102 protein-coding genes and 4 tRNA genes (2 of these 106 running past the window's edge) are annotated in these 113732 nt (G+C 68.9%); 67 read left to right on the top strand and 39 right to left on the bottom strand.

The genetic code is table 11. The features are described 5' to 3' along the window. Window positions 1–340: the 3' portion of an RdgB/HAM1 family non-canonical purine NTP pyrophosphatase gene (gene rdgB, locus FFF93_RS10730; RefSeq protein ID WP_186372140.1), read on the top strand. Its footprint begins 326 nt before the window's first position; 340 of the gene's 666 nt are visible here — the last part of the coding sequence; its start codon lies beyond the left edge, outside the window; it ends in the stop codon at window positions 338–340. 19 nt (window positions 341–359) lie between these two features. On the opposite strand, the gene FFF93_RS10725 is transcribed toward rdgB, so the two are convergent. Continuing rightward, window positions 360–1127 carry a VTT domain-containing protein gene (locus tag FFF93_RS10725; protein WP_138770424.1) on the bottom strand — a complete coding sequence of 256 codons (768 nt, stop codon included), beginning with the start codon at window positions 1125–1127 and terminating at the stop codon, window positions 360–362. Between the two features lie 67 nt (window positions 1128–1194). On the opposite strand from FFF93_RS10725, the gene FFF93_RS10720 reads away from it, so the two are divergent. Both FFF93_RS10720 and FFF93_RS10715 read left to right on the top strand, forming a co-directional pair. Next, a complete protein-coding gene (locus FFF93_RS10720; protein ID WP_138768926.1) occupies window positions 1195–2208 on the top strand; it encodes an exonuclease domain-containing protein in 1014 nt (337 codons plus the stop codon). 62 nt (window positions 2209–2270) lie between these two features. Then, window positions 2271–2867, top strand: a complete 597-nt coding sequence (locus FFF93_RS10715; protein ID WP_138768927.1) for a DUF4395 domain-containing protein — start codon at window positions 2271–2273, stop codon at window positions 2865–2867. Here the strand turns inward: FFF93_RS10715 and FFF93_RS10710 are convergent. Then, window positions 2854–4005 carry an ADP-ribosylglycohydrolase family protein gene (locus FFF93_RS10710; RefSeq protein ID WP_138768928.1) on the bottom strand — a complete coding sequence of 384 codons (1152 nt, stop codon included), beginning with the start codon at window positions 4003–4005 and terminating at the stop codon, window positions 2854–2856. The two genes, FFF93_RS10715 and FFF93_RS10710, sit on opposite strands and share 14 nt — an antisense overlap. Before the next feature lie 127 nt (window positions 4006–4132). Here FFF93_RS10710 and FFF93_RS10705 point away from each other — a divergent pair, with 127 nt between their 5' ends. From FFF93_RS10705 to FFF93_RS10680, 6 genes are all read left to right on the top strand, one after another. Then, complete coding sequence (locus FFF93_RS10705; RefSeq protein ID WP_138768929.1) at window positions 4133–4489, top strand: YidH family protein; 357 nt, start codon at window positions 4133–4135, stop codon at window positions 4487–4489. Beyond that, window positions 4486–4824 carry a DUF202 domain-containing protein gene (locus FFF93_RS10700; RefSeq protein ID WP_138768930.1) on the top strand — a complete coding sequence of 113 codons (339 nt, stop codon included), beginning with the start codon at window positions 4486–4488 and terminating at the stop codon, window positions 4822–4824. The genes FFF93_RS10705 and FFF93_RS10700 overlap by 4 nt, the downstream gene beginning before the upstream one ends. Before the next feature lie 94 nt (window positions 4825–4918). Further along, window positions 4919–5872 (top strand): MIP/aquaporin family protein, encoded by a 954-nt coding sequence (locus tag FFF93_RS10695; protein WP_138768931.1) that lies wholly within the window; start codon window positions 4919–4921, stop codon window positions 5870–5872. Between the two features lie 65 nt (window positions 5873–5937). Continuing rightward, a complete protein-coding gene (locus tag FFF93_RS10690; protein WP_138768932.1) occupies window positions 5938–7113 on the top strand; it encodes an exonuclease SbcCD subunit D in 1176 nt (391 codons plus the stop codon). Then, window positions 7110–10175, top strand: a complete 3066-nt coding sequence (locus FFF93_RS10685; RefSeq protein WP_138768933.1) for an AAA family ATPase — start codon at window positions 7110–7112, stop codon at window positions 10173–10175. Before FFF93_RS10690 ends, FFF93_RS10685 begins: the two co-directional genes overlap by 4 nt. Before the next feature lie 89 nt (window positions 10176–10264). Then, the gene (locus FFF93_RS10680; protein WP_138768934.1) at window positions 10265–11677 is read left to right on the top strand and encodes an MFS transporter; all 1413 of its coding nucleotides are present in this window, start codon (window positions 10265–10267) and stop codon (window positions 11675–11677) included. On the opposite strand, the gene hpaD is transcribed toward FFF93_RS10680, so the two are convergent. From hpaD to FFF93_RS10650, 6 genes are all read right to left on the bottom strand, one after another. Next, window positions 11674–12747, bottom strand: coding sequence for a 3,4-dihydroxyphenylacetate 2,3-dioxygenase (gene hpaD / locus FFF93_RS10675; protein ID WP_138768935.1), 1074 nt, complete (start codon window positions 12745–12747; stop codon window positions 11674–11676). The genes FFF93_RS10680 and hpaD overlap by 4 nt on opposite strands. 48 nt (window positions 12748–12795) lie before the next feature. Further along, window positions 12796–14298 (bottom strand): 5-carboxymethyl-2-hydroxymuconate semialdehyde dehydrogenase, encoded by a 1503-nt coding sequence (hpaE, locus tag FFF93_RS10670; protein WP_138768936.1) that lies wholly within the window; start codon window positions 14296–14298, stop codon window positions 12796–12798. Between the two features lie 54 nt (window positions 14299–14352). Next, the gene (gene dapA / locus FFF93_RS10665) at window positions 14353–15297 is read right to left on the bottom strand and encodes a 4-hydroxy-tetrahydrodipicolinate synthase (RefSeq protein ID WP_138768937.1); all 945 of its coding nucleotides are present in this window, start codon (window positions 15295–15297) and stop codon (window positions 14353–14355) included. A 75-nt stretch (window positions 15298–15372) separates the two neighbouring features. Then, entirely contained in the window at window positions 15373–16074 is a 702-nt protein-coding gene (locus FFF93_RS10660) for a GntR family transcriptional regulator (protein ID WP_138770425.1), read from the bottom strand. Then, window positions 16071–17552, bottom strand: coding sequence for a fumarylacetoacetate hydrolase family protein (locus tag FFF93_RS10655; RefSeq protein ID WP_138768938.1), 1482 nt, complete (start codon window positions 17550–17552; stop codon window positions 16071–16073). The genes FFF93_RS10660 and FFF93_RS10655 overlap by 4 nt, the downstream gene beginning before the upstream one ends. Window positions 17553–17642: 90 nt before the next feature. Beyond that, on the bottom strand, window positions 17643–18359 hold the full coding sequence (locus tag FFF93_RS10650; protein WP_138768939.1) for an IclR family transcriptional regulator: 717 nt from the start codon (window positions 18357–18359) through the stop codon (window positions 17643–17645). Between the two features lie 376 nt (window positions 18360–18735). Between FFF93_RS10650 and FFF93_RS10645 the strand changes: the two genes are divergently transcribed. Further along, complete coding sequence (locus tag FFF93_RS10645; protein WP_138768940.1) at window positions 18736–20070, top strand: MFS transporter; 1335 nt, start codon at window positions 18736–18738, stop codon at window positions 20068–20070. A gap of 91 nt (window positions 20071–20161) precedes the next feature. Here FFF93_RS10645 and FFF93_RS10640 read toward each other — a convergent pair whose 3' ends face one another. From FFF93_RS10640 to FFF93_RS10620, 5 genes are all read right to left on the bottom strand, one after another. Then, on the bottom strand, window positions 20162–20989 hold the full coding sequence (locus tag FFF93_RS10640; protein ID WP_138768941.1) for an alpha/beta fold hydrolase: 828 nt from the start codon (window positions 20987–20989) through the stop codon (window positions 20162–20164). 4 nt (window positions 20990–20993) lie between these two features. Next, window positions 20994–21323, bottom strand: coding sequence for a biotin/lipoyl-containing protein (locus FFF93_RS10635; RefSeq protein WP_043482513.1), 330 nt, complete (start codon window positions 21321–21323; stop codon window positions 20994–20996). Next, window positions 21316–22398, bottom strand: coding sequence for an alpha-ketoacid dehydrogenase subunit beta (locus FFF93_RS10630; protein WP_186372139.1), 1083 nt, complete (start codon window positions 22396–22398; stop codon window positions 21316–21318). The genes FFF93_RS10635 and FFF93_RS10630 overlap by 8 nt, the downstream gene beginning before the upstream one ends. Further along, complete coding sequence (locus tag FFF93_RS10625; protein WP_138768942.1) at window positions 22391–23428, bottom strand: thiamine pyrophosphate-dependent enzyme; 1038 nt, start codon at window positions 23426–23428, stop codon at window positions 22391–22393. The genes FFF93_RS10630 and FFF93_RS10625 overlap by 8 nt, the downstream gene beginning before the upstream one ends. A gap of 124 nt (window positions 23429–23552) precedes the next feature. After that, a complete protein-coding gene (locus FFF93_RS10620) occupies window positions 23553–24926 on the bottom strand; it encodes an amino acid permease (protein WP_138768943.1) in 1374 nt (457 codons plus the stop codon). A 173-nt stretch (window positions 24927–25099) separates the two neighbouring features. Here FFF93_RS10620 and FFF93_RS10615 point away from each other — a divergent pair, with 173 nt between their 5' ends. The 6 genes from FFF93_RS10615 (at window position 25100) to FFF93_RS10590 (ending at window position 31591) form a co-directional block, all read left to right on the top strand. Further along, on the top strand, window positions 25100–25573 hold the full coding sequence (locus FFF93_RS10615; protein ID WP_138768944.1) for an Lrp/AsnC family transcriptional regulator: 474 nt from the start codon (window positions 25100–25102) through the stop codon (window positions 25571–25573). A gap of 157 nt (window positions 25574–25730) precedes the next feature. After that, a complete protein-coding gene (locus FFF93_RS10610; RefSeq protein WP_138770427.1) occupies window positions 25731–26447 on the top strand; it encodes an NrtR DNA-binding winged helix domain-containing protein in 717 nt (238 codons plus the stop codon). After that, window positions 26444–27754: a quinolinate synthase NadA gene (gene nadA / locus FFF93_RS10605; RefSeq protein WP_138768945.1), complete on the top strand. Its 1311-nt coding sequence runs from the start codon at window positions 26444–26446 to the stop codon at window positions 27752–27754. Before FFF93_RS10610 ends, nadA begins: the two co-directional genes overlap by 4 nt. Next, complete coding sequence (locus FFF93_RS10600) at window positions 27751–29502, top strand: L-aspartate oxidase (protein ID WP_138768946.1); 1752 nt, start codon at window positions 27751–27753, stop codon at window positions 29500–29502. The genes nadA and FFF93_RS10600 overlap by 4 nt, the downstream gene beginning before the upstream one ends. Next, window positions 29499–30416, top strand: coding sequence for a carboxylating nicotinate-nucleotide diphosphorylase (nadC, locus tag FFF93_RS10595; RefSeq protein ID WP_138768947.1), 918 nt, complete (start codon window positions 29499–29501; stop codon window positions 30414–30416). Before FFF93_RS10600 ends, nadC begins: the two co-directional genes overlap by 4 nt. 8 nt (window positions 30417–30424) lie before the next feature. Then, on the top strand, window positions 30425–31591 hold the full coding sequence (locus tag FFF93_RS10590; protein ID WP_138768948.1) for a cysteine desulfurase family protein: 1167 nt from the start codon (window positions 30425–30427) through the stop codon (window positions 31589–31591). 11 nt (window positions 31592–31602) lie between these two features. On the opposite strand, the gene FFF93_RS10585 is transcribed toward FFF93_RS10590, so the two are convergent. Beyond that, entirely contained in the window at window positions 31603–32091 is a 489-nt protein-coding gene (locus tag FFF93_RS10585) for a GtrA family protein (protein ID WP_138768949.1), read from the bottom strand. Window positions 32092–32095: 4 nt separating this feature from the next. Then, on the bottom strand, window positions 32096–32770 hold the full coding sequence (locus tag FFF93_RS10580; RefSeq protein WP_138768950.1) for a DUF1684 domain-containing protein: 675 nt from the start codon (window positions 32768–32770) through the stop codon (window positions 32096–32098). Between the two features lie 84 nt (window positions 32771–32854). Between FFF93_RS10580 and FFF93_RS10575 the strand changes: the two genes are divergently transcribed. From FFF93_RS10575 to FFF93_RS10565, 3 genes are all read left to right on the top strand, one after another. After that, window positions 32855–34231 carry a M20/M25/M40 family metallo-hydrolase gene (locus tag FFF93_RS10575; RefSeq protein ID WP_138768951.1) on the top strand — a complete coding sequence of 459 codons (1377 nt, stop codon included), beginning with the start codon at window positions 32855–32857 and terminating at the stop codon, window positions 34229–34231. Window positions 34232–34261: 30 nt separating this feature from the next. Continuing rightward, complete coding sequence (locus FFF93_RS10570) at window positions 34262–35086, top strand: hypothetical protein (RefSeq protein ID WP_138768952.1); 825 nt, start codon at window positions 34262–34264, stop codon at window positions 35084–35086. Between the two features lie 84 nt (window positions 35087–35170). Beyond that, entirely contained in the window at window positions 35171–35977 is an 807-nt protein-coding gene (locus FFF93_RS10565; RefSeq protein ID WP_138768953.1) for a transglutaminase family protein, read from the top strand. A 33-nt stretch (window positions 35978–36010) separates the two neighbouring features. On the opposite strand, the gene FFF93_RS10560 is transcribed toward FFF93_RS10565, so the two are convergent. Together FFF93_RS10560 and FFF93_RS10555 are read right to left on the bottom strand one after the other, a co-directional pair. Next, window positions 36011–36472, bottom strand: a complete 462-nt coding sequence (locus FFF93_RS10560) for a MarR family winged helix-turn-helix transcriptional regulator (RefSeq protein WP_138768954.1) — start codon at window positions 36470–36472, stop codon at window positions 36011–36013. After that, entirely contained in the window at window positions 36469–37572 is a 1104-nt protein-coding gene (locus FFF93_RS10555) for an LLM class flavin-dependent oxidoreductase (RefSeq protein WP_138768955.1), read from the bottom strand. The genes FFF93_RS10560 and FFF93_RS10555 overlap by 4 nt, the downstream gene beginning before the upstream one ends. Before the next feature lie 227 nt (window positions 37573–37799). Between FFF93_RS10555 and FFF93_RS10550 the strand changes: the two genes are divergently transcribed. Then, window positions 37800–39242: an MFS transporter gene (locus FFF93_RS10550; RefSeq protein WP_315851451.1), complete on the top strand. Its 1443-nt coding sequence runs from the start codon at window positions 37800–37802 to the stop codon at window positions 39240–39242. Between the two features lie 50 nt (window positions 39243–39292). Here the strand turns inward: FFF93_RS10550 and FFF93_RS10545 are convergent, their stop codons facing one another. The 8 genes from FFF93_RS10545 to arsB all read right to left on the bottom strand — a co-directional run bounded on the left by FFF93_RS10545 (window position 39293) and on the right by arsB (window position 50790). After that, the gene (locus FFF93_RS10545; protein ID WP_138768957.1) at window positions 39293–42520 is read right to left on the bottom strand and encodes an efflux RND transporter permease subunit; all 3228 of its coding nucleotides are present in this window, start codon (window positions 42518–42520) and stop codon (window positions 39293–39295) included. Window positions 42521–42602: 82 nt separating this feature from the next. After that, window positions 42603–44105: a malate:quinone oxidoreductase gene (locus FFF93_RS10540; RefSeq protein ID WP_138768958.1), complete on the bottom strand. Its 1503-nt coding sequence runs from the start codon at window positions 44103–44105 to the stop codon at window positions 42603–42605. Window positions 44106–44184: 79 nt separating this feature from the next. Then, window positions 44185–45837, bottom strand: a complete 1653-nt coding sequence (locus tag FFF93_RS10535) for an ABC transporter substrate-binding protein (protein WP_186372277.1) — start codon at window positions 45835–45837, stop codon at window positions 44185–44187. 272 nt (window positions 45838–46109) lie between these two features. Next, a complete protein-coding gene (locus tag FFF93_RS10530) occupies window positions 46110–46787 on the bottom strand; it encodes a fasciclin domain-containing protein (RefSeq protein WP_138768959.1) in 678 nt (225 codons plus the stop codon). A gap of 164 nt (window positions 46788–46951) precedes the next feature. After that, window positions 46952–48337 carry an FAD-dependent oxidoreductase gene (locus FFF93_RS10525; RefSeq protein ID WP_138768960.1) on the bottom strand — a complete coding sequence of 462 codons (1386 nt, stop codon included), beginning with the start codon at window positions 48335–48337 and terminating at the stop codon, window positions 46952–46954. Between the two features lie 27 nt (window positions 48338–48364). Beyond that, window positions 48365–49339, bottom strand: coding sequence for a thioredoxin-disulfide reductase (trxB, locus tag FFF93_RS10520; RefSeq protein WP_138768961.1), 975 nt, complete (start codon window positions 49337–49339; stop codon window positions 48365–48367). A gap of 10 nt (window positions 49340–49349) precedes the next feature. Continuing rightward, on the bottom strand, window positions 49350–49772 hold the full coding sequence (locus FFF93_RS10515; RefSeq protein ID WP_138768962.1) for an arsenate reductase ArsC: 423 nt from the start codon (window positions 49770–49772) through the stop codon (window positions 49350–49352). A gap of 25 nt (window positions 49773–49797) precedes the next feature. Next, entirely contained in the window at window positions 49798–50790 is a 993-nt protein-coding gene (arsB, locus tag FFF93_RS10510; RefSeq protein ID WP_261375431.1) for an ACR3 family arsenite efflux transporter, read from the bottom strand. Window positions 50791–51028: 238 nt separating this feature from the next. Here arsB and FFF93_RS10505 point away from each other — a divergent pair, with 238 nt between their 5' ends. The 3 genes from FFF93_RS10505 (at window position 51029) to FFF93_RS10495 (ending at window position 52217) form a co-directional block, all read left to right on the top strand. Continuing rightward, a complete protein-coding gene (locus tag FFF93_RS10505; RefSeq protein ID WP_138768964.1) occupies window positions 51029–51379 on the top strand; it encodes a metalloregulator ArsR/SmtB family transcription factor in 351 nt (116 codons plus the stop codon). A 35-nt stretch (window positions 51380–51414) separates the two neighbouring features. Beyond that, window positions 51415–51900 (top strand): GNAT family N-acetyltransferase, encoded by a 486-nt coding sequence (locus tag FFF93_RS10500; RefSeq protein ID WP_138768965.1) that lies wholly within the window; start codon window positions 51415–51417, stop codon window positions 51898–51900. A 77-nt stretch (window positions 51901–51977) separates the two neighbouring features. Then, on the top strand, window positions 51978–52217 hold the full coding sequence (locus FFF93_RS10495; RefSeq protein ID WP_138768966.1) for a hypothetical protein: 240 nt from the start codon (window positions 51978–51980) through the stop codon (window positions 52215–52217). 36 nt (window positions 52218–52253) lie between these two features. Here the strand turns inward: FFF93_RS10495 and FFF93_RS10490 are convergent. Then, window positions 52254–52335: transfer RNA gene (locus tag FFF93_RS10490), tRNA-Leu, on the bottom strand. A 126-nt stretch (window positions 52336–52461) separates the two neighbouring features. Next, window positions 52462–52935: a thioredoxin-dependent thiol peroxidase gene (gene bcp / locus FFF93_RS10485; protein ID WP_138768967.1), complete on the bottom strand. Its 474-nt coding sequence runs from the start codon at window positions 52933–52935 to the stop codon at window positions 52462–52464. 95 nt (window positions 52936–53030) lie between these two features. Here bcp and FFF93_RS10480 point away from each other — a divergent pair, with 95 nt between their 5' ends. The 4 genes from FFF93_RS10480 to FFF93_RS10470 all read left to right on the top strand — a co-directional run bounded on the left by FFF93_RS10480 (window position 53031) and on the right by FFF93_RS10470 (window position 54718). Beyond that, the gene (locus FFF93_RS10480; RefSeq protein WP_138770429.1) at window positions 53031–53510 is read left to right on the top strand and encodes a MarR family winged helix-turn-helix transcriptional regulator; all 480 of its coding nucleotides are present in this window, start codon (window positions 53031–53033) and stop codon (window positions 53508–53510) included. Between the two features lie 49 nt (window positions 53511–53559). Continuing rightward, complete coding sequence (locus FFF93_RS10475) at window positions 53560–53916, top strand: hypothetical protein (protein ID WP_138768968.1); 357 nt, start codon at window positions 53560–53562, stop codon at window positions 53914–53916. Between the two features lie 53 nt (window positions 53917–53969). Further along, window positions 53970–54104, top strand: coding sequence for a hypothetical protein (locus FFF93_RS17135; RefSeq protein ID WP_261375077.1), 135 nt, complete (start codon window positions 53970–53972; stop codon window positions 54102–54104). A gap of 80 nt (window positions 54105–54184) precedes the next feature. Beyond that, complete coding sequence (locus FFF93_RS10470; RefSeq protein WP_138768969.1) at window positions 54185–54718, top strand: hypothetical protein; 534 nt, start codon at window positions 54185–54187, stop codon at window positions 54716–54718. A 195-nt stretch (window positions 54719–54913) separates the two neighbouring features. Here the strand turns inward: FFF93_RS10470 and FFF93_RS10465 are convergent. From FFF93_RS10465 to FFF93_RS10455, 3 genes are all read right to left on the bottom strand, one after another. Further along, window positions 54914–54989, bottom strand: a tRNA-Lys gene (locus tag FFF93_RS10465). Between the two features lie 118 nt (window positions 54990–55107). Further along, the gene (locus FFF93_RS10460; protein WP_138768970.1) at window positions 55108–56256 is read right to left on the bottom strand and encodes a sorbosone dehydrogenase family protein; all 1149 of its coding nucleotides are present in this window, start codon (window positions 56254–56256) and stop codon (window positions 55108–55110) included. 3 nt (window positions 56257–56259) lie between these two features. Beyond that, window positions 56260–57171: a hypothetical protein gene (locus FFF93_RS10455; protein ID WP_138768971.1), complete on the bottom strand. Its 912-nt coding sequence runs from the start codon at window positions 57169–57171 to the stop codon at window positions 56260–56262. 105 nt (window positions 57172–57276) lie between these two features. Here FFF93_RS10455 and FFF93_RS10450 point away from each other — a divergent pair, with 105 nt between their 5' ends. The 17 genes from FFF93_RS10450 (at window position 57277) to FFF93_RS10370 (ending at window position 79707) form a co-directional block, all read left to right on the top strand. After that, entirely contained in the window at window positions 57277–58215 is a 939-nt protein-coding gene (locus FFF93_RS10450) for a LysR family transcriptional regulator (RefSeq protein WP_138768972.1), read from the top strand. 139 nt (window positions 58216–58354) lie between these two features. Further along, window positions 58355–60076 (top strand): dihydroxy-acid dehydratase, encoded by a 1722-nt coding sequence (ilvD, locus tag FFF93_RS10445; protein ID WP_138768973.1) that lies wholly within the window; start codon window positions 58355–58357, stop codon window positions 60074–60076. A gap of 426 nt (window positions 60077–60502) precedes the next feature. After that, on the top strand, window positions 60503–62401 hold the full coding sequence (locus tag FFF93_RS10440; RefSeq protein WP_138768974.1) for an acetolactate synthase large subunit: 1899 nt from the start codon (window positions 60503–60505) through the stop codon (window positions 62399–62401). Window positions 62402–62403: 2 nt separating this feature from the next. Then, window positions 62404–62916, top strand: coding sequence for an acetolactate synthase small subunit (gene ilvN / locus FFF93_RS10435; protein ID WP_138768975.1), 513 nt, complete (start codon window positions 62404–62406; stop codon window positions 62914–62916). A gap of 88 nt (window positions 62917–63004) precedes the next feature. Further along, window positions 63005–64030, top strand: coding sequence for a ketol-acid reductoisomerase (ilvC, locus tag FFF93_RS10430; protein ID WP_138768976.1), 1026 nt, complete (start codon window positions 63005–63007; stop codon window positions 64028–64030). Between the two features lie 130 nt (window positions 64031–64160). Then, window positions 64161–65756, top strand: coding sequence for a phosphoglycerate dehydrogenase (gene serA, locus FFF93_RS10425; RefSeq protein ID WP_138768977.1), 1596 nt, complete (start codon window positions 64161–64163; stop codon window positions 65754–65756). 202 nt (window positions 65757–65958) lie between these two features. Next, complete coding sequence (locus tag FFF93_RS10420; RefSeq protein ID WP_138768978.1) at window positions 65959–68748, top strand: ABC transporter permease; 2790 nt, start codon at window positions 65959–65961, stop codon at window positions 68746–68748. Continuing rightward, a complete protein-coding gene (locus FFF93_RS10415; RefSeq protein ID WP_138768979.1) occupies window positions 68745–69512 on the top strand; it encodes an ABC transporter ATP-binding protein in 768 nt (255 codons plus the stop codon). Before FFF93_RS10420 ends, FFF93_RS10415 begins: the two co-directional genes overlap by 4 nt. Window positions 69513–69521: 9 nt before the next feature. Continuing rightward, the gene (gene metG / locus FFF93_RS10410; RefSeq protein ID WP_138768980.1) at window positions 69522–71081 is read left to right on the top strand and encodes a methionine--tRNA ligase; all 1560 of its coding nucleotides are present in this window, start codon (window positions 69522–69524) and stop codon (window positions 71079–71081) included. A 383-nt stretch (window positions 71082–71464) separates the two neighbouring features. After that, window positions 71465–72331 carry a hypothetical protein gene (locus FFF93_RS16950; RefSeq protein ID WP_186372138.1) on the top strand — a complete coding sequence of 289 codons (867 nt, stop codon included), beginning with the start codon at window positions 71465–71467 and terminating at the stop codon, window positions 72329–72331. 88 nt (window positions 72332–72419) lie between these two features. Then, window positions 72420–73190 (top strand): class F sortase, encoded by a 771-nt coding sequence (locus tag FFF93_RS10400; RefSeq protein WP_138768981.1) that lies wholly within the window; start codon window positions 72420–72422, stop codon window positions 73188–73190. 62 nt (window positions 73191–73252) lie between these two features. Beyond that, window positions 73253–74305, top strand: a complete 1053-nt coding sequence (locus FFF93_RS10395; protein ID WP_138768982.1) for a 3-isopropylmalate dehydrogenase — start codon at window positions 73253–73255, stop codon at window positions 74303–74305. Window positions 74306–74459: 154 nt separating this feature from the next. After that, window positions 74460–75572, top strand: coding sequence for a branched-chain amino acid aminotransferase (locus FFF93_RS10390; RefSeq protein WP_138768983.1), 1113 nt, complete (start codon window positions 74460–74462; stop codon window positions 75570–75572). Between the two features lie 158 nt (window positions 75573–75730). Beyond that, window positions 75731–76516, top strand: coding sequence for an MBL fold metallo-hydrolase (locus tag FFF93_RS10385; protein WP_261375072.1), 786 nt, complete (start codon window positions 75731–75733; stop codon window positions 76514–76516). Window positions 76517–76526: 10 nt separating this feature from the next. Then, the gene (locus tag FFF93_RS10380) at window positions 76527–77303 is read left to right on the top strand and encodes a fumarylacetoacetate hydrolase family protein (RefSeq protein ID WP_138768985.1); all 777 of its coding nucleotides are present in this window, start codon (window positions 76527–76529) and stop codon (window positions 77301–77303) included. 119 nt (window positions 77304–77422) lie between these two features. Then, complete coding sequence (gene gltX, locus FFF93_RS10375; RefSeq protein WP_138768986.1) at window positions 77423–78970, top strand: glutamate--tRNA ligase; 1548 nt, start codon at window positions 77423–77425, stop codon at window positions 78968–78970. Then, a complete protein-coding gene (locus FFF93_RS10370; protein WP_138768987.1) occupies window positions 78970–79707 on the top strand; it encodes an HAD family hydrolase in 738 nt (245 codons plus the stop codon). Before gltX ends, FFF93_RS10370 begins: the two co-directional genes overlap by 1 nt. A gap of 89 nt (window positions 79708–79796) precedes the next feature. On the opposite strand, the gene FFF93_RS10365 is transcribed toward FFF93_RS10370, so the two are convergent. Next, window positions 79797–81185, bottom strand: a complete 1389-nt coding sequence (locus tag FFF93_RS10365) for a hypothetical protein (protein ID WP_138768988.1) — start codon at window positions 81183–81185, stop codon at window positions 79797–79799. Between the two features lie 344 nt (window positions 81186–81529). Here FFF93_RS10365 and FFF93_RS10360 point away from each other — a divergent pair. The 4 genes from FFF93_RS10360 to FFF93_RS10345 all read left to right on the top strand — a co-directional run bounded on the left by FFF93_RS10360 (window position 81530) and on the right by FFF93_RS10345 (window position 85324). Beyond that, window positions 81530–81601, top strand: a tRNA-Gln gene (locus FFF93_RS10360). A gap of 142 nt (window positions 81602–81743) precedes the next feature. Then, a tRNA-Glu gene (locus FFF93_RS10355) sits at window positions 81744–81819 on the top strand. 119 nt (window positions 81820–81938) lie between these two features. Further along, complete coding sequence (locus FFF93_RS10350; RefSeq protein ID WP_138770430.1) at window positions 81939–83711, top strand: dynamin family protein; 1773 nt, start codon at window positions 81939–81941, stop codon at window positions 83709–83711. Next, window positions 83708–85324, top strand: coding sequence for a GTPase (locus FFF93_RS10345; protein WP_138768989.1), 1617 nt, complete (start codon window positions 83708–83710; stop codon window positions 85322–85324). The genes FFF93_RS10350 and FFF93_RS10345 overlap by 4 nt, the downstream gene beginning before the upstream one ends. Before the next feature lie 18 nt (window positions 85325–85342). On the opposite strand, the gene FFF93_RS10340 is transcribed toward FFF93_RS10345, so the two are convergent. Continuing rightward, window positions 85343–85888, bottom strand: coding sequence for a DUF1697 domain-containing protein (locus FFF93_RS10340; protein ID WP_138768990.1), 546 nt, complete (start codon window positions 85886–85888; stop codon window positions 85343–85345). A gap of 34 nt (window positions 85889–85922) precedes the next feature. Next, complete coding sequence (locus FFF93_RS10335) at window positions 85923–86642, bottom strand: IclR family transcriptional regulator (RefSeq protein WP_138768991.1); 720 nt, start codon at window positions 86640–86642, stop codon at window positions 85923–85925. A gap of 158 nt (window positions 86643–86800) precedes the next feature. On the opposite strand from FFF93_RS10335, the gene leuC reads away from it, so the two are divergent. Next, the gene (gene leuC, locus FFF93_RS10330) at window positions 86801–88255 is read left to right on the top strand and encodes a 3-isopropylmalate dehydratase large subunit (RefSeq protein ID WP_138768992.1); all 1455 of its coding nucleotides are present in this window, start codon (window positions 86801–86803) and stop codon (window positions 88253–88255) included. Between the two features lie 42 nt (window positions 88256–88297). Continuing rightward, complete coding sequence (gene leuD / locus FFF93_RS10325; protein ID WP_138768993.1) at window positions 88298–88900, top strand: 3-isopropylmalate dehydratase small subunit; 603 nt, start codon at window positions 88298–88300, stop codon at window positions 88898–88900. Between the two features lie 99 nt (window positions 88901–88999). Here the strand turns inward: leuD and FFF93_RS10320 are convergent, their stop codons facing one another. Continuing rightward, window positions 89000–90343, bottom strand: a complete 1344-nt coding sequence (locus tag FFF93_RS10320) for an HNH endonuclease signature motif containing protein (RefSeq protein ID WP_138768994.1) — start codon at window positions 90341–90343, stop codon at window positions 89000–89002. 182 nt (window positions 90344–90525) lie between these two features. On the opposite strand from FFF93_RS10320, the gene FFF93_RS10315 reads away from it, so the two are divergent. From FFF93_RS10315 to FFF93_RS10295, 5 genes are all read left to right on the top strand, one after another. Next, complete coding sequence (locus FFF93_RS10315) at window positions 90526–91032, top strand: TspO/MBR family protein (protein WP_138768995.1); 507 nt, start codon at window positions 90526–90528, stop codon at window positions 91030–91032. Window positions 91033–91160: 128 nt separating this feature from the next. Next, window positions 91161–92486 (top strand): UDP-N-acetylglucosamine 1-carboxyvinyltransferase, encoded by a 1326-nt coding sequence (gene murA, locus FFF93_RS10310; RefSeq protein ID WP_138768996.1) that lies wholly within the window; start codon window positions 91161–91163, stop codon window positions 92484–92486. Between the two features lie 9 nt (window positions 92487–92495). Continuing rightward, window positions 92496–93305 carry a 1-acyl-sn-glycerol-3-phosphate acyltransferase gene (locus FFF93_RS10305; protein ID WP_138768997.1) on the top strand — a complete coding sequence of 270 codons (810 nt, stop codon included), beginning with the start codon at window positions 92496–92498 and terminating at the stop codon, window positions 93303–93305. Further along, a complete protein-coding gene (locus tag FFF93_RS10300) occupies window positions 93302–94363 on the top strand; it encodes an NAD(P)H-dependent glycerol-3-phosphate dehydrogenase (RefSeq protein WP_138768998.1) in 1062 nt (353 codons plus the stop codon). The genes FFF93_RS10305 and FFF93_RS10300 overlap by 4 nt, the downstream gene beginning before the upstream one ends. A 2-nt stretch (window positions 94364–94365) precedes the next feature. Further along, on the top strand, window positions 94366–95511 hold the full coding sequence (locus FFF93_RS10295) for a D-alanine--D-alanine ligase family protein (protein ID WP_138768999.1): 1146 nt from the start codon (window positions 94366–94368) through the stop codon (window positions 95509–95511). A 23-nt stretch (window positions 95512–95534) separates the two neighbouring features. Here the strand turns inward: FFF93_RS10295 and FFF93_RS10290 are convergent, their stop codons facing one another. Beyond that, window positions 95535–96038 (bottom strand): DUF3515 family protein, encoded by a 504-nt coding sequence (locus FFF93_RS10290; protein WP_138769000.1) that lies wholly within the window; start codon window positions 96036–96038, stop codon window positions 95535–95537. Between the two features lie 56 nt (window positions 96039–96094). Beyond that, entirely contained in the window at window positions 96095–96958 is an 864-nt protein-coding gene (rfbA, locus tag FFF93_RS10285; protein WP_138769001.1) for a glucose-1-phosphate thymidylyltransferase RfbA, read from the bottom strand. Window positions 96959–97011: 53 nt separating this feature from the next. On the opposite strand from rfbA, the gene rfbB reads away from it, so the two are divergent. Genes rfbB through rsmD form a run of 6 tightly spaced genes read left to right on the top strand, consistent with a single transcriptional unit; the run spans window position 97012 to window position 104558 of the window. After that, a complete protein-coding gene (rfbB, locus tag FFF93_RS10280; protein WP_138769002.1) occupies window positions 97012–98010 on the top strand; it encodes a dTDP-glucose 4,6-dehydratase in 999 nt (332 codons plus the stop codon). Window positions 98011–98013: 3 nt separating this feature from the next. Further along, window positions 98014–99429, top strand: a complete 1416-nt coding sequence (locus tag FFF93_RS10275) for a bifunctional dTDP-4-dehydrorhamnose 3,5-epimerase family protein/NAD(P)-dependent oxidoreductase (protein WP_138769003.1) — start codon at window positions 98014–98016, stop codon at window positions 99427–99429. Between the two features lie 57 nt (window positions 99430–99486). Continuing rightward, the gene (thiL, locus tag FFF93_RS10270) at window positions 99487–100542 is read left to right on the top strand and encodes a thiamine-phosphate kinase (protein ID WP_138769004.1); all 1056 of its coding nucleotides are present in this window, start codon (window positions 99487–99489) and stop codon (window positions 100540–100542) included. A 22-nt stretch (window positions 100543–100564) separates the two neighbouring features. After that, window positions 100565–101644, top strand: coding sequence for a DAK2 domain-containing protein (locus FFF93_RS10265; protein WP_138770431.1), 1080 nt, complete (start codon window positions 100565–100567; stop codon window positions 101642–101644). Further along, window positions 101634–103883 (top strand): ATP-dependent DNA helicase RecG, encoded by a 2250-nt coding sequence (locus tag FFF93_RS10260; protein ID WP_138769005.1) that lies wholly within the window; start codon window positions 101634–101636, stop codon window positions 103881–103883. The genes FFF93_RS10265 and FFF93_RS10260 overlap by 11 nt, the downstream gene beginning before the upstream one ends. 60 nt (window positions 103884–103943) lie before the next feature. Continuing rightward, window positions 103944–104558 carry a 16S rRNA (guanine(966)-N(2))-methyltransferase RsmD gene (gene rsmD / locus FFF93_RS10255; RefSeq protein ID WP_138769006.1) on the top strand — a complete coding sequence of 205 codons (615 nt, stop codon included), beginning with the start codon at window positions 103944–103946 and terminating at the stop codon, window positions 104556–104558. Here the strand turns inward: rsmD and FFF93_RS10250 are convergent. Genes FFF93_RS10250 through FFF93_RS10240 form a run of 3 tightly spaced genes read right to left on the bottom strand, consistent with a single transcriptional unit; the run spans window position 104555 to window position 107426 of the window. After that, a complete protein-coding gene (locus tag FFF93_RS10250; RefSeq protein WP_186372137.1) occupies window positions 104555–105343 on the bottom strand; it encodes a spermidine synthase in 789 nt (262 codons plus the stop codon). The two genes, rsmD and FFF93_RS10250, sit on opposite strands and share 4 nt — an antisense overlap. Continuing rightward, the gene (locus tag FFF93_RS10245; protein WP_138769007.1) at window positions 105340–106548 is read right to left on the bottom strand and encodes an aminotransferase class I/II-fold pyridoxal phosphate-dependent enzyme; all 1209 of its coding nucleotides are present in this window, start codon (window positions 106546–106548) and stop codon (window positions 105340–105342) included. The genes FFF93_RS10250 and FFF93_RS10245 overlap by 4 nt, the downstream gene beginning before the upstream one ends. Further along, window positions 106545–107426 (bottom strand): SDR family NAD(P)-dependent oxidoreductase, encoded by an 882-nt coding sequence (locus FFF93_RS10240; protein ID WP_138769008.1) that lies wholly within the window; start codon window positions 107424–107426, stop codon window positions 106545–106547. The genes FFF93_RS10245 and FFF93_RS10240 overlap by 4 nt, the downstream gene beginning before the upstream one ends. Window positions 107427–107474: 48 nt before the next feature. Between FFF93_RS10240 and coaD the strand changes: the two genes are divergently transcribed. The 6 genes from coaD to smc all read left to right on the top strand — a co-directional run. Further along, window positions 107475–107969, top strand: coding sequence for a pantetheine-phosphate adenylyltransferase (coaD, locus tag FFF93_RS10235; RefSeq protein WP_138769009.1), 495 nt, complete (start codon window positions 107475–107477; stop codon window positions 107967–107969). Between the two features lie 181 nt (window positions 107970–108150). Further along, complete coding sequence (locus FFF93_RS10230; RefSeq protein WP_138769010.1) at window positions 108151–108675, top strand: DUF177 domain-containing protein; 525 nt, start codon at window positions 108151–108153, stop codon at window positions 108673–108675. 36 nt (window positions 108676–108711) lie between these two features. After that, window positions 108712–108915, top strand: coding sequence for a 50S ribosomal protein L32 (rpmF, locus tag FFF93_RS10225; protein ID WP_056738282.1), 204 nt, complete (start codon window positions 108712–108714; stop codon window positions 108913–108915). Window positions 108916–108936: 21 nt separating this feature from the next. Then, a complete protein-coding gene (gene rnc / locus FFF93_RS10220) occupies window positions 108937–109698 on the top strand; it encodes a ribonuclease III (protein ID WP_138769011.1) in 762 nt (253 codons plus the stop codon). Between the two features lie 8 nt (window positions 109699–109706). Further along, on the top strand, window positions 109707–110708 hold the full coding sequence (mutM, locus tag FFF93_RS10215) for a bifunctional DNA-formamidopyrimidine glycosylase/DNA-(apurinic or apyrimidinic site) lyase (RefSeq protein WP_138769012.1): 1002 nt from the start codon (window positions 109707–109709) through the stop codon (window positions 110706–110708). A 103-nt stretch (window positions 110709–110811) separates the two neighbouring features. Continuing rightward, a protein-coding gene (smc, locus tag FFF93_RS10210; RefSeq protein ID WP_186372136.1) for a chromosome segregation protein SMC crosses the window boundary here: on the top strand, window positions 110812–113732 show its 5' portion. Its footprint extends 730 nt past the window's final position; only the first 2921 of its 3651 coding nucleotides appear in the window; its start codon is at window positions 110812–110814; its stop codon lies beyond the right edge, outside the window.

The raw sequence follows: 113732 nt of genomic DNA, 5'->3' as shown, positions 1-113732 counted from the left end.
CGGGGACGACGCCGCGAACCTGCGGCTGCTGCTGGACCAGCTCTCCGACGTGCCGGACGAATTCCGCGGCGCGGCCTTTGTCTGTGCCGCCGCGCTGGCCGTGCCCGAACAGGCCGGCGGGGAGGCCCGTGAGGTGGTCGAGTACGGCCAGCTGGAAGGCACGCTGCTGCGGGAGCCGCGCGGTGCCGGCGGCTTCGGCTACGACCCGGTGCTCCAGCCCAGCGGCCTGGACCGCAGTTGCGCCGAGCTGAGTCCTGAGGAGAAGAACGCCATCAGCCACCGCGGCCACGCCTTCCGGGCGCTGCTGCCGGCGATCGTGGAGGCGCTGGCGGGAAAGTAGCCAGCGCCGTTCCCGCAGCTTAGGGCGTCTTTCGCTCTTCTTCGGGCTCGTGCTCCTCAAGGAACTCTTCCACGACGTCGGTTCCGTACTTCTCGGCCTGGCGCCGGGCGATGACACCGCGGACCAGTTCAATGCCGATCGGAATGACGGAGAGCAGGACGATCGCGATGAAGATGATGTCCAGGTTGTTGCGCACCCACGGCACGCTGTCGCCCAGAAGGTAGCCGAGCAGGGTGACGCCGCCGCCCCACAGCACGGCGCCGATCACGTTGTAGATGAAGAACTTGCGCTTGCTCATCTGGGCCACGCCGACAATCACCGGGACAAACGTCCGGATGATGGGCACGAAGCGGGCCAGAATGAGTGCCTTGCCGCCGTGCTTCTCGAAGAACGCGTGGGCGCTTTCCACGTTCTCCCGCTTGAACAGCTTGGAGTCAGGCTTGTTGAAGATGGCGGGACCGGCCTTGGAACCGATCAGGTAGCCTGCCTGGTTGCCGATGATCGCGGACACGACAATCAGCGCGGCGAACGCCCAGATGTTGAACTTGATCGTGTCCGTCGCCACGAGCAGTCCGGCCGTGAATAGCATCGAATCGCCCGGCAGGAAGAAGCCGATCAGCAGGCCGGTTTCGGCGAAGATGATGCCGCAGACCAGCACGACAACCCACGGCGCCAGGGCCGGGTCGGCCAGGAAGACCTGGGGATTGAGCCAGTCGGGCAGGAACGAGGACAGGTGCGGCTGGACCGGTCCGGCGCCCGCGAGCGTGGTCACGGCGGCGTCGTGCAGCGTATAGAGGTTCACCTATCTAGGGTACTTGACGGGCCCGGGCCGGTTCCGGCGCTAAAGTTGGAGCGTGGGTTTGGACTTTACGGCGATCGACTTCGAGACCGCGAACGGCTTCCGCGGCTCGCCGTGCGCCGTCGGCCTAAGCAAGGTGCGCGGCGGCGTCGTCGTCGAGGAGGCCTCCTGGCTGATGCGGCCGCCCGCCAACCACGACGCCTTCGACCACCACAACGTCCGCATCCACGGGATCCGGCCCGAGCAGGTGGCTGGCCTGCCCCGGTTCGGTGAGCTGTTCCCGGAGATCGGCGCCTTCATCGGCGACGACGTGCTGGCCGCCCACAACGCCGCCTTTGACCTGGGGGTGATCCGCTCCGGCCTGGAGGTGTCCGGGTTGCCTGGTCCCGCCTACGACTACGTCTGCACCGTCATGCTCTCCCGGCGCTGCTACTCGCTGGTGTCCAATTCGCTGCCTTACGCCGCCGCCGAAGCCGGGGTTCCGCTGCTGAACCACCACGACGCCGCCGAGGACGCGCGCGCCTGCGCCGGCATTCTGATCGACATCGCCGCCCGCAACGGCGCCGCCGGCATTGCGGAGCTCTACCTCTCGCTGGGGCTGGCCGTGTCCCGCCAGCCGGCCTTCGACCCACGCCGCGACCCGCTGTCCAAGGCCACCCAGTCGGCCCTCGCCGCGCTGGCCGCCGGCCAGGGCCCGGCTGCCGCGACCCGCCCGTTCCGGCCGGGCTGGCCGGAGGAGGGGGCCAACCCGGTGCCCAACGCCGCGGCCGAACCGGACCACCCGCTGTTCGGGCAGACCGTGGTGTTTACCGGGGAACTGGCGATTCCGAGGCCGGAGGCGAAGCTGCGCTCGGCCGAACTGGGGGCACGGCCCGAAAGCCGCGTCACGGCCCGCACCACGGTCCTGGTGGTGGGGGACGGTTTCGTCGCGTCGGACCTGCGGTCGGGCCGGCTGACCGGCAAGGCGCGCCGGGTGCTGGAACTGCATGAGCGCGGCCAGCGGATCGAAGTCGTCTCCGAGGGGGAGTTCCTGCAGATGGTTGGCGGCCACGTGGCGGCGGCGAGCTGAGCCGGGGTCACACGGCGCAACAATCATTTCGTCCCGGGCCCGGGCGCTCCTAGCCTTGAATGATGAGCAAACTGATCTCGGCAGACGCCCGCCCGGGGGGAAACACCATTGGGGAGACCATCTCCGGGGAGAACAGAACAGCACAGGCTCCCGCCGCCGACCCACGGGGCGGGATCGACTGGGGCAAGGTGTTTGCCTTCCCCAACCCGGTGAACGAGTACTCTGCGCGGATCACCGCAGCCCTCGTGGTGCTGCTCTCGCTCGCGACGCTGCTGACTGGCTTCGGCTGGGGGCTGGCGGTCATCGCGGCCGGCTTCTGGCTGCGCGTGCTGTTCGGCCCGCGGATCTCGCCCTTCGGTGTGCTCTCGGTCAAGGTCCTGACGCCGTGGCTGGGCAAGAAGAGGCTGGTCCCCGGCCCGCCGAAGCGCTTCGCTCAGGGCATCGGGGCGGCCCTGTCCACAACGGCCGCCATCCTCCTCGCCGCAGGTCTGGCCCCGGCCGCTTGGATCCTGCTCGCGCTCCTGATCGTTGCCGCCTCGCTGGAGGCCTTTGCCGGCTTCTGCCTCGGCTGCGCGATCTTCGGGATGCTGCAGCGCCGCGGACTCATCCCCGAGGATGTCTGCGAAGCCTGCAACAACATTTCCCTCAGGCGCCCGTAACCGCCGCCAGCCGCTCGGCCATGCCGCGGATGAGCTCCGGCGCCTCGAGCGCCGACAGCCAGTCCGCCGGCAGGCAGTCCTCGCCGTAGTGGGCGCCCAGGATGTTGCCCGCGATCGAGGCGGTGGAGTCGCTGTCCCCGCTGTGGTTCACAGCCACCGCGATCGCCGCCCGGAAGTGGTCCTCCGGCCCGGCGGACGCCGACGTCGTCGTCGTTGCGGGGGCGGTGGCCAGTACAGCATAAAGCCCGACGGCGAGTGCCTCCTCGGCCACCCAGCCCTCACCGAGTTCGCGGACGAGCTCCTCGGCGCCCAGCAGGCCGCCGTCGCCGGCAGCGGCCAGCCGAACGGACGCCGCCAGCCGCTCCAGCAGCACCGGATCGGGTTCCTCGCCCCGTGGCAGCCGGCCCGCCTGCAGCCGGGAGAGTGCGAAGCCGGCCGCCTCGTCCAGGCTTCCGCCGTTGGCCAGGGAGTGGATCAGCAGGCTGAACACGCCGGCGCTCTGCCGTGCCGAGGGGTGCCCGTGGGTCAGCGACGCCGCGTCCGCACTGAGCTTGTAGACCGATTCCGCCTCGATGTGCGGGATCAACCCGAACGGGGCCGAACGCATCACCGTGCCGCAGCCCTTGGAATCCGGGTTGACCGGCCGGTACACGGTTCCCATTTCGCCGGTGGCGAGGCCGCTGAGGCAGGCGTTGCCCGGCGCGCGGCGGTGCCGGAGCACCTCGTGGCCGTCGATCCAGCGCGGCGGCTGGAACGGCGCGGAATCGGGTATCGGCACGCCCTGGCTGCCGAGCCAACGCAGGTAGGCTAGCCAGAGGCAGGCGTTCGTGTCCGCCGCCACGCCCGAGTTGGCCCACTCCAGCGCCTCCAGCAGGCCGTCCACGGTGTACAGCGTCATCTGGGTATCGTCGGAGAAATGGCTGCCGGCGCCCAGCTCCGCGAAGTCGCGGAGCCCTTCGGGCCCGAACGTGGCGCGGATCGAGTCGATTTTCTCGAATTCCACGGCGTAGCCCAGCGAATCGCCGAGTGCACCGCCCAGCAGGCAGCCGTGGATGCGGGATGCGTGGGACGGTGCGGGGGTTGCGGCGGGGGCCGCCGCGGGGGTTGCGGCGTCGGTGCTGCCGGGCTCAGTGCTCATGCTTTCAAATTTACCCCGCAGCCCGGCCCGGGCGGGAACGCGGCGCCGGCTGGGCGGGTAGGGTGCTGGTGGTGCCAGGTTCGTCATGGTGCCGCGGCCCCGAACAAAGGACTGACAAGGGAAAGTGATGCGCGAACCAGCGTGGCGGAAGACAGGCAGCACACCCGACTACAGGTTTACGTTGGCCAACGAGCGGACCTTCCTGGCCTGGGTACGGACCTCGCTGGCCCTGATCGCCGGGGCCCTCGCCATCGACCAGCTCGCACCCAACATCGCCCCGGGGCCGGTGCGCATCGTCATCTGCGTCGTGCTGGCGGTCCTCGGCGCCGGACTGGCAGCGCTGGCCTACCACCGCTGGGGCCGGATGGAAGCCGCGATGCGCAACAACCGGGAGCTGCCCTACTCCGGGCTGATGCTGGTCATGACCGTCGGTGTCGCCATTGCCGCGCTCACCATCGCCATCCTGATCTTGATCGCACGGTGACCGCGCCGCCGCGGGACCCCGGGCTGCAGCCGGAACGCACCACTTTGGCCTGGGGCCGGACCCTGCTGGCCCTCGTCGTCGCGGATCTGTTCATCTGGCGCACCTGGGCGGTCTCCGGAGCGCGGGATCACGCCGCCGACCGCTTCGACTACCTGGGTCTGTGTGCCGCTGCGGCGCTCGGATCCACCGTGGTCCTCTTTGTCTGTGTCCGGGTGCGCTCCCGGCAGCTGCGCAGCTCCACCGAAGCGGTCCCGGCCGCGCTGATGTTCAGTGCAACTGCGGCTGTCCTGGCGCTCGCCGTGAGCACGGTGGCCGCGATCGCCCTCGGGACCTAGGTACCGCCCGGCCCGGCGGGCCTCCAGCGAACATCCAGCCTCCGCTGGCAGACTCCAACCAGACTATGACCCCCTACCAAAGGATCTCCGCGCCATGACCCTGCCAGTGCCAGCCTCCGGGCCCGGCGGTGCCCAGCCGTCCACCGACCTCGCCGACCGGCAGCCCGGCCTCCTCGCCCGGCTGTCCGCCGAGGCTCTCGGGACCCTGTTCGTCGTGGCCGTGGGCCTGGGCGTACCGCTGTTCGCCGTACCGCAGTACAACCCGCTGTCCGCGTCGCTGGCGGCGGGCTTGGCGCTTACCGCGGCCATGCTTGCCTTCGGCTACCTGTCAGGGGGCCACTACAACCCCGCTGTAACGCTCGGGAACCTGATCGCCGGGCGGATCCGTCCGGTCGAGGCCGCGGCCTACCTCGGCGCGCAGCTGGTGGGCGCCCTGCTTGGCGCGTTGACGCTGTTTGGCATCCTGCGCACCGTCCCGAAGCTCAACGGAACCCGCGCGGCATTCGACACGGTGGCAGCCGGCTTTGACGCGCGCTCGGTGATCCAGGCCCCGATGCCCGGCGTCCTGCTGGTCGAGGTACTCGGCGCCGCGCTGCTCGTGGCGGTCTATCTCGGCACCACCGCGGGACGCAATCCGGCGAGGGCCGCCGCGCCGTTCGCCGTCGGCCTGAGCATGGCCGTGCTGCTGCAGCTGGGACAGAGCATCGGGAATGCCCCGTTCAACCCGGCCCGCGCGACGGCATCGGCCGTGTTCAGCAGCCCTGACGCCCTGGGCCAGCTCTGGCTCTTCTGGGTGGCGCCGCTGGTCGGTGCCGCGGTGGCCGGCCTGGTGTTCCGTGGCTTTGCCCACACCTCGGCGCCGCTGGCGGCCGCCCCCGCGGACCCGGACGAACGCGACGGATTCGCTGACGTCGAAGACCTCGGGGACAGCGAGGACCCGGCTGGCCTGGATTATCGTGGCGACACGGCGCCTGCCGCGCCGGCCCGCACCCTCACTCCGGCGCCGGCCGACGAGGCCCGCGACTTCTTCGACAAGCCCACCCCGTAGCTGACGCCGCCGACGGCGCCGGCCCGGTGCGCAGAACTGTCGGTGGCAGCCGCTAGCGTAGTGGCATGCGGTTATTGCACACCTCGGACTGGCATTTGGGCCGGTCGTTCCACGGCGTCGGGATGCTCGAGGCCCAGCGCGCCTTCGTCGACCAGCTCATCGACGTGGTCCGCGAACAGTCGGTCGGCGTCGTCCTCATCGCGGGAGACGTCTACGACCGCGCGCTGCCCGGCGTCGACGTCGTCGGCCTGCTGGACGACGCACTGGTGCGGCTGAGCGGGGCCGGAGCCAAGGTGGTGCTGACCAGCGGAAACCACGACTCGGCCATCCGGCTCGGGTTTGCCTCCCGGCTGCTCGAACGCGGGGGAGTACACCTGCGCACCCGGCTCGCCGAACTGGACTCGCCGCTGCTGCTGCCGCTGTCGGATGACGCCGGCGCTGGGCCCATGCTCGCCATTTACGGCATCCCCTGGCTGGAACCGCGGCTGGTCGCCGCGCAGCTGGGTGTCGAGACCGCCAGCCACTTCGAGGTCACCCGTGCCGCCACCGAACTGATCCGTGCCGATATCGCGGCCCGGGCGAAGATCCGGACAGTGCATTCCGTGGTGCTGGCACACACCTTCGCCAGCGGCGGGATCAGCTCCGACAGCGAACGGGACCTGAGCATCGGCGGGGTCGGCGCCGTGCCGCTGGATCTCTTCGACGGCTTCAGCTACACCGCCCTGGGACACCTGCACGGACGGCAGACGCTTTCGCCCGCCGTCCGCTATTCCGGCTCCCCGCTGGCCTACTCGTTCTCCGAAGCGAAGCACCAGAAGGGCGGCTGGCTGATCGACGTGGATGCCACCGGCGTTACTGACGTCACCGAGGTGCTCTGGGACGCGCCGCGCCAGCTCGCCGTGCTCCGGGGCACCCTCGAGGAGCTGCTTGCCGCCGAGGAACTTGGCTGGGCCGAGGGCGCCTACTGCCAGATCACGCTGACCGACCCGCAGCGCCCGTCCCAGGCGATGGAACGCCTGCGGGCCCGTTTCCCCGACACGCTCGTGCTCGGCTTCGACCCGCAGGGCGCCGAGGCGTCGGCGAAGACCAGCTACAGCAGCAGGTTGGCCCAGGCCGGGGATGATCTCTCTATTTGCTGCGGCTTCCTGGAACACGTCCGGGGCCGCGCTGCCGATGAAGCCGAATCCGGCGTTCTGGCCGAAGCGCTCGAAGCTGTCCGACTGGAAGGGGTGTCCCGGTGAGGATCCACCGCCTGGAAATCTCCGCGTTCGGTCCGTTCCCCGGCACGGAGGTCATCGACTTTGACCGGTTGAGCGCGCACGGGCTCTTCCTGCTCAACGGCGCCACCGGAGCCGGGAAAACCAGCGTCCTGGACGCCATTTGCTTTGCCCTCTACGGCTCCGTGCCCGGTGCCCGCCAAGAGGGCAAGCGGCTGCGCAGCGACCACGCCGACGCCGCCGCCGAGCCGCGCGTCACCTGCGAGTTTTCCGCCAAGGGCAGGCACTTCGAGGTTTCCCGGACGCCGGCCTGGAACAAGCCCAGCGCCCGGGGCAAAAACGGCTTCACCGAACAGAAGGCGAACACCCTGCTGCGAGAGCAGGTGGACGGCGCATGGCTGGAAAAGTCCGGCCGCAACGACGAGGCCGGCGCCGAGATCACTGCCCTGCTGGGCATGGACCGGGAACAGTTCACCCGGGTGGTGATGCTGCCGCAGGGCGACTTCGCCGCCTTCCTGCGCTCGAAGGCCTCCGACCGGCTAGTGCTGCTCCAAAGCCTCTTCGGCACCCAGCGCTTCGAAGCGGTGGAACAGGAACTTGGGCGGCGGGCCGCCGAGGCCCGTGCGGAGGTGGAAAGCCTCAACAACCAGCTCATGCTGCTGCTGGCCCAGGCTGAGGTCGAGACAGCAGGACTGGGCCTCGAATTGGACGGTGCGCCGGCCCGGGAGGACGCCGACGGATTGCTGGCCTGGCTCGGGGACGCTGCAGCGGCGGCGGCGGCCGAGCGGCAGGCCGCGGCGGCCGAGGCGGAGCGGCAGGGCCGCGAACTGGCCGCGCGGCTGGAGGGAACGGCCGCGCGCGCCGAGCGGCAGGCCAAACTCGCGGCGGCCAAACAGCGCCGCTCCGACGCCGAGGCGGCAGCCCCCGAGCTGCGGGACGCGGCCGAACGGCTGCAGCGGCACCGGAAAGCCGAAGTGCTCGGCGGTCAGTTGCAGGCCGTGGACAGCGCCGAGGCCGCGGAGGACCGGGCTGCCGCGGCCGCCGCCGATGCAGCCGCGGAACTGCGGGCCGCAGCCCTCGCCGACCCGGAACTTGCCGCACTGCCGGCCGCCCCGCCGGATCTGCCACCGGCCGCCGCGCCGCTCTTTGCGGGCACTGTGCTGCGGGGCGAACTCGGCCGGCTGCGTTCGCTCCGGGCGGTCCTGGAGGAGCGGCTGCCGGACGAGGACCGGCTGGCCGCACTGATCACCCGCGGCACCGAACTGCAGCTCAGCCTGGACGGACTGCACGAGGCACACCGCTCCGGCGCCGCGGCCCTGGCCGCCCTGCGCGCCGAGTCCGCGGCGCTTGCGGCCGCCCTGGCCCCGCTCGAGGAGTTGGCCGCGGAAGTCCAGCTGCGCACCAAGGAGGCCGCGGCCGCGGACGAACTGGTCGCCATGGTGGGCCGATACGCCCGGGCCGCGGAAAGCTGTGCCGGGATCGCCGAGCGGCACCGGCTGGCCCGGGACACTCATCAGGAACGGCGGCAGCGCTGGCTGGACCTCCGGGAAGAGCGGCTCGCCAATGCCGCCGCGGAACTCGCGGCCCAGCTGATCCCGGATGAACCGTGTCCTGTCTGCGGCAGCGCCGAGCACCCGGCTCCGGCTCCGGCCGCGGCCTCCGCCCTGGCCATCGCCGACGCCGAGAAGACCGCACAGGAAGCCGCCGAGGCGGCCGAGGCCGTGCTGGCTGCGCTGGAACGAGAGCTGGGCGAGGCGCAGCAGAACCTGGCCGTCCTGGCCGCGCAGGGCGGCGACACGGCGCCGGATGTTGCCCGTAGCGACGCCGCCCTGGCGAAGGAGCGGGCGGCCGAAGCGACCCTTGCCGCGGAGGAACTCGCGGCCAACCGGGCGCGGCGCGGCGAGCTGGAGGTAGAGATTTCGGCCGCGGAACAAGGCCAAACGGCGGCCGCCGCCGGGATCGCCCAGACCGAATCCACCCTCAGCGCGGTCCGGGGGCAGGCTGACGAACTCGAGGCCGCCCTGGCGGGGCTGCGTTCCGGGCACCCGAGCCTCGGGACGCGCCTGAACGCGGTCCGCGGAACGACAGCACTGCTCGAACGCGCCGATGCCGCTGCCGGCAGCCTCGAACAGGCCAGGGCACGGACCGCGGAGGCCCGCGCCCAGCTGGACCAGGCCCTCCCCGCCGCCGGCTTCGAGTCGGCCGCCGCAGCCCGCTCGGTGCTGCTCCCGGCCCACGACGCCGCCGGCCTGGAAGCCGCCGTCCGTGCCGGCCAGGACGAGGCCGCCCGGCTCGAGGAACTCTTTGCCGGCGAGGAACTCGCCCTGGCCGCCCGGGAGCTGGCGACGGACGGCCCCGTGGACCTGGCCGTGCTCGCCCAGCTCCGGGAGGACACCGCCGCGGCTGACCGCGCCACCCGGGAGTCCGTGCTGGCCGCGGGGCTGGCCGGGAAATCGGTGCGGGCCCTTGGCCGGATCTCCGCCAACTACGCGGAACAGGCCGCAGCCGGCCGGGAGCGGCGGGAACGTGCGGCACTGTGGAGCGCCGTCGCCGAGGCCGCCCGCGGCGCCGGCGACAACACGTACCGCATGAGCCTGAACAGCTACGTGCTCGCGGCCCGGCTGGAGCAGGTGGCGGCCGCGGCCTCGGAGCGGCTGATCGGCATGAGCGACGGCCGGTACACCCTGCAGCACACCGACGCGCGGGCGGCCCGGGGGCAGAAATCCGGGCTCGGACTGGAAGTCGTGGACCAGTGGACAGGCCAGCGCCGGGACACGGCCACGCTCTCCGGCGGGGAGTCCTTTATGGCCTCGCTGGCGCTGGCCCTCGGCCTCGCGGACGTGGTGCAGATGGAGTCCGGCGGGGTGGACATTGAGACGCTTTTCGTGGACGAGGGGTTCGGCAGCCTCGACGAGCAGTCGCTCGAGCAGGTCATGGATGCGCTTGAGGGACTCCGCGACGGCGGCCGGGTGGTGGGCCTGGTGAGCCACGTGGCGGAAATGAAGCAGCGGATCACCACCCAGCTGCAGGTGGTCAAGGGCCGCAACGGTTCGACGCTGCATATCTCGGACGATGCCCCGGCCTGAGGCCAAGCTGCTCGGGTATAATCTGATCGTTACCGGGTCGCGCGCATCGGGAGGAGGGACGATGCGCACCATCGAACGAACCCGGAAACATGACTTCCTCTCCGTCTTCCCAGGCGCCCGTCTCTGCGGCGCCCGTCTCCACCGAGACAACAACCACCGACACAACGACCACCGCGACAACAACCACTGCCTCGCCATCGCCTGACACCGCAGCGGCACGCCGTGGCGGCCGCTTTGCCCGGCTTCCCCTGCTGGCCGGCCGCGCTTTCATCCCGCTGGGCCTGTTCGCCCGCCTCCCGCTGGCCATGCTCACCGTCGGCGCCCTGACGCTCGTCACCGCCGTCACGGATTCCTATGCCGTGGGCGGGGCCGCGGCCGGCGCTGTCGGCATCGGCTCGGCGCTCGGCGCCCCCGTGCTGGGCGCGCTCGCGGACCGGATGGGCCAACGCCCGGTCCTGCTCGTTTCCGCCGTTTTCAACACTCTGGCCGTCACCGCCCTCATCCTCGCCGCGTACCTGGTTCCGGCGGCCCGGGAGCTGGCCGCCTCGGTTCCGGTGCTCGCCGCGGCGTTTGTCGCCGGCGCCAGCTGCCCGCAGGTTGGCCCATTGGCCCGGGTCCGCTGGATGGCCCTGAGCTCCCGGGGCGGGGCCGGACGCGCCGACGACCTGGACACCGCCCTGTCCTACGAGAGCACCGCCGATGAGCTGACCTTTGTGTTGGGCCCGGCGCTGGTGGGAATCCTGGCCAGCCTTATCAGCCCCTGGCTGCCGCTCGCCCTTGCCGCGGTGCTGACCCTCACCTTGGTCCCCGCCTTCGCCGTGCACCCGACGCACCGTGCCGTGCCGCGCACCCCGGCGCGGAGCCGGACAGCCTCGGCCGCGAAGCGGCAGCGGCGGAAGGCGCTGACGGCCGGGCAGCGTGCGGCCGGCATTGCCGCCGTCGGACTGCCGGTGCTGGCCATGGTCTGCATGGGAACGTTCTTCGGCTCGACGCAGACGTCCCTGAGCTCCTTCGCGGCCAGCTTTGCGAGCTCGGAACTGGCGGGTCTGTTGTACGCGGTGATGGGCCTGAGCTCGGCCGGCGCGGCGTTGTCGGTGGCCTACTGGCCCCGGCGGTTCAGCGTCAACGCCCGGTGGCTGGCCTGCGCCGCCCTGATGGCGGGACTCGCGGCCCTGCTGCTCCTGCCCTCGACGGCGCCGCCCATGATCCTGGTACTCCTGGTCCTGGGCCTGCCGGTGGGTCCGCTGATGGTCACCGTGTTCGCCATCGGCGGCCTTGTGGCCCCGGCAGGCAAACTCGGTACGGTGATGACGGCGCTGGCCAGCGGCATCGTCGCCGGCACCGCCGTGGGCTCGTCCATCGCCGGCCAACTGGCGCAGAACCTCGGCTACTCGGCCGCGTTCCTGGTTCCGGTCTGTGCCGCGGCGGCGCTGTTCCTGCTCGGCGCGGCAGCCGCCGTCGTCCTCCACCGAGGTAAGACGACGGCGGCCGCCCCGCGCTAGAGCTGCGAGCCGAGCTTGAAGCCGCGCTCCTCGCCCGGTTCCCGGGTGTAGGCGAAACCGTCGGCGCCGACCGTCACGGCCATTTCGCTGCTGTCCGTGCGGATCACGAGCGGCTGCGGCTTGCCGTCCAGGTCCAGGACCAGGGAGGCCTCGGTGTACCAGCTCGGGACCACCGGGTTGCCCCACCAGTCGCGGCGCTGGTTGTCGTGCACATCCCAGGTCACCGTGGGGTTGTCCGGATCGCCGGTGTAGTAGTCCTGGGTGTAGATCTCCACCCGGTGGCCGTCGGGGTCCAGGATGTAGAGGTAGAAGGCGTTGGACACGCCGTGCCGGCCGGGGCCGCGCTCGATCCGGTCCGAGATCCGCAGGGCGCCCATCTTGTCGCAGATCTGGATGATGTTGTGCTTCTCATGGGTGGAGAAGGCGATGTGGTGCATCCGCGGGCCGTCGCCGCCGGTGAGGGCGGTGTCGTGGACGGTCTGCTTGCGGTGCATCCAGGCCGCGTACGTGACGCCGTCGGAGTCCTTGATGTCCTCGGACACCCGGAAGCCCAGGTCCTCGAGGTACTTCCGGCCGCGCGGCACGTCGGGGGTGACCTGGTTGAAGTGGTCCAGCCGGACCAGCTCGCCGGCGCTGTAGAGATCGTAGCGCTGGGTCAGGCGCTCCACGTGCTCCACCTCGTAGAAGAACTCGTAGGGGAAGCCCAGCGGATCCTCCACCCGGACCGAGTCGCCGATCCCGCGGGCGAAGCCGTCCTTACGGCGCTCCGTGCGGCAGCCCATTTCGGCGAAGTAGGCCTCTGCCTTGTCGACGTCGTCGGGGGTGCGGACCCGGTAGGCGAACGCCGCGGCCGCGGCCACCGGCCCCTTGCGCAGCACCAGGTTGTGGTGGATGAACTCCTCGAAGGAGCGCAGGTAGATCGCGTCCTCATCCTCGTAGGTGACGTGCAGGCCCAGCAGGTCCACGTAGAAGGCGCGGGACTTTTCCAGGTCGGTGACCACGAGGTCCATATAGGCGCAGCGGACGATGTCCGGCGCCGGGACCGTGGGCGTGATGATGTCGTTTGCCATGGTGGGTACTCCTCTTTGAGCTGGCGGGTGCGGGCAGTCGGCGGCGCGTCAGTGCGCCGTTGCACCGAATTTCGGGGTGTGGACGCTGCCCAGGGTGATGTGGACGGCCTGCTGGTCGGTGTAGAAGTCGATCGACCGGTAGCCGCCCTCGTGGCCGAGGCCCGAGGCCTTGACCCCGCCGAACGGTGTGCGCAGGTCCCGGACGTTGTGGCTGTTGAGCCAGACCATGCCCGCTTCGAGGTTCTGCGAGAAGGTGTGCGCCCGGGTCAGGTTGTTGGTCCAGACGTACCCGGCCAGTCCGTAGCGGGTGTTGTTGGCCAGGGCCAGCGCCTCGGCGTCATCCTCGAACGGGGTGATCGCCACGACCGGGCCGAAGATCTCCTCCTGGAAGATCCGGGCGTCCGGCTTGACGTCGGCGAACACCGTGGGGGCAATGTAGTTGCCGGTCGGAAGTCCCTCGGGACGTCCGCCACCGGCCAGCAGCCGGCCCTCGGACTTGCCGATCTCGACGTAGCGCGCAACTTTCTCGTAGTGCTCCGGGTGCACCAGCGCGCCGACCTCGGTCTTCGGGTCGTGCGGGTCGCCGACAACGATGTTCTTGGCGCGGGCGGCGTATTTCTCGCAGAATTCCTCGTAGATGCCGCGCTGGACCAGGATCCGGGAGCCGGCCGTGCAGCGCTCGCCGTTGAGCGAGAAGACGCCGAAGAGGGTCGAGTCGATCGCGGCGTCGAGGTCGGCGTCGTCGAAGATGATCGCCGGGCTCTTGCCGCCGAGTTCCATCGAGAGGCCCTTGAGGTTCTCTGCGGCGTTGCGGAAGATCGTCTTGCCCGTGGTCGTTTCGCCGGTGAAGGAGATCAGCGGCACGTCCGGGTGCTTCACCAGGGCGTCCCCGGCCTCCTCGCCGAGGCCGTTGACCAGGTTGAAGACGCCGTCGGGCAGGCCCGCGTCCTTGAAAATCTTCGCCCAGAGCGAGGCGGAGAGCGGGGTGAACTCGGCGGGCTTGAGCACCACGCAGTTGCCTGTGGCCAGCGCCGGGGCGAGCTTCCAGGACTCCAGCATGAACGGCGTGTTCCATGGCGTGATGAGGCCGGCGACGCCGATCGGCTTGCGGTTGACGTAGTTGATCTGTGCGCCGGGGACCTTCATGGCGTCGTCGAACTGCGCCACGATCAGGTCCGCGAAGAACCGGAAGTTTTCCGCTGCCCGCAGCGCCTGTCCCTTGGCCTGGGTGATCGGCAGCCCGGTGTCGAAGGTCTCCAGCTGCGCGAGCCGCGTCTCCTGGGCCTCGACGGCGTCGGCGATCCGGTTCAGCACGCGGGCGCGTTCGCGCGGCTTCATCCGCGGCCACGGGCCCTCGGTGAAGGCCCTGCGGGCTGCGGCGACGGCCAGGTCGATGTCCTCTTTCTGCCCGGCGGCCGCAGTGGCATAGGTCTCGTTGGAGACCGGATCCAGGACGTCAAAGGTCCGGCCGTTGACGGAGTCGACGAATTCGCCGTTGATGTAGTGCCGGATACGGGTGGGGAGGTCGTCCGGAATGTAGTGCTCGGCCATGGGGATCAATCCTTTGCTTCGACGGTGAAGTTGCGGTGTGCTGCGGTGCAGCTGTTACTTGGCGATCCGGAAGCCGTCCACCGGGGTGAGGTACTCCCGGCCGGCTTCCATCAGTTCGTTGATCTTCTTGAGCCCGGCGTCGGTGGGGGTGATGAGCGGCGGGCGGACGTAGTCGGAGGAGATGAGGCCGGCCTCGGCCATCAGCCACTTGCTCGGTGCCGGGTTGGTCTCGACGAACAAGAGATCCACCAGCGGGTGCACGCCGTAGTGGATCTCCCGGGCTGTCTCGAAGTCCCCCTCGACCCAGGCCTTGTACATGTCGGCGGAGGCTTTCGGGGCAATGTTCGCCAGCGCGGAGATGAAGCCGACGCCGCCAATCGCCATCAGCGGCAGGCACAGCAGCTCGATGCCGGACCAGACCAGCAGGTCCTTGCCGGCCAAGTGCATCACGCGGGAAAAGTGCTCAAAGTCCTTGGTGGTCTCCTTGATTCCGACGATGTTGTCGAAGTCGCGGAACAGCCGGGCCACGGTTTCCGGCGCCATGTCCACCGCGGTCCGGGACGGCACGTTGTAGATGACGAACGGCATGTCCGGGAACTCGGTGGCGATCGTGGCGTACCAGCGGTATAGGGCTTCCTGCGTGGGCCGGGAGTAGTACGGGGTGATGATCATCGACGCGTCCGCGCCGGCGTCGACGGCGGCCTGGGTCAGTTCCAGCGTTTCCTGCAGCTTCGCGGTGCCGGTACCGGCCATAAAGGGGACGCGGTCGCCGATGGCCTCGGCGGTGGCGCGGATCGCGGCCGCCCGTTCCTCCACGGACTGGGCGCTGGGCTCGCCGGTGGACCCGCCGATCGTGATGCCGGAGGAGCCGCTGGCGATCTGCCACTCGACCATGTTCCGCAGGCTGTCGTGGTCGACGTCGCCGGCACTCGTGAAGGGGGTGAACATCGCGGCGAGGGAGCCTTTGAGGTGCTGCTGGGGGTCGGAACGGAACTTCATTGTTATTTCCTTGTCGCTCGGGGGCGGGGGAGCCGTGGGCTGTGGCTGTCGCGGTCGGGTTGGCTGTGGCCGTGGTCAGGGGGAGGGCGCCCGGTGGGCGAGGTAGGCGTCGAGGGTGGCGTTGCGGTGTGCGCGGGCAGCGCGTTCGACGTCGTCCGCCGGCGCGCCCGCCTGGAGCAGCCCCAACAGCGCCTCGTGTTCCTCGACCGACTGCCGGGCCCTGCCGGGCACGTAGCTGAAGGTGGAGGAGCGCAGTGCCTGCAGCCGGTTCCAGCCGCGGTGCACGAGGTCGAGGATGTGCGGGTTGGGGCAGCGTTCGAACAGGACGCTGTGGAAGTCCCGGTTCAGGCTCGTGAAGCGGACCGGGTCGAAGTTCGCCAGGCATTCGCGCATCAGCTCGTTGACCGCGCGGGCCCTTTCGATGTCCGCCGCGGAGATCAGCGGCGCGGACAGTGCCGTCGCGGCGCCTTCGACGATCCCGAGGGTCTGCATGGTGTAGAGGTATTCGGTGGGATCGATCCCGGCCACCGTGGCGCCGACGTTGCGCTCGAACACCACGAGGTTCTCTGCCTCGAGGCGGCGGATGGCTTCGCGGACCGGGACCACGCTGAAACCCAGATCCTCGGCGATCTTGGCCAGCACCAGCCGGTAACCGGGGGAGTACTCGCCGCTGAGGATGCCCGCCTTGATCGCGGCGTAGGCCTGCTCGGACTTGCTCGCGGTGCCGGCGCCGGTGCTGTCGCTGACGCCCTCGGTACGGGCCACGGCGCTGGTCATGGCCGTGACTGCGCGCGGTCCGCGGCCCATGCCCGGTACTTTTCCTGCCACTGCGCGTTCATCGGGTACAGGCCGTCCACGCTGTGCCCGGCGGCGACCATCTCCGCGATGAACGTCTCCTCGGCCTCCTGGACCAGCGCGTCGTTAACCACTTCTTCCGCGAGGGCCGGCGGAATCACGAGGAGGCCGTCGGCGTCGCCCACAATGATGTCCCCGGGCTGAACCGTGGCGCCGCCGCAGGAAATGGTCAGGTCAACGTCCCACGGGATGTGGCGCCGGCCCAGGACCGCTGGGTGGGCGTTGGCGAAGAAGGTGGGCATCTCCAGGGCGCCGACCGCGGTGACGTCGCGGACGCCGCCGTCGGTGATGACGGCGACGGCGCCGTTGACCTGGGCGCGCAGGGCCAGGATGTCCCCGACCGTGCCGGTGCCCTTTTCGCCCCGGGCCTCCATCACCAGGATCTCGCCTTCCCGGAGCGAGTCGATGGCGCGTTTCTGGGCGTTGAAGCCGCCTCCGTGGGTCTTGAACAGATCCTCGCGGTTGGGCACGTAACGCAGGGTGCGTGCGACGCCGACGACGGTGCGGTCCGGCCGGGTGGAATGCAGGCCGTCGATGCTGACGTTGTTGAGGCCGCGCTTGCGCAGCTGGGAGCTCAGCGTTGCCGTGGCGACGGATTCGAGCTTGGCCTTCAGCTCCGGGGTCAGTGCACTCTTGGCTGCGGCCGGTGCAGCGGCCGCTGCGGCCGCCGGCGTGCCGTAGGCCTCCGCACGCTGGGCGTCGTCGCTGCGCGGCTGTGCGCCGTAGTCGGCGAGAGGCACCGTGCCCTGGGCCGCCGTCGTCGTCAGCCTGCCGGTGCTGAGTCCGGACGCCGGGGCGTCGACTTCGACTTCCATCACGTCGCCGGGCTGCGCCACCGAGGCGCCGGCCGGCGTGCCGGTCAGGATGATGTCGCCCGGCTCCAGGGTCAGGAGCTGGGAGAGGTCAGCGACGAGCCGGGCGAAGGGGAAGAGCAATGTGCCGGTCGTGTCCTCCTGGACCAGCTCACCGTTGAGCCAGGTGCGGACGCGGAGGGCCGCCGGGTCGAGCTCGGCGGCGGGGATGAGGCCCGGCCCCACGGGGGTGAAGCCGTCCCCGCCCTTGGAGCGGAGGTTGGAACCCTTGTCCGCATAGCGCAGGTCGTAGACGCCGAGGTCGTTGGAGGCGGTGACGAAGCCGACGTGGCGCCAGGCGTCCTCGGGGGAGACCCGGCGGGCCCGGGTGCCGATCACCAGGGCCACCTCGCCCTCGAAGGCCAGCAGCTCGCAGCCGGCGGGGCGTTCGACCGTGCCGCCGGAGAGACTCAGGGAGGAGGAGGGCTTGAGGAAGTAGGAGGGCTGTTCCGGGGTGCGGCCGCGCTGGGCGGCACGGCTCGGGTAGTTGATGTGCACGGCGATGACCTTGCCGGTGGCGGCCAGGGCGTCCTGCGAGAGCTGCTCCATCGCATTCTCCTCATTGAGTATGAAATCGTATACGATACTAAACTGCCCGAGCCGGGGCGAATTGTCAAGGCACTGTGCCCGGCGCCGGGCTCAGCCCAGCTGGGCTTCGATGCGTGCGGCGCTCGCCGACAGGGCGGCCGCAACCTCCGACGGATCCTGGGTGTCGCGGATATAGACCACCGCCAGGGCCGCCGGCCGGCCGCCCGGGACCCTCACCGGCACGGCGAGCGAGGAGACGCCGGGGATGACTTCGTCATGGCTCGCCGCGAAGCCGCGCCGGCGTGCCTCGGTGGCTTCGGCACGGTAGGGGATGGAGGGGGCAAGGCTGTGCCATTCCTGCTCCGAAAGTGCCGACTGGATCGCGATGCCCGGGGCACCGGCGCTGACCGGATGCCGGGACCCGGGGTGCTGGACCACGGCGGCGCCCGTGTGGCGCGGATCGACAGTGACGAGCGTGACGCAGTCCTCGCGGTCCCAAACCGCCACGAAAGCGCTCATGTTCAGGGCGTTGGCCAGCTGGGTGAGCTCCGGAAGGGCTGCGGTCTGCAGGTTGCGGGCCACCCCGCGGGCCAGGACAGCCAGGCCGGGGCCGGGCTGGACCCTGCCGGCGTCGTCCCGGACCAGCAGCGAGTGGTCTTCGAGGGTGCGCAGGATGCGGTAAGCGACCGAGCGGTGGACGCCCATGGCGTCGGCGAGCTCGGCGATAGTGAGCGGCTCCGGAGCGTCGGCGAGGATCTCCAGGGCGCGGATGCCGCGGGACAGCGTCTGGGACGGGGAGGCCTGGGCGCTGCCGGCGGTCGGGGTCATGGGATCCATCCTAGGGCCGTGGCTGTGGCGCCGGGGGCGGCGCGGCGAGACTCTTGTGTTCGGGCTCACAGTCCAGTACCGTTCTATATCGGAACTGAGTGTTCGATTATAGAACACAGATGCGGGCCGCTACAAGGCTTCGGCGAGCCGCGGCCCGACACGGGCCGCCGGTGGACCGCTGGTCCTGGCCGGATGGGCCCGGCGTCACATTTTGGGTATCATTCAGCATTTTTGCCCCAAATGTGTGCCTGATCACATTTTCCATAGTAAGATCGCAGATACTAACTGACCGTTCGATCAGTAATTCAAGAGGCATTCAGTTATTCACTTCGCACCCACCACGGGCAGCACCTCTGCCCCCAGCAACGGAGTTCCAATGACCGCAACTTCAACCGTCGATTCAGAGACGGGCCCCAGCAGCAAGCATGAGGAACGCAAGGTCCTCGCCGGGACGCTGGTCGGGACCACCATCGAGTGGTACGACTTCTTCATTTTCGCCCAGCTGACAGCAACGCTGCTCTCACCGCTCTTCCTGGCGCCGCTGAACGCCTCCAACCCGGGCCTGGCGCAGATCCTGTCCTTCGCGCTGATCGGCATCAGCTTCCTGTTCCGCCCGCTTGGCGCCATCATCGCCGGACACCTCGGCGACCGCCTGGGCCGCAAGGCGATGCTGGTCTTCACCCTGGTCATGATGGGCGCCGCGACGGCCCTCATCGGCATGCTGCCCACCTACGCCCAGATCGGCGTCTGGGCTCCGATCCTGCTGATCGCGCTGCGCGTCATCCAGGGCTTCTCCGCCGGCGGTGAATGGGGCGGCGCTGCCCTGATGGCCGTCGAGCACGCTCCGATGAGCAAGCGCGGCCTGTTCGGCGCCTACCCGCAGATCGGCGTCCCCGTGGGCATGATCCTCGCCACCGGCCTGCTGTACTTCCTCAACACCGGCATGTCCAAGGAAGATTTCGCGTCCTGGGGCTGGCGGGTGCCGTTCCTGCTCTCCATCGTGCTGATCGTGGTGGGTTACCTGATCCGCCGTGCCGTGGCCGAGAGCCCGGTCTTCCAGGAGATGCAGGAGCGCAAGGAGGAAAGCAAGGCTCCCCTGGGCGAGCTGATCCGCAAGCACAAGAAGGCCGTCCTCTACTCGACGATGATCTTCATCGGCAACAACGCGGCCGGCTACCTGCTGATCGCCTTCTTCATCTCCTACGCCACCAAATCGCTGAAGATGCCCACCCCGCAGATCCTGCTGGCCACCACGCTGGCCTCCTTCGGCTGGCTCATTTTCACCCTGGTCGGAGGCTGGCTCTCTGACAAGATCGGCCGCGTCAAGACCTTCCTGATCGGCTACGGCATCGTCTTCGCCTGGATGATCCCGATGTTCGCCCTGATCGACACCAAGGACATCGTGCTCTACGGCGTGGCGCTGTTCGTCCTGACGGTCGGCCTTGGCCTGTCCTACGGCCCGATGTCCGCCATGTACGCCGAGATGTTCCCGGCCAACGTCCGTTACTCGGGCATCTCGATCGGCTACGCCTTCGGCGCCATCCTCGGCGGCGCCTTCGCGGCAACCATCGCGGAAGCCCTGCTGCAGGGCACGCGCTGGACCGGCTCCATCGGCATCTACATCATGATCCTCTGCGTCATCTCCGCCGTCGGCGTCATCCTGGCGAAGGAAACCAAGGGACGCCCGCTCGGCGTCAGCCGGCACCACTAGGCAGCCCAAAAACAACGCGGGGTCACTTACCGCCCATCCGGAACCCCCGGACCGGCGGTAGGTGACCCCGCGTTGCTGTTTAAGCGAGGGCTCAGGCGCCCAGGAACTCGATGGCGCCCTGCTTGAAGGCCCGGCTGGTGATCGCATTGGTGTGGTTCCGGGCCGGGAGGATCAGCTGTTCCACCATCGCCCCGGCCTTGGCTCCCAGCCTGGCGAGTTCGGGCATGGAGGCGGCCCGCTCGTCCTTCTCCCCGGCCACCAGCAGCATCGGCATCGGCGGCACGGCCTCGGCGGGGTCAAACGGCTCGTCCTTGATCGCCTCGACCAGGGACAGCAGGGCAAAGATGTTGTTGCTCGGCAGCAGCTGCGCCATCTTCAGCAGCCCGGCGGTGGACGCATCGGCGATCGGCGTGCCGTCGGCCAGGTAGCGCTGCGCGGCCACCAGGTCGAAGTCCGCCAGCGGATCCGCCACGTTGGGGCCGCCCAGCACCAGACGGTGGACCAGCTCGTGCTGCGTGGCGCCGAATTCCCAGGCCAGCCGGGAGCCGAGCGAGTAACCAATGACGTCCAGTCCGCTGGCCGGGTCGCCGTCGCGCAGCGGGCGGGCGCCGGCGTCGAACGCGATCTGGAGCAGATCCGCGCGGATCCGGCTGGGGGAGTAGGAGTCCCGGTCGTCGGGGGCGCCGCTGCGGCCGTGGCCGGGCAGGTCCACCGTGATGACGCGGCGTCCGTCCTCGGTCAGGGCCGTGATCCAGCCGGTGTCCTCCCAGTTGAGCTTGGAGGAGGAGGAGAAGCCATGCAGCAGGAGCACCGGACGCAGGCCGGCGTCGTCCTTGGGATCGTGCACCCCTACGTACAGCTGGGGGTCGGTGCCCTCGACGGTGTGGGAATGCTGTTCGCCGGTGTGCCTGCCGCTCATGGTGTCAGTCCTCATCAAGTACGGCGCTCAGGCGGACCCGGCGCTTCGGTGCCTCTTCCTTCGGAACCGTGCCCACGATGCCTGCGGTGTTGTCCGGCACCTCGAACACGATCAAGGGCTCGCCGACGTTGATCTTGTCGCCGGGCCCGCCGTGGATACGCACTACCTTACCCGCCTGCGGGCTCGGCAATTCGACGGCCGACTTGGTGGTTTCAACTTCCACCAGCGGCTGGTTGCGCTCCACCTGGTCGCCCGGCGAGACCAGCCATTCCAGCACAGTCGCCTCGATCAGGCCTTCGCCGAGGTCCGGCAGCGGGAAGGAAATTTCAGCCACGTTTGTACTCCAATACTCGCTGGATGCCGAAGAGGATCCGGTCAATGTTCGGGATGTATTCGTCTTCGAGGTCCCCCGAGGGGTAGGGGACGTCGAAGCCCGTGACCCGCTCCACCGGCGCCCTGAGGGTGTCGAAGCAGCTCTGCGTGATCAGCTGTGCCACCTCGGCGCCAAGGCCCGAGGTCAGCGGCGCCTCGTGGACGACGACGGCGCGGCGCGTCTTGCGCACGGACGCGGCGAGGGCTGCGGCGTCGATCGGCTTCAGCCAGCGCAGGTCCAGGACCTCGATGTCGATCCCGTCCTCAGCCGCGAGTTCGGCCACCTGGAGGCAGCGGGCCACCATCGCACCCCACGCCACGAGGGTCAGGTGCCGGCCCTCCCGCATGACCTTGGCGCCGGCGGGGGAGCCGCCGTCGGCGTCGTGGCGGGTGGGGTCCACCTCGCCCTTCTGCCAGTAGCGGGACTTCGGCTCCATGAAGATCACCGGGTCCGGCCGGGTGGCGGCGTATTTGAGCAGGTGGTACGCCTCGTGCGGGTTCGACGGCGAGACCACCTTCAGCCCCGGCACGTGGGCGAAGAGCGCCTCGAGGCTTTCGCCGTGGTGTTCGGGGGCGCGGATCCCGCCGAAGCTGGGCACGCGCAGGGTGATCGGCATCGGCAGCGTGCCGCGGCTACGGTAGTTCATCCGGGCGATCTGGCAGACGATCTGGTTGATGGCCGGGTAGGCAAAGCCGTCGAACTGGACTTCCGGGATGGGGTGGAAGCCGGCCATGGCCAGGCCTACGGACATGCCGAGGATGCCGGATTCGGCCAGCGGTGTGTCAAAGACCCGCTGCGCGCCATGCTTGGCCTGCAGCCCGTCGGTAATCCGGAAGACCCCGCCCAGCCGGCCGCAGTCCTCACCGAAGATGACGGCCTTGGGGTTTTCCGCGAGAACTTCGTCCAGGGCGCGGTTTAGCGCCTGCTGCATGGACATCACGGTGCCGGCGGAAGCGGGGGCAGTGTTCTCGGCGGTGTTGTCGCCTGCGGCGTCGGTGCTTGCAGCGGTTCCGCTTGCAAGGATTGAGTTAGACATGTTCGGACTCCTCGCGCCAGTTGGCGGCCTGGGCCTGCAGGGCCGGGGTGGTTTCCTGGAAGACCAGGTCAAACATTTCGGCTCCGGGGCGCGGGCCAAGGGCCTGGATGCCGGTGCGGATCTGCTCCTCCTCGGCCTTGGCGGCGGCCAGCGCGTCGGCGAAGAACGCCTCGTCCGCCATCCCGTCCGCCAGCAGCCGTTGCCTGAGCCGCTCCAGCGGGTCCTCGCCGGCGCCGTCGCGCTCCTCGTCGAGGGAGCGGTAGCGGCCGGGGTCATCCGAGGTCGAGTGTGGGCCGCGGCGGTAGGTCATGGCCTCGATCAGGACGGGGCCGTTACCGGAGCGGGCGTGGGCGAAGGCGCGGCGGGTCGCCTCGACGACGGCGACGACGTCGTTGCCGTCGATCTGCAGCGCCGGCATGCCGTAGCCGGCCGCGCGGGCGGCGACCGAGCCGCCGGCCACCTGGCGGTCGGTGGGGACCGAGATGGCCCAGCCGTTGTTCTGCACGAAAAAGACCACGGGTGCCTTCATCACGGCGGCGAAGTTCATCGCCTCGTGGACGTCGCCCTGCGAGGAGGCTCCGTCGCCGAAGTACGTCAGCGCCACGCCGTCCTTTTGGTCCAAGGTCTGGCCGTGGGCCCAGCCGACGGCGTGCAGCACGGATCCGGCGACGACGGCCTGGATCGGGGCGAGCCGGGACTCCACCGGGTCGTACAGGCCGCCATGCCAGGTGGCCTTGTGGGTGGACATGTAGCCCACCATGTCCACGCCCATGGTCCGGGCGACGCCCATCTCGCGGTAGGTGGGGAAGACGAAGTCGCGGGTGGTGTCGACGGCGTAGCCGCTGCCCACCTGGGCCGCCTCCTGGCCGAGTTCAGGGGCGTAGCCGGGAATGATGCCCTGCCGCTGCCAGGCGATCGCGGAGGTGTCCAGGTGCCGCACCGCGACCATCAGCGAATACAGCTCGCGCAGCTGGGCGGAAGTAAGCGGGCCGGCGTCGTCGCCGGTTGCCGCGAGGGGGAGTGTGTCCATGCCTGTGACCCTAGTCACGGGCCCGAAGTTAGGCAATCAGTCCAGCAAAGGCTGACCACTCTGCGCAAAGCTTACCGGTCCGGCGTTGATGAAGTTGGCAATTTGTATAGGAATGGTCTGCGGGTCAGCTCGGGCGCCGGCCGCTGATCCGGGCGCCGATCCAGCATGCGGCGGCGATGCCCGCGATCAACGCCATGGTGCTGAAGAGCTGCCTGCTGCTGTCCGGGCTGCTGAAGCCGACGGCGAAGATCAGGGCGAGCAAGACCAGCCCGAAAATGGTCAGCCCGGGGAACCCCTTCATCCGCAGCGGCAGTTCGGTGCCGGCGCGGTCCGCCCGGCGCCGCAGGATCAACTGGGACACCAGCGCCGAGCCCCACACCACGAGGCAGGTCGAACCCACCAGCTGGAACAGGGCCGGGAGGATCCGCTCCGGGAACAGCAGTTCAAGCACCGCCGCCAGGAAGCCGAACGCCACCGAAATGCCGACGGCGATGACGGGAACACGGGCCTCGTTCAGCCGCGACAGGAACCTGGGGGCCTCGCCGCGCTGTGACAAGGAGTAGGCCATCCGGGAGGCGCCGTAGAGGTTCGCGTTCAGGGCCGAGAGCAGGGCGACGACGGCGACCAGCGTGATTGCCGCCCCGGCGCCCGGAATACGGGCCAGATCCAGCACGCCCGCGAACGGTGACTTGAGCGCCGCCGACGTCGAGGGCAGCACGGCGGCGATGACGAAGACGGAGCCGATGTAGAACACCAGGATGCGCCAGACAACGGTGCGGATCGCGTGGCCGACGCTGCGTTCAGGGTTCTCCGTCTCGGCCGCGGCGACGCTGACGATTTCGGTGCCGCCGAAGGCGAAGATCACCACGAACAGGGCGGTGGCGATGCCGCCCAGGCCCGCGGGGGCGAAGTCGGCGGTGAAGTTGTGCAACCCCGGGCTGGGCACGTCCGGCAGCCAGCCTAGGAGCAGCGCGGCGCCGATGGCCAGGAACAGCAGGATGGCGGCAACCTTGAGGATCGCGAACCAGAATTCGAACTCGCCGAAGTTCTTCACCCCGGCGAGGTTGATGGCGGTGAAGAGCACCATGAAGACCAGGGCCAGCCCCCACACCGGGATCACCGGCCAGACCGTAAAGAGCAGTCCGGCCGCACCGAGCGCCTCGGCGGCGATGACGACGACGAGCTGCAGCCACCAGAGCCAGCCCACGGTGGCGCCGGCAGTCCTGCCCAGGGCCCGTTCGGCGTAGACGGAGAACGCGCCGCTGTTCGGGTTGGCCGCGGCCATCTCGCCGAGGGCCCACATCACGATGATGATCAGGGTGCCGGCGACCAGATAGGAGATCAGGACGGCCGGGCCGGCGGCCTGGATCCCGGCCCCCGATCCGAGGAACAGGCCCGCGCCGATGGCGCTCCCGAGTCCCATCATGGTGAGCTGGCGGGGCTTCATGCTGTGGCCGAGTTTCAGGGCCGGGCGCTCCGCGGGGGACATCGTTGTCATGCTGGCGAACCTTCTTACGGTGGTGGTGGCGTCCTTTTGGGACCATACGAATTTACCGCCCCGGCGGGGCCCTTTAGCGCGGGCGGCGTGAGAGCATGGTTGCAGTTTGTTCATCGCCCGGCCCGGATCGCGACGATGTGTGCTGTTGAAACCCTGCAGGCAAGGAAGCTGAAGTGAACGTCGACCCGCTGGATGCCAAAATTGTCCGATTCTTCACGGACTCCCCACGGTCCTCCGTCCTGGAGGCGTCCCGGGTGCTTAAGGTCGCCCGCGCCACCGTACAGTCGCGGCTGGACCGGATGCAGGACAGCGGCGTCATCGGATCGTGGGTGCCGCAGCCGGACCCGGCCCGCTTCGGCTATCCGGTCGTGGCTTTCTGCTCCCTGACCATCAACCAGGACCTCGGGCACGACGCCGTTGTGGAGGCACTCGCCCGGATTCCCGAGCTGATCGAGATCCATACGGTGTCCGGCGGATCGGACCTCATGGCCCGCATCGCGGCACGCTCCAACTCGGACCTGCAGCGCGTGCTGGACGCCATGATCGCAACCCGCACCGTACTGCGCTCTTCCTCGGTGATCGTGCTCAACACCCATTTCCAGGGCCGCACCCTGCCCCTGCTGGAGGCTGCCGCCCAGCAGCAATAGCCGCCGTCGTGCGGCGCCGGGCTGAAACATTTTGCGCCGGGCCTCCGGCGTCGTAGAATTAGTTCTAGTCAATTTGACTATAACTACTCCGGCGGTCGGGCCGGAACCGTCCGGGCGGTCCGCAGGGGCTGGCCAGGATCCCGGAACGCGGGGGTCGATCACCGTCTACACCTCACCAGCCAACGTCTCCGAGCGCCAGCTCGCGCCGCCGTCGCTGGCCATTTCCACGGTGATTTTCGCGTTGCGCCCCAGTGAACGCACCGGCCGCCCCACCCTGTGGATCCCGCTGGTGCGCCGGATCCGCGAACCCTTTAAGAACCAGTGGGCCCTCCCCGGCGGCCCGCTGACACATGCGGAGTCGCTGCAGGACGCGGCCTCCCGCAACCTGCGCGAGACCACCGGGCTGGCGCCCAGCTACCTCGAACAGCTCTATGCCTTCGGCGGCCTGCACCGCTCGCCCACCCAGCGGGTGGTCTCGATTGTCTACTGGGCGCTGGTCCAGCCCACCGAGGCCGCGCTGGCCGACGAATCCGAAAATGTCCGCTGGTTCCGGGCGGACCGTCTCGGCGACCTGGCTTTCGACCACAACGCAATCGTCGACTACGCGCTCTGGCGGCTGCGGAACAAGATGGCCTACGGCTCGATCGCCTACCACCTGCTCGGCGAGTACTTCACCCTTGCGCAGGTCCGCGAGGTCTACGAGGCAGTCCTGGACCGCGAACTGGATCCGGCCAACTTCCGCCGCCAGATCAAGGCCACCCCGGAAATCGAAGAAACCGACGAATACCTCCAGGGCGGCAAGCACCGCCCGCCCCGCCTCTACCGCTTCACCGGCCGCCCCGGCCTCGATCCAGACAACAGGAGCACACCATGAGCAGCGTCAACACGGCGATCCAGCTGATTACGCGCGAACAGGCCGCAGGCCAGGCACCAGCAGCCGCGGCAGGTTCGACCTGCAGCCCGGCCCTGGCCCGCGGCCCGTGGGACTTCGACCTCGCCGAGGCCCTGGCCGGTGTCCCGGCGTACGGCCCGGGCGCCTCCGCAGCCGATGTCGCCCCGCCGTCGACGCCCCGGCAGGGGCAGCTTCCGGAGGAATACCGCCTGGCCGGCGACGCCGAACTGGACGCCCGGATCCGGGCGGCGAAGGCGGCGCTGGGGGACCGGGCCGTCATCCTGGGCCACTTCTACCAGCGCGACGAGGTGATCCAGTACGCCGACTTCGTGGGCGACTCCTTCCAGCTCGCCAACGCTGCCCTGACCCGGCCGGACGCCGAGGCGATCATCTTCTGCGGAGTGCACTTCATGGCCGAGACCGCGGACATCCTCTCCGCGCCCGAGCAGGCCGTGATCCTGCCCAACCTCGCCGCCGGCTGCTCAATGGCGGACATGGCGGACATCGATTCGGTGACCGAGTGCTGGGAGCAGCTGGAGGAGCTGTTCGGCACCGAGCCCGACGCCGAGGGCCGGGTCCCGGTCATCCCGGTCACCTACATGAACTCCTCCGCAGCGCTCAAGGGCTTCTGCGGCGAGCACGGCGGAATCGTCTGCACCTCCTCGAACGCCGCCACGGTGCTGGAATGGGCTTTTGAACGGGGCCAGCGCGTGCTGTTCTTCCCCGACCAGCACCTGGGCCGCAACACCGCCAAAGCCATGGGTGTGCCGCTGGAGCAGATGCCGATGTGGAATCCGCGCAAGGAGCTAGGCGGCAACGACGAACGCGCCCTGCAGGACTCGCGGGTGATCCTGTGGCATGGCTTCTGCTCGGTCCACAAGCGCTTCAGCGTGGCCCAGATCGAGAAGGCGCGCGCCGACTTCCCGGGCGTGCAGGTCATCGTTCACCCCGAATGCCCCATGCCGGTGGTGGACGCAGCCGACTCGGCCGGCTCCACGGACTTCATCCGCAAGGCCATCGCCGCCGCCACCGAACCCACGGTCTTCGCCGTCGGCACCGAGATCAACCTGGTCAACCGGCTGGCCGCGGAATACCCGCAGCACACCATCTTCTGCCTGGACCCCGTGATCTGCCCCTGCTCCACGATGTACCGCATCCACCCCGGCTACCTGGCCTGGGTGCTGGAGGCCCTGGTCCGCGGCGAGGTGGTCAACCGGATCACGGTGGCGGACGACGTCGCGGTCCCCGCCCGGGTGGCCCTCGAACGCATGCTGGCGGCGCGACCGTGACCAGGCGACTCGTCGTCGTCGGGAGCGGGATCGCCGGGCTGTATGCGGCGCTCCTCGCCTCCGAAGCGCCGGCCGCCGAGGTGGTGCTGCTGACCAAGGGCTCGCTCGAGGCGAGCAACACCTTCTACGCCCAGGGCGGGGTGTCCGCGGTGCTGGCGCCGGCTGAGGCCGCGCCGGGAGACTCGGTAGAGGCCCATATTGCCGACACCGTCGCGGCCGGGGCCGGGCTGAACAATCCCGACGCCGTCCGGATCCTATGCACCGAGGCCGTGCGGGACATCGCCGGGCTGCGGCGCTTCGGCGTGAACTTCGACGTCCGCTCGGACGGCGGACCGGCGCTGGGCCTGGAAGCCGCGCATTCGGCCGCCCGCATCCTGCACGCCGGCGGCGATGCGACCGGTGCCTGGATCGCCCGAGGCCTCGTGGCCGCCGTGCTGGAGCGCGCCGTCCAGGGTCGGCTCCGGGTTGAGACCGGCGCCTTTGTGACCGAACTGCTCACCGACGGCGACCATCCGGCAGCCCCTACGGGGGCCGTCACCGGGGTCGCCTTCCTGGCCAGCGGACAACGGAGGCGGCTGGAGGCCGACGCCGTGCTGCTCGCCACCGGCGGCGCCGGGCGGCTGTTTGCCCGCACCAGCAACCCCGCCGTTGCCACCGCCGACGGCCTTGCCCTGGCCTGGCGTGCGGGCGCAGCGGTCCGTGACCTGGAGTTCTTCCAGTTCCACCCCACCACGCTGGCCGCCGCCGAGGCACCCGGCGGGCCGCCGTCGCTGCTGATCTCGGAGGCGGTGCGCGGGGAGGGGGCCGTGCTGCTGGACGCCGCCGGCCACCGCTTTATGCCCGACTACCACCCGGACGCCGAGCTGGCCCCGCGCGACGTCGTCTCCCGCAGCATTGCCCTGCACCTGGCGGCAACCGGGCAGCCGGCGGACAGCCCGGTGTACCTGGACGCCCGGGGGATCGAAGCCAGCCGCGGGGCCGGGTTCCTGGCCCGTCGTTTCCCGACCATCACCGCCCGGACCCGGGCCGCCGGCTACGACTGGACCGCCGAAGCGCTGCCGGTGTCCCCGGCCGCCCACTACTGGATGGGCGGGATCGCCACCGACCTCTGGGGCCGCACCTCGGTGCCGGGGCTCTACGCCGCGGGCGAGGCCGCCTGCACCGGGGCCCAGGGAGCCAACCGGCTGGCCAGCAACTCGCTGCTCGAAGGGTTGGTGTTCGGGCGGCGGGCCGTGGAGGACTTCCTCCGTGACGAAACGGGCTGGACGTCAGTTGGGGCGTCGTCCGACGCCGTTCCTCCGCGTGCTGTCTCGGCCGCAAGCGGCCTCCCCTTGACGCACGCTTCCGGAACGCCATCGAACGACGGTGGCCAACGTTCCGTAAGTGCCGGCCGGGAACCCCACCAGTCCGGTTTGCCCGAAGTTGTCGTGAAGTCAGGGCCCGGTTCTGGGGAGTTTTCTCGGGAGGGTTTGGGGCGGTTGATGACCGCGCGGGCCGGGGTGTTGCGCAGTGGCGTTGAGCTTGATGCCGCCGCGGAGCGGCTTGCCGACTGGGCCGCCGTCGTCCCCCCTGGGACGGTGCCGGACTCGGAAGACCCGCGGGAGCACGAGGACCGCAACCTGCTGCTGGCTGCTCGACTGCTCGTGGATGCCGCCCGGAACCGGACGGCATCCGTGGGCGCCCACCACCGGGCCGATACCGACCCGGCCTCCGCACCAACCCCCTCCATGCAAAGGATTTCCTCATGACCACCACCACCCAGGACACCCCGGGGCTGACCGGCGTCGAGCTTGCCGGCTCGCTGCCGGCAGCCGCCGTCGACGCCGTGCTCCGTGCGGCCCTGCTGGAGGACGCCCCCTACGGCGACATCACCTCGCAGACCCTTATCCCGGCCGACGCCCGCGCCACTGCGGTGCTGGCAGCCCGGGTGCCCGGGGTGCTCAGCGGCGGCGAGGTGTTCGCCGCGGCGATGAAGCTGGCGGACCCGGCCGCCGTCGTCGAGCTGCTCATGGCCGACGGCGAGGCCTTCGAGGCCGGCGCGGCGCTGGCCCGGGTGACCGGCAACGCCCGCGGCGTGCTGCTGGCCGAAAGGGTGGCGCTGAACCTGGTCCAGCGGATGAGCGCGATCGCCACGCGTACCGCGGAGTTCGTCGCGCTGGTGGCCGGCACCGGCGCACGAATCACCGACACCCGGAAGACGACGCCGGGGCTCCGGGTGCTGGAGCGCTACGCGGTCCGCTGCGGCGGGGGAGCGAACCACCGCTTCAGCCTCTCGGACGCGGTCCTGGCCAAAGACAACCACCTTGCGGTGCTGACCGGGGGAGACCCGGCGAAGCTCACCGCGGTGCTGCGCGGCGCCAAGGCCCGGCTGGGCCACACCACGCACTTCGAGGTGGAGGTGGACAGCATGGAGCAGATTGAGCCCGTGCTGGCCGCCGGCGTGGACACGATCATGCTGGACAACTTCTCGCCGGAAGAACTGGCTGCCGGCGTCGAACTGGTCGGCGGGCGGGCCCGGGTCGAGGCCAGCGGCAACGTCAGCCTCGCTACCGTGGCCGGGGTCGCCGCTGCCGGCGTGGATATCATCTCCATTGGTGCCCTCACGCACAGCGTCACCGCCCTGGATCTGGGCCTCGACGTCGAGCTGGAACCGGCCGGCTGAGGCGCACCGTGATCTTCCTGGACGCCGCCGCCACGACGCCGGTCCGCCGCGAGGTCCTTGAGGCCATGTGGCCCTACCTCAGCGGGGACTTCGGCAATCCGTCGAGCCACCATTCGCTCGGCGACGCCGCCGCTGCGGCGCTCGCCGGGGCACGGGAAGCGACGGCGAAGGCCCTGGGCTGCCGCCCGGGCGAAGTCATCTTCACCGCCGGCGGGACGGAAGCGGACAACCTCGCGGTCAAAGGCATCGCCTTGGCCCGCCGCGCGGCCGATCCGCGCCTGGACCGGGTGGCGATCAGCGCCGTCGAACACCCGGCGGTGGAAGAATCCGCCAGGTACCTCGAACGTGTCCATGGTTTCGCCGTGGACGTGGTCCCGGTGGACCGCTACGGGCAGGTGAGCGAGGAAGCGCTCGCGGCCGTGCTTCGGCCGGAAACCGCGCTGGTGAGCGTGATGTACGCCAACAACGAGGTGGGTACGGTCCAGCCGGTGGCCCGGCTGGCGGCACTGGCCCGGGGGCTCGGCATCCCGTTCCACACCGACGCCGTGCAGGCCGCCGGCTGGCTGCCCCTGGATGTGCGCGGGCTAGGTGTCGACGCGCTGAGCCTCTCCGGCCACAAGCTGGGCGCCCCGAAAGGCTGCGGGGCGCTGTATGTGCGTGGCCGGACCCGGCTGGAGCCGCTGATCCACGGCGGCGGGCAGGAGCGCGGCCGCCGCTCCGGCACCGAAAACGTGGCCGGGGCCGTGGCCATGGCGACGGCGCTGGGCCTCGCCGGGCCGTCGCAGCGGGAGGCCTCGGCCCGGGTCGCCGCCCTGCGCGACGACTTCATTGCCGAGGTCCTGACCGGGGTGCCCGGCGCCTTCCTCACCGGCCATCCGGCGGACAGGCTCCCCTCGGTTGCGTCGTTCTGCTTCCCGGGCACCAGCGGGGAATCGGTGCTGCTGGAGCTCGAACGCCAAGGAGTGATCTGCTCCAGCGGCTCGGCCTGCGCGGCTGGTTCCGACGAGCCCTCCCCGGTGCTGCTGGCCTTGGGGATCGACGCCGAGGTGGCGCAGACAGCCGTGCGCTTCAGCTTCGATGCGTCCGTCACGGCTGCCGAGCTGCGCGAAGCGGCAGCCGCGGTGCGCACCGCCGTCGGCAGCATCCGCACCCTCGGCCCAACTAGCCCGCAGTAGTTGGCTGGGGGCTAGCGGTGCCGGGCCCGGCGGAAGATCCAGTGCCGGAGCATGGTGAACCGCACGGCCGTGGCGAGGAAGCCGGACAAAGTGGTGGTCCAGAGCTCGTCGGCCACGGTCGCGTCGGGGTCGACCCAATGCAGCACCCCGAGGCTGCCGCCGGTGATCAGCAGCGCAACGGCGATCACTATCAGCCCGTTCAGGTGGTCGCGCTTCATCTTGTGCCGTTCGGTGATCTTGAACGTCAGCCGCCGGTTCAGGGCCGTGTTCATCAGCGAGGTCATGATCAGCGCCGCCGCGTTGGCCGGCTGGGATCCGATCCACGGCCGCAGGAACGCATACAGCGCCAGTGAGGTCACGGTGCAGACGACGCCGACGCCGGTAAAACGCAGAAGCTGCCGGACCACCGGATAGCGGAGCACGCCCCGGTGGCGGCGGCGCGTCGCCGCGGGCGACAGGGGCTGCGAAGTTGGCTGCGCTTGTTGTAGCTGCGACTCCATCCGGCTAATACAGCTCGCCGACCGGGATGTCCACGGCCAGACGGTTCGACGGCCCGGCCAGGGGGCAGGCCCAGGCCTCGTTGTACGCGCAGGAGGGGTTGTAGGCGAAGTTGAAGTCCAGTACGAACTCGGCGGCGTCCCCGGAACCGGTGACGCCGTGGAAGGCGCCCTTGATGGTGTCCAGCAGGTAGCGTCCGGCGCCGTAGCTGCCGCCGGGCTGGCCGGCGGTGGCGTCCCGGAACGGCACGAAAATGCCGCCGCCGTAGCCGTTGAGCTTCCAGACCGCCAACTGGCCCATCTCCGGCAGGTCGAAGGTGCCCAGCCGGACAAAGCGGACCACTCCGTCGGTCCCGGTCTCGACGTTCATCTCCCGCCCCGCGCCCTCTTTGGTGATCGGGACGTGGAAGCGGTAGATCGGGTCGTAGTCGGCGGTCTTGAGGCCGCCGAAGCTGGCTTTGGCCTCGTCGGTCAGCGGCGACGCCGGGTGCGTACCGAACATGCGGTCGCGCTCGTGCCGCCAGTAGGAGTGCGCTTCGGCCGGGCTGTCCGCGGCGATCTTCCGCACGGTGGCGTACAGCGCAAAGGTCCGGAGCCGCCAGTCCGCGATGTCGACGGCGGACATCCGCGCGACACCGTCCGGCTCGCCAAAGTCCGCTCCATCAAAGTGCTGTTCAGCCATCCCCCCAGCCTAGCCGGGTTTCGTTGCAGGAAATGCGGCGGCCCCTGCCGTCGGGTGCGCCAGGCGCGCCGTAGGCTGTCGCGCATGCACACCAACGCCCCTGCCGGGCCCGCCCTCCGCGCCGCCGCCTCGCTGGCAGAACTCGTCCGGTTCCGCACCGTGTCCTCCCGGGTTCCCGCCGAGGTGGACACCGCCGAGTTCGAGGCCTTCCTGTCCGCCCTGCCCCGGCTCTACCCCGCTGTCCACGCCGCACTGGAGATGGAACGCGTCAACGGGCTGGCACTCCTGTTCCGGTGGCCCGGTACCGGTACCGGCACCGGCACCGGCACCGACGCCGGGACCCGAAACCGGGCCGCCGTGCTGATGGCGCATTACGACGTCGTCCCGGCCGGGGACGGGGACGCGTGGACCCATCCGCCGTTTTCCGGCCACAATGACGGCACCCACCTGTGGGGTCGCGGCACCCTCGACGACAAAGGCCAACTGGTCGCCATCCTGGAGGCCGCAGAAGCCCTGCTGGCAGCGGGCTTCGCCCCGGTAAATGACATCTACTTCTCCTTCGGCAACAACGAGGAAACCGCCGGTGACAGCGCCTCAGCCGCAGCCGGACTCCTCGCCGCCAGGGGAGTGCGGCCCTGGCTCGTGCTGGACGAGGGGGGCGCCGTCGCGGGAGACGCGTTCCCGGGCGTGAGCCGGCCGGCCGCCGTCGTCGGTGTGGCCGAAAAGGGGATCCTGGACGTGGAACTGCTGACCCGCGACCCCGGGGGACACGCCTCGACGCCGCCGCGGATGGGGGCGACGGCGCGGCTGGCCCGGGCCATCACCCGGATCGAGCGCAGTCCGTTTCCGCAGAGCCTGCCGGAGGTGACCGCGGAAATGCTCCGGCGCTTCGGCCCGCACGCACCGGCCCCGCTGCGGGTCGCCTTCGCGAACCTGTCGCTGCTCAGGGTCCCCATGACCTGGCTTTTCGGCCGGCTGGGGAACGAAACCAACGCGATGACCCGCACCACGGTGGCGGTCACCACGCTGGAGGGCAGCGCCGGCGCCAACGTGCTCGCCGCGACGGCCAAGGCGAACGCCAACATCCGGGTCGCCGTGGGGGACACCGTGGCCGGAACCGTGGAGCGGCTGAGGAAGGTCATCCGCGATCCGAAGGTGGAGCTGCGGGTCGTGGAGGGCAACGATCCCACGCCGGTCAGCGACTTTGCGGGACCGCAGTGGGAGCTGCTGGAGGACTGCATTGCCGAGACCTTCCCGGAGGCGATCATCACGCCGTACATCATGATGGGCGGAACGGACTCGCGCCGGTTCACCGGGATCTGCGACGCCGTCTACCGGTTTGCGCCCTTCGCCATGGACGCCAGGGACCGCGGCTCGATCCATGCCGTGGACGAAAAGATCTCACTCGAGACGCTGGGCCGGGGCGTCCGCTTCTACGAAACGCTGCTCCGGAAACTCTGAACCGCCACGGGCCCCGGCTACGCTGTCACCATGACAGGGACGGCTATTTCCCGCGGACTCCGGATTGCTGCTGCGCTGGCGCTCACCGCGGCGGCGCTCGCCGGCTGCAGCACCGACGGCAAGGGCACACCGGCCTGGACGGCGGGCAGCCCGGGCGGAAGCTCGACGGCGGGTCCCTCCGCCGGGACCGCGTCGCCGGCGTCGCCCGGCGCCTCTGCCTCGGCGCCGGGGACCGCGACGGGTACCGCGTCCGCGGGCGCCTCCGCGGGCGCGACGGCGGCCGCCTGGAAGACCTTCACGGACCCTGCTAAGAACGTCAGTTTCGACCTGCCGCAGGAATGGATTGCCCAGTCGCTCACCCCGGCGCAGGGCACCCTGCCGGGGGCCCTCAAGATCGAGGTCAAGGATGCGGACGGCCGGTACCTGGCCACGCTGCAGACCGGACTGCCGGCCCAGGCGGCCGGCGCCTGCTCGGGCGATGCCGCCAAACCGTACGTCGTGGTCAGCAGCATTCCGGTGGAACTGCCGCACCGCGGCGGGGCGGGGACCATCGACCCGCACGTGGTGTTCCGGGTCATCCAGGGCTACAAGTACTTCGGGTCCTACGGCATCACCAACGTGGTCGGGGGAGCGGAAGGCAAGGCTTGCTCCCTGCAGAACGTGGTGCGCGGGCCCGACGGCAAGGGCGACTATTCGTTCGGCGACCTCGCCGAACTCAAAGCGTTCGCCCCGGACCAAAAAGTCGCGCCGGCCAGGTCTTTTGACACGCTGGCCCAGGCGGACAAATACGTCAACGAGGGGTCGGAATTCGCCAATGTCCAGCGGATGCTAATGTCGCTGAAGATCAAAAACTAGTCCCGCCGCCGGCATCATTGCGGCTGGGGCGATTGCCCGCCCGCTGAGGCTTCAGCGGCTTCGCTCGTACCCCTCCGGAGATCCATGGAACGCATCGTGACCGCACGCCTGGCCTTCAAGACCGTGGCCGATACCAAGGTCGCGATGGCGGTGGCCGTGGCCCGCAACCCCGGCTACAGCGGATTCGAGGAGTCGCTTTCCGTCACGGCCGGCGGCGAGGACGTGCCTCTGACCGAGCTGTCGGACCACCACGGCGGACGCTTCCACTACATGGAGTTCGCCGAGCCCACCGAGGTCCTGGTCGAATACGGTGCCACCGTCACCGGGTCGGCCGCGCCTGAGGAACCCGGACTGATGGAGCTCATCCGCTACGTACGCCCCAGCCGGTACGCCGAATCCGACCGGCTGCTCCCGACGGCGTACGCCGAGTTCGGCGGCCTGCAGGGCGGGGAGTTGCTCCACGCCGTGCGGGACTGGGTCTTCAGCGAGCTGCGCTACGTCAGCGGATCGTCGCGCGGCACGGACGGCGCCGTCGAGACGCTGCTGCACCGGCGCGGCGTCTGCCGGGACTTCGCCCACCTGGCAATTTCGCTGCTGCGGTCCAAGAACGTCCCGGCGCGCCTGGCCGCGGTGTACGCGCCCGGGCTGAGCCCGATGGACTTCCACGCCGTGGCCGAAGCACACGTCAACGGGGCCTGGCACGTGATCGACCCGACCGGACTGGCGCCCCGGGAGAGCATGCTCCGGATTACCGCCGGCCGGGACTCCTCGGACACGGCGTTTCTGTCCACCGTCGGCGGCAGCCTCTCGTTGAAGGAACTCAAGGTCACCGCCACGGTCACCGGTCAATTGCCCGTAGAGGACCCGGCCGCGCTGGTCACCATCCGCTAGCTGCGCCAGCAGCGCCAGCGGGCTCGGGCCCGGCTAGCGCGCCTGGACCGCGGTCCGCAGTTTTTCCGTCAGGCGCAGCAGCTCGCGCTGTTCCTCGTCGGTCAGGGCCGGGGCCACCAGGGCGGCAATGTCGCGGACGTGCTCCCGGCCGATCTGTTTCTGCAGTTCCCGGCCGGCGTCGGTGAGCCGGACCAGGACACCGCGGCCGTCGTCGGGGGCGGGCCGCCGTTCCACCAGCCCCCGCTTTTCCAGCCGCTCCACCAGCCGGCTCAGGCTCGACTGGCTCAAGAGCACGTGGTCGTTGAGTTCATTCTGGCGGAGCCAGCCGGAAGGACAGCCGGAGAGCGTGAACAGCACGTCGTACTCGTTTACGGCCAGGGCCTTGAAAGCGGGCCCGGACTGCAGCCGGCGCATCACGGCCACCTGGGCGCGGAACAGGGACTCCCAGGTTTCCGCGGCCAGGCGGACCGGCGATTCGGTCCTGGCTGACATCATGCCTCCTGCGGGGCGGCGTCCCGGGATGCCAGCGAGGCGGCGACACGGGCGGCGTGGGTCGGCGGTTCCGGGACGTGGGCCGGCGTCTTCTCGGCGTATTCCTTGCGGAGCACCGGCAGGACTTCCTCGCCAAAGAGGTCCAGCTGCTCCAGCACGGTCTTCAAGGGCAGGCCGGCGTGATCGATCAGGAACAACTGGCGCTGGTAGTCGCCGAAGTACTCGCGGAAGGTCAGGGTCTTCTCGATGACTTCCTGCGGGCTGCCGACAGTCAGCGGGGTCTGGGACGTGAAGTCCTCCAGCGAGGGGCCATGGCCGTAGACCGGGGCGTTGTCGAAGTAGGGACGGAACTCCTTGACGGCGTCCTGTGAGTTCTTCCGCATGAAGAACTGGCCGCCCAGGCCCACAATCGCCTGGTCCGCCTTGCCGTGGCCGTAGTGCTCGTAGCGTTCACGGTAGAGGCCGATCAGCTGCTGGTAGTGCTCCTTGGGCCAGAAGATGTTGTTGGCGAAGAAGCCGTCCCCGTAGTACGCGGCGACTTCGGCGATCTGCGGCGTGCGGATGGAGCCGTGCCAGACAAAGGGGGCGACGCCGTCGAGCGGGCGCGGGGTGGAGGTGAAGTTCTGCAGCGGGGTGCGGTGCTTGCCCGACCAGTTGACCGTGTCCTCGTCCCAGAGCCGGCGCAGCAGGGAGTAGTTCTCGATCGCGAGTTCGATCCCGTCCTGGATGTTCTTGCCGAACCAGGGGTAGACCGGGGCGGTGTTGCCGCGGCCCAGGACCAGGTCCACCCGGCCGTCTGCGAGGTGCTGGAGCATCGCGAAGTCCTCGGCGATCTTCACCGGGTCGTTGGTGGTGATCAGCGTCGTCGCGGTGGAAAGGATGATCCGTTCCGTCTGCGCCGCGATGTAGGCCAGCGTGGTGGTGGGGGAGGAGGAGAAGAACGGCCGGTTGTGGTGCTCGCCGATGGCGTAGACATCCATGCCGATCTCTTCGACCTTTTTGGCGATCGCCACCGAGGCCTTGATGCGCTCGTGTTCGGTAGGGGTGCGGCCCGTGGTGGGGTCCGTGGTGATGTCGCTGACGCTGAAGACGCCGATCTGCATGGTGTTCCTTTCCCTGGCCGGAAACTTCCGGTTGCTGTTTCCACTGTACCCGATTTAGATGCATTTGCATCTATCGTTCGGTACAACGCCCGCCACGCCGGGATATTCCCCTGCCCTCCGGGGAGCCGGCGGCGCCCGGCCCTAGGATGCAATCAATCGGCTGGCCGCCAGGTCTCCAGCCCGCCCGGAAGGTTCCCATGCGCCGCATCGTTGCTTTTTTGTGTCTGGTGGAACTCACCAGCGGAATCCTGCAGGGCTACTACACTCCCATCCTCACCGACATCGCCCGGCACCTGGGGATCCACGACGGCGACGTCAACTGGTTCGAGGCCGCCCAGTTGACGGTCAGCGCCCTGGCCGTGCCCGTGCTGGCAAAGCTGGGCGACCTGTACGGGCACCGCCGGATCCTGCTTGTCTCCACTGTCCTCACCGCTGCCGCCTCCTGGGGCGTGGCGCTGGCGCCGGATTTCTGGACGTTCCTCGCCGCCTGGTCCCTGCAGGGCTTCTACGTGGTCTGGCTGCCGCTGGAGATCGCCTTGGTCTTCAGCCGGGTGCACGGACTGCCCGACGGCGCTGCCCGCACCCGCCGCGCGGCGGGCGTCCTCGTGGGGGCGCTGGAATTCGGTGTCATCGCAGGCGCCCTCGCGGCCGGGGCGCTCGTGGAAGTGTTCGCCGGGCAGCTGCAGCTGGTGCTGATGCTTCCGGCGCTGGCCGTGACCGCCTGCTGGTTCGCCATCCGCTTCGGCGTGCCGGAATCGACCGGGCGCGCCAGCGGCCGGGTGGACACCGGCGGCTTCGCGCTGCTCGCCGTCGGGCTGCTGCTGATCACCTCCGGGCTGACGTTCATGCGGCTCAACGGACCCGGTGCCTGGTGGGCCTGGGTGCTGGTCGCGGCCGGGCTGCTGGCCTTTGTTCGCTTTGTCCGCGTCCAGCTGCGCCGCGAGGACCCGCTGGTGGATATCCGGATGCTGCGGTCCAAGTCCATGTGGCCGGTGCAGCTGACCGCGGGGCTGTTTGGCGTCTCCGTGCTGGGTGCCCAGGCCCCGCTCTCGACCTTTGCCCGGACCGATCCCGCGCTCCACGGCTACGGGCTGGGGCTGCGTGCGGGGCAGGTTTCGATCATCATCGGTGTGTACGTGCTCGCCCTGCTGGTGGGAGCACTGCTCTACCCCGTGGTGACCCGCCGGCTCACCCCGCGCTGGACCCTCGTGGGCGCAGCGGCGCTTGTGGGCGTCGGCTACCTGCTGTTTTTGCCCCTGCACGGCAGCCTGGCCGAGGCGCTGGTCAACATGGCGGTGGCCGGCGTCGGTTCCGGGGCGCTCGTTGCGGCACTGCCCTCGGCGGCGGCTGCCGCGGCGCCGCTGAACCGGACCGCGATGGCCACAGGGCTGACGAACACCACCAAGACCATCGGGGGTGCCTTCGCCTCCGCGGTCTTCGGCATTGCGCTGCTCAGCCACGTCCTGGGCGACACCGGTGCTGCCGCGGACGCGGGCCAGACCGCGGCGCCGCTGGCCGGCTACCTCACGGTGTGGGCCGTCTGCGGGGTCACCGGACTGGCCGCGGCCGCCGCCCTGATGCTCGTGCCCCGGCTGGCGTTCTCCGACCCCGGCCCGGTCCCCGCCGAAACCCCTGCCGACACCCCCGACCCCGCGTCCGCCTCCAAATGACCCGTCCCATCCCCAACTAGCTCGCAATAGTCGGGCGGGGAGGGCGGACCCTAGTTGCGGAGCGCCGGGGCCTCGTCCGGTTCGTCGGCCTCGTCATGCTGGTCCAGGCCGCCAGCCGTGCCCGCCGCGTCCGCCGGTGCCGGCTGGGCGCGGCGGCCGTGGGCCGGCTTGCCGCCGGCGGCCTTCTGCAGCGCCCTGCGTTCGCGCCGGCCCTCCACCAGCCGGTACAGCACCGGGACCAGGACCAGGGTCAGGGCGGTGGAGGAGATGAGTCCGCCGATCACCACAATAGCCAGCGGCTGGGAGATGAAGCCACCGCCACCCGTGAGGCCCAGCGCCATCGGGGTCAAGGCGAACACCGTGGCCAGCGCTGTCATCAGGATCGGCCGAAGGCGCTGCCTCGCGCCGTGCGTGATCGCCTCCGCCACGCTCATCCCGGGCTCGCCGTTGCGCGGCTGGCGGTACTGGTTGATCAGGTCAATCAGCACGATCGCGTTGGTCACCACGATGCCCACCAGCATCAGCATGCCGATCAGCGACGGAAGCCCCAGCGGGACGCGGGTCACGAGCAGCAGCGCGATGGCGCCGGTGGCCGCGAACGGGACCGAGACCAGCAAGATCAGCGGCTGCACGAGCGACTTGAAGGCGGCCACCATGATCACGTAGACGATGGCGATGGCGGCGAGCAACGCCAGCCCGAGCTGCCCGAAGGACTCGGCCTGCTGGGTCGTGGCGCCGCCGATCTCCGCGGTGACGCCCGGCGGGAGCTGGACGTTCTTGAGCCGGGACTGCACCTCGGTGCTGACCGCGCCGAGGTTGCCGCCCGACGGCGTGATGGAGACGCGCGCGGTCCGCTGGCCGTTGCTGGCCGTGACGGAGACCGGAACGTCCACCTGTTCCACCGAGGCGATCGAGGACAGCGGAACCGGCCCGCGCGCCGTCGGCAGCGGAAGGTCGCGGACGGCGCCGATGCTGGTGAATCGGGTGCCCTCTCCGATCCGGACCGGGAAATCGGTGGTGCCAATGCGGACGGTGCCGGCCGGGATCGGGCTGATGGTGGAGGCCAGCACGCCGGCGACCTGCTGTTCGTTCAGGCCCGCCGCGACGGCCTTGGCACGGTCCACCTTGACCTGCACCACGGGCTGGCTTGCGGCCAGGTTGGTGCTGACCTCGGAGGAGCCGGGGACGCCGTCCATGGCCTTGACCATGGCATCGCTGGCGGTGCGGAGGTCCGCGGAGCTGGCGGCCTTGAGCGTGATGTCGACCGTCGACGTCGTGCCGAAGCCGCCCTGTTGCGAGCCGACGGTGATCTTGCCGGCCCCGGAGATCTTGGCGAGTTCGCCGCGGACAGTGTCCTGCAGCTGGCCCTGGTTGAACTTCTCTTCGGTCACCACGGTGAAGCTGGAATTCGCCGCCCCGGTCGACTGCAGCGCGGAGAAACCGGTCTGGGCGTTGCCGGTGGTGACCTGGACGTCCTTGATCCCGTCGATGCCCCGCAGCACGGTTTCGACCTTGATGGCCGCGGCGCTTCCCTCGGCCAGGCTGGTGCCGGCCGGAAGGGCCTGCTTCACGGTCATGCTGTTTTCGCCGGAACGGCCCAGCAGGTCGGTGGCGAGCAGCGGCGACATGGCCGCGGTCCCGCCGAGGACCAGGACGGCAGCGACCAGCGTTATCACGGGATGCCGCTGGGTCTTCGTGAGGATCGGGAGGTAGCCGCGCTGCAGGAAGCTGCGCTGTTCGGCTTCGTGAGCCTTTGCCGCGGTCTCGCGGGCCGAGGCTTCGGACACGGCGTTCCCGGCCTTGTCCGCCGGCGTCCGCAGGAACCAGTAGGCCAGCACCGGAACGATGGTAAGCGAGACCAGCAGTGAAGACACCAGGGCGATCGTGACCGTGAGCGCAAAGGGCCGGAACAGCTCGCCGGCGAGTCCGGCCACGAAGGCGATCGGCAGGAACACCGCCACCGTGGTGAGCGTGGAAGCCGTGATCGCTCCGGCGACTTCCCGGATGGAGGTCAGGATGGCGGTGATTTTCTGTTCGCCGTAGCTGAGGTGCCGTTTGATGTTCTCGATCACCACGATCGAGTCGTCCACCACGCGGCCGATGGCGATGGTCAGCGCCCCAAGGGTCAGGATGTTCAGCGAGTACCCGGTGGCGGAGAGCCCGATGAAGGTGATCAGCAGGGACAGCGGGATGGACACAGCCGTGACCAGGGTGGAGCGCACCGAAAGCAGGAACAGCAGGATGACGGCGACGGCGAAGCCGAGCCCCAGCAGTCCCTCGGTGGTGAGGTCCTTGATCGACTTCTCAATGAACGGCGCCTGGTCGAAGACCGGGGTGAACTTGGCGTTCGAGCCCAGCTCGGCCTCAAGCTGCGGGATGGAGTCCTTCACCGCATGCGAAATGCCGACCGTGTCGCCCTCCGGCTTCTTGGTGACCGACAGGGCCAGGGTTTCCTTGCCGTTGGTCCGGGTGATCGAGGTGCGGGCGTCCTCGGTGACGCTGACATCCGCCACGGTGCCGATGGTGGCGGCGTCGCGGGCGCCTCCCAGCGGCAGGGCCTTGACCGCGTCCAGGGAGTCCACCGGACTGCCGATCTGCAGCGACAGTGTCTTCCCCTGCTCCTCGATGCTGCCGGCGGGCACCAGCGAACCGTTGTTCTTCAGCGCATCCGTAATGGAGGCGATGGTGGCGCCGGAGGCCGCCATGGCCTCGGGCCGCGGCAGGATCTTGATGTGCTGGGTGGCCCCGCCGGTCACCTCGGCTCCGCGGACGCCGTCGAGCTTCTGCAGCCGCGGCACGCTCAGGCGGGCCAGGTCCGCGTTGAGTTCGCTGAGCGGCTTGTCCGAGGAAACCGCGAGGTAAACGATCGGGAAGTCACTGATGCTGCCGGCGATCGCCTGCGGCTGGACGTCCTTCGGCAGCGCCTGCTTGGCGTTGGAGATGGCACGGTCGATCTGGTTCCGGGCCCTATCCAGGTTGGAGCCGTAGGTGAACACCAGGGTGATCTGGGAGACGCCGTTGCGCGAGGTCGAGGACGTCGACTCCAGCCCCTCGACGCCGTTGAGCGCCGTCTCGAGCGGACCGCTGATCTGCTTGTCCACGACTTCCGGCGAGGCCCCGGGCATCGAGGTGATGACCGTGATCTGCGGGAACTCGATGGACGGAATGAGCTCCTGCTTGAGCGAGGACATCGTGATCACGCCGAAGACGGACGCGAAGACGGTGATCAGCGCGATCAGCGCCCGGTTTCCTAGCGAGAGCTTGGCCAGCCGGAACATCTCATGGTCTCCTGGTGGGTCGACGGACGCACGTCACAACATGACGTCAAAAGGATTAAACGTGCCGCAACCCCACAGGGTTTCAGCGGGTGGCGCTGACCGGTTCAAGCTGGAGGGCTGCGGCCGTCTCGGCCTCGAGCCGGGCGGCGAGTTCCGGGTTCTCGTTGAGCTTGACGCCGTAGCCCGGCATCATCTCCTTGAGCTTGGACTGCCAGCCCTTGAAGTTCTTCGGGAACGACTTCTGCAGGAGTTCGATCATGATCGGCACCGCGGTAGAGGCGCCCGGGGACGCGCCGAGGAGGGCGCCGATGGTGCCGTCGCGGCCGGCGATGACCTCGGTGCCGAACTGCAGCACGCCGCCCTTCTTCGGGTCCTTCTTGATGATCTGGACCCGCTGGCCGGCGGTGATGAGTTCCCAGTCGCCGTCCTTGGCCTCCGGGTAGTACTCCCGCAGGGCCTCCACCTTGGCCCCGTGCCGCTTGGCGACTTCCTTGACCAGGTAGGCGGTGAGATCCATGTTGTCCTTGGCCACGGCCAGCATCGGGATGATGTTGGAGGGACGGATGGACAGCGGCAGGTCCAGGTAGGAGCCGTTCTTGAGGAAGTTGGTGGAGAAGCCGGCATAGGGTCCGAAGAGCAGGGACCGCTTGCCGTTGACGAACCGGGTGTCCAGGTGCGGCACGGACATGGGCGGGGCGCCCACGGATGCCTGGCCGTAAACCTTGGCGCTGTGCTGGGCGGCGAGGGTCTCGTCGGTGCAGCGGAAGAACTGGCCGGAAACCGGGAAACCGCCGTAGCCCTTGCTTTCGGGGATGCCCGAGGCCTGCAGCAGGTGCAGCGCCCCGCCGCCGGCGCCGACGAAGACGAACTTCGCGTGGATCGAGCCGTGCTCGCCGGAGCGGGGGTGCTTGAGCGACAGGTCCCAGCCGCCGTCGGAGGCACGCTTGAGGTCGGTGACGTCGTGGCCGTAGTTGATTTCCACACCATTGTTGCCGAGGTAGCCGGTCAACTCGCGGGTCAGTGCGCCGAAGTCGACGTCGGTGCCCTCGGCGGCGCGGGTTGCCGCGATGTGCTGCTTCGGGTCGCGGCCCTTGACGATCAGCGGCGCCCACTTGGCGATCTGGGCGTGGTCCTCCGAGAACTCCATGGAGCGGAACAGCGGGTTCGGCTTGAGCGCTTCGTAGCGGGTCCGGAGGAACTTGGCGTTGGCGTCGCCCACCACGAAGCTCATGTGCGGCACCGTGTTGATGAAGCCCTTGGGGGAGCCGATCAGGGAGTTGGTGACCAGGTGGGACCAGAACTGGCGGGACAGCTGGAACTGCTCGTTGATGTGCAGGGCCTTGGCCGGGTCCACCGAGCCGTCTTTGGCTGCGGGGGAGTAGTTAAGCTCACACAGGGCGGCGTGCCCGGTGCCCGCGTTGTTCCACGGATCGGAGCTTTCCAAGCCCGGCTGGTCCAGGCGCTCGAACAGCGAAATGGTCCAGTTCGGCTCCAGCTGCTTTAGGAAGGCGCCCAGCGTGGCGCTCATAATGCCGCCGCCAATCAGGACAACGTCGGCATGTTGGGTCTTGGAAATGAAAGTCACAATCAGTCTCCGATAGCAGCGGCTCTGGCTGTCACAGAATATCCCTGCACCGCCCACTAACTGAAATTGGGTGCCTCCGTCAAGGCTTTAACACGACCTTGGTGAAAACTTCGTTCAGGACGGGCGAGGCCGGGTACTTCAGCACCCGGTCGGAGAGCGCCAGTGCCGAGATCGGGAACGCGATCGGCACGGCCGGGACGGTCGCGGCAATCTGGGCGTTGATGGTCTGGTACTGCTCGGTGCGATCCTTGCCGTCAGGCAGGCCGCGCGCCCGGGCGATCTTGGAGAACACCTGGGGATCCTGGTAGCCGAACTCGCCGGTGTTCTCGCCGAACAGCGGGCCCACGAAGTTGTCCGGATCGGCATAGGAGCCGTTCCAGCCGAGCAGGTGCAGGGCGTGGTCCCCGGGGGAGGTGACTTTCTGGAGGTAGCCGTCGGACCAGTCCACCGGAACCGGCTTGATGTTGAGACCGACGGCGGTGAGCTGGCGGCTGATCTCGGCGTAGACCTTCTCCGGAGTCGGCAGGTACGGCCTGGCGACGTTGAGCGGGTAGTAGAACTTCAGTTCCTCGCCCTTGTATCCGGCCTCGGCGAGGAGTTCCTTGGCCTTGGCGGGATCGTGTCCCAGCGAGGGGGCGTTGTTGTTGAAGCCGCTCAGCTTCGGCGGTACGAACTGGGAGGCCGCCGCGGTGTTGTCGATGAAGAACTTGCGGATCAGGGTGTCCTTGTCCAGGGCCATCTCGATCGCCTGGCGGACCTTGAGGTTCTGCAGCACCGGCACTTCCTGGTTCATGCCCAGGTACATGACCGAGAACGGATCACGCTGGATGATCTGCTTCCCGCGCTTGACCAACTGGTCAAAATTTCCCACCGTGACCGAATCGAAGGCATCGATCTTGCCATCCAGCAGCGCCTGCAGCCGGGTCTGCGGGTGGTCGTAGCTGATGAAGTTGATGGTTCCGATCTGGCCCTTGTCGCCCCAGTAATCCTTGTTGCTGGTCAGGGTGACGGTGTTGTTGTCCCATGAGCCGAAAACGAAGGGGCCGGTGCCCACCGGGTGCAGGGCATAGGCGGACACGGCCTGGCCTTCGCGGCTCTGGGTGAGCGCGTCGGCGGACTGCGCGGCGAGGGCCTTCGGCGAAGAGATCGCGAAAGCGGGCAGCGTCAAGGCCTGGAGGAAGCCCGTGAACGGCTGGGTGAGGTCGATCCGGACACTGTTCGCGGCCAGGGCGGTGCAGCCCTTGTAGATGGACAGCGAGGCCTGGTCGGCGTGGGCCTTGAACACCCCCTTGAAGGTGCTGCCCGTCGCCTGCTTCCGGAGGGCTGCGGGGAAGTTGAACCAGCGGTTGAAGTTGGTGCACACCGCGGCCGCGTCGAAGACCGTTCCGTCCTGGAATTTCACGTTCTCGCGGAGCTTGAAGGTGTAGGCGCGGCCCTCGTTGCTGTCGTTCCACTCCGTTGCCAGCAGGGGGGTGGGCTTGCCGCTGGTCTGGTCGACCCCGATCAGCCCCTCGAGTACCTGGCGGGTGATGCGGTAGGAGTCGACGTCGGAGACGAGCGCCGGGTCCAGGCCCAGCGGCCGCGATGCGGTGCCGAAGTTGAATGTGGCGGTGGGGGCGGCGTCGGACGCGCTGGCGGTGGACGGCGACGGCGCCGGGCCGGGTGTTCCGGTGCACGCTGCGAGCGGCAACAACAACAGGACTGCACTGACACCGGCCGCGATGCGGCGCAACGTCCTGCGGGGGCCGGTCGTGGTCGGCGCGTTACTGCTGGGCACTGAAGGAATCACCTCTGGGGAACTGTAAGGCCGCCGGCTGCGGAACAGCCCCAGTCTAGTAGACCGGGCTGCGGATCCCGGCGTGGCCGCCGCGGCGGTGACCCGAGGCGAACCCGGCACACCCGCCCGCAACGGGCGAAGGCCCGCACCAACAGGTGCGGGCCTTCGTTTCTCCTCGTGGATCCAGGGAGTCAGTCTGGAGCCGGGCAGGAGGGTCTTCGGGTTGCCTACTTGGGCATCAGGACGGAGTCGACCATGTAGACCGTGGCGTTGGCCGTCTTGACGCCGCCGCAGACGACGTTGGCGTTGTCGACCTTGAGCGCGTCCTTGGTGCCGGTGACGGTGACGGAACCGCCCTGGACCGTCTTGTGGGTGCCGACAATCTTGTCCGGGCTGATCTTGCCGGGCACCACGTGGTAGGTCAGGATCTTGCTCAGCAGGGCGTCGTCCGTCTTGAGCGCTTCGATGGTGGCGGGGTCGATCTTCTTGAACGCGTCATCCGTCGGAGCGAAGACGGTGAATTCGCTGCCGTTCAGGGTGTCCACCAGGTTGACCTTGGGGTTGAGCTTGCCGGAGACGGCGGCGGTCAGGGTGGTCAGGATCGGGTTGTTGGAGGCGGCCACGGCCACCGGATCCAGGGCCATGCCGGACACGGAGCCTGCGCCGCTGGGAACCTTGGCGGCGTAGCCGGCGCAGCCGGCGCCGACGAGGTCAGCTGCCGGGTCCATCGCGGCGGCGGAAGAGCTCATGGACGGCGACGGCGCCATGCTCGAGGCGGACGGCGTGGAGGCCGGAGCCGAGGAGGAGCTGGAACCGGTGCTGGAACCGCCGCAGGCAGTGAGGCTGAGCATGGTTGCGGCAGCGATACCTGCAACGGCGAAAGTCGTGCGCTTGATGGTCTGCATTTCGAATCTCCTTTGTTGTGCCGATTTCGTTGCCGGCAGCGAACGTCTTTGCCGCTGCGGCCCTTATCCGACTGATGGGCACCGACCCTTGGTTGGTGTCTCAATGGGTATTCGGGGGTTCGGCGGAAAGGGATGGGTGGGATTCGAAATTTTTTTCCGGCGGGTCAGTTCTCCCCGGCGCGACCGTGGGCCAGTCCGGTGGGGAAGCCGACAAGGACGGGTTCCGGCGCTCCGCAGCAGCCGCCCGAGGTTTCCGCCACGAAGCCTGCCGGCGCGGCGGCGGCCACGTCGCAGCTGGTGCCGACATCCGAGGAGCAGACGCCGGTCTCCGGCAGCTCGAGCTGGACGGTGTCGGCGGCTTGACGGTCGCCGGCCAGGGCAGCCGCGACGGAGCGGACCTGTTCGTAGCCGGTGGCCAGCAGGAAGGTGGGGGCCCGGCCGTAGGACTTCATGCCGACGATGTAGAAGTCCTGTTCCGGGTGGGCCAGCATCCGGGCCCCGTGGGGCTCGACGGTACCGCAGGAGTGGAATTCGGGGTCGATCAGCGGGCCGAGCTCGCGCGGGGCCTCGACGCCGGGGTCCAGTTCCAGCCGGAGTTCCCGAAGCATGTCCAGGTTCGGACGGAAGCCGGTGGCCGGGACCACGACGTCGGCCGTCAGGGTGCGGCCGTCGGTTGCGGTCAGCGTGACGGGGCCGCCGTCGGCGGTAAGGCCGGCGATACCGAAGCCGGTCTGGAGGTCCACGGTGCCGGATTCGACCAGTGCGCGCAGCCGGCTGCCGAGTTGGCCGCGGGCGGCGAGGCCGTCGGCGTCGCCGCCGCCGTAGACCTTGGCCGCCGAGGCGCCGCGGATCGCCCATACGATCTTCGTCCCGGGCACCTGGGCGGCAAGCTCGGCGAGGTTGAGCAGGGTGTTGGCGGCGGAGTGGCCCGCGCCGATGACGACGGCGGTGCGCCCCGCAAACGTTTCCCGGTCGCGGCCCAGGACATCCGGAAGCGGCGAGGAGATGCGTGAAGCCGCGGCGGCTTCGCCGACCGCGGGGAGCCCTGAGGTTCCCAGCGGGTTGCGGGTGGACCAGGTGCCGGAGGCGTCGATGACAGCGGCGGCCTGGTGATCGCTGACTTTGCCGTCGGCGTGTTCCACCCGGACCAGGAAGGGGGTAGTGTCGCGGCCGCGGCTGTGGGTTTTGTCCATGCCCTGCCGGGTTACTGCCACGACGCGGACGCCGGTCCGCAGCCGGGACGCGATCTCGGGCAGCGAGGCGAGCGGGGTGAGGTAACGGTCAACCAGGTCGCCGCCGGTGGGCAGCGCGGCCGGCTCCGGTGGTTCCCAGCCGGTCGCGGCGAGCAGGCGGACGGCGGCGGCGTCGGTGTTGTACTGCCACGGGGAGAAGAGCCGGATGTGGCGCCACTGCTCGATCGCGGCGCCCGCGGAGGGGCCGGCCTCGAAGATCAAAGGTTCCAGTCCTCGTTCGATCAAGTGGGCCGCTGCGGCCAGGCCAACGGGGCCTGCGCCGATGATGGCCACGGGAAGGGGAGTGGTTACAGCCATGATGTCCTCTGTTTCATCCGGTGGTGCCTAGGAGTGGGTGGGTTCCTCGACCAGGGCGGTGGCGATGCTGTCGGCGTCGTCCAGCGCGGCGAGGTAGCGTTCGGCGTCCAGCGCGGCCGCGCAGCCGGTGCCGGCGGCGGTGATGGCCTGGCGGTAGCGGTGATCAACCGCGTCCCCGCAGGCGAAGACACCGCTGACGTTGGTGACCGTGGTGGGGGAGTCGACCTTGATATACCCCTCGGCGTCGAGCTCCACCTGGCCGTGCAGCAGCTCGGTGCGCGGCACGTGGCCGATCGCGACGAAGATGCCGGTGGCGGCCTGCTCCCGGGTTTCGCCGGTGGCCGTGTCCGTCAGGGTGACGCCGGTGACCTTGCCGTCACCGTGGATCGCGGTGACGGCGGAGTTCCAGGCGAAACGGATCTTGGGGTTGTCCTTGGCCCGCTGGGCCATGATGCGGGAGGCCCGCAGCTCGTTCTTGCGCACAACGACGGTGACGGTTTTGCCGAAGCGGGTCAGGAAGGTGGCCTCCTCCATGGCCGAGTCGCCGCCACCGACCACAATGATGTCCTGGTCGCGGAAGAAGAAGCCGTCGCAGGTGGCACACCAGGAGACGCCGTGGCCGCTGAACTTCTTCTCCTCCGGCAGGCCGAGCTCCTTGTAGGCGGAGCCGGTGGCGAGGATGACGGCGGGCGCCTCGTAGGTCTCGCCGGCTCCGGTGACGACGCGCTTGAGGTGCCCGGTGAGCTGGACCTCGGTGACGTCGTCGAACAGCACCTGGGCGCCGAACTTCTCGGCCTGCTGCTGGAGGCCGTCCATCAGCTCGGGGCCTTGGACGCCTGCGGGGAAGCCGGGGAAGTTCTCCACCTCGGTGGTGTTCATCAACGCCCCGCCCGCGGTGACGGCGCCGGCGATGACCAGGGGTGCCAGCCCGGCGCGGGCGGCGTAGATCGCAGCGGTGTAGCCGGCCGGGCCGGACCCGATGATGATCAGCTTTTCGGTCATGGCCGGACTCCTATTTGGCGGCGGGGGTGAGGGAGGCGATGAGGTCCTCGATCCGGGACCTGATCTCGTCGCGGATGGGGCGGACGGCGGCGACGCCCTGGCCGGCCGGGTCCTCGAGTTCCCAGTCCTCGTAGCGCTTGCCCGGGAAGATCGGGCAGGTGTCGCCGCAGCCCATCGTGATGACGACGTCGGATTCCTTGACAGCCTCGGTGGTGAGGACCTTCGGGATTTCGGCGGACATATCGATGCCGAGTTCGGCCATGGCCTCGACGGCGGCCGGATTGACCTTCTCGGCGGGCTGGGAACCGGCGGACCGGACCTCGACCGCGCCGTTGGAAAGCGTGGTGAGGAAGGCGGCCGCCATCTGCGAACGGCCGGCGTTGTGGACGCAGACGAACAGGACGGAGGGCTTTTTGGCGGTTTCGGTGCTCACGGGTTTCTCCTGGAGGATCTGGGGGTTAGGCGGAAAGGGGGCCGGCGGCGAAGTAGCGTTTCCGGGCCCGGAGGGCCACGTAAACCAGTGCAACAAGGACGGGGACTTCAATCAAGGGCCCGACGACGCCGGCCAGGGCCTGCCCGGAGGTGACGCCGAAGGTGCCGATCGCCACCGCAATGGCGAGTTCGAAGTTGTTGCCCGCCGCCGTGAACGCCAGCGTGGTGGTCTTCGCATAGCCCAGGTCAAGCCCCTTGCCGATCAGCATGCCGGCGCCGAACACGACCAGGAAGTAGACCAGCAGGGGCAGCGCGATCCGGGCCACGTCCAGTGGACGGGACGTTATGGTTCCGCCCTGCAGGGCGAAGAGCAGGGTGATGGTGAACAGCAAGCCGTAGAGCGCCCACGGGCCAAGTTTTGGCAGCAACGTGTCCTCGTACCAGTTGCGGCCCTTGGTCTTTTCGCCGATTGTCCGCGTGAGGAAACCCGCGAGCAGCGGAATGCCGAGGAACACCAGCACGGAGGCGGTGATGGCCCAGAACGAGAAGTCTGCGCTGGCGGTCGGCAGGCCCAGCCAGGCTGGCAGGAGTTCGAGGTAGAACCAGCCCAGCGCGCCGAACGCGATGACCTGGAAGACGGAGTTGATGGCCACCAGTACGGCAGCGGCCTCGCGGTCGCCACAGGCCAGGTCGTTCCAGATCATCACCATCGCGATGCATCGAGCCAGGCCGACGATGATGAGCCCGGTGCGGTAGTCGGGCAGGTCCGGAATGAAAATCCAGGCGAGGGCAAACATAAAGGCCGGGGCCAGCACCCAGTTCAGTACCAGCGAGGTGACCATGAGCTTGCGGTCGCCGATCACGCGGTGCGCCTGGTCGTAGCGGACCTTGGCCAGCACCGGGTACATCATCACCAGCAGCCCGACGGCGATGGGCAGCGACACCCCGCCGACTTTGACGGCCTCAAGCGCGGTGTTCAGTCCCGTGATGACGTTGCCAAGAAGCAAGCCGACCACCATGGCAGCGATGATCCAGACGGGCAGAAAGCGGTCAAGGGTGGAGAGTCTGCCGCCAACGGCGACGCCACCTTCGACTTCGGGCGGCTGGACTGTCTGGGTGCTCACGGGGCTCCTGTGCTGCGTTGGTGCTGCTCGGTATGTTGCCGGGACGTTGCTGTCCGGCGGAAGATTGATACTTGTCGATATGAAGTATTGCCAACTATATCGATGAATGTCAATCAGTGTGCATAATAGACACATGAATTCCCTGCAAACGATTGAGCCGGCCGTCGACGAGGCCTGCTGTGCACCGTCTGACCAGGCTGTCCTCAGCGCAGCGGATGCCCAGCGCAAGGCCCAGGTGTTCAAAGCCCTGGCCGATCCCAACAGGCTGCGGCTGCTTTCCATCGTCAAGGGAGCCGGCGCCGGGGAGGCCTGCGTTTGCGATCTCACCGAGCCACTGGACCTCGGCCAGCCCACCGTGTCGCACCACCTCAAGATCCTGGTTGATGCGGGCCTGCTGCACCGTGAAAAGCGCGGGACGTGGGCGTATTACTCCCTCGTCCCCGGCGCGCTGGAGCACACGGCCGGCCTCCTGGCATCCCTGTGACCCGGAGCCCGGTGCCCGACGTCGTCGTCCGTCCAATGAGGGAATCCGATTGGCCCGAGGTACAGCGGATCTACGCTGAAGGAATCGCGACGGGCCAGGCCACGTTCGAGGCCGAGGCGCCGGATTGGCCCGGTTTCGACGCTTCGCGCCTTCCGTCCCACCGCCTAGTGGCGCAGGCACCGAACAGCGGGATTCTTGGCTGGGCGGCCGCTTCCGCAGTTTCCGGCCGTCCGGTGTATTCCGGCGTCGTGGAACACTCCATTTACATAGCCGAGGCGGCCCGCGGCCTGCGGATCGGGTCGATCCTGCTCCGGTCCCTGATCGCCTCTACCGAGGAAGGCGGCATTTGGACCATTCAGGCAAGCGTTTTCCCGGAAAATGAGTACAGCATGAAACTGCACCTCGCCCACGGTTTCCGGGTCGTGGGGCGGAGGGAAAGAATTGCCCGGATGGCCCACGGTCCTGCGGCCGGCCAGTGGCGGGACACGATTCTGATCGAACGGCGCACGGGGGTCCTTTAGTTCTTGTGCTGCCAACACGTCGGCGTCGAAAGTAGGGCCTGTCAGCTGTCGACGCGACTGCAACCAAGGAGGGCGCCATGAGTGCCGAGACCCCCACCACCGAGGCCCGGCTGCTTGCCATGCTGGAAAACATCAGGACGGCCACCGCCAACACGCGGCAGGCGATGGAATCACCGGGCGACGAGGATTGGGTGCAGGATGGCGAGTCCGATGCCGAATACCTGCGGTCGATCCAACGGGACACGATCGCCAGATTGGACGCCACCGCCAAGGACATCGAAGCCCTGCTGGCTCAGCACCCCGACCGCTCGCAATAACGGAGGAACCCCGGTCCGAAGACCGGGGTTCCAAGGTGCGCAAGGGGGGACTTGAACCCCCACGCCCGAAGGCACAGGAACCTAAATCCTGCGTGTCTGCCAATTTCACCACTCGCGCGCGGCGCCGTCGTCCGGGAGTCCCGGGGGACCCGACGACGGATGCCAGAGATTATTCTACATTCGGCTCCGCAGTGCGGGGCCCGTTCCCGCGGGACGCGGCTGGCGGGGCTGGCGGGGCTGCCGTCTAGACGTCGAGTTTCAGGTCGCGGCGCAACTTGGCGACGTGGCCGGTGGCGCGCACGTTGTACTGGGCCAGCATGACCTTGCCGTCGGGACCAACCACCACGGTGGAACGGATAAGCCCCTCGTAACTGCGGCCATAGTTCTTTTTCTCGCCCCACGCCCCATACGCCTCGGCCACGGTGTGGTCGGGATCGGAGAGCAACGGGAAGCTGAGCCCCTCGGCCGCCGCGAAGCGGGCGAGCTTCTCTACGGGGTCGGGGGAGATGCCCACCACCTCGTAGCCTGCCCCCTGGAGGGTGGCGAGCGAGTCGCGGAAGTCGCAGGCCTGCTTGGTGCACCCCGGCGTGGCGGCCGCGGGGTAGAAGTAGACAACCGTTTTCTTGCCGCGGAAGTCCTGCAGGCCGACGTCGCTTCCGCCCGAGTCTTGGAGTCGGAAGTCGGGTGCGTCGTCCCCGGGGGCGAGTCGTTCAGGCATGGTGTTCTCCTTGACAGATTTGCGGATTTCCAGCCTAGTGAGCGCGGGGGCGGGCGGCGAATCGTACAGTCGTTATACTCTTTGGTATGCCTGATATGGATCGCTGGCCCACTGGCCGCCTATTGTCAACGGCAGCACGCCTTGTAGAACACGCTTGGAACGAGAAGCTCGGGGCCATCGGCTTGACCCACGCCGGTGTGATCGCGATGGAAGTGCTCTCTGCCCAGGGACCTATGACCCAGGCCCAACTGGCGCAACTCGTCCGGGTCCAGGCCCAGACCATGGGGAAGACGTTGAGCCGGCTCGAAGCCCACGGCCACATCTCCCGGGAGCGTAGCGCCTCCGACCGCCGCAGTCATGTGGTGACGCTGACCGACCGCGGACGCGAGGCCGTGGCGGCCGCCGCGGACATGGAACGCTCAGTCCTTGCCGCCGCGTCGATCGACCCCGATTCGCTGCGGCACGAACTGCAGTCCGTGGTCCGCGAACTGGCCAACCGGATATCCACGACGGAGGCCACGACCCTCGTGATCGTGGAGCCGGCGGTCCCCGCCGAGGCGAACCACGTCAACTAGGCCCCCGGGATCCGGGGGAGCCTTACGCCGCCGAATCATCACCCTCACGGTGATCGCCGCCCTCTGCGTGGGCTGGTATTTCTTCGTTGCGCTGGGCCACAACGCCATCACCATGCGGCACGGCGGCCAAGGCCAAATCTGCTACCGGGAGCTGCCGCCCGGAACCATCCACACACCCGAGAGCGGTCTCTGGAGCAAGCATCACCTGGTGCCGCTCGGAGTGGAATGCCGTTACACCATGCCGGATGGATCCACGACCTCCCTCTTCGTAGCCAGCGCCTGGGGTGTGGTGGGCGTCGCGCCGCTGGTGCTGACCGCCGTCGGAGTTGCTGGCTGGGCCGGGTGGCACGCCGCCCGTCCGGTGTTGGCGCGGCGGCGCGACGCGCGCCTCGCGCGGCAGGGCTGAGGCTTTCCGTGTCATGCCCGGTGCCCGGGGCCGGGCTCGCATAAGGTTTTCCTATGGAAACGGCGCCGCCACCCGAACTGGATGGGCAGACCTCGATCAACGAGCTGCTCGATGAGCCCGTCGGGGCCGCCCCGCTCCAGCTTGCGCTTCCCATCCACTTTCAGCTGGCGGCCGCCGGCCACCGCTAGGGGGGGCGATCCGCGGTGCTGCCGGCCGAAATCGGTCGATATCCCCGGGCCCACCCGCGGCGGAACGTAGGATGTCTAGGATGAGAACGCGTAGGAGTGCCATAGTCGGCACGGCCCTGACCGCCCTCGCCCTGGCCGCCCTCGCTGTCGCGGCTCCTGCCGCCGCGGAGACCTGCGGTCCGGTGGTGGTGGATCCGTTGGGCCTGTGCCAGTCGCCGGCCACACCGACCCCGAAGCCGTCCAGCACCCCAAAGCCGTCACGGACGGCCCTACCAGCACCATCAGCCCCTCCGGCGGCGCCAGCACCCGCAATTCCCCCGGCACCCGTCCCGAGCGCCCCTGAGACCTCGTCGGCTCCGGCCGCGGTTCCGGCGTCGTCCGCCGCACCCGCCGCCGATTCGGCGCCGCGCCCCGCGCCGTCCTCCACCGTTACGACGACGGCGACGCCCGTGCCCCCGGCTCTTCCGGCTGAGCAGACGGCCGACGCCGTCACCGGCCCGCGGGCGGCAGGGGCCGAAACAACGGCTGGAGCCGTCCTGCTGGCCATAGGCGGGCTACTGCTAACTGCCTCTGCTGCCCTGGGACTCAACCGGCGCCACGACCGGCTGCCCTAAGCCGACGGCGCCTCGGGCCGCCCCTCACCCGGATCCTTCAATGTCAACGCCCGAACGTACACTTGGGGCCCATCTCGGAGGCAAAAGCCGGGCCCCAAGTGTACGTTCGCGCCCATCAGGCGCGGCGACTTGGGTCGGGCAACGAAAAACCCCGCCCTGCTCGCTTTGCAGCCAGTCAGGACGGGGTTTTCTCTGTGGTGCACCCCCCGGGACTCGAACCCGGAACCCATTGATTAAGAGTCAATTGCTCTGCCAGTTGAGCTAGAGGTGCAACTGTTGTTTTCGTTCCCCTCGGGCTTTTTATTTCCCGCGGTGTTCTCCGCAACGACATGAAACTCTACACGAGTTTTGATGCAGTGTGAAATCGGGGCGTGCACCCTTGGGTGGGGCTAGCCACTGAGGCTCAAAACCAGCACAAAATCAGGGTTTTGGCCGTTGCTGAGGGCCCAGAGGCGGCCGTCAGGGGCCAGTGAAACGTCGCGGATTCGACCGTACTCGCCTGTGAAATAGGCCACAGGATCCCCGGCAAACTCGCCCCGCAAGGGGACGGCCCAAAGCCGCTGGCCACGAAGCGCCCCCAGATAGGCCGTGTCGCCAACTATTTCGAGGCCGCTCGGAGAGGACGACGCCGTCGAGGGCCAGACCACTTTGGCGTCCAGGTAACCCCCGCGGTGCGGCGCGCCGGTGACCTCGGGCCAGCCGTAGTTGCCACCCGGGACGATCAGGTTCAGCTCGTCGTCAACGTCCGGACCAAACTCGCTCGCCCAGAGCCGCCCCGCGCTGTCCCAGTCGAGACCCTGGACGTTGCGGCGCCCAAGGCTGTAAACGGGGTTGTCGCCGAAGGGGTTGCCCGGGGCAGGTTTGCCGTCGGGGGTGAGGCGGAGGATCTTGCCACCCAGGGCATTCCGGTCCTGCGGCTGGTCACGGCGTTGGGAGTCGCCGGTGCCGACGTAGAGATAGCCGTCGGGGCCGAAGCGTATGCGGCCGCCGTTGTGCGTTGAGGCCTTGGGGATCCCGCTGAAGATCACTTCGGCGGCCCGCAGTCCCAGCTGTGCACCGGTGCCCTCAAGCCGGAAGCGGGCAATCCGGTTGTCTCCCTGGGCGGTGAAGTAGGCGTACAGGTACCGGTCTGCCGCGAAGTCCGGCGACAGCGCCAGCCCGAGCAAGCCGCCTTCGCCGCCGGGGACGACGTCGGGCACCTTGCCGATGGTTGCGGGGGCGATGGTGGCCGGTGCGCCCTGGCCGCCGGGCGGCAGGACCTTCAGCAGCGCGCTGTCCCGCTCCGAGATCACGGCGCTGCCGTCCGGCAGGAAGACGAGGGACCATGGCAGCGCCAGTCCGGCGTCGATGCGACCGACCACCTGCGGCGTCCCTTGGCGTGGGACGTTCGGGCCTGTGATGGTCGGGCTGCCGGCGGCCTGGCTGGTGGCGGGCTGGCTGGGAGCCGGGGGAGCGGTGGGGCTGCCGGTGCAGGCGGACGTCGTGAGGGCCACCGCAGCCGCCGCCAGGACGGCCCGGAGCGGCGACGGCCGCGGCACGGGCTACGCCCGGGAGCGGCGCGGCGGCCGGAAGCCCGCCGCTTCGGCGTGGGCCGCGGATAAGAACCAGACCTCGGCGCGGGTTTCCTCGTAGGAGGGGCTGGTCTCGTCGTGGTAGATCATCGACGAGGCGTTGCCCTTGACGGTGAACCCCTCCGGTCCGCTGCCATCGGGGGCCGGGGCCGCGGACCCCTCGCCGTAGGGTTCCTCCACCGCCAGGTGCCCGGCCGGCGGGGCGGTGTGGCTCGCCGAACCCTCGGAGGCCGCGGCCGAGGACGTCACCTGCGCCGTCTCCAGGTCGGCAGCCTCGGCCGCCGCGGATTCCGCGCCGGGAAGCGTAGGGGCGTGCGGCTCGGTGTATTCAGGGTGGTGGACCGGGGCGTGGTCGGCGGCCTGCGGCGGAGTCTGCGTGGTGTGGGCCCCGTGGGAAAGGTCGTGGTGCGGAAGGTCGTGGTGCGTTGCGGTGTGCGCCTCGGCCGGCGGCGTTTCGGACCACTGCGTCTCCCAGTCCGCATTGTCTGCCGCGCCGGCCTCAGCGCCGACACCCTGCGTGCGGCCGCTCTCCGGCACCGCGCTCTCCGCCGGCGCGCTCTTCGCCGGCGCGGTGGCTGCGGGGGCGCCCGCTGCCGCGGCGGTGTCGTCGGCGGTCGTCGGCGGCTCCGGCTCGGCGTTGCTGAAACCTGCGGCGGACGGTATTCCCGTGGTGGCGGCCGCGGAAGCCGATGCGGCGGCGGTCCCGCCGGAGAGGGCGCCGTCGTGGCCTCCCCGGCCCGGGGCCGCCTGCGGTGCGGCGGCGGATCCGGCCCCCGTGGACGTCGAAGTTCCGGCCGTGCTGCGGGAACTGTTGCGGTTCAACAGCCACCACACGACGCCGACAATCACCACGATGACGATGAGCCAGATAATCCAATCCATGGCCGAATCCTTCTGTCCAGGCGGCAGGGTTGCCGTTGCTTGACGTTACGTCCGGCCCGACGCGGCTGTCCAGCGTTCCGGACCCGCCGCGTGTAGCCTCGCAGCATGGACTTCAAGCGACTGCGGATTCTTCGCGAACTGGCGGACCGCGGCACTGTAGGGGCCACTGCCGAGGCCCTGCGGGTGACCCCGTCGGCGGTCTCGCAGCAGCTCAAGACCCTGCAGGAGGAACTCGGCGTCGTCCTTGTCGAGAAGTCAGGCAGGGGAGTGCGACTGACCGAGGCGGGGCTGGCCATGGCGGGAGCGGCGGCGGAGGTGTCCACCGCCATGGCCCGCGCCGAGGCCACCATCGACACCTACCGGCTCGGCTGGCAGACCCGGATTACGGCGGCGTTCTTTCCGAGCGCCGCGGAGATGTTCCTGCCCGGGCTGTTGCACCGGGTGAAGGAGATCGACGGTCTCCGCTTCGAAGCACACTTCGAGGATCCCGGCGTGGCCGGTTTCGCCGCCCTGGCCGCCGACTATGACATCGTCCTGGCGCACAGCGTCGACGGGCCCGAAGTGTTCGCCCGCCAGGGCCTCCAGGTGGTCCCCCTGCTGGACGAGCCGCTGGACGTGGCCGTACCGGCGGGCCACGCCCTGGCCGGCAAGGCGACGCTAAGCGCCGAAGACGTGGTCGGGTTCCCCTGGATGGGGGTGCCTGACGGCTTCCCCTTTGACACCGTGCTGCGCCAGATTGAAACGCAGGCCGATTCCCCGGCCCTGCGGGCCCAGCTGTTCCCGGACCTCCGCGTCCTGGAGGCACTGGTCAGCGCCGGGCACGGGCTCAGCCTGCTCCCGCGGTACACCGCCCTGAAGAACCAGGGCAAGGGGTTCGTGCTCCGCCCGCTCCGCGGTGTCAAGGCCAGCCGAAGCATCGTAGCCCTGGCCCGTCCCGAGGCCGCCGCCCGGACCACCATCCGGCAGGTTCTCGCAATGCTCAAGGCAGAGGCCCGGGCCGTCGCAGAGGCCCCCGAGCTGCGTGACACGGCCCACAGCATCTGAACCGTGCTCGGTGCCGCACGGCCGGGACGTCCACGGAATGAGACAAGCGTCCACCATCCGGACGAAATATTCCCGGTTTTGCGCTTAATGAGCCATTACGGCTCGTTGCTGCCCGCGCCGGAGCCCTAGACTTTCACCCATGAGTGAGGACACCCAAACAGCGACAGCAACCACACCGGACATCAAGCCCCGCAGCCGGGTCGTCACCGATGGAATCCACGCGGCCCCGGCGCGCGGCATGTTCCGTGCGGTCGGCATGGGCGACGACGACTTCGCCAAGCCCCAGATCGGCGTGGCGAGCTCGTGGAACGAAATCACTCCCTGCAACCTCTCCCTGAACCGGCTGGCCCAGGGCGCCAAGGAAGGCGTGCACGCCGGCGGCGGGTTCCCGATGCAGTTCGGCACCATCTCCGTATCCGACGGCATCTCCATGGGCCACGAAGGAATGCACTTCTCCCTGGTCTCCCGCGAAGTCATCGCCGACTCCGTCGAAACCGTCATGCAGGCCGAGCGGATCGATGGCTCTGTGCTGCTGGCCGGCTGTGACAAGTCGCTCCCCGGCATGCTCATGGCCGCCGCCCGCCTGGACCTCGCGAGTGTCTTCCTCTACGCCGGATCCATCATGCCCGGCTGGGTCAAGCTGGAGGACGGCTCCGAAAAGGAAGTCACCCTCATTGACGCCTTCGAGGCCGTGGGTGCCTGCGCCGCGGGCAAGATGAGCATGGAAGACCTGACCCGGATCGAAAAGGCCATCTGCCCGGGCGAAGGAGCCTGCGGCGGCATGTACACCGCCAACACGATGGCCTGCATCGGCGAAGCGCTGGGCATGTCCCTGCCCGGCTCGGCCGCCCCGCCCTCCGCGGACCGCCGCCGCGACGACTTTGCCCGCAAGTCCGGCGAGGCCGTGGTCAACCTGCTGCGCAAGGGCATCACCGCCCGGGACATCATGACCAAAAAAGCTTTCGAGAACGCCATCGCCGTCACCATGGCCTTTGGCGGCTCCACCAACGCGGTCCTGCACCTGCTCGCCATCGCCCGTGAGGCCGAGGTCGAGCTGACCCTGGACGATTTCAACCGGATCGGCGACAAGATCCCGCACCTCGGCGACCTCAAACCGTTCGGCCGCTACGTCATGACCGACGTCGACAAGATCGGCGGCGTCCCGGTGATCATGCGCGCGCTGCTCGACGCCGGCCTGCTGCACGGCGACTGCCTCACCGTCACCGGCAAGACCGTCGCGGAGAACCTCGAAGCGATCAACCCGCCGGACCTGGACGGCAAGATCCTCCGCGCCATGGACAACCCGATCCACAAGACCGGCGGCATTACGATCCTGCACGGCACGATGGCTCCCGAGGGCGCCGTCGTCAAGAGCGCCGGCTTCGACGCCGACGTCTTCGAGGGCACGGCCCGCGTCTTCGAGCGCGAACAGGGTGCCCTGGACGCGCTGGACCAGGGCCAGATCAAGGCCGGCGACGTCGTCGTCATCCGCTACGAGGGCCCCAAGGGCGGCCCCGGCATGCGGGAGATGCTCGCCATCACCGGTGCCATCAAGGGCGCGGGCCTGGGCAAGGACGTGCTGCTGCTGACCGACGGCCGCTTCTCCGGCGGCACGACGGGCCTCTGCATCGGCCACGTCGCCCCGGAAGCCGTCGACGGTGGTCCCATCGCCTTCGTCAAGGACGGCGACCGGATCCGGGTGGACATCGCGGCCCGCAGCTTCGACCTCCTGGTCGACGAGGCCGAGTTGGAGTCCCGCAAGGTGGGTTGGGAGCCGCTTCCGGCCAAGTTCACCAAGGGTGTGCTCGCCAAGTACGCCAAGCTCGTCCACAGCGCCTCCACCGGCGCCTACTGCGGGTGATTCCCTAAGCGTGGGCGACCACGCTTAGTAAGGCAGGCTCCGAGGGGCCCCAAGCGAACGGCGCCCGCGCCGTCCGCTTGGGGTAGGAGACTCCCGCCTGCCGCCGAAGGCGGAAGGGTCACCAGAGGAACCGGGGGACCAAAAAGTGGACGCCGTTGTCCACATCGTGAGACAGGGGGCGACCTCGTTGACACCCGTCTCACGCAGAGGGAAAACTGAACGCATGACCGCATTCGTTACCACCGGCCGCGTTGCATACGAGAGTGCTGCAGGTGTATCCGTCGTCCTTACCAAGCGCGTGGCTCCATAGCCTCCACTGGTAACGAACCGTCACGCGCAAACCCCTCGAAGAGCCGCTAAGGCTGAGGGGTTTTTTTATTACCCGCAGTTCCACGATCACAGAAGATCCACCAAAGGAAGAGTCCGATGAGCAAAGGATCGCCGATCAGCCCCTCGCTGATGGCCACAAAGTCCGCTGGAGCCCACAAGGCTCCGGAACGCATCGAACGACCGGCCGACGCCGGCGTCGAGCATGCTGCTGCCTCTCCCGTCCTTGGGCCGAACAACGTCGTACCCCCGACGGTGATGACCGGCTCGCAAGCAATCGTCCGCGCGCTCGAAGAACTCGGCGTCGAGGACATTTTCGGTTTGCCCGGTGGCGCGATCCTGCCCACCTATGACCCCTTGATGGCCTCCAAAATGAACCACATTCTGGTCCGTCACGAACAGGGAGCCGGCCACGCCGCGCAAGGCTATGCCATGGTCACCGGACGGGTGGGCGTCTGCATCGCCACCTCGGGCCCCGGGGCCACCAACCTCGTTACCGCCATCATGGACGCCCACATGGACTCCGTGCCGATGGTGGCCATCACCGGCCAGGTCTCCAGCGGAGTCATTGGCACCGACGCGTTCCAGGAAGCGGACATCGTCGGCATTACCATGCCGATCACCAAGCACTCGTTCCTGGTGACCGACCCGAACGACATCCCGCACGTGATGGCCGAGGCGTTCCACCTGGCCTCGACCGGCCGCCCGGGCCCCGTCCTCGTCGACGTGGCCAAGGATGCCCAGCAGGGCCAGATGACCTTCTCCTGGCCGCCCAAGATCGACCTCCCCGGTTACCGCCCGGTGCTCCGTGGCCACAGTAAGCAGGTCCGTGAGGCAGCCCGGCTGATCGCGGCCGCCAGCAAGCCGGTGCTCTACGTCGGCGGCGGCGTGGTCAAGGCCCACGCGTCCGCCGAGCTGCGGGAACTGGCCGAGCTCTCCGGTGCCCCGGTGGTCACCACGCTGATGGCCCGGGGCGTCTTCCCGGATTCCCACCCGCAGCACGTGGGCATGCCGGGCATGCATGGCGCCGTGTCCGCCGTGACCGCGCTGCAGCAGTCGGATCTGCTGATCACCCTGGGCGCGCGTTTCGATGACCGGGTCACCGGCATCCTGAAGTCCTTCGCCCCGAACGCCAAGGTCATCCACGCGGACATCGACCCGGCGGAGATCTCCAAGAACCGCACCGCCGACGTGCCGATCGTGGGTTCGGTCAAGGAGATCATCCCGGAGCTCAGCGAGGCACTGCGCCAGCAGTTCGAAACCGCCGGAACCCCGGACCTGACCAACTGGTGGGCCTTCCTGAACAACCTCAAGGAGACCTACCCGCTGGGCTGGACCGAACCCGAGGACGGCCTGAGCGCCCCGCAGCGCGTGATCGAACGGATTGGTGCCCTCACCGGGCCGGAGGGCGTCTACGTCGCCGGCGTCGGACAGCACCAGATGTGGGCCTCGCAGTTCATCAAGTACGAACGCCCGCACGCCTGGCTGAACTCCGGCGGCGCAGGCACCATGGGCTACGCCGTGCCGGCCGCCATGGGCGCCAAGGTGGGCGAACCTGACCGGGTGGTCTGGGCGATCGACGGCGACGGCTGCTTCCAGATGACCAACCAGGAGCTGGCCACCTGTGCGATCAACAAGATCCCGATCAAGGTCGCTGTGATCAACAACTCCTCGCTGGGCATGGTGCGCCAGTGGCAGACCCTGTTCTACGAGGGCCGCTATTCCAACACCGACCTCAACACCGGGCACGACACCGTACGGATCCCGGACTTCGTCAAGCTCGCGGACGCTTACGGCTGCGCCGCCTTCCGCTGCGAACGCGACGAGGACATCGACGCCACCATCCAGCAGGCCCTGGCGATCAACGACCGCCCGGTGGTCATCGATTTCGTCGTAAGCCCCAACTCCATGGTGTGGCCGATGGTCCCCGCCGGAGTCAGCAACGACCAGATCCAGGTTGCCCGCAACATGACCCCGGACTGGGAAGAAGAGGACTGAAAATGACCCGCCATACACTTTCCGTTCTGGTCGAAGACAAGCCCGGTGTGCTGACCCGCGTCGCCAGCCTCTTCGCCCGCCGCGCCTTCAACATCAACTCCCTGGCCGTCGGCCCGACCGAGGTTCCGGGCATTTCCCGGATGACGGTCGTCGTCGACGCCGACGGCGAGCTGATCGAACAGGTCACGAAGCAGCTGAACAAGCTGATCAACGTGATCAAGATCGTCGAGCTCACCCCCGAATCTTCCGTGCAGCGAGACCACATCCTGGTCAAGGTACGTGCGGATGCCGCAACCCGGCTGCAGGTCACCCAGGCGGCCGACCTGTTCCGCGCTTCCGTGGTCGACGTCTCCACAGAGTCGGTGGTCATCGAGGCCACAGGCCACCCGGACAAACTCACGGCACTGCTTTCGGTGCTGGAACCCTTCGGCGTCCGCGAAATCGTGCAGTCCGGCACCCTGGCCGTCGGCCGCGGGTCCCGCTCCATGAGTGACCGGGCCCTGCGCTCCGCCTAAGCGGCGGACCGGCCCGCAGCAACACAGCAAGCACCACCCAATTTTCCCCAGCCAACACCCAAAGAATCCATTCAAAGGAGACACCCCAGTGACTGAAATGTTTTACGACGACGACGCCGACCTGTCGATCATCCAGGGCCGCACCGTCGCCGTCATCGGTTACGGCTCCCAGGGCCACGCCCACGCCCTCAGCCTGCGCGATTCCGGTGTTGACGTCCGCGTCGGCCTGAAGGAAGGCTCCAAGTCCCGCGCCAAGGCCGAGGCCGAGGGCCTGCGCGTGCTCAACGTCGCCGACGCCGTCGCCGAAGCCGACCTGATCATGGTGCTCACCCCGGACCAGGTCCAGCGCCACGTCTACGCCGAGGACATCGCCCCGAACCTGCAGTCCGGCGACGCCCTGTTCTTCGGACACGGTTTCAACATCCGCTACGGCTACATCAAGCCGCCGGCCGACGTCGACGTTGCCCTGGTCGCCCCGAAGGGACCGGGCCACATCGTGCGCCGCGAATTCGAAGCCGGCCGCGGCGTGCCGGACCTGATCGCCGTCGAGCAGAACCCGTCCGGCAAGGCCAAGGAGCTGGCCCTGTCCTACGCCAAGGCGATCGGCGGCACCCGCGCCGGTGTCATCGAGACCACCTTCACCGAAGAGACCGAAACCGACCTCTTCGGCGAGCAGGCCGTCCTGTGCGGCGGCGCCTCCCAGCTGATCATGTACGGCTTCGAGACCCTCACCGAGGCCGGCTACAAGCCCGAGGTGGCCTACTTCGAGGTGCTGCACGAGCTCAAGCTGATCGTTGACCTGATGGTCGAAGGCGGCATCGCCAAGCAGCGCTGGAGCGTCTCGGACACCGCGGAATACGGCGACTACGTCTCCGGCCCCCGCGTCATCACCCCCGAGGTGAAGGAAAACATGAAGGCCGTCCTGAAGGACATCCAGGACGGCACCTTCGCCAAGCGCTTCATCGACGACCAGGACGCCGGAGCCCCCGAGTTCAAGGCCCTTCGCAAGAAGGGCGAAGACCACCCGATCGAGGCCACCGGCCGCGAACTGCGCAAGCTCTTCTCCTGGATCAAGAACGAAGACGACTACACCGAAGGATCAGTAGCCCGCTAAGGCAGCTGGCCGGCAGGGGAGCCGGACGCCATTACTGGGGTCCGGCTTCCCTGCGTTGAGCACTACCGAGCATCACCCACGTTTCACCAAAATCCCCACCTGAATTACAAGAGAGCTAAAGAGGTCACCGGTGACAAGCACCAAACCTGTCGTACTCCTCGCTGAGGAACTTTCGCCCGCCACAGTCGAGGCCCTCGGCCCGGACTTTGAAATCCGCCAGACCGACGGCGCCGACCGTTCCCAGCTGCTCTCCGCGATCGCCGACGTCGACGCGATCCTGATCCGCTCCGCCACCCAGGTGGATGCCGAGGCGATCGCCGCCGCGAAGAACCTCAAGGTGATCGCCCGCGCCGGCGTGGGCCTGGACAACGTGGACATCAAGGCCGCCACCCAGGCGGGCGTAATGGTGGTCAACGCCCCGACGTCGAACATCGTCTCCGCCGCCGAACTCACCGTCGGCCACATCCTCAGCCTGGCCCGGCACATCCCGCAGGCCTCCGCCGCGCTCAAGGACGGCGAGTGGAAGCGCTCCAAGTACACCGGGACCGAGCTGTTCGAGAAGAAGATCGGCATCATCGGCCTCGGCCGGATCGGCGCCCTCGTCGCGGCCCGGCTGAAGGGCTTCGACACCAAGATCCTCGCGTACGACCCGTACATCACCTCGGCCCGCGCCGCCCAGCTCGGCGTCCAGCTGGTGACCCTGGACGAGCTCCTGACCCAGTCGGACTTCATCACGATCCACATGCCGAAGACGCCCGAGACCGTCGGCATGCTCGGCGCAGAGGCGTTCAAGAAGATGAAGAACACCGCCTACGTCGTCAACGTCGCCCGCGGCGGCCTGGTGGACGAGGAAGCCCTCTACGCCGCGCTGGAGTCCGGGGAGATCGCCGGCGCCGGCGTCGACGTTTTCGTCAAGGAGCCCAGCACCGACCTGCCGTTCTTCAAGCTCGACAACGTCGTGGTCACCCCGCACCTGGGCGCCTCCACCGACGAGGCCCAGGAAAAGGCCGGCGTCTCGGTCGCCCGGTCCGTCCGCCAGGCCCTCGCCGGGGAGCTCGTCCCGGACGCCGTGAACGTCGCCGGCGGCGTGATCGCCCCGGACGTGCGCCCCGGCATCCCGCTGATCGAGAAGCTGGGCAGGATCTTCACCGCCATGACCCACGCCTCGCTCACCCAGTTCGACGTCGAGGTGGCCGGCGAGATCTCCTCGCTGGACGTCAAGGTCCTCGAACTGGCCGCCCTCAAGGGCATCTTCGCCGACATCGTGACCGAGCAGGTCTCCTATGTCAACGCCCCCGTGATCGCCGAGCAGCGCGGCATCAACGTCCGGCTCATCACCACGCCGGACACGGAGTCCTACCGCAACGTCCTGACCCTGCGCGGGGCCCTGAGCGACGGCAGCCAGATCTCCGTAGCGGGCACCCTGACCGGACCCAAGCAGATCCAGAAGCTCGTCGGAATCAACGGCTTCGAGGTCGAAATCCCGATCAGCGAACACCTCGTGGTGGTGGCCTACTCGGACCGCCCGGGTGTGATCGGCACGATCGGCCACATCCTCGGCATGAACAACATCAACATCGCCGGCATGCAGGTGGCCCGGCAGGCGGAAGGCGGGCAGGTGCTTGCGCTCCTGACCATCGATAGCTCCGTGCCGCAGCAGGTGCTGGACGCGATCAAGGCCGGAATCGGCGCCGAAATGGTCCGCGAAGTCGACCTCGAGGACTAAAGCCCCACGTCGGACGCCTGCGGCGGCAACACCGCCGCAGGCGGCCACGAAGAAGCGGCCGGTCTGCGTACAATGGCTAGGTCCGAATTTCGGATCTGGCCGGCAGACCGGCCTTTACTTTTGCACACCCGGCCGGGGACGCCATTATTTCCGCGCGGAATGAACAGTGGTGTGCGCACGCAATCCAGCTTTCAGGAGCCCAATGAACGCCGTCCAGAGGTTCATCAGAAGCAGAGTGCTTTTGCTGACCGCGTCCATTTTGATCGTGGCCATGTGCCTGTCCGTCCTGGTGCAGGGCCAGTCGCAGGCCGCGCTTAACCGCACCGTCGACCAGAACTCCCGCGGTCTCTACGACGTCCTCGTCCAGGCCAAGGCCGACGACAACGGCGGCCTGATGCAGCCCGAGATCGCCACCGGCCAGGGCGGGGTCAGCTTCGAGCAGCTGGACGCCATCCGCAAGCTCGCCGGCACCTCCGTCGCGGCTCCGATCAGCCTGGTGTCCCGCGTCTCACAGAATCTCGAGGCCCCGCGCCTCGACGCCACCGACTACCTCGGCTACAGTGCCGGCCTTGCCGGCACCGCCGGCGATCCCAGCGCCACCGATCCGTCCAAGTGGCCCGCGGCCGAGTCCGTGCTCAGCGCCACCGCCAAGAAGTACCGCCTCACCGCCAGCGCGGTGAGCTCTGACGGTAAGTCCGAGCAGACCCTGTTCAAAACCACTGCCGAAGGAACCCTCGGCAAAGCCAAGCTGGTCGAAGAGCAGGTCGCCGGCGGCAAGAACGTGCGGATCGCCGGCCCGGCAGGGGAGACCGGAATCAAGTTCCCGGCCCCTGCCGGCGGCTCAGAGCACAACCTTTTCAATCTCTCTGTCTCCCTGCCCATGGCGCCGCAGGTGACCGAATCCGTCGTCGCCGTCGACCCGGTTTCGGAGCGCGCGCTCCTGGGCGGCGCCGGGGACTTCCTCGCGCCGCTGGAGAAGGCACCCCCGGCCGATGCCCGCAACGCCGGCGCGATCGGCCGCCACTTCGAGAGCCTGTTCACCAACGGCATCAGCATGGACCAGCTCAAGGAAGGCCCCGACTTCCTCGGCGTCAAGCTCAAGTACTGGGCGCCCCTGATGTCCCAGTACCAGCAGGCCAAGCGGGCCGGGCAGCTGACCGCCGACTCGCAGGCGATTCCGTTGATCGTCCGCTCGGGCACCTCCCTTGACCTGAAGTACTCGGTCAAGATCGAGGAAATCGACGCCGCCGGCAACGTGACGAAGGACGTCGGCACCGCCACCCGGTCGCTGGACAAGGACTACCTGCCGTTCGTTTCCAAGTCGCCGTTCGCCCTCGCCTGGCCCGGCTCCAAGGACTTCTCCCAGTTGATGGGCGACACCGGCAGCTTCGGCCAGGGCCTCTACAACCCCGCGACCTGGAGCACCGACTTCGCCGCCGCCCCCAAGTACAAGGACGGCGAGACCGCCGGCAACGGCGCCGTGGACAAGTCCGCGGTCCCCGGCGACTGGATCACCGTCAACCGGCTGCCCGAGAAGGGCGCCAACGGCGCCCCGGTCGACCAGACGCAGCGTACGCCCGTCGACGAGCGCGCCTACCGCGACAACCTCGCGACCGGCAAGAAGCCGGCCACGCCGCTGGCCATGGTCTACGGCACCTTCGACCCGGCCAAGGTCCAGGCGGCCGCCGGTGACGTCAACCGCCTGCCGCTTGGCGGCTACGACCCGACGCCGATGACCCTGAGCAAGGACGCCGCGGGCAACGACGCCGGGCAGACCACCCTCAAGCCCTCGCTCAGCGGGACCGGACTGGTCAGCCAGTCGGCCGGCGCCATCACCGACTACTACGGCCTGGCCGCCGCCCGCGGCTACGAGAAGAACGCCTCCGTCATCGACGCCGTGCGTGTCCGCGCCAAGGTGGACGGCACCTGGAAGCAGGCGCAGCCGGAGGTTGAAAAGCTCGCCAACCAGATCCGCGACATGGGCCTGCAGGCCACCGTGGTCGCCGGCTCCGCCCGCGAAGATGCCAACATCTTCGTGCCCGGCTACTCCAAGGACGACGCCGGGAAGGAATCGCCGCTGGGCACCGTGCAGCAGTCCTGGGTCCGCCAGGACGCCGCCGACGCCGTCTCCGGCTCGCTGACCGGCACCAACCTCACGCTCCTCTTCCTGACCCTGTGCGGTTCCGCGCTGCTCACCGGCGCCTCGACCGTCAGCTACGTCCGCAAGCGCCGCCGCGAGGCCGGAACACTGCGGGCCATGGGCTGGACGCAGCGCAAGATCCGGTCCTGGGTCCTGGCAGAATTCGGTGTGGGCGCCGCCCTGCTGGCCGTCGCCGGGATCGCGCTGAGCCTGATCAGCTGGAACCCGGCCACCGCGATCGTCTCCGCTTCGGTCCTGGTCCTGTACTGCGGGGCCGCCTACTTCGCCGCGCAGCAGCTGCGCCACCGCGAGGTCATCGACCAGGAACCGCAGCACGATGAGCGCCTCATCCCGGTCGACTCGCCGCTGACCTTCGCCAGCCGGCAGCTGAGCACGAACAAGTTCAACACCGGCTCGCTGGCCGTCGCCGTCGGCGTCTTCGGTGCCGCCGTGGGCGGGCTCGCAGCACTCCTGATCGACATCCCGCGGGCCGCTGGCGCCAGTGCCCTGAGCGGTCTGGCCGCGGCCAGCGTCGCGCTGCCGAGCATCGTGCTGGGCGTGTCCGGGGTTGCCGTGGGGCTGCTGCTGACCATGGTCACCGGCCGCTTCGAGCTGGGCGCCAAACGCCAGTACCTGGGCACCCTGCAGGCCATGGGCTGGAACCCGGACATGCTGGGCCAGGTCCGCTTCTTCGAAAATGCCATGGTGGGGACCATCGCACTGCCGCTGGGTATCCTCGGCGCCCTGGGCATCAGCCTGCTCCTCGCCCCCTACGCCGCCATCTGGGCCGGAATCGCCGGACTCGTAGCGGTACTTTGCTGGATTCCGATTGCAACGAAAGTGGTCCAATGACTAACGAGCTGAACCTGACCAGGGCGGCCCGAAACCGGATGCCGGAGAGCACCGGGAACGGCGGCCACCAGACCCGAGCCAACACGATCGTGAAGGCCGCGGACCACGCCACGCCGCTGGAACTGAGCAACATCACGATCCACTACGGCGGTGGCAAGGGCGGCGCCGAGCCCGTTAACGTCGTCGACGACTTCAACATGACGCTGCATTCCGGCGAGATGCACTGCATCGCCGGCCGCTCCGGCTCGGGCAAAACCAGCATCCTGACCGTCGGCGCGGGCCTGACGCTGCCGACCTCGGGCCGGGTGTTCTGGGAAGGCGACTCCCTCGAGACCATGGGCGACGACGAGATCGCCGACCGCCGCCGCGCCCTGATCGGCTATGTCGACCAGGGCGGCGCCCTGATCGACGGCATGAGTGCACTCGAGAACGTACTGCTCCCGGCCGTGCCCGACGGCGAGGTCGAACAGCGCCGAGACATGGCCAAGGACCTGCTGGACCTCGTCGGCCTCGGCCGCCGCATGCGCCACCGCCCCGCACAGCTCTCCGGCGGCGAACGCCAGCGCGTTGCGATCGCCCGCGCCCTGATCCTCGGCACCCGGGTGCTGGTGGTGGACGAGCCGACGGCGAGCCTGGACCGCACCTCGGCCAACCGCATCATCAGCATCCTCAAGGACACGACGTCGGACGGCATCGCCGTCCTGGTGGCTTCACATGACCACGAACTCGTCCGCCAGAGCGATACCCTGACCGAACTGATCTAGGTTTATACCGTGACCCCTTCCGAAAAAACCCCGTTCTACATCACGACAGCCATCAGCTACCCCAACGGCGTGCCGCACATTGGCCACGCCTACGAAGTCATCGCCACCGACGCGATGGCGCGATTCAAACGGCTGGACGGCTACGACGTCTTCTTTATGACCGGCACGGACGAGCACGGCCTGAAGATGCAGCAAACGGCGGAAAAGGAAGGCATTCCGGTCAAGGAACTTGCCGACCGCAACTCGACGGCCTTCCGCCGGATGAGCGACGACCTGGGCATTTCGCTGAGCCGGTTCATCCGCACCACGGACCCTGACCACTACGAGGCCGCCAAGGCGCTGTGGCAGCGGATGGAAGCCAACGGCGACATCTACCTCTCCAAGTACGCCGGCTGGTACTCGGTCCGCGACGAACGCTACTTCGTCGAGGACGAGACCGAGGTCCGCGACGACGGGCTCCGCTACGCCTCCGAAACCGGCACCGAGGTGACCTGGACCGAGGAGGAGAGCTACTTCTTCAAGCTCTCCGCCTACCAGGACCGGCTGCTGGCCCTCTACGCGGACCACCCGGAATTCGGCGCGCCGCACAGCCGGTTCAACGAGGTCATCAGCTTCGTCAAGGGCGGCCTTGAGGACCTTTCGATCAGCCGCACTTCCTTCAACTGGGGCGTCCCCGTGCCGGGCAACCCGGACCACGTGATGTACGTCTGGGTGGACGCGCTGACCAACTACCTGACCGGCGTCGGCTTCCCGGACACGGAGTCGGAGAGCTTCCGGAAGTACTGGCCCGCCGACGTCCACGTGATCGGCAAGGACATCTCGCGGTTCCACGCGGTGTACTGGCCCGCGTTCCTGATGTCGGCCGGCCTGGAACTGCCCAAACGGGTGATGATCCACGGCCACCTGCACAACCAGGGCGTCAAGATGTCCAAATCGCTGGGCAACGTGGTGGCGCCGGCCGACTGGGTGGCGCAGTACGGGCTGGACCAGGTGCGCTTCTTCCTGCTCCGTGAAGTGCCGTTCGGCGCCGACGGCAACTACAGCCACGACGCGATTGTTGGCCGGATGAACTCCGACCTGGCGAACAACTTCGGCAACCTTGCCCAGCGCTCCCTGTCCATGGTGGCGAAGAACTGCGAAGGCGCCGTCCCCGTTCCCGGTGGATTCTCCGCCGAGGACGCCGCGCTGCTCGGCCAGGCCAAGGGCCTGCTGGGCATTGCCCGCGCAGCATTCGAAAAGCAGGAGTTCAGCCGCGCGCTCGAGGCGATCTGGAACGTCCTCGGCGACACCAACGCCTACTTCGCGGAGCAGGCCCCGTGGGTGCTGCGCAAAACCGACGTCGAACGCATGAACACGGTCCTGTACGTGACCCTTGAGGTGCTCCGGACCGTCGCTATCCTGGCGCAGCCGGTGATGCCGGCGGCTGCCGGAGCCATCCTCGACAGCCTGGGCCAGGCCGAGGGGGAGTCCCGCGAGTTCGCCGCCCTGGAGACCCCGATTGAGGCCGGTACCGCACTGCCAGCACCTTCGCCGGTGTTCCCCAAGTACGAGGAACCCGCAGAAGCTTGAGCCGGGCCGGAGGTTTCCGGCACCACCGCAGCGAGGTGGCACTTGGCGGCAATGTTCTTCCCTGAACATTGCCGCCAGGGGCCGCCTCGCGGCCGTTAACCCGGCCCTCAGGCTACTGGCAAGTGGTCAGCGGCTCCCGAACTGAGTACAGCCCGGGGCAGGGGGGTAGGAGGCGTACCGATACTCGGGTACCAGTTACTCGGGACTGGCGATCGGCCCCTCAATAGCCTGAAAAGGCAAGCGAACTGACGACAAATGCTGGGGAGTAACTGTCTTCTCAAAATTCGCTGTTTGAGGTCTCACATCAATTTGCCGGGTCTCTAGGACGGTTACTCCGCGCGCTCACGTCAGCTCTGACACCTGAGTGGATGGAGGGGCCGAAGATGAAAAGAACCATTGCCACGCTGGGGGTAGTGGGGCTCGGCGTAATGGGGGCAGCTGTCTCCGCGAACGCGGCGCCGCCGGACAAGATCACCATTTGTCACGCGACCAAGGCAGCGGGAAACCCGTTTGTCGCCGAGACGATCAACCTCAACGCGCTCAAGGCGCACGCCGATGACACTCTGGACATTGTGCCGGAGAACTCGGGTGACATCATGCCCAAGGGCCAGAACCTGTCACAGGCAAACCTTGCCCTGCTGGCCAACAACTGCGTTGCTGTTGCGGTGGTGGTGCCGCCAGTCGACCCGCCGGGTAACCCGCCAGTGGACCCGCCGGGTAACCCGCCTGTGGACCCGCCGGGTAACCCGCCTGTGGACCCGCCGGGTAATCCGCCTGTGGACCCGCCGGGTAACCCGCCTGTGGACCCGCCGGGTAATCCGCCTGTGGACCCGCCGGGTAACCCGCCTGTAGACCCGCCGGGTAACCCGCCTGTCGATCCGCCGGGTAACCCGCCTGTGGACCCGCCGGGTAACCCGCCGGCTGATACCGGGACGAACCCGGCTGCTAATCCCGCGCCGGGAACGACCGTCCCCCTGCAGCCGTCGACGGCGGTGACACCGCTCAAGGTGGACGGCAAGGCTGTCACGGCCGTCCCCCAAGCCAGCCTGAGCCCGGCCGCTGCCAAGCCGGCGCCCGCTGCCACGCCGGCCAAGGTCAACGTGGGCTTCAACGTCCAGACCGCTGTTGGCCGCTCGCACACGCCCGACGGCCTGCCGGCCTGGCTGCTGGGCCTGACCGGACTGTTTGCGGCGGGATCCGGCGCAGTGCTGTGGCGGGGCGGACAGCGCGCCCGGAGGGCCGCCGGGTAGGAAGTCCGTTTCACGGGGCGGGTGCTGCGCAGGCGGTGCCCGCCCCGCTCCTTCAGGATCCGTTGCTTACCTCTCAGCAGGAGAAACCATGGGCATCCACCGTACGACGCCCCGGTTCCGGGTTGCCGGCAGTCGCGGACTGCTGCTGAGCGCGAGGGACATCGTCATCCTGGCTTTCTGTGCGCTGGGTATCCTGACCGCGTGGCTCGCTTATGGCACCGGCAGCACCATCGCCGACGCCGGGGCTCCCGCCACCGCTCAGGAGAACGGAACCTCGGCGTCGGCGTCGTCCCCCCAAAGGCGGCCGGCCGCATCGGATGCAGCGACGACCCCAGCGAAGGCAACAGCCGTCCTGCCCGCCGGGGCAACCGCGGCCGCCAAGTCGGCCGCACCGGCAACGCCAGTGCTACCAGCCGCTTCCGCCCCGCGCCGGATCACGTTCCCGGCCGCCGGCATGGACGTTGAAGTGCACCCGCTGGAGCCTGGCCGCGACGCTACGGACAGCCGGAGCATCGAGCCGCCGGAGACCAAAGACGGCTACTGGCTGGCACCCTTTGGAACTCCGGGGCAGGGCTCTGCGAACACCACGTACGTCATCGGCCACAGCTGGCTGGACCAGGATGCACCCTTCAACCACCTGAGCTCACAGGCCGCGCCCGGTGGCCTGTTGTCCGTGACCACCGCCGCCGGAGTCCTGAGCTACCGGGTGGATTCGGTCACCACCTACACCAAGGCGACCCTGAAGGACAGCGCTGTCTGGGAAGCTGTTGCCAACCGGCTGGTCCTCATCAGTTGCTACACGGAGGACCCGTGGGGCAGGAATGTGGTGGTGATCGCGTCGCCGGTCCCGGCGCGCTAAGGCGGTGTTCGAATAATGAGACGGATTGACCAGCATGCGGATGGCTTGGCTACGCTGAAATCATGAGCGCATCCACGATTGATCTGGCAGTCATTCCCGGCGACGGCATCGGCCCTGAGGTCACCGCCGAAGCCCTGAAGGTCCTCGAGAAGGCCGCCGCCGCCGAGGGTATCGTGCTGCAGCAGACGCACTACGAGCTCGGCGCAGCGCACTGGCTGGCCACGGGGGAGACCCTGCCCGAGCACACCCTGGCCGACCTCCGCACCCGCGACGCCATCCTGTTCGGCGCGGTGGGCGCCGCCCCCGATGACACCCGCATTCCCTCCGGCATCATCGAACGCGAATTGCTGCTCAAGCTGCGCTTCAGCCTTGACCACTACGTCAACCTGCGCCCCTCGAAGCTGTACGCCGGCGTCGGCAGCCCGCTGGCGAACCCCGGCGAGGTCGACTTCATCGTGGTCCGCGAGGGCACCGAAGGACCGTACGTAGGCAACGGCGGGACGCTGCGCGCGGGCACGCCGCACGAGGTGGCCACCGAGGTTTCGCTGAACACCGCCCACGGCGTGGAGCGCGTGGTGCGGGATGCGTTCCGCCGCGCCAACGAGCGCCCCCGCAAGAAGCTGACCTTGGTGCACAAGCACAACGTCCTGGTCTTCGCCGGGCACCTCTGGAAGCGCACCGTGGAAGCGGTGGCCCAGGAGTTTCCCGAGGTCAGCCACGACTACCTGCACGTCGATGCGGCCACGATCTTCATGGTGACCGATCCGGCGCGTTTCGACGTCATCGTCACCGACAACCTTTTCGGCGACATCCTCACCGACCTCGCCGCAGCCATCACCGGCGGCATCGGCCTGGCCGCCTCGGGCAACATCAACATGGACCGCACCGCGCCGTCGATGTTCGAGCCGGTCCACGGCTCCGCACCGGATATTGCCGGCCAGCAGAAAGCCGACCCGAGCGCGGCAATCCTGTCAGCTGCGCTGCTGCTGGACCACCTGGGCTACGCCGCGGCAGCCCGCAAGATCGAGGCTGCTGTCGCCGCCGACGTCGAGGGCAGGGACGGCAGCTTCCGCAGCACCGCCGCGATCGGCGACGCCATCGCAGCCGCACTCTAGGAAGAATGAAAGGGACCGTCCGCCTGGAACGGCGGCGGTAACGCCCCGGAGGGCTGCGGCAACGGGCGTAAGCTTGTTTTCGAATCACCAACATGCTGCCGTGGTCCGAGGATGAACCACGTTCACACACCAGGCAGCCGACCGTGGAGGAACCATGACCCAGACTGCCCATGGCGTCGAATTCACCCAGCGGCTCTCGGCGACCCCGAAGTCCGCGCAAGAGCGTGAAGCCATCCTGGCCAACCCGGGATTCGGCGACTATTTCACCGACCACACCGCGATTGTCGACTACAGTGTCGATGCCGAGGGCAAGGGCGGCTGGCACGACGCGCGGATTGAACCCTACGGTCCCATCATGCTGGATCCGTCCGCGGCAGTCCTGCACTACGGCCAGGAAATCTTCGAAGGCCTCAAGGCCTACCGCCACGCAGACGGCTCGATCTGGACGTTCCGGCCCGAGGCCAACGCTGCGCGCCTGAACAAGTCCGCGCGCCGGCTGGCCCTCCCGGAACTCCCGGAGGAATACTTCCTTGCAGCCATCCGCGAACTCGTGTCCGTGGACCGGGATTGGGTCCCCTCCGGCGACGGCGAAGCCCTCTACCTGCGCCCCTTCATGATCGCCACCGAGGCGTTCCTGGGGGTCCGTGCAGCCCGCGAGGTCTCCTTCCGCGTCATCGCGTCCCCGGCCGGCAACTACTTCGGCGGCGAGCTGAAGCCGGTATCGATCTGGATTTCCCGCGAATACGCCCGCGCGGGCCGTGGCGGCACCGGCGCGGCCAAGTGCGGCGGCAACTATGCGGCCTCGCTGATCGCCCAGCAGGAAGCCGAGGCCCACGGCTGCAAGCAGGTGCTGTTCCTGGACCAGTTCAACGACAATGCCGTCGAGGAACTCGGCGGCATGAACGTCTTCTTCGTGATGAAGGACGGCTCACTGGTCACCCCGGCGCTGTCCGGCACCATCCTGGAGGGCGTCACCCGTTCCTCCGTGATCCAGGTGGCCCGCGACATGGGCCGCGAAGTGACCGAACGAAAGATCACCCTCGACGAGTGGCGCGACGGCGTCGCCGCCGGCGACATCGCCGAGGTCTTCGCCTGCGGCACCGCCGCTGTGGTCACCCCGATCGGCGTGCTGAAGGACAACACCGAATTCATCGGTTCCGAGGACGCCACGGCGGGGGAGACCACCATGGCCATCCGCGCACAGCTGCTCGGCATCCAGACCGGCACCGTCGAGGACACCCACGGCTGGCTGACCCGCCTGGCGTAGCCTGCGTCGACCCGCTGCGTTGAGGACGACGGCGGCCCGCATCCTCCGGGGTGCGGGCCGCCGTCGTCGTTTTCGGGCGAAAGTGCCGAGGCGCTGCTGCCTGCAGTGATTGTTGTCCTGCTGCTCCTATGAACGCCGCGTGGTGGGAAGATGGAAGAGTGATTCCCGACGATTCCCGCGCCCTGGTCCGCAGCACCGAGCTGACGCGTTTCCGCCTGGCGCCGAACCCTGGCCCGATGAGCCTGCACGGGACCAACTCCTACGTGGTGGCCGCCCCCGGCTCGCCCAAGGTCGTGGTCGTTGATCCAGGGCCCCTCGACGAGGAGCATCTGCGTGAGCTGGCCCAGTACGGCCCCGTCGAACTGATCCTCATCACGCACCGCCACGCCGACCACACCGCGGCCGCTGCGCGGTTTGCGGACCTCACGGGTGCGCCGGTCCGGGCCGCCGACCCCGCGCACTGCCACGGGGCCGAGCCGCTCCGGGATGGCGAGGTACTGCACGCCGCCGGGGTGGAAATCCGGGTGCTCGCGACGCCGGGCCACACCTCCGACTCCGTCTGCTTCCACCTGCCGGCGGACGGCGCCCACGGAGCCGTCCTCACCGGCGACACGATCTTAGGCCTAGGCACCACCGTCCTGGACTACCCGGACGGCACCTTGGGGGATTACCTCGACTCGCTGGACCGGCTGGAGAGCCTGGGCCCGGCCACGGTGCTGCCCGCCCACGGGCCCATGCTTCCCGCCCTGGACAACATTGTGCGAGCCTACCGGGACCACCGGCAGGACCGCCTCGACCAGATCCGCGCCGCCCTGGCCGAGCTCGGCGCGGAAGCCGGTGTGCACGACGTGGCGAATGCCGTGTACGCCGCCGTCGACCCGGCGGTCCGGCCGGCGGCGGAACTGTCCGTCGCCGCGCAGCTGGAGTACCTGCGCGGACGGTAGGCTTGGAACCATGCGTATCGCCCGGTTTGTAGTCGATTCAGATCCCATGTACGGCATTGTTGAGGGCCAGCCCGGCAGTGAGGAAGTCACTGTCATCAACGGCGACCCCTTCTTCCACGGTGTGGAACGGACCGCCGTCAAGCACAAGCTGGAGGATGTCCGCCTCCTCGCGCCGATCATCCCGCGCAGCAAGGTCATCGGCGTCGGCCGCAACTTCGTGGAGCACGCCCATGAACTTGGCAACGAGGTGCCGGCGCAGCCGCTGCTGTTCCTCAAGCCCAACACCTCGGTGGTTGGGCCCAACGATCCGATCATCCTGCCGGAGTTCTCCGAGGAGGTCTCGTTCGAAGCCGAGTTGTGCGTCGTGATCGGCCGGATCTGCAAGGACGTCCCGGAGGACCGGGTCGACGATGTCGTCTTCGGCTACACCTGCGGCAACGACCTCACCGCCCGGGATGTCCAGAAGACGGACCTGCAGTGGGCGCGGGCCAAGGGCTTCGACACCTCGGCGCCGCTGGGCCCGTGGATCGAGACCGAGCTGGACACCGAGGACCTGCAGATCCAGGGCCGTCTCAACGGCGAACTCCGGCAGGACGGCAGCACGAGCCAGATGATCCGCGGCGTGCGCGAGCTGGTTTCCATCGTCTCGCACGCGTTCACCCTGCTGCCGGGCGACGTCATCATGACCGGCACCCCGGCCGGCGTCGGCCTGGTCCAGGCCGGTGACCGCTTCGAGGTCGAGATCGAGGGCATCGGACGCCTCTCCAACCCGGTGGTCCGCCGCTAACTACACTGCGCCGGAAGAAACCGCGTCGATTTCGGACAGCCGCACCGTGGATCCACGGTGCGGCTGTCCGGTTTTGTAGCGGAATCCGGCGCCGGGCAGGCGGTAAAGTTGGTACCACTATGACTACTCCCACCGCGCCCGACGCCGTCTCCAGCACTGCCACCACGGAAATGACCCGTGAAGCCACCCGTGAAGTCACCGCCGAAACCCCGGTCCGGGTCCGTTTCTGCCCGTCACCCACCGGCACCCCGCATGTCGGCCTGATCCGCACGGCCCTCTTCAACTGGGCGCACGCCAAGCACACCAACGGCACGTTCGTGTTCCGCATCGAGGACACCGACGCGGCGCGTGACTCGGAAGAGAGCTACCAGCAGCTGCTGGAAGCCCTCAAGTGGCTCGGCATCAGCTGGGAAGAAGGCGTCGAAGTGGGCGGCCCGCACGAGCCGTACCGCCAGTCGCAGCGCCTGGAACTCTACAAGGACGTCGTGGCCAAGCTCATGGAGGCGGGCTACGCGTACGAGTGCTACTCCTCGCCGGAGGAGGTCGAGGCCCGCCACCGCGCCGCCGGCCGCGACCCCAAGCTCGGCTACGACAACTTCGACCGCGACCTCACTGAGGAACAGCTCGCCGCGTTCAAGGCCGAGGGCCGCCAGCCCGTACTGCGCGTGCGGATGCCGGACGAGGACGTCACCTTCACCGACCTGGTCCGCGGCGAGATCACCTTCAAAGCCGGCAGCATCCCCGACTACGTGATCGTCCGCGCCGACGGCTCCCCGCTCTACACCCTGGTCAACCCGGTCGACGACGCGCTGATGGGCATCACCCACGTGCTGCGCGGCGAGGACCTGCTGTCCTCCACGCCCCGCCAGGTGGTGCTGATCCGCGCGCTCATGGACATCGGCGTCGCCAGCTACCTGCCGCTGTTCGGCCACCTGCCCTACGTCATGGGCGAGGGCAACAAGAAGCTCTCCAAGCGTGACCCCCAGTCCAACCTCTTCCTGCTCCGGGACCGCGGCTTCATCCCCGAAGGCCTGCTGAACTACCTGTCCCTGCTCGGCTGGAGCCTTTCCGCCGACGAGGACATCTTCACCGTGGATCAGCTGATCGAGAACTTCGACGTCAACGACGTGCTGGCCAACCCGGCCCGCTTCGACATCAAGAAGGCCGAAGCGATCAACGGTACGCACATCCGCATGCTGGCCCCGGAGGACTTCCGCGGGCGCCTGGTTCCTTACCTGCAGGCCGCCGGCCTCGTCGGGGAACAGTTGACTGCCCGTGACGAGGAGATCCTCGCCGAGGCGGCGCCGCTGATCCAGGAGCGGATCTCGCTGCTCGGCGAAGCCCCGGAGATGCTCGCCTTCCTGTTCAAGGCCGACGACGCGATCGACGTCGCCGATGACGCCCGCAAGGGCCTGCCGGAGAACCTGACCGAGGTTCTCGACGCCGCGCTGGCGGCCCTCGAGCCCGTCGCCGAGTGGACCGCGGACAACATCCAGGCCGCCCTCAAGGAGGCACTCGTCGAAGGCCTCGGCGTGAAGCCGCGCCTCGCCTTCGGGCCTGTGCGGACGGCCATCTCCGGGCGCCGGATCTCCCCGCCGCTGTTCGAGTCCATGGTCATCCTGGGCAAGGATTCGTCCCTGGCCCGCCTGCGCGCCTTCCGCGGCTGATGAACAGCGGGGCCGGCACCGGCAGCGGGGTCCTTGCTGCCGGACTCGGCGGCATCCGAGGGGTGCTCTTCGATATCGACGACACCCTCGTGGACCTTGAGTTCGCGATGACGTCGGCGCTGCGCGGCGTCAGCGAGCACCTTCTGCCCGGCCTCGACGAGGCCGGCTGGGAGCGGTTCGGGCGGATCTTCACCCGCGAGACGACCCATTACTACGACCGCTACCTGGCCGGCGAACTGACTTTCAACGAACAACGGCTGCTGCGCGGCCGGGCCGCGCTGGGGCACTTCGGCGTAGAACTCGAGGAGGGCGAGCAAGCCCACCACTGGGTAAGCTCGTACGCCAGCCTCCAGCACAGCTACATCCGGGCCTTCGACGACGTGGCACCGCTGCTGGACGCCCTCGACGCCGCCGGCGTCCCGTACGGCGCGGTCAGCAACAACGTGCACGACTACCAGCGGGTGAAGCTCGACGCCGCAGGCCTGCGCCGCATCGGCGTCCTGGTCGGCACGGACACGATCGGCGTGCCCAAACCGGATCCCGCGATCTACCTCGAAGGCGTGCGCCGGCTGGGCATCGGCCCGGGCGAAACACTGTACGTGGGGGACAACCGCCTGCTCGACGCGGAGGGGGCGACGGCGGCCGGACTGCTGGGCATCTGGCTGAACCGCAACGGCGAACCGGCCCCGGGCTTCGCCGGCCGCGAGGTCTCCTCGCTGCTGGAACTGCTGGCCTAACGCCGGAGCGGCTCGGCTCCAATCCATAAGAAGAGGCCCTGCCGGAGGAAAACTCCGGCAGGGCCTCTTCGTATGGTGCTTGTTGTTGGCTAGGCCGTCTTCGCTGCCAGCCGGCGGTTCCGCAGGGCCAGGTACCCTCCGACGGCGCCGAGGGCAAGGAGTGCCACGAGGCCCAGGGCCACCGCGACGTCGGCCTTGATCATGTTCGACGGCGAGACAGCCGCGGCGCTGGAGTACAGCGTGCCGGTGCCTGCGGCAATCTTGGCGTTGCCGTCGGCCAGTTTGTCGGCGCCGGCGGACAGCTGCGATGAGCCGGAGGCCAGTTTGGTGTTGCCCTCCGAGAGCTGCGTTGCGCCGGATGCCAGAGCCGTGGAACCGTTCAGCAGTCCCGGGTTGGCCGGATCAGCGGGGTCGCCCTTGATGCCGGCGTTCAAGGCCAGCGTGCCGTCGGCGAGGCGCGAGCTGCCATCGGTCATCTTGGCCGTGGCCTTGAGCAGGCCGGGGTGTTCGGGGTCGCCCGGAACGCCGTCCATGCCGACCCGGATCTTGGCGGTGCCGTCAGCCAGCAGCGCGGTGCCCATGACCACGCCCGGGCTGTTGGGATCGCGGCTGTTGAGCTTGCCCGCCAGGGTGGCGAACCCGGCCGTGAGCTTGCCGGTGCCAGCGTGGAGCTGGCCGGCTCCGGCGTTGAGCTTGGCCGCGCCGGCCTGGAGCTGGGACGCCCCGGCATCCAGCCGCTGGGCACCGGCGAGGATCTTCGCGATCTTGTCCTTGATCACGGCCAGCGGCACGGCCCCCTGGAGTGGATCGTTGGCCGCTGCGTAAAGCTGTTCCAGGGCCTGGGAGAGTGCCGCGGTTCCGGTGCCGGCCGCCGGGTCGTTGTTCGCCCCGCGGTAGCCCTTCAGCTGGTCGGTGCCGGCCGCCAGCTGGGTCGTACCAGCCTCCAGCTGCCCGGCCCCCGCGTCGAGCTGCGTGGCGCCGTCGGCCAGGTTGTTCTCGGCGTTGCCCGCGGCAGTCGGGGTGAGCGCGGCGGAGAGCTGAACGGCCCCCGCGGCAAGCTTCTGCGCGCCGTCGTCGACCTTGTACACGCCGGGGGCCAGCTTGTTGTTGACGTCCGCCTCGATCTTGACGGCACCCGCGGCCAGCGCGCTGGCGCCTTCCTGGAGCCGGTCCGCGCCCGGGGCGAGTTTGCCGGCGATTCCGGCGCGGATCTTCTCGGCACCTTCCGAAAGCTTGCCCGCGCCCGTGTCGGCCTGTCCTGCGCCGGTGGCGAGCTTGCCTGCGCCGTCCTTCAGTTGCTGGGCGCCGGTTGCGGCCTGCCCGGCTCCGTCGTTGAGCTTCGCTGATCCGTCTGTGATCCTTCCGGTAACCAGGGTGTAGAACCCCAGCAGCGCAATCAGCAGCAGGGCCAGGATGGCGATGGCGATCTGTTGCGCACGGGTGCGGATCGGGGCGGTGGCGGCACGACTCTGTGACACAGGTTGTTCCTCTCGACGATCTCGCCGGCAACGGCTCTGCTACCGGCCCCCCCAATATGTGATGCAGCTAACATTCGGAATTGAACGTTGCTCCGCCCTCAACTGGGTGTGGGAGGAGTTGTTACTCATTGGTAACTTACCGAGCGTAAACTTAGCGGGGCCGGATTGGCAAGGGTTTTGGCGGATTGACCCCGAAAAGTGCCGGCCGGCGAGGAACTGCGGGGCCGGTGGGGCCAGCGGGAGGCCCGATTTGTGCCGGAGGAGAGTCTCGGGTAAAGTAATTACTCGTGCTGAGGCGCTGGGAGCGCGGGTTTGGACCTGCGAAACCGGCCCGAAAGTTCCATTGGGATATGGTGTAATTGGCAACACTACGGTTTCTGGTACCGTCATTCTAGGTTCGAGTCCTGGTATCCCAGCTCTGAAAAAACCGCGGAGTTCCGCGGCGAATCAGGGGTTCCGAAGCGGCCGCGCCGATTTGGAACACATGCCGAGTCTATGAAATACTGACTTGGCTTGAACGGCAGAAATGCTGTTCGGAAGTGCAAGCTGGAAGTACAGGGCCCCATCGTATAGCGGCCTAGTACGCTGCCCTCTCACGGCGGTAACGCGGGTTCGAATCCCGCTGGGGTCACCATCAAAACGGTCCCGGGCATCAGCCCGGGGCCGTTTTTCGTTGTCCGCAGGTGCGAACACTGCGGCCCTGAGCGCTCCGGTACCGGCCGGTCCAACTGGCATGATGATGCTGTGAGCTCCATGCAAAGCGCCGGCCCCACCGGCCAACAGTCACAAGCCGCACGCCAGGGCGCCGCCGTCGAACTGCTCGAGGCGGTGCGGCGGGAGCTGTCCGCGGTGTCGCTCCCACTGGCCCTGCCCGGCGCCGACGCTGCCCGGCTCGACATCCGCCGGGCCCTGGCCCAGCTGGATGACTACATCCTGCCCCGTTACCGCAGCCTTGACGCCCCGCTGCTGGCCGTCGTCGGCGGGTCCACCGGGGCGGGCAAGTCCACCTTGGTCAACGGGCTCGTGGGGCACGCCGTTACCCGGGCCGGCGCCATCCGGCCCACCACCCGGCAACCCATCCTGCTACACCACCCCCGCGATGCCGCCTGGTTCGAGGACCAGCGGGTGCTGCCGAGCCTGAGCCGGATCCGCGGAACCGTGGTCGACGTGCCACTGCCCGCCAACCAAGCCGGCCCCACCCCTGACGCTGGCGCCATCACCTCGCTCGTACTCGCCGCCGACCCGGCCGTGCCTCCGGGCATCGCGCTGCTGGATGCCCCCGACGTCGACTCCATCTCGGATGACAACCGCAGGCTCGCGGGACAACTGCTGGCCGCCGCAGACTTGTGGGTGTTCGTCACCACCGCCAACCGCTACGCCGACGCCGTACCCTGGCGCCTGCTGCTGGACGCCGCCTCCCGCGACATCATGGTGGCCGTGGTACTTGACCGCGTTCCGGGGGCCGCTGAAGCCGAAGTGAGCGCCGACCTGCGCTCCATGCTCGGCCGCGAGGGCCTGGGCTCTGCCCGGCTCTTTGTGGTTCCCGAGGTGGCGCTGGATGCGATGGGCATGCTGCCCGACGACGCCGTGGCCCCGCTGCGCCAGTGGCTCCAGGACCTCGCCGCCGATGGCGCCGGCCGTGCGGCGATTGCCCGCCGGACCCTGAACGGCACGGTCAAGGCGCTGGGCGGGCGCGTTGGGGCCGTCGCGGAGGCTGTCCTGGCCCAGTCCCGTGCGGCCGAGCTGCTAGGCAGGGACGCCAGCGGCGCTTACGAGCAGGCCGTCGGCAGGATCCTCGACGCCACCCGGGACGGCGCCCTGCTCCGTGGCGAGGTCTTGGCCCGCTGGCAGGATTTTGTGGGCACGGGTGAGTTCTTCCGTGTCATGGAGCAGAACATCGGCCGGCTGCGGGACCGGATGGGCGCCTTCTTCCGCGGCGAACCCACCCCGGCGGTGCGGGTGGAGACGGCGATCGAGACCGGTCTGCAGGCGGTCATCCTCGATGAGGCCGCCAACGCCGCCGAAGAGGCGGACCAGCGCTGGCGGTCGGACCCGGCCGGGCGGCAGCTGCTCGGCACCGACGACCTCTCGGGCACCAGTGTGGGCTTCGCCGACTCCGTCGCGGCCGAGATCCGGGCGTGGCAGGGCAGCCTGATGGAGCTGATCCGGACCGAAGGCCAGGGCAAGCGCAGCCAGGCACGCTGGCTCTCCTTCGGCATCAACGGCCTGGGCGCGGCGCTGATGATTGTCGTCTTCTCGATGACCGCCGGCCTGACCGGCCTCGAGATCGGCGTGGCCGGCGGCACCGCCGTCGTCGGCCAGCGCGTGCTCGAGGCTGTCTTCGGCGAGGACGCCGTGCGTCGACTGGCCAAGACTGCGCGGGATGACCTGCAGGCCCGCTGCCAGCGGCTTCTGCGGGCGGAAAGCCGGCGCTTCCTGGACCGGTTGGAGGCATCCGACGGGGTTTCGCCGGCCGCCCTCGCCGGGCAGGCCGAGGCCCTCGGCCGGCTGGCGGCCGCGGCATGAACCGGCACGGCGCCGCCCGGGAGGCCTCACAGCTGCACCGCCGGCTTGAGGCCCTGGACGAGGCCCGGCAGCTGGCTGCGGGCGCGTTGCCCGAGGAAACCCTGGACGAGGTGCTCCTCGTCCTGGAGCGGGCAAGTTCCCGCCGCTCCCTCTCGGCCGACCACACCGTGGTGGGGTTCTTCGGCGCGACTGGAAGCGGCAAGTCGTCGCTCTTCAACGCCGTCAGCGGGGTCGAAATCGCGACCGCGGCGGCGCGGCGCCCGACGACCTCCGAACCGCTCGCCGGTATCTGGGGCGCCGAGGGCAGTGACGCGCTGCTGGACTGGCTCGGAGTCCGCAGCAGGCACCACGCCGCCGCCGTGCCCGGGTTCGCCGACGAGACGACCGGGCTGATCCTGCTCGACCTGCCCGATTTCGACTCGACGCGCGCGGAAAACCGGGAGATCGTGCAGCGGATGGTGGGGCTCGTGGACGTGCTGGTCTGGGTCCTGGACCCGCAGAAATACGCCGATGCCGCGGTGCACAATGATTTCCTGGCCCCGCTCGCCTCGCACTCGGCCGTGACACTCGTGGTGCTCAACCAGGTGGACCGGCTGCCCGAGCACGAGATCCGCCCGGTGCTGGAATCGCTCAAGGCCATCCTGGCGCGGGACGGGCTGGGCAAAGTCCAGGTGCTGGGCGCCTCCGCGGTCGTGGGCACCGGTGTGGACAAGGTCCGTGCCGCCATCCGGCAGGTGGCCATGCAGCGGCTGGCGCTCTCGCAGCGGCTCGCGGCGGATGTGGACCGGGCGGCGCGACGGCTCGCCGAGGCGTCGGGCGAGGGCGAGGCCGCCGGCGTCAAGGCGGACACCCGGGACCGGCTGGCTGGCGAGCTGGCTGCGGCGGCGAACGTTCCGCTGGTGGTCGACGCCGTCGCGCGCTCCTACCGGCAGGAGGCCACCCGCCGCACCGGCTGGCCCGTCACACGCTGGCTGGTCCGGTTCCGGCCCGACCCACTGCGGCGGCTGAACCTGCGCCGGGAGGGGGAGCGGCCGGAGCTGAACCGGACCTCGCTGCCGCCCGCGGGGGCCCCGGAAAGGGCCCGCACCGACGCGGCGGTGCGGCAGTTTGCCGACGCCGCGTCCGACGGCGCGCCCGGACCCTGGCGCGCGGTCATCCGCGGCGCCGCCCGGGAGGGCCGGGAGCAGCTCCCCGACGCCCTGGACCAAGCCATTGCCGGTACGGATCTCAAGGCCGGGCGCGGCTCGTGGTGGTGGACGGGCTTCAACGTTATCCAGTGGCTGGGCCTGCTCACCGCGCTCGGGGGCCTCGGGTGGCTCGGAGTGCTGGCGGTCCTGGCGTACTTCCAGCTGCCGGTGCCGGAGGCTCCGCGGGTGCAGGGCTGGCCGGTGCCGACTGTCCTGGTGGCCGGGGGAGTGCTGCTGGGAATCGTGCTGGCCCTCGCGGCCAGATTCATTGCCGGCGCCGCGGCGCGTGCCCGCGCGGCGGCGGCCCGCAGGCGGCTGCGCGCCTCTGTCGCAGCCATCGCGCAGGGGCTCGTGGTCGACCCGGTGGAACTGGAGGTCAGCCGTCTCCGGTCTTTCAACGCCGCACTGAAGTCAGCCGCGGGCTGAAGTTCCCGGCGCCGCCGCCTAACCTGCTTCCGGCCGCTTTGCAGCATCGCGGACCTTGACCATGGTCCGCAGGTTCCGGGTGGTGGTGCTGGCCTTGTAGCGGGCCTTGGCGGAGAGCTTGCTGAACGGGCTGTCGAGGGTGCCGCCGGCGGGGGCCAGCCAGGCCACGGCTTCCGGGCCCAACCGTGTCAGTTCCACCCCGTCCAGGGCCCTGCCGGCGTCGTACAGTTCGGAAAGGATGTCCGGATCCGAGGACAGCGTGATGTAACTGTGGGTGGCCTTGTCGTCCGCGGGGTAGGGGCAGGCCTCGACCAGTGCCGCCACTTGGGCGGCGGTCAGCACCACCACCCAGGCGTCATAGCCGAAGGTTTCCCGCAGGCAGGCTTCGAACTCGGTTTTCACCCTGGCGGCCGGCAGTTCGCTTGAGAGCACCACGTTGCCGCTGGCCAGGAGTGTTGCCACGGCCGAGAAGGGGCGTGACTTCAGGGCCGCCTTGAGTTCGGCCATCTTGATGTTGATGCCGCCCACGTTGACGCCGCGAAGGAAGACCGCATAGCTGTTCATGGCCACAGCCTAGCGCCGCAGCCGAACGCCCGGGTCAGTCGTTGGTCTTGCGCAACGCCTCGGTCAGCACGCGCGCGGCATTGCAGACCACCTCGGCGTGGAGGCGGCCGGGCTGGCGGGTCAGGCGCTCGATCGGGCCGGAGATGGAGACGGCGGCGATCACCCGGCCGGAGGGCCCGCGGACGGGCGCCGATACGGAGGCGACCCCGGGCTCGCGCTCGCCAAGGCTCTGGGCCCAGCCCCGGCGTCGTACCCCGGCCAGGACGGTGGGCGTGAAGCGGGCGGCCTGGAGGCCCTCCAACAGGCGGTCGTGGTCCTCCCAGGCCAGCAGCACCTGGGCTGCGGAGCCGGCCTTCATGGAGAGCTGGGTGCCGACCGGGATAGTGTCACGGAGACCGATGGGACGTTCGGCGGATGCCACGCAGACGCGCCAGTCGCCCTGGCGGCGGAAGATCTGGGCACTTTCGCCGGTGGCGTCGCGCAGCTGCATCAGGACGGGCCCGGCGGTGGCGATGAGCCGGTCCTCACCCGCAGCCGAGGCGAGTTCCACCAGCCGGCTCCCAAGTACGAAGCGGCCCTGGATGTCGCGGCTGACGAGGCGGTGGTGGACGAGCGCCAGCGCGAGGCGGTGCACCGTGGGGCGTGCCAGCCCGGTCGCGGCTACAAGCTGCGCCAGTGTGGTGGGTCCGGCCTCGAGTGCGTCAAGCACATGGGCCGCTTTATCGATGACACCGACGCCACTAGAATTGTCCATGTAATGATATTGCCGTCTCAATATCTGAGATGCAAATCATTGCGCTGGCACATTCGACGGTTGTGCTGATTCAGTGGAGAGCATCAACCCGCGAGACCGGGACCAAACGCGGCAGCGAAGTTAGAAACGCCTCGAAGAAGCAGTGAAGGGAGCAGGCCGTGGCAAAGACATTGGCCGAGAAAGTCTGGGACGCACATGTGGTGCGTAAGGGGGACGGCGACGGCGCCAACGCCCAGCCTGACCTCCTCTTCATTGACCTCCACCTGGTGCACGAGGTGACCTCCCCGCAGGCTTTCGAGGGCCTGCGGCTTGCCGGCCGCAAGCTGCGCCGGCCGGACCTCACCATCGCTACGGAGGACCACAACACTCCCACGCTGGCCATCGACAAGCCAATCGCGGACCTCACCAGCCGGACCCAGATCGAAACCCTGCGCAACAACTGCAAGGAGTTCGGCGTCCGCCTGCACTCCCTTGGCGACGCCGAGCAGGGGATCGTGCACGTGGTCGGTCCGCAGCTGGGCCTCACCCAGCCGGGCATGACCGTGGTCTGCGGCGACTCGCACACCTCCACGCACGGCGCCTTCGGCGCGCTCGCGATGGGCATCGGCACCTCCGAGGTGGAGCACGTCATGGCCACCCAGACGCTTTCGCTCAAGCCCTTCAAGACCATGGCGATCAACGTCGAGGGCACGTTGCGCCCCGGTGTGTCGGCCAAGGACATCATCCTGGCCGTGATCGCCAAGATCGGCACCGGCGGCGGCCAGGGCTACGTCCTCGAGTACCGCGGCTCCGCCATCAGGGCGCTGTCCATGGAAGCCCGGATGACGATCTGCAACATGTCCATCGAGGCCGGCGCCCGGGCCGGCCTGGTCGCCCCCGACCAGACCACCTATGACTACATGCACGGCCGCCCGCACGCACCCCAGGGCGCGGACTGGGACGCCGCCGTCGAGTACTGGAACACCCTCCGCACCGACGACGGCGCTGTTTTCGACGCCGAGGTGGACCTCGACGCAGACACCCTGGAACCCTTCGTGACATGGGGGACCAACCCGGGCCAGGGCGTGTCCCTGTCGGCGAAAGTGCCTTCCCCCGCGGACTTCGGCGACGAAAACGCCAAGGCCGCCGCGGAACGCGCGCTGCAGTACATGGGCCTCGAGCCCGGCACGCCGATGAAGGACATCCGCGTCGACACGGTGTTCCTGGGCTCCTGCACCAACTCCCGGATGGAGGACCTCCGGGCCGCCGCGGACATCATCCGCGGCCGCACCAAGGACCCCAACATCCGGATGCTGGTGGTGCCCGGATCCGCTCGGGTCCGGCTGGAGGCCGAGGCCGAGGGCCTGGACAAGGTCTTCACCGACTTCGGCGCCGAATGGCGGTTCGCAGGCTGCTCGATGTGCCTGGGCATGAACCCGGACCAGCTGGAGGTGGGGGAACGCTGCGCCTCTACGTCCAACCGAAACTTCGAGGGCCGGCAGGGCAAGGGCGGCCGCACGCACCTCGTCTCGCCCGTTGTGGCAGCGGCGACGGCCGTGCGCGGCACACTGAGTTCCCCGTCGGACCTGGAATCCGAGCCCGCGTCCGCCGGCCACCGCGCCGGCGCCGCATAGCGTCCGCCCGCACCGGTCCCCACAGCCAACGAAGGATCCGCCATGGAAAAGTTCACCACCCACACCGGCATCGGCGTCCCGCTGCGCCAGAGCAACGTCGACACCGACCAGATCATCCCGGCCGTCTATCTCAAGCGCATCACCCGGACCGGCTTCGAGGACGCGCTCTTCTCGGCCTGGCGCAAGGACCCGGCCTTCATCCTGAACCAGGACCCGTTCAGCGCCGGCTCGGTACTGGTCGCCGGACCGGACTTCGGCACCGGATCCTCCCGCGAGCACGCCGTCTGGGCGTTGAAGGACTACGGCTTCAAGGCCGTGCTGTCCTCCCGTTTCGCGGACATCTTCCGGGGTAACTCGGGCAAGCAGGGCCTGCTGGCCGCCGAGCTGGCCCAGGACGACATTGAACTCATTTGGAAGGTGCTGGAAAACGCCCCGGGCACCGAGGTCAAGGTGGACCTCGTCTCCAAGACGGTCGAATGTGGCAACGTCGTCGCGCCGTTCGAGATTGACGACTACACGCGCTGGCGCCTGCTGGAAGGCCTGGACGATATTGGTCTGACCCTCCAGCATGAGGAAGACATCACGGCGTACGAGGCCACCCGGCCCGCCTTCAAGCCCACGACCCTGCCGGCCAAGCTCTCCTAGCCCCGCCTGCAGGTACCAGAGTGCCGCCATCGAGTCGAAAGGCTCGACGGCGGCACTCTTTGTTTAGACGGCGGCCGGTGGCGGAGCCATTCGACTCGACTATGCAGCGGGACAAGTCGAGAGTCGGGAGACCGCCGCCAGCAATGCCGTTCCCGGTAGTGGCGGGGCGGTGGAGTGGTAGTTGTGGCCGGTTGGGGTTGTGAGTTGGAGGGTGTGTCGGGGTCCGGGGCGGGGTTGGGCGTTCCAGCCGGGGGTTTCTTTGGTGTGGTTGCAGGCTTCGCAGAGTCCGGCGCCGTTGCCGAGGTTGGTGGTGCCGCCGTTGTGCCAGGGGATGATGTGGTCCAGGTGGCGGATGGGGGCGTCGCAGTAGGGGGTGCGGCAGGTGTGGTCCCGGGCCTGGATGAAGCGGCGGTGTCCGGGCGGGAAGAGCCGGGCGCGGGAGTCCATGGCGACGAGGTCGCCGGTGGCGGGGGCGGTGTAGAGCCGGCGGAGCCAGGTCGAAAAGACCTGTTCGTCGCCGGAGCCGCCCGCGGCGGCGGTGCGTGCGTTCTGGAGCAGGGCCCGGGCCCACCCGGCGGGGACGATGCCGTAGCCGGGGAGCCGGGCGGGTTCGCTGTCGCCTTGGAGGGGGGTGCGGTCGGTCATGACGAGTTGGATTTCGATGCCGCTGATCCCGCCTGCCTTGCCGGTGGTGCGTTCGAGCAGTGTGTCGGCCATGAGCTGGCCGCGGGAGCGGGTGTCGCCGTCGGAGCGTGCAGCGTCCGCGGCCCGGGTGAGTGCGGCGTGGACGGCGACCCCCTGGGCGACGGGGAGCAGGGCGGTGAGGTAGCACATGGTGTCCGGTGCGGGGCGGAGGCTGACGTGGCGTTCGGTCTCGGCGTGTGCGGCGCGTTGGGTGGCGGAGCGGGGGTCGCGCCGGTAGGCGGCGGCGCGGGCCGCGGCGGTGATGGCCCGGTCGCCGGCGCCGTCGAAGGCTCCGGTGTCGGGGGCGAGTTCCTCGTCGACGGCGGTCCGGTCGGCCGCGGGCAGGCAGGCGGTTTCACGGACCAGGAGGGTGGCGCGCCATTCGTTGAGCTGCCCGGTTTCGAGGGCGGCGAGGGTGTGCGGCATTTCGGTGACAAGGGCCCGGGCGAGGCCGAGGAGCCGGCCGCCGCGGGCGGGGGATTCGCGCCGGGCGAGGGCGATCTGAGCCGCAACGCCGGACCCCAACTGGTCGGCCGGCAGACCGGCGGCGGCTTGTTCGCGGCGCTGGAGCAAATCGAACGTGACGGACAAGCGGGCCTGGCGGGCGGCCAGGGCTGACTTTAGGTCCTCCAGCTCGCGTGTTTCGTCGATGAGCGCTGCGGCACTGGCCGGAGCCGGGAGGTCGGCCACAATTCGCGCAAGGTCCGCGACCGTCACGCTTGCCGTTAGAGCCACGTCGGGCCCTTGCATGCCGTCCATGATTCAAGTCTCCCGCAGGGCTATGACATTAATAGCCCCGCGGGGCCGCTCCACCGCATTGGAATGCATCGGGCACGCGGTGGGCCCGGATGGGCATTCCATTGCAGCGGTCGGCTTGCGAGGATGTAGTCAGCGTTTTGGTCGTCCCGGAAGGGCGACCACCGGCAGCCAGAGGAGCAGTTATGAAAATCAGCACCGTGGCATGGACAGCGGCTGCGACGGCAGCTACAGCGGCGGCCGGGGGAGTGGCCACCGATCCCGACGGCGGATGGTACCGGGGGCTGCGCAAACCCGAATGGCAGCCGCCTGCCATCGCATTTCCCGTGGTCTGGACCGCGCTGTACGCGGACCTGGCCGTGAGCTCCGCCGTCGCGCTGGACAGCGGCGCGGGGGCAGACGCCGGCGGCACAACGAGGCAGCAGGAATTGGCCGCCTATCGGGCCGCCTTGGCAGCGAACCTCGTGCTCAATGCGTCGTGGAGCTGGCTCTTCTGGCGCGCCCGCCGGCCGTGGGTGGCCGCGGCCGAATGCGCCGTGCTGACTGCGAGCAGCGCAGATCTGGTGCGGCGTACCTACAAACTCAACCGCCGTGCCGGGACGGCCCTAGCCCCTTATGCCGCGTGGTGCGCCTTCGCCACCGCGTTGTCGACCGCGGTGGCGAGGCTGAACGGCGGCACGACGGCGAACTGAGCTTCGGGGAACGGACGTTTCACAAGGCCCCGCACCGCGCCGTATTTCAGATCGGTAACGCTAGCTCCTATGCTTAGCTGGAGCCTTTGTAAGGATTTGGGGGCGAGTAGTCGTGAGGAAACTGGTAAATGAGTAGTGTTCTGACAATCCGCGGAGGCGTCCCGCTGACCGGCCGCGTCACCGTCCGCGGGGCCAAGAATCTTGTCCCCAAGGCGATGGTTGCTGCCCTGCTGGGCAATGAGCCGTCCGTGTTGCGCAACGTCCCCGAAATCAAGGACGTTGAGGTTGTCACCAGCCTGCTCCAGCTCCACGGCGTCACAGTGGACAAGGACCCCGTCACCGGGGACCTCACGCTGGATCCGACCAATGCCAAGACGGCCTCGCACACGGCCATCGACGCACACGCCGGTGACTCGCGCATCCCGATCCTGCTCTGCGGACCCCTGATCCACGCCATCGGCGAGGCGTTCATCCCGGACCTCGGCGGCTGCAAGATCGGCGACCGCCCGATCGACTACCACCTGAACGTGCTGCGCCAGTTCGGCGCCGTCGTCGAGAAGCGCCCTGGCGGCATCCACATTTCCGCCCCCAACGGGCTCAAGGGCGCCAAGATCGCGCTGCCCTACCCGTCTGTCGGGGCAACCGAGCAGGTCCTGCTCAGCGCCACCCGCGCCGAGGGCATCACCGAACTGTCCGGCGCAGCCACCGAACCCGAGATCGTCGACCTCATCGCCGTGTTGCAGAAGATGGGCGCGATCATCAGCGTCCAGACCGACCGCACCATCCGGATCGAGGGCGTCCAGGATCTGGGAGGCTATAACCACCGGGCCCTGTCCGACCGCAACGAATCCGCGTCCTGGGCCTCCGCAGCGCTGGTGACCCGCGGCGACATCTTCGTCGAGGGCGCCACGCAGCGCGACATGATGACGTTCCTGAACACCTACCGCAAGGTGGGCGGCGGCATGGACATCGGCGACGACGGCATCCGCTTCTACCACCCCGGCGGCAAGCTCAGCCCGCTGGTGCTCGAAACCGACGTGCACCCCGGCTTCATGACCGACTGGCAGCAGCCGCTCATCGTTGCCCTGACCCAGGCGGAGGGTGTCTCGATCGTGCACGAGACCGTCTACGAAAACCGCTTCGGCTTCACCGATGCCCTGGTCCGGATGGGCGCCAACATCCAGGTCCACCGCGAGTGCCTCGGCAGCGTTCCGTGCCGCTTCGGCCAGCGGAACTTCCTGCACTCGGCCGTCATCTCCGGCCCGACGCAGCTCAAGGGGACCGACATTGACGTGCCGGACCTGCGCGGCGGCTTCAGCCACCTCATCGCCGCCCTGGCGGCCACCGGTACGTCCCGGGTCACCGGCATCGACATCATCAACCGCGGCTACGAGCGCTTCACCGAGAAGCTCGCCGGCCTGGGTGCCGATTTCGACATCACCTCGGCCCGGTAGAGGGACGAAGTGAAGGAAACGGCCAAGAGCCACATCACCTTTGTCATTGTGGCCGGGATCGTCCGGCCAGTCATGAACCTGCTGATGAACAAGAAGTGGGAGGGACTGGAAAAACTCCCTGCCGGCGGGTTCATTGCCGTGCCCAACCACTGCACCGAGATTGATCCCTTGGTGATCGGGCACATGCTCTACAACCAGAAGCGGATGCCGCACTTCCTCGCCAAGGGCAGCCTCTTCAAGGTCCCCGTGCTGGGCTCGGTGTTGCGCAACACCAAGCAGGTCCCGGTGGAACGCTCGACGGCGGGCGCCAACCGCTCGTTGCAGGTCGCCAGGGAAGTGGTGGATGAGGGCGGCGCCATCATCATCTATCCCGAGGGAACGCTGACCCGCGACCCCGAGCTGTGGCCGATGAAGGGCCACACCGGCGCAGCGAGGATGGCGCTGGAAAGCGGCATCCCGGTTGTCCCGATGGCGCACTGGGGGGCGCATGAGGTCTTCCCGCGCTACGCCAAGCGGTTCCACGTCTTCCCTCGGAAAACGTCCCGGGTGCTCGTAGGCGACCCGGTGGACCTGAGCGCGTTCGCCGGCCGGCCGCTGGACAAGGCGACGCTGACCGAGGCGACGAACGTGATCATGGACGCCATCTCCGAACTGCTGGCCAGCCTGCGCGGCGGACAGCCGCCACTGGTGCGCTGGGACCCCTCGGCGCACAACCAGTCCACCCACGGGCGCTTCGTCGAACGCGGCGGCAACCCCGGCACCGCCTCGAACCCCGGCACCGCCGCAGACAGTGGCACCGCCACGGACGGTGTCCAGTGACGGCTGAGCCCCGCGGCACGGATTCCGCCGGCTCGGCCCTGCGCGTCGCCGTGCTCGGCGCCGGCTCATGGGGGACCACGTTCGCAAAAATCCTCGCCGACGCGGCCACCGCCTCCGGCGTCGACCGCAGTATCCGGATCTGGGGACGCCGCGCCGCCGTCGTGGACCAGATCAACACCGAGCACCGCAACGAGCAATACCTCAAAGGCATCGCGCTGCCCGCCAGCATCACCGCCTCCACCGACGTCACCGAGGTCCTCGACGGCGCCGACCTGGTGGTCCTGGCCGTCCCCGCACAGACGCTGCGGCCCCAGCTGCGCGAGTGGAAACACCTGATCGGGCACGACGCCCTCGTCGTGTCCCTGATGAAGGGCCTGGAACTGCACTCCGATGCCCGGATGAGCGAAGTGATCTGCGAGGAGCTGGCGCTCCCCGCCGAGCGCGTTGCCGTGGTTTCCGGCCCCAACCTGGCCATGGAGATCGCCCGCGAGGAGCCGACAGCCTCGGTTGTCGCCTGCTCCGACGCCGCCACGGCCGGCTGGGTGGCTCGCAGCTGCACGGCACCCTACTTCCGGCCGTACACGACGGCGGACGTGGTCGGCGTCGAAATCGGCGGCATCGTCAAGAACATCATTGCCCTTGCCGTTGGTATCTGCGAGGGCAAGCAGATGGGCGACAACACCAAGGCCTCCGTCATCACCCGCGGCCTCGCCGAGACCTCGCGGCTGACCCTGGCGCTGGGCGGCGAGGCCCGGACCATGGCGGGGCTGGCCGGCCTGGGCGACCTCGTCGCCACCTGTTCCTCCGCACTCTCGCGGAACCACACCGCGGGGCGGCTGCTCGGCACAGGCCTGAGCCTGGACCAGGTCACCGCCGAGATGACGCAGACCGCCGAAGGCATCAAATCGGCGCAGGCCGTGCACGAGCTGGCCGGCAAGCTGGGCGTTGAGATGCCTATCACCGCCGCCGTCGTCGCGGTCCTGGCCGGAAAACTGTCCGTAGACGAACTGGGACCGTTACTGCTGTCCCGGGACCTGAAATCCGAAGGCGATTACTAACTGTGTCGGAAAAGAATGTGACTCCAGAGGCCCAGCCCGGCCGCAAGCCCCGGGTGGCGGTGCTCTTCGGCGGCCGCTCGAGCGAACACGCCGTCAGCTGCGTCACCGCGGCCGGCGTGCTCGGCGCCATCGATCGGGCCAAGTACGAGGTGATCCCGATCGGGATCGCTAAGACCGGCCAGTGGGTGCTGGCCTCCGGCGATACCAAACAATGGTCGCTGTCCGCCTCTTCCCTGCCCGAGGTTGCGCCGTCGAACCAGACCGTGACGCTGGCCGAGATCGGCGGCGAACACCAGCTGATCGTTGCCGCTCCCAACCAGGTCCCGCAGGAGCTGGGTTCCGTGGACGTGGTCTTCCCGCTGCTGCACGGGCCCTTCGGCGAGGACGGCACGATCCAGGGGCTGCTGGAACTCTCCGACACGCGCTACGTGGGCGCCGGCGTCCTCGCGTCGGCCGTCGGCATGGACAAGCACTACATGAAGGTGGTCTTCGAAGCAGCCGGGCTGCGCGTGGGTCCCTACATCGCCGTTACGGACCGGCAGTGGCTCACCGACCCGGAGCTCGTGCGCAAGCGCGTGGACGCACTCGGTTTCCCGGTCTTCGTCAAGCCGGCCCGGGCGGGCTCCTCGATGGGCATCTCCAAGGTGGATTCGCTCGAGGACCTGGACGCCGCGATCGAGGCGGCCCGGGAACACGATCCCAAACTCGTGATCGAGGCCGGCATCGTCGGCCGGGAGATCGAATGCGCCGTGCTCGAAGGCCGCGGGACCGACGCGCCGCGGACCTCGATGCCGGGGGAGATCTCTGTGGCCGGCGGCGGCCACGACTTCTATGACTTCAACGCCAAGTACGTGGAGGACGACGCCGCCGCGCTCAGCTGCCCGGCCGACCTCCCCGAAGAGGCCATCGCCCGGGTCCGCGAGCTCGCGGCGGTCGCGTTCGACGCCGTGGGCGCCGAGGGCCTGAGCCGGGTGGACTTCTTCTATACGCCCGAGGGCGACCTGATCATCAACGAGATCAACACCATGCCCGGCTTCACGCCCAAGAGCATGTACCCGCAGATGTGGAAGGCCTCCGGGCTGGGCTACGCGGAGCTGATTGATGAACTGATCCACCTGGCCCTGCACCGCAGGACCGGCCTGCGCTGACCCCCTGCCGGCGTGGGCCCTGCCTACTTGCCGGTGGGCAGGTTCTGCAGGTCGGCCTGACCCACGCAGTTCCGCGTCGCTTTGACCTTCGCGGCGGCATTGGCCAGTTCGGCAAGGACCGTCGCCGAGCTGATCTTGTCCGGATCCATCAGAATCTCCGTGGCGGGTTCACGCCCGAAAGTGGTGAGCGTCCACACCGGGCTGCCCTCCTTGATCACCCAATCGACGCCGTTCACGCTGACGCAGCGGTCCGTGGTGGGGCCGGGGACATTAACTCCGCAACGCAGGACCACAAGCGACGGATCGCCCCAAGCTGCCGTCGCCTGGCTGTTGGTCTTGCGCAGCTTCGCGTCGCCCAGGCTGTCCGGCAGAGCCACCATCATGGGGGCACACGCGGCGTTCGCCGCATCCTTGGCCGGGGCGACGTCGACGACCGGGGAGCAGGCACTGAGCGCGAGCGCGGCCGCGGCAGCGGCGGCCAGAAGGCGGAACGGGCGAAGGAGGCCGGGCGGGCGGAGCTGGGGCATCCATCCAGCCTATCCCGACCCGGGACCAGCAGAACGCGGCGGCCAGGACGTCCCGGTTACGGTTCCAGCAGGCCCAGCAGGTACGAACCGTAACCGCTCTTGACGAGGGGCTCGGCCCGGGCGCGCAGCTCGTCGTCGCTCAGGAATCCCTGGCGCCACGAGACCTCCTCCGGCGCCCCGATGATCAGTCCCTGCCGTTTCTGGACCGTCCGAACAAAATTCGCGGCGTCGTTAAGATCGTCGAATGTCCCGGTATCCAGCCACGCCGTGCCGCGCGGGAGAATTTCGACGTGCAGCTTGTCCAGCCCGAGATAGGCGTTATTGACGTCGGTAATTTCCAGCTCGCCGCGGTCCGAAGGTTTGAGTTCGCGCGCAATTTCGACGACGTCGTTGTCGTAGAAATACAGGCCGGGCACCGCGTAATTGCTTTTCGGGAATTCGGGTTTTTCCTCCAACGTGAGCACCCGTCCGTCATCGTCAAACTCGACCACGCCGTAAGCTGCCGGATTCTGGACCCAATAGCCGAAAACCGAACCGCCGTCCACGGCTGTGAAGCGAGCCAACTGGTTCCCCATGCCGGGGCCGTAAAAGATGTTGTCGCCCAGAACCAGGGCCACCGCGTCACCCGCGATGTGCTCCTCGCCCAGGACGAAGGCCTGCGCCAGGCCGTCGGGGGAGGGTTGCTGCCGGTAGCTGAGGGAGATCCCGAACTGGGAGCCGTCCCCGAGCAGCCGCTGGAACGGGTCCGCGTCCTGGGGCGTCGTGATAATCAGAATGTCCCGGATGCCGGCAAGGATCAGCGTGGAGAGCGGGTAATAGATCATGGGCTTGTCATAGACCGGGACCAGCTGTTTGCTGATCCCGAACGTAATCGGATGCAAGCGCGAACCGGTCCCCCCGGCCAAAATGATTCCCCGCATGGCCACATCATTGATGTTTATCGGAGTTACCGCAACAGGTATGGTCTTGGAATATGCAGCGACTACTGATTACCGGTGGTGCAGGCTTCATCGGTGCCAACTTCGTCCGCCATGTGCTGGCGCACACCGACGATCACGTCACGGTGCTCGATAAACTCACCTACGCCGCAAACCTGAAGTCACTGGAAGGGCTTCCGGAGGACCGCTTCAACTTTGTGCACGGCGATATATGCGACGCTGGCCTGGTGGACACGCTGGTGGCCGGGGCCGACGTCGTGGTCCATTACGCCGCCGAATCGCACAATGACAACTCGCTGCACGATCCCCGGCCGTTCCTGGACACCAATGTCGTCGGAACGTACACCCTGATCGAGGCGGCCCGGCGGCACGGCACCCGCTTCCACCACATCTCCACCGACGAGGTATACGGCGAGCTGTCGCTGGACGACCCGGAGCGCTTCACCGAGGACACCCCCTACTGCCCGTCCAGCCCGTACTCCTCGACCAAAGCGGCCTCCGACCTGCTGGTCCGAGCCTGGGTGCGGTCCTTCGGCCTGCGGGCGACGATCAGCAACTGCTCGAACAACTACGGGCCCTACCAGCATGTGGAAAAGTTCATCCCGCGGCAGATCACCAATGTGATCGACGGGATCCGGCCCAAGCTGTACGGCCGGGGCGAGAATGTCCGGGACTGGATCCACGCCAACGACCACTCTTCCGCCGTGCTGGCCATCATCGCCGGGGGCCGGATCGGCGAGACGTACCTGATCGGCGCCGACGGCGAGCGGAGCAACAAGGACGTGGTCGAGCTGATCCTCAAGCAGCTCGGGCAGACCCCGGACGCCTACGACCTCGTGGTAGACCGTGCCGGCCACGACCTGCGCTACGCGATCGACTCCACGAAACTCCGCGACGAGCTCGGCTGGGAGCCGCTCTTCTCCAACTTCGAGGCCGGCCTTGAGGACACCATCGCCTGGTACCGGAACAATGAGGACTGGTGGCGCCCGCAGAAGGCCGCGACCGAGGCCCGGTACACGGAACAGGGACAGTAGACGATGCCGATCGAATTCCCGAACCAACTCACGGCCCAGACAACCCCGATTCCCGGCGTCGTCCTCTTCGACCTCCCGGTGCACGGCGACAACCGGGGCTGGTTCAAGGAGAACTGGCAGCGCGAAAAAATGCTGGCGCTGGGGCTGCCGGATTTCCGACCGGTGCAGAACAACATCTCCTTCAACGCGAAGGCCGGGACCACCCGAGGGATCCACGCCGAGCCCTGGGACAAGTTCGTCTCGGTGGGCGCCGGACGGGTCTTCGGCGCGTGGGTGGACTTGCGGGAGGGACCGTCGTTCGGGGCCGTATTCACCGCCGAGTTGGATCCCGGCCGGGCCATTTTTATCCCCCGTGGGGTGGGCAACGCCTTCCAGACACTGGAGGACAACACGCTCTACACCTACCTGGTCAACGACCACTGGTCCGCCGATGCCCAGCACCGGTACACCTTCCTGAACCTTGCCGACGAAACGGCCGCCATAGCCTGGCCGGTGCCGCTGGAGCGGGCCGAACTCTCGGAACAGGACAAGGCCCACCCGCGGCTGGCGGACGTGGCCCCCATGCCGCCGAAGAAGACCCTCGTCCTCGGTGCCGACGGCCAGCTGGGCACGGCCCTGCGGGCGCTGTACGACGGCGACCCTACCGTGGAGTTTGCCGGCCGCGCCGATTTCGACCTGGCCGACGAGGCCTCTTTCGCCTCCCGGAACTGGCGGGATTACCGCACAGTCATCAACGCCGCGGCCTACACCGCCGTGGACGACGCCGAGACCCCCGAAGGACGGACCGCCGCCTGGGGCATCAACGTCACCGCCGCCACCCGGCTGGCCCGCGCCGCCGTCGAGCACGGACTGACCCTGGTCCAAGTGTCCTCGGACTACGTCTTCGACGGCAGCCGGCAGGTCCACGGCGAGGATGAACCGCCGTCTCCGCTGGGCGTGTACGGCCAGACCAAAGCCGCCGCCGACGCCGTTGTGGGCGTGGTGCCCCGCCATTACATCGTGCGGACCAGCTGGGTGGTGGGCGAGGGGAACAACTTTGTCCGCACCATGGCCGGCCTCGCCGCCCGCGGCATCAGGCCCGCCGTGGTCAACGACCAGACCGGCCGGCTGAGCTTCGCGGCGGACATTGCCGCCGGGATCCGGCACCTGCTCGACACGGCCGCACCCTATGGCACCTACAACCTCAGCAACGACGGCGAGCCCCGCACCTGGGCGGACATCGCGGGTGAGGTCTACGAACTGAGCGGCAGGCCAGGAGCCGACGTGCAGGGTGTCAGCACGGCCGAGTATTTTGCCGGCCGGAAGGCCGCCCCGCGGCCGGCAAACAGCACCCTGGACCTGCGCAAGCTGGCAGAGCGGGGGTTCCGGCCGCCCGCGGCCGGGGCCAGGCTGCGGGAGTACCTGGACGGACCCGGCTGATCCGGCTGCGGCCCGGTCGTCACCGCCGTTGTCGGCCCCACGCGGTAGCGTAGGGCTGTGCCTGAACAGCTGACCCAACCGCCCCCTTCATCGCCGCTGACCGTGGCCGAGCTCTCCGAATCGGAACTCCTCGCCCGCATCTTCCCGCGGCTGCACGGCGGCGACTCCACCCCGGGCACCGGCACCCTGCTGCTGGGCCCCGGGGACGACGCCGCGATCGTGGCGGCGCCGGACGGCCGGACCGTCGTCAGCATCGACACCCAGGTGGCCGACCAGGATTTCCGGCTCGAGTGGAACAACGGCTACCGGACCTCCGGCTACGACGTCGGCTGGAAGGCCGCCGCCCAGAACCTCAGCGACATCAACGCCATGGGAGCCCGGGCCACCTCGATGGTGGTGAGCCTGACCATGCCCCCGGAAACCCTCGTGTGCTGGGTGGAGGACTTCGCCGACGGGCTGAGCGCCGGGATCCGCGAACTGGGTGCCCGTGACTGCGCGGTGGCCGGCGGGGACCTGGGCCGCGGAAAGGAACTGGCCGTCAGCGTCGCCATCCTCGGCACCCTGGACGGACATGCTCCGGTGTTGCGCTCCGGCGCCCGACCGGGGGACACCCTGGCGCTCGCCGGGAGCGTCGGACGGGCGGCCGCCGGCCTGGCCCTGCTGGAATCCGCGACCCCCGTGCAGGCGCTGAGCCAGGAACAGCGGGCCCTGATGGACACCCAGTGCCGCCCCCGGCCGCCGCTCGCGGCCGGGCCGCTGGCGCGGGCAGCCGGCGCCAGCGCCCTGATGGACATCTCCGACGGGCTCGTCCGGGACGGGCAGCGGATGGCCGCAGCCAGCCACGCCGTGCTGAACCTTGATCCGGCGGCGCTCCGGGAACTCGCCCTACCCCTGGAGCCGGCCGCGGCCCTGCTGGGCGCGGACGCGATGGGCTGGGTCCTGGGCGGCGGCGAAGACCACGGCCTGCTCGCAGCCTTCCCGGCGGGCGTTCAGCTGCCTCACGGTTTCACTGCGATAGGCTCGGTAGAGGCCCCTGCACCAACAGACAGCACGGGCGTGACGATAGCGGGCCGACCCGCTGACACTGTGGGATGGGATCACTTTGCAGACTAAAATTGCCGCCAACGCGCAAGCGATGAAGCGGTGGTTGGGCAAGGCGGAAACAACGCTTGGAAACCACAGCGACCGCCTGAACGCCATCAACATCTTCCCCGTCGCCGACGGCGACACCGGAACCAACCTCTACCTCACGGTGCGCGCCGCCGCCCGGGCGCTCCACGATGTCGCCACCGACACCGCTGCCCTGCCGCAACTGGGCGCCGACAGCCAGGTGCACGCTGTGGGCGCACCAGACCCCGCCCAGAACGACGTCGGCGCAGTCCTGGCCAGGGCCGGCCAGGCCGCGATCGAGCAGGCGCGGGGAAACTCCGGCACGCTCTTCGCCGTCTTCCTGTGCGCCGCGGCCGAACCCCTGGCCGGGCACTCCCGGCTCAGCTCACCGCTGCTGGCCGCCGCGCTCAACCGCGCCCAGATCCGGGCCTGGTCCGCGCTCAGCGACCCGGTCCCGGGCACCATGCTTTCGGTGATGGAGGCCGCGGCCCGCGCCGCCGCCGCCGTCGACGCCGAGCACGACGGCGACGACAGCAACCACACCCTCGGCCTGGCCCTCGATGCCGCCGTCGAAGCCGCCCTGGCGGCCGTGGTGCACACCGAGGACCAGCTCGAGGCCCTGCACACCGCCCACGTGGTGGACGCCGGCGGCGTCGGAATGCTCCTGGTACTGGACTGCCTGCGCTCCGCCGTGCTCGGCGAGGAGCTCCAGGACCAGCTGCTGGACGGCCTGCACGGCTACGACGTCCAGGACCCCCACATCCACGCGGACATGCCGCGGGACGACGGCGTGGAGGTCATGTGCACCATCACGCTCTCGCCGCTGGACGCGGCCACCATGCGGCAGCGCCTCGACGAGATGGGCGAGTCCGTGATCATGAGCCAGGTGGGCGGCGACGCCAACGAGGAGGGCGCCTACCGCTGGCGGGTCCACGTCCACGTGCCTGACCCCGTCCCGGCCGTCGCCCTCATCCGCTCCCTCGGCGAGCCCTCGGACATCAGCGTCAGCGACCTGGCCCTGCCGCGCGACCCCGATTCCCTTTCGCTGGAAGCAATTCCCGACGCCGGCCCACGCATCGCGGACCACGACGGACATGAACACTGAGCTTGACCTCGGCCTGGAACGCCGGATCGGGAAGCGCTCCGCGGCTGTCATCGAGAAACATCTCGGTATCACCACCGTCGGCGGGCTGCTGAACTACTTTCCGCGCCGCTACATGAGCCGCGGCGAGTTGACCCCCATCAGCGAGGTCCCGCTGGACGAGGAGGTCACGCTGATCGCCCGGGTGGTCTCCAGCAGTACCCGGCAGATGCGCGCCCGCCGCGGCTCGCTCACCGACGTCGTGATCACCGACGACGCCGGTTCAGCCGGCGCGGGGAGCGTCTCGGGTGGTGTACCCGGGACGCTCAAGGTCAGCTTCTTCAACGGTTTCCGCGCCAAGGCAGAGCTGCAGCCGGGCCGGCGTGCCCTGTTCTCCGGAAAGATCACCCGCTACGGCGGCGCGCTGGGGCTCACCAACCCCGAATTCCAGCTGCTGGATGAGGACCCGGATGTCCCGGGCATGGATCCGGAAAAGCTCGCGGCCATGCCCATCCCGGTCTATCCGGCCACCGCCAAGCTGACCAGCTGGTCCATCCAGAAGGTGATCTCCACGCTGGTGGACACCGCGGACCTCGACGCACTCCCGGACCCGCTCCCGGCGGACATCGCCGCCCGGGAGAAGTTCCTGCCGGTCGCGGCTGCCTACCGGCTGATCCACGTACCGGAGACCCCGGCCGACTGGCAGCGGGCCCGGGACCGCTTCCGCTACCAGGAGGCCCTGGTGCTGCAGTCCGCCCTGGCCCGGCGCCGCGCCCAGTTGGCCGCCGAGGAGGCGACCGCCCGCCGACCCGTGGCGGGCGGCCTGCTGGCGGCCTTTGACCGGCAGCTGCCCTTCACTCTGACCGCCGGGCAGGCCGCCGTCGGCAAGACCCTGGCCGAAGAACTGGCGCTGGACTCGCCGATGAACCGGCTGCTGCAAGGCGAGGTCGGCTCGGGCAAAACGATTGTGGCCCTGCGCGCAATGCTGCAGGTGGTCGACGCCGGGGGACAGGCGGCGCTGCTGGCCCCCACCGAGGTGCTCGCGGCGCAGCACTTCGACTCCATCCGCCGTACCCTCGGCCCGCTCTCCCGGGACGGGCTGCTCGGCGGCCTCGGTCCCGACTCCGTGCAGGTCACGCTGCTGACCGGCTCCATGCCCACCGCCGCCAGGAAACAGGCCATGCTCGACGCCGCGTCCGGCACCGCCGGGATCGTGATCGGCACCCACGCGCTGCTCAGCGAAAACGTCTCCTTCTACGACCTCGGCTTGATTGTGGTGGACGAACAGCACCGCTTCGGCGTTGAACAGCGTGACGCGCTCCGGTCCAAGGCCAGCAAACCGCCGCATCTGCTGGTCATGACCGCCACCCCCATCCCGCGGACCGTGGCCATGACAGTGTTCGGCGACCTGGAGACCTCGGTCCTCGACGAACTGCCGGCCGGGCGCGCGCCGATCACCACCCATGTAGTGGGCCTGGCCGAACACCCCGCCTGGGCCTCCCGGATCTGGTCCCGCTCCCGCGAGGAGATCGACGCCGGCCACCAGGTCTATGTCGTCTGCCCCAAGATCGGCACCGACGACGACGGCGACTTCAGCCCCGGGGAGGCCGAGCCCACCGATGCCGACCTGGCGGAGGGCGGCACCCGGGAGCTCGCCTCCGTCACCGGCGTCGTGGAACTCCTGCGGGACGAGCCGGCGCTGGCCGGTGTGCCCGTGGCGCCGCTGCACGGCCGGCAGGACCCCGTCCTGAAGTCCGAGACCATGGCCGCCTTCACCGCCAACCGGACGAAGCTGCTGGTCTCCACCACCGTGATCGAGGTCGGCGTGGACGTGCACAACGCCACGCTCATGGTGATCCTTGACGCGGACCGGTTCGGCATTTCCCAGCTCCACCAGCTCCGCGGCCGGGTGGGCCGCGGCGGCCTGCCGGGCACCTGCCTGCTGGTGACCGCCCTGGAACCGGGGCATCCCAGCCGGCGCCGGCTCGACGCGGTGGCGGCCACCACCGACGGCTTCGAACTCTCGCAGGAGGACCTCAAGCTGCGCCGCGAAGGCGACATCCTGGGAGCCTCGCAGTCCGGCGGCCGCTCGACGCTGAAGCTGCTGCGCGTCCTCGAACACGAGGACGTGATCGCCCGCGCCCGGCAGGACGCCCAGGCGATCGTCGGCGCGGACCCGGACCTGGCCCGGCACACGAGCCTCGCCGCGGCGATCGACGACTACCTCAACCCGGAGAAGGAGGCGTTCCTTGAACGCGGCTAGCCCACGAAGCGCAGCGAGTGAGACCACAGGGCGCGCCACGGCCGGACGGGTGCGCCAGCCATGAGCCGGATCATCGCCGGCGCCGCTGGCGGGACGCCGCTGGTGAGTGTGCCCGGCTCCCTTACCCGCCCCACCACGGACCGGGTCAAGGAGGCGTTGTTCTCCAGGCTCGACGCCTTCGAGGTCATCGCCGACGCCCGGGTCCTGGACCTCTACGCCGGTTCGGGCTCGCTCGGGGTGGAAAGCGCCAGCCGCGGCGCGCGCACCGTAGACCTGGTGGAATTCGACGGCAAAGCCAGCGAGGTCTGCCAGCGCAACGCGGACCTCGTCAATACCGTGGCGCGGGAGAAGACGGTCTCCGTGCACCGTTCAAAAGTCGAATCGTTCCTCGACCGGGCCGCGGAAGCGACCCGTTGGGACCTGGTGTTCCTGGACCCCCCGTACCCGCTGGACGAGGTGGCCCTGGCCGCGGTGCTCGCGAAGCTCCTTCCGCACCTGGCCGAGGGCGCCGTCGTCGTCGTCGAACGCTCGGCCCGGACCCCGGAGCCGAGCTGGCCGGAGGGGATGGAACGGTTCGCGGAGAAGAAGTACGGCGAAACCCGGCTTTGGTTCGCCGAGCCCGGGGTGGAACAAAGCCCGGAGGGCGGAGACCCGGCGGCTGAAACCGAGGGTTAGTCCGAAAGGACGTCCAGCTCGACACCGGAGAGCACCTTAGCCGGGTGCGGCCCGCGGGCGGTAAGGGCCGCGGTCCAGACGGCGGGCCACGGGCGCCGGGTGCCGGTCAGGATGATGTTGCCGGGGTAGCGGCCGCTGAACATGCCTGTCTCGGCAAACGCCGCCACGTCCGCCATGGCCCGGCGCAGCGCCGCCACCTGGCTCCGCACCAGGGTCAGGCCCGGATCGTCGCCGACATTGACGATCAGCACGCCGCGCTCGGTCAGCCGCGCGGCGGCTTCCTGGTAGAACTCCGTGCAGGCAAGGTGCGCAGGTGCCTCCGGGCCGGAGAAGACGTCCAGAATCACGACGTCGAACCGCAGTTCCGCGGGGAGCGCGCCCAGCGACTCGCGGGCATCGCCGATCACAGTCTGCAGCGACGTCCCCTCGGGCAGCGGCAGCTGCTGGAGCACGAAGTCAAGCAGTTCCCTTTCGAGTTCCACCGCGTACTGCACGGAACCCGGCCGGGTCGCCTGGATGTAGCGTGCCAGCGTCAGGGCGCCAGCTCCGAGGTGGAGGGCCGTGATGGGTTCGCCCCAGGGCGCCGCGAGATCCACCACATGGCCGATCCGGCGCAGGTACTCGTAAAAAATGTCGGCCGGATCGGCCAGATTGACGTGGGACTGCTCGGCGCCGCCGATGCTCAGCACGAAGCCGCCCTCGGTGAACTCATCGGCCTCGATCACGGCATGCTGGCCCGTGGTCCGCAGGAAGCGCGTGGCCGCCGATGTTCCGTCCGCGCTCACAGCCTGTCCCGGAGCGTGGAGAGCCGCTCGGCGGCTTCCTCCAGGATGTAGGTCTTCTTGCAGAACGCAAAGCGGAGCAGGCTGCGCGTCCGCTCGGCCCCCTCGGCGTGGCAGAACACCGGCACCGGGATGGCGGCGACACCTACCAGTTCCGGGAGCCGGCGGGCGAGGTCCACCGAATCGGAGATTCCCAGCGGGGCGGTGTCCACATTAACAAAATAGGTCCCTTGCGGGGTGAAGACGTCCAGCCCCGCCGCGCGGAGCCCTTCGCTGAGGATGTCGCGCTTGAGCCGCAGCGTGTCGGCGATGCCGGCGTAGAACTCGTCGGGCAGGCCCAGGCCCACCGCGATGGCGCTTTGGAAGGGCGTTCCGGAGCTGTAGCTGAGGAACTGCTTGACGGTCCGGGCCGCGGCCACGAGGTGTTCGGGGCCACTGAGCCAGCCGATCTTCCAGCCGGTGAAGGAAAACGTCTTGCCGGCCGAGGAAATGGTCAGAGTGCGCTCGGCGGCGCCGGGCAGCGTCGCGATCGGCAGGTGCCGGGCGCCGAAGGTGAGGTGTTCGTAGACCTCGTCGGTGATGATCACGGCGTCGTGCCGGACGGCGAGCTCGACGACGCGTTCGAGCACTTCGCGCGGGCATACCGCTCCTGTCGGGTTGTGCGGATTGTTGACCAGCACCACCTTGGTACGGTCGCTGAACGCCGCCGCGAGGGCGTCCAGGTCCGGCATAAAGTCGGGCGCGAGCAGCGGCGCGGTCACGTGCCGGGCGCCGGAGAGCCCGATGATGGCGCCATAGGAGTCATAGAACGGCTCGAACGTGAGGACCTCGTCGCCGGGCCCTACCAGGGCCAGCAGCGCGGCGGCGATGGCCTCGGTGGCGCCCGTGGTGACGATGATTTCCGTCTGCGGATCCGGAGTAAGCCCGTAGAAACGCTCCTGGTGCAGCGAGATCGCCTCCCGCAGTTCCAGGATGCCCTTGCCCGGGGCGTACTGGTTGGCGCCGGCGGCGATCGCGGCCTGGGCGGCGTCCTTGATCTCCGCCGGCCCGTCCTCGTCCGGGAAGCCCTGGCCGAGGTTGATGGCCCCGGTCCGGAGGGCCAGAGTCGTCATTTCCTCAAAGATCGTGACGCCCAGGTCCCCGCCGGGGGAGAGCAGGTTGGCGCCGGTGGCCGCACGCTGCCAGGGGGAGAGCGGCTGGGTGCTCACGGGGTTCCCGCCTTGTCCGTCCGTCCGGTGAACTTGTCCATCGTGGTGTAGATGCCGAAGACTTTCCCGCCAACGAAGTCCCAGGCCCGGACCGGCAGCAGGCCGCGCAGCACCTTGCCCAGCTGCGCGGTCGCCGGGGCAATCAGTTGCGGCTGGCCGGCAACCGTGGCGCGCCAGGCGCGGTTGACGGCGTCGTCCGGGGTCATCAGGGGCGTGAACAGCGGGCCCCGGGCGCCGGCGAACATGCCCGTGGAGATGTAGCTGGGGCAGAACGTGGTCACCTTGAGGTGGTCATGGCCCTGCTGCTCGAGTTCCAGCCGCAGCGAGTCGCTCCAGCCGATGACCGCCCACTTGGAGGCGGCGTAGACGCTCATGCGCGGGTTGGAGACGGTCCCGGCGGCGGAAGCGATGTTCAGGATCCGCCGCGGACGGCCGGCGTCGGCCATCATCGCCGGCAGGAACGCGTGCGTGACGTACATCGGGGCCAGGGCGTTGATGTCCATGGTCAGGGCGATGTCCCGCGCCGGATCGTGGTCCCAGAACAAGGCGCCGCGCACGATGCCGGCATTGTTGATGAGCAGGGTCAGCGGACCCTCGGTCTGCGCTTCCGCGGCGGCCTCCGCGATCGCCTCCCGGCTGGCCAGGTCCACCCGGCGGGCGACGGCCCGCGCGCCGAGTGCCGTGACCTCGCGGGCCGTTTGGGCCAGGCCGTCGGCGTCGACGTCCCAGAGCACAACAACAGCGGCACCCTCACGGGCAGCGCGCAGGGCGTAGAGGCGCCCCATGCCCATCGCGGCCCCCGTCACAAGGACGACGCCGCCGGCGACGGTGAACGGTTCGCGCACGGACTCGGCAGAAGAACTCTTAGATGCTGACATTCCGCCATGCTATCCCGGCCCGCGCAGCCGATGGGGTAGGTTCGGAGCATGAGACGCGCCGTATGCCCTGGCTCCTTTGACCCTATCCACAACGGCCACCTGGAAGTCATCGCCCGGGCGGCCAGCCTCTTCGACGAGGTCATTGTGGCGGTGTCCACCAACTACGCCAAGAAGTACCGTTTTGGGCTCGAGGAACGGCTCGACATGGCGAGGGAGACCCTGGCCTCGCTGCGCGGCATCGTGGTGGAGCCCGTGGGGCAGGGCCTGCTGGCCGACTACTGCCGGCAGCGCGGAGCCTCCGCCATCGTCAAGGGGCTGCGCTCCTCCTCGGACTTCGACTACGAGCTGCCGATGGCCACCATGAACCGGCAACTTACCGGCGTGGAGACGGTGTTCATTCCGGCCGAGGGCCATTACCTGCACCTGTCCTCCACCCTGATCAAGGAAGTCTTCACCCTCGGCGGGGATGTGTCCGAGTTTGTGCCGAAGTCCGTGCTGAAGCGGCTGGGGTCCGGCGAGCCGGGTCGGGGACCCGCCGCGTAGAGGGTAAGCTAGATCGGTACTCGGCGGCCTGCTGCCGGTTGCGCGGCCCTACCGGGCCCGGGGTGCGGTGCTGAGCCGCGCGCTGCCCTCCGGTTTGAGTCCGTCCGGAAGTTCAGGCTAAGATGGTACGTCGGTCATATGTTCAACAGGAGTTCTCATTAAACGAGATGCTAGTTCGCCCCTGGCGTTCGACGTCAAGGACCTCGGACGCAGTCCGGGAAGCATGCGGACACTGACGGAACATGTACCCGCGCCAAGTGATCTTGGTGTGGCGCTCATTGGCGTGCAGGAAGGCTCGGATGTCGAGCTGGATCTGCGCCTGGAGGCCGTACACGAAGGAATTCTGGTATCGGGCACCGCAAACGTCGTAGTAACCGGCGAATGCGGTCGATGCCTGGATCCCCTTGCGTATGACCTTGAGGTCAATGTGCAAGAACTTTTCTTCTACGGGGATGCTGAATTCCCGGATGAAGAAGACGAACAAGAGCAACGTCGAGTCGAGCACGATCTGATCGATCTTGAGCCGGTGTTGCGGGACGCAGTTGTCACTATGCTGCCGTTCCAGCCGGTGTGCCGGGAAGACTGCCAGGGCCTTTGCTCCGAATGCGGAGTTCGCCTGGAAGACGAGCCGGGGCACCACCACGAGGTCGTAGATCCTCGCTGGGCTGCCCTAGCTGATCTGGCTAAGCCTGACCGGCAAAACTGATTTGTAAGTGTTGGACTAGAGAGAAATGAGTTAGCCGTGGCTGTCCCGAAGCGGAAAATGTCTCGCTCGAATACCCGCGCCCGCCGCTCCCAGTGGAAGGCAACTGCCCCCCACCTGGTGAAGACCGTGGAAAACGGACAGGTTGTTTACAGCCTGCCGCACCAGGCAAAGGTCGTTACCGACTCGGCTGGCACCGCGCTGTTCCTTGAGTACAAGGGCCGCAAGGTCGCAGACGTCTAATCCGCCAACAGGCTGACTAAGATGTCTTCAACTGAAGAGCTTCTGAAGCGTCTCGGTGTCTCTATTGACGCCGGGACGCTTCGTCTTGCTCTGACACACCGTTCCTACGCCTACGAAAACGGCGGCATCCCCACCAACGAGCGTCTTGAGTTCCTGGGCGATTCCATCCTGGGCTTCTCCGTGACCGACGCGTTGTACCGCGACAACCCGGACCTGCCCGAAGGTGACCTGGCCAAGCGCCGCTCCGCCGTCGTGAGCACCCGGGCGCTGGCCGGGATCGGCCGCAGCATCGGGCTGGGGGAGTACATCTACCTCGGCCAGGGCGAGAAGCTCACCGAGGGCAAGAACAAGGCCTCCATCCTGGCGGACACCATGGAGGCGCTGATCGGCGCGACCTACCTGTCCAACGACCTCGAGACTGCACGCCAGCTCGTGATGCGCCTGATCGGGCCGCTGCTCCAGGACGCTGCCGCGCTGGGAGCCGGCACCGACTGGAAGACCAGCATCCAGGAACTGGCAGCCAGCCGCCAGCTCGGGACGATCAACTATCTCGTGGAGGGCTCCGGCCCGGACCATGCGCGTTCATTCGAAGCTGTGCTGCGGATCGGCGGCACCGACTACGGCACCGGCTCGGGAAATTCCAAGAAGGAAGCCGAGCAGGAAGCCGCCGCGGACGCCTGGCGCCGACTCTCCGCACCCGCCCCGGCCCGCACCCCGGACACTGCGCCGACCGAGGCTGCCCCGGCGGAGTCCCCGAAGCTCAAGTCCCAGACCGGCAGCTAGGCGCCACCTTGCCTGAACTGCCCGAGGTGGAGGTCGTCCGGCGCGGCCTGGTGAACTGGGTGCGGGGCCGGACCATCACCGCCGTGGAGGTGCTGGATCCGCGCTCCATCCGCCGCCACGCGCTGGGCACCGAGGACTTCACCGGAAACCTGGAAGGCGCCCGCGTCCTCGACGTGGTGCGCCGCGGAAAATTCCTCTGGCTCCCGCTCGCGGACACCGCGGCCGACCCAGACACCCGGAGTGCCGACGTCGCGGGTTCCGGCGACGCTGTCTCGGGAAATGCGGCGGCGCCGTCGGTGGCCCTGATGGCCCACCTCGGCATGTCCGGCCAGCTGCTGATGCAGGACGCCGCCGTCGCGGATGAAAAGCACCTGAAGATCCGGCTCCGGCTGAGCCCGGCGGCGGGCATGCCCGAACAGCTGCGCTTCGTGGACCAGCGCATCTTCGGCGGGCTGTTCCTCACATCCCTGATCCCCACGCCCGACGGCCGTCCCGGCGGCCTGGCTGAAACGCCGTTGCCGCTGATCGCGGAGGAAGCCGCGCACATCGCCCGGGACCCGCTGGACCCGTACTTTTCCTTCGAGGAGTTCTACCGCCGGCTCCGGGCGCGGAGAACCGGCCTCAAGCGGGCCCTCCTGGACCAGGGGCTGGTCTCGGGCATCGGCAATATCTATGCGGACGAGGCACTCTGGCTCGCCAGGCTCCACTACGCCCGGCCCACGGACACGCTCCGCCGCTCCGAGGCGCTGCGGGTCCTCGACGCCGCCCGCGAGGTCATGACGGACGCCCTTGCAGCCGGGGGTACCAGCTTCGATTCCCTCTACGTCAACGTCAACGGCGCGTCCGGGTACTTCGAAAGGTCCCTCAACGCCTACGGCCGCGAGGGCCTGGAATGCCGCCGCTGCGCCGGTGCCGGAATCGTAAGCTTAATGAAGCGCGAGCAGTTCATGAACCGCTCCTCCTACACCTGCCCCGTCTGCCAGCCGCGGCCGCGGAACGGCCGCTGGTGATCCGCGCTGCGGGTGCCGCAAATCCGCGGGATTCCGCCGCGAACCCATTAGATTTAGGGCAGCATACGCCCCCGCTGCCGCCACCCAGGAGACCCGGAACACCTTGCACCTCAAAAGTCTGACCGTCAGAGGGTTCAAGTCGTTCGCTTCCGCGACGACTTTCGAATTCGAACCCGGCGTCACCGCCGTGGTGGGCCCCAACGGCTCCGGCAAGTCAAACGTGGTGGATGCGCTGTCCTGGGTGATGGGCGAACAGGGCGCCAAGACCCTCCGCGGCGGCAAGATGGAGGACGTCATCTTCGCCGGAACTTCCGGCCGCCCGCCGCTGGGCCGGGCCCACGTCTCGCTGACCATCGACAACAGCGACGGCGCCCTGCCGATCGACTACAGCGAAGTCACGATCTCCCGCACGCTGTTCCGCACCGGCGGCTCCGAATACGCCATCAACGGTGCAAGCTGCCGGCTGCTGGACATCCAGGAGTTGCTCTCCGACTCCGGCCTGGGCCGTGAAATGCACGTCATCGTCGGGCAGGGACAGCTGGACAAGGTCCTGCACGCCACCCCGGAGGACCGGCGCGGCTTCATCGAGGAGGCGGCCGGCATCCTCAAGCACCGCCGCCGCAAGGAAAAGACGGTCCGCAAACTCGAGGCTATGCAGGCCAACCTCGCCCGGCTCAGCGACCTCACCGGAGAAATCCGGCGCCAGCTCACGCCGCTGGGCAAGCAGGCCGAGGTGGCCCGCCGCGCCCAGACGGTGCAGTTCGAGGTCCGCGACGCCCGCTCACGGCTGCTGGCCGACGACCTGGTCCAGCTGCAGTCCGTGCTGGAGCAGGACGTCGCGGACGAGACCGCACTCAAGGCCCGCCGCGGCGTCGTCGAACGCGAGCTCGAAAGCGGCCGCCAGCGCCAGGCCGGGCTGGAACAGCTCGCCGCGGAGGCCACCCCGAAGCTCAACGCCGCGCGGGACAACTGGTACCAGCTCTCCTCCGGACGGGAACGGCTGCGCTCCCTCGGCTCGCTCGCCGAGGAACGCAGACGCCTGCTCGGTGCGGCCGACGTCGCCCCCGACGCCGGGCGGGACCCCGAGCAACTGGAGAAGCAGGCAGCCCGGGTCCGGGCCGAGCAGGCCGGGCTGGAAACGGGCATCATCGAGCGGCGCGCCGCGCTGGACACCGCCACCGCCGCCAAGCAGGAGGCCGAAAACGCGGCCGCCGCAGAAGACAAGCGCCTCGCCACCCTGCTGCGGGCCGCCGCGGACCGCCGGGAGGGCCTTGCCCGGCTCGCGGGCCAGGTGGGCGCCGCGAGGTCCCGGGTCGAATCCGCCCAGGCCGAGCTTGGCCGGCTGAGGGATTCGCAAAAGGCCGGCGAGGAACGGCGCCGTCACGCCCAAAGCGAGTTCACCGCCCTCGAGTCCCAGGTTGCGGGCGTCGAGGACGGCGAGGAAACCCTCGACGCCGAATACGAGGCCGCCACCGAGGCCCTGGACGCCGTCGTGGCTGAAATCGACGCCCTCAAGGCGGCCGAACGGGAGGGTGAGCGGGAACGAGATGCCCTCGTGGCCCGCCGCGACGCCCTGCAGCTTGGCCTCAACCGCAAGGACGGCTCGGAGCATGTACTGGCCGCGGAGCTGCCCGGCGTGCTCGGGCCGCTGGCGGGCATGCTGACCGTGGAGGCCGGCTACGAGGCCGCCATCGCCGCCGCGCTGGGCAGCAGCTCGGATGCCGTCGTCGTCCGCGACGCCGCCTCCGCCGCCACCGCGGTGCAGCTCCTCAAGGACGACGACGCCGGCCGGGCGTCGCTGCTGCTGGCCGGAGCGCCGGCGGCACCTGCCCAGGTCCGGGATGGCGGGCTTCCCGCCGGCGCCCGCTGGGCCGCCGCGCTCGTGACCCCCGCCGGGGACAAATCTGCCGGGAACAAGTCCGCCGGGGGCACGTCCGGCGGAGACACGGTCGGCGGCGAGGTGCCGCTGGCTCAGCTGCTGGCTCAGCTCCTGGACGGCGCCGCCGTCGTCGAGGACCTCGATGCCGCGGCGCGGCTGATCGCCGCCCGGCCGGAACTGACCGCCGTAACCCGGGCCGGTGACGTGTTCACGGCGTTCACCGTCAGCGGCGGCTCCGCCTCGGCGCCGTCACTGCTTGAGGTTCAGGCCGCCGTCGACGACGCCGCTGCCCGGATCGCCCGCGTCGGTGCGGAACTGGAACGCAACCGCTTCGCCCTGTCGGCCGCGGAATCCCGGCGCGCCGCCGCCCAAGAACGCGCGGACGCCGCCCTGGAAAAACTGCACGACTCCGACGCCCGGCTCGCCGCCGTGGCGGAACGGCTGGGCCACCTGAACTCGGTGCTGCGCAGCGCCGTTGGGGAAAGTGAACGGCTCGCCGCGTCGCTGGCCCGGGCGGAAGCGAACATCCAGGCGGAACAGGAGGCCTTGGAGGCTGTCGCTGCCAGGCTCGCCGCCGCCCAGGAGGCCCCCGCCGAGGAAGAACCCTCGCCGGAGCACCGGGACGCCCTCGCCCTGGCGGCATCCGCGGCGCGGTCGGCCGAGATGGAGGCCCGCCTCTCGCTGCGCAGCGCGGAGGAACAGCTGACCGCCATCCGTAACCGGGCGTCCTCCCTGGAACGGGCCGCAGCCACCGAGCGCCGCGCCCGCGAGGAGGCCGCCGAACGGGCCCGCCGCCGCCGGCTCCAGGCCGGCCGCGCCGCCGCTGTGTCCGCGGCCGTGGAGCAGGTGATCGGTTTCATTGACGTCTCGGTCGAACTGGCCCGCCGCGAACGCGACCTGGCGGAGGAACGCCGCGAGCAGATGGAGCGCGAACTGGCCGAGGTGCGCACCGGCAACGACGCGCTCGCCCGCGAACTGGCCGAGCTGACCGATTCCGTGCACCGCGACGAACTGGCCCGCGCGCAACAGCGCCTCCGGATCGAGGCCCTTGAACTGCGCAGCGTTGAGGAACTCGGACTCACCGCGGACCAGCTCGTCGCCGACTTCGGCCCCGACCGGCCCGTGCCGGTGCCGGCCGGCGAATC

It is taken from the genome of Arthrobacter sp. KBS0702, assembly GCF_005937985.2.
Taxonomy (GTDB): Bacteria; Actinomycetota; Actinomycetes; order Actinomycetales; family Micrococcaceae; genus Arthrobacter.
This window is presented reverse-complemented; position numbering and strand designations above follow the sequence as displayed.

Excerpts from the sequence above, each read along its gene's own strand:
- FFF93_RS10715 (WP_138768927.1), top strand. The coding sequence starts at position 2,271 with ATGAGCAAACTGATCTCGGCAGACGCCCGCCCGGGGGGAAACACCATT.
- FFF93_RS10710 (WP_138768928.1), bottom strand. The coding sequence starts at position 4,005 with ATGAGCACTGAGCCCGGCAGCACCGACGCCGCAACCCCCGCGGCGGCC.
- FFF93_RS10705 (WP_138768929.1), top strand. The coding sequence starts at position 4,133 with ATGCGCGAACCAGCGTGGCGGAAGACAGGCAGCACACCCGACTACAGG.
- FFF93_RS10695 (WP_138768931.1), top strand. The coding sequence starts at position 4,919 with ATGACCCTGCCAGTGCCAGCCTCCGGGCCCGGCGGTGCCCAGCCGTCC.
- FFF93_RS10690 (WP_138768932.1), top strand. The coding sequence starts at position 5,938 with ATGCGGTTATTGCACACCTCGGACTGGCATTTGGGCCGGTCGTTCCAC.
- FFF93_RS10680 (WP_138768934.1), top strand. The coding sequence starts at position 10,265 with ATGACTTCCTCTCCGTCTTCCCAGGCGCCCGTCTCTGCGGCGCCCGTC.
- hpaD (WP_138768935.1), bottom strand. The coding sequence starts at position 12,747 with ATGGCAAACGACATCATCACGCCCACGGTCCCGGCGCCGGACATCGTC.
- hpaE (WP_138768936.1), bottom strand. The coding sequence starts at position 14,298 with ATGGCCGAGCACTACATTCCGGACGACCTCCCCACCCGTATCCGGCAC.
- dapA (WP_138768937.1), bottom strand. The coding sequence starts at position 15,297 with ATGAAGTTCCGTTCCGACCCCCAGCAGCACCTCAAAGGCTCCCTCGCC.
- FFF93_RS10660 (WP_138770425.1), bottom strand. The coding sequence starts at position 16,074 with ATGACCAGCGCCGTGGCCCGTACCGAGGGCGTCAGCGACAGCACCGGC.
- FFF93_RS10655 (WP_138768938.1), bottom strand. The coding sequence starts at position 17,552 with ATGGAGCAGCTCTCGCAGGACGCCCTGGCCGCCACCGGCAAGGTCATC.
- FFF93_RS10650 (WP_138768939.1), bottom strand. The coding sequence starts at position 18,359 with ATGACCCCGACCGCCGGCAGCGCCCAGGCCTCCCCGTCCCAGACGCTG.
- FFF93_RS10645 (WP_138768940.1), top strand. The coding sequence starts at position 18,736 with ATGACCGCAACTTCAACCGTCGATTCAGAGACGGGCCCCAGCAGCAAG.
- FFF93_RS10640 (WP_138768941.1), bottom strand. The coding sequence starts at position 20,989 with ATGAGCGGCAGGCACACCGGCGAACAGCATTCCCACACCGTCGAGGGC.
- FFF93_RS10630 (WP_186372139.1), bottom strand. The coding sequence starts at position 22,398 with ATGTCTAACTCAATCCTTGCAAGCGGAACCGCTGCAAGCACCGACGCC.
- FFF93_RS10625 (WP_138768942.1), bottom strand. The coding sequence starts at position 23,428 with ATGGACACACTCCCCCTCGCGGCAACCGGCGACGACGCCGGCCCGCTT.
- FFF93_RS10620 (WP_138768943.1), bottom strand. The coding sequence starts at position 24,926 with ATGACAACGATGTCCCCCGCGGAGCGCCCGGCCCTGAAACTCGGCCAC.
- nadA (WP_138768945.1), top strand. The coding sequence starts at position 26,444 with ATGAGCAGCGTCAACACGGCGATCCAGCTGATTACGCGCGAACAGGCC.
- nadC (WP_138768947.1), top strand. The coding sequence starts at position 29,499 with ATGACCACCACCACCCAGGACACCCCGGGGCTGACCGGCGTCGAGCTT.
- FFF93_RS10585 (WP_138768949.1), bottom strand. The coding sequence starts at position 32,091 with ATGGAGTCGCAGCTACAACAAGCGCAGCCAACTTCGCAGCCCCTGTCG.
- FFF93_RS10580 (WP_138768950.1), bottom strand. The coding sequence starts at position 32,770 with ATGGCTGAACAGCACTTTGATGGAGCGGACTTTGGCGAGCCGGACGGT.
- FFF93_RS10575 (WP_138768951.1), top strand. The coding sequence starts at position 32,855 with ATGCACACCAACGCCCCTGCCGGGCCCGCCCTCCGCGCCGCCGCCTCG.
- FFF93_RS10570 (WP_138768952.1), top strand. The coding sequence starts at position 34,262 with ATGACAGGGACGGCTATTTCCCGCGGACTCCGGATTGCTGCTGCGCTG.
- FFF93_RS10565 (WP_138768953.1), top strand. The coding sequence starts at position 35,171 with ATGGAACGCATCGTGACCGCACGCCTGGCCTTCAAGACCGTGGCCGAT.
- FFF93_RS10560 (WP_138768954.1), bottom strand. The coding sequence starts at position 36,472 with ATGATGTCAGCCAGGACCGAATCGCCGGTCCGCCTGGCCGCGGAAACC.
- FFF93_RS10555 (WP_138768955.1), bottom strand. The coding sequence starts at position 37,572 with ATGCAGATCGGCGTCTTCAGCGTCAGCGACATCACCACGGACCCCACC.
- FFF93_RS10545 (WP_138768957.1), bottom strand. The coding sequence starts at position 42,520 with ATGTTCCGGCTGGCCAAGCTCTCGCTAGGAAACCGGGCGCTGATCGCG.
- FFF93_RS10530 (WP_138768959.1), bottom strand. The coding sequence starts at position 46,787 with ATGCAGACCATCAAGCGCACGACTTTCGCCGTTGCAGGTATCGCTGCC.
- FFF93_RS10525 (WP_138768960.1), bottom strand. The coding sequence starts at position 48,337 with ATGGCTGTAACCACTCCCCTTCCCGTGGCCATCATCGGCGCAGGCCCC.
- trxB (WP_138768961.1), bottom strand. The coding sequence starts at position 49,339 with ATGACCGAAAAGCTGATCATCATCGGGTCCGGCCCGGCCGGCTACACC.
- arsB (WP_261375431.1), bottom strand. The coding sequence starts at position 50,790 with ATGGTGGTCGGCTTGCTTCTTGGCAACGTCATCACGGGACTGAACACC.
- FFF93_RS10505 (WP_138768964.1), top strand. The coding sequence starts at position 51,029 with ATGAATTCCCTGCAAACGATTGAGCCGGCCGTCGACGAGGCCTGCTGT.
- FFF93_RS10500 (WP_138768965.1), top strand. The coding sequence starts at position 51,415 with ATGAGGGAATCCGATTGGCCCGAGGTACAGCGGATCTACGCTGAAGGA.
- FFF93_RS10495 (WP_138768966.1), top strand. The coding sequence starts at position 51,978 with ATGAGTGCCGAGACCCCCACCACCGAGGCCCGGCTGCTTGCCATGCTG.
- bcp (WP_138768967.1), bottom strand. The coding sequence starts at position 52,935 with ATGCCTGAACGACTCGCCCCCGGGGACGACGCACCCGACTTCCGACTC.
- FFF93_RS10480 (WP_138770429.1), top strand. The coding sequence starts at position 53,031 with ATGGATCGCTGGCCCACTGGCCGCCTATTGTCAACGGCAGCACGCCTT.
- FFF93_RS17135 (WP_261375077.1), top strand. The coding sequence starts at position 53,970 with ATGGAAACGGCGCCGCCACCCGAACTGGATGGGCAGACCTCGATCAAC.
- FFF93_RS10470 (WP_138768969.1), top strand. The coding sequence starts at position 54,185 with ATGAGAACGCGTAGGAGTGCCATAGTCGGCACGGCCCTGACCGCCCTC.
- FFF93_RS10455 (WP_138768971.1), bottom strand. The coding sequence starts at position 57,171 with ATGGATTGGATTATCTGGCTCATCGTCATCGTGGTGATTGTCGGCGTC.
- FFF93_RS10450 (WP_138768972.1), top strand. The coding sequence starts at position 57,277 with ATGGACTTCAAGCGACTGCGGATTCTTCGCGAACTGGCGGACCGCGGC.
- ilvD (WP_138768973.1), top strand. The coding sequence starts at position 58,355 with ATGAGTGAGGACACCCAAACAGCGACAGCAACCACACCGGACATCAAG.
- FFF93_RS10440 (WP_138768974.1), top strand. The coding sequence starts at position 60,503 with ATGAGCAAAGGATCGCCGATCAGCCCCTCGCTGATGGCCACAAAGTCC.
- ilvN (WP_138768975.1), top strand. The coding sequence starts at position 62,404 with ATGACCCGCCATACACTTTCCGTTCTGGTCGAAGACAAGCCCGGTGTG.
- FFF93_RS10420 (WP_138768978.1), top strand. The coding sequence starts at position 65,959 with ATGAACGCCGTCCAGAGGTTCATCAGAAGCAGAGTGCTTTTGCTGACC.
- FFF93_RS10415 (WP_138768979.1), top strand. The coding sequence starts at position 68,745 with ATGACTAACGAGCTGAACCTGACCAGGGCGGCCCGAAACCGGATGCCG.
- FFF93_RS16950 (WP_186372138.1), top strand. The coding sequence starts at position 71,465 with ATGAAAAGAACCATTGCCACGCTGGGGGTAGTGGGGCTCGGCGTAATG.
- FFF93_RS10400 (WP_138768981.1), top strand. The coding sequence starts at position 72,420 with ATGGGCATCCACCGTACGACGCCCCGGTTCCGGGTTGCCGGCAGTCGC.
- FFF93_RS10395 (WP_138768982.1), top strand. The coding sequence starts at position 73,253 with ATGAGCGCATCCACGATTGATCTGGCAGTCATTCCCGGCGACGGCATC.
- FFF93_RS10390 (WP_138768983.1), top strand. The coding sequence starts at position 74,460 with ATGACCCAGACTGCCCATGGCGTCGAATTCACCCAGCGGCTCTCGGCG.
- FFF93_RS10380 (WP_138768985.1), top strand. The coding sequence starts at position 76,527 with ATGCGTATCGCCCGGTTTGTAGTCGATTCAGATCCCATGTACGGCATT.
- gltX (WP_138768986.1), top strand. The coding sequence starts at position 77,423 with ATGACTACTCCCACCGCGCCCGACGCCGTCTCCAGCACTGCCACCACG.
- FFF93_RS10370 (WP_138768987.1), top strand. The coding sequence starts at position 78,970 with ATGAACAGCGGGGCCGGCACCGGCAGCGGGGTCCTTGCTGCCGGACTC.
- FFF93_RS10350 (WP_138770430.1), top strand. The coding sequence starts at position 81,939 with ATGCAAAGCGCCGGCCCCACCGGCCAACAGTCACAAGCCGCACGCCAG.
- FFF93_RS10345 (WP_138768989.1), top strand. The coding sequence starts at position 83,708 with ATGAACCGGCACGGCGCCGCCCGGGAGGCCTCACAGCTGCACCGCCGG.
- FFF93_RS10340 (WP_138768990.1), bottom strand. The coding sequence starts at position 85,888 with ATGAACAGCTATGCGGTCTTCCTTCGCGGCGTCAACGTGGGCGGCATC.
- FFF93_RS10335 (WP_138768991.1), bottom strand. The coding sequence starts at position 86,642 with ATGGACAATTCTAGTGGCGTCGGTGTCATCGATAAAGCGGCCCATGTG.
- leuD (WP_138768993.1), top strand. The coding sequence starts at position 88,298 with ATGGAAAAGTTCACCACCCACACCGGCATCGGCGTCCCGCTGCGCCAG.
- FFF93_RS10320 (WP_138768994.1), bottom strand. The coding sequence starts at position 90,343 with ATGGACGGCATGCAAGGGCCCGACGTGGCTCTAACGGCAAGCGTGACG.
- FFF93_RS10315 (WP_138768995.1), top strand. The coding sequence starts at position 90,526 with ATGAAAATCAGCACCGTGGCATGGACAGCGGCTGCGACGGCAGCTACA.
- murA (WP_138768996.1), top strand. The coding sequence starts at position 91,161 with ATGAGTAGTGTTCTGACAATCCGCGGAGGCGTCCCGCTGACCGGCCGC.
- FFF93_RS10290 (WP_138769000.1), bottom strand. The coding sequence starts at position 96,038 with ATGCCCCAGCTCCGCCCGCCCGGCCTCCTTCGCCCGTTCCGCCTTCTG.
- rfbA (WP_138769001.1), bottom strand. The coding sequence starts at position 96,958 with ATGCGGGGAATCATTTTGGCCGGGGGGACCGGTTCGCGCTTGCATCCG.
- rfbB (WP_138769002.1), top strand. The coding sequence starts at position 97,012 with ATGCAGCGACTACTGATTACCGGTGGTGCAGGCTTCATCGGTGCCAAC.
- FFF93_RS10275 (WP_138769003.1), top strand. The coding sequence starts at position 98,014 with ATGCCGATCGAATTCCCGAACCAACTCACGGCCCAGACAACCCCGATT.
- FFF93_RS10265 (WP_138770431.1), top strand. The coding sequence starts at position 100,565 with ATGAAGCGGTGGTTGGGCAAGGCGGAAACAACGCTTGGAAACCACAGC.
- FFF93_RS10260 (WP_138769005.1), top strand. The coding sequence starts at position 101,634 with ATGAACACTGAGCTTGACCTCGGCCTGGAACGCCGGATCGGGAAGCGC.
- rsmD (WP_138769006.1), top strand. The coding sequence starts at position 103,944 with ATGAGCCGGATCATCGCCGGCGCCGCTGGCGGGACGCCGCTGGTGAGT.
- FFF93_RS10240 (WP_138769008.1), bottom strand. The coding sequence starts at position 107,426 with ATGTCAGCATCTAAGAGTTCTTCTGCCGAGTCCGTGCGCGAACCGTTC.
- coaD (WP_138769009.1), top strand. The coding sequence starts at position 107,475 with ATGAGACGCGCCGTATGCCCTGGCTCCTTTGACCCTATCCACAACGGC.
- rnc (WP_138769011.1), top strand. The coding sequence starts at position 108,937 with ATGTCTTCAACTGAAGAGCTTCTGAAGCGTCTCGGTGTCTCTATTGAC.